Below are 115343 nucleotides of genomic sequence, written 5' to 3' on the forward strand. Positions count from 1 at the left end.
ATGCCGTCGGCGCAGCGCTCGACGTAAGGTATCGCCATGTGTCGCCGACCGGCCTTGCCGTCGATCTGCGGGTCAAACTGGTGCCTTTTCATGACGACGTCGGCGCGCCAGCCGGGTTCGTTGGCATCGCGGAGGACGCCTCGGCGCAGATCAGGGCTGAGACGCTGGCCGCTGAAACCGAACGCCGGAACGCCGTCGACAGCCTGACCGCCGGCCTCGCGCACAACCTGAACAACATCCTGATGGTGATACAGGGCAATGTCGACCAGATCGCCGCCGAGCTTCCCGACGATCATCCGGCCCGGCTCAACGCCGACATGACCCGGCTGGCGAACCAGCGGGCAGCAGCAATTACCCGCCGGTTGATGGTCTATTCCGGGCAGCAAACGTCAGACATACGCTCGGTGCCCGTCGATGCCGCCGTCGCGCGTATCGGCGCAGCACTCGACACGTCCCTGCCGGCCGGCGTGCGGGTGACCGTCGATCCCGGCGCAGGCGCTGCAGCGACGGTCGAGGTCGACGCAACACTGTTCGACGAGACACTGGAGGAGCTGACCGCCAACGCCCGTACTGCCGTCGGCGAACGCGGCACGCTGCAGCTTTCTTCAGCGCGCACCGATGGCCGCGACGGCCCCATGATCGTCATCACGATAGCCGACAACGGCACCGGCATGGACGGGGACACCCGCCGGCGCGCCAAAGAGCCGTTCTTTACCACACGCGCCATCGGCCAGGGCGTCGGCCTCGGCCTCAGTCTGGCCGACGGCTTTGCGCGCTATGCCGGCGGCGAGCTGTCGGTTGACAGCACTCCCGGTACCGGCACGACCGTGACGCTGACCCTGCCGCTGCACGGCAGGGCATAGGGACTTCGGGCCCCTGATCAAACCCCGGCATCGACCCGGCTCTGTCGGGCAAGCCGACCTACATCATCCCGGCCTATCTTTCCATCGCACCTTTGCCTGCCAGAATACGGTCGCGATTTTTGGCGATCCGCGTGCCTATAGCAGGGGTGGCCCCATTTCACGGTTTCGCCGAGATCCAGATCGCAGCATATGCGGCGCAGGTCGGCGAGACCCGTCGCCCATTTCCGTGTCGAGCAATCCGGTGTGGCAAAGCGGTCGCAGCGTCCGCAACCCTTTGAAAAGAAATCCTCGATATCCGTGATCAAGCGTTCACCCTCCCGTCACGGCTCTCCCGGACACTGAACAACCGCCGATCAATGCGCCTCGGCCCAATTGTCGCCGATGCCGGCTTCAACCTCCAGCGGCACCGACAGCGTGGCGGCATTCATCATGATGTCGCGCGCGATCTCGACCGTCCGGTCGCACTGATCGGCGGGCGCCTCCAGCAGCAGTTCGTCATGCACCTGAAGCAGCATTCGCGCATCCAGACCCGCCGCCGCCAGGGCGGCCGGCAGGGGGCCCATGGCCTTCTTGATGATATCGGCCGCGGTGCCCTGGATCGGGGCGTTGATCGCCTGGCGTTCGGCGAAATTCCGCCGTGCCGGATTGGGGTCCTTGATGCCCGGCATATGGCAGCGCCGCCCGAACAACGTCGAGACATAGCCGTGCTCGCGAGCGAATTTCCTGGTTTCGTCCATCCACGCCTTCAACTCGCCGAACCGCTCCAGATAGGTGCGGATGAACTGGTTCGCCTCGCCCTGGGAAATGCCGAGCTGAGCGGCCAGACCGAACCCGGAAATGCCATAGATGATGCCGAAATTGATCGCCTTGGCCTTGCGCCGCGTCTCCGGCGTCATCTGGTCCAGCGGCACGCCGAAGACCTGGCTGGCTGTCATGGCGTGAATGTCGATGCCCTGCCGGAACGCGTCCTTCAGCGCCTGGATGTCGGCGATATCGGCGACCAGACGCAGTTCGATCTGGGAATAGTCGACCGAGATCAGCTTCCAGCCCGGCTCGGTGACAAAGGCTGTGCGGATCTTGCGGCCGGCCTCGGTCCGGATCGGGATGTTCTGCAGATTCGGATCGTTGGACGACAGGCGCCCGGTGTTCGTCGCGGCAAGACTGAACGAGGTATGGACACGGCCGGCCGGCTCGACGATGTCATGCACCAGCGCATCGGTATAGGTCGATTTCAGCTTCGACAACTGTCGCCAATCCAGCAGCCGGGCGGCGATGTCGTGGCCTTGGGCCGCCAGCATTTCCAGCACGTCGGCGCCGGTGGAATACGCACCGGTCTTGCCTTTCTTGCCGCCCTGAATCCCCATCTCGTCAAACAGAACTTCGCCCACCTGTTTCGGGCTGCCGACATTGAATGGATGCCCGGCCAGCCGGTGGATCTCGGTCTCCAGGGTCGCCAGCCTTTCGCCGAAATCCCGCGACATGGTTTCCAGCACAGTGCGGTCGACGCGGATGCCGGTGGACTCCATTTCCCCGACGACCTGGACGAGCGGCCGCTCGATCGTCTCATAGATCGTGGCCATACGCTCACCCACGAGGCGGGATTTGAACAGCTTGTGCAGGCGCAGCGTGATGTCCGCATCCTCGGCCGCGTAATCCAGCGCCTTGTCCAGCGGCACCTTGTCGAACGTGATGGCCGTCTTTCCCTTTCCGCACAGTTCGACATAGCTGATGCAGGTATGGTCGAGCAGCCGTTTGGCCAGCTCGTCCAGGCCATGGCCATAGGTGCCGCCGTCGAGGACATAGGACATCAGCAGCGTGTCGTCGGTCGGGGCAAGGCGGATGCCGTGGCGGCGCAAAATCTGATAATCGTATTTCAGGTTGTGGCCGACCTTCATGACGCTGTCGTCTTCGAACAACGGCTTCAGGGCGCCGATCACCTCGTCCAGCGGCAACTGGCGAATTCGCTCGCCATCGCCCTCGCGATCGCCGAAATCGAGCGTCCCCTCGGTGCCGTCGGTATGGCCGACGGGGATATAACAGGCCCGGCCCGGACGCACCGCCATGGAGATTCCCACCAGATCCGCGCGGGCGGCATTGAGCGAGTTGGTCTCGGTATCGACACCAATGACGCCGGCATACCCCGCTTCGGCGATCCATGCATCGAGCGTTTCTCGGTCCTGCACCAGTGTGTAAACCGCCTCGGACGGCGTGTCGTTCACCGGCTCCTCGACGCGCAGGGCCGGATGGTCTGTCGCAAGCCGCGACTTGGTCCGCGAGACCAGCGACGGGAATTCCATATGGTCCAGGAACGCGATCAGCTTCACGGCGTCCGGCTCCGGCACCTTCATGTCGTCGAGCGTTTCCGGCATTTCCACCGTGTCGTCCAGACGGACCAGTTGGCGCGATATGCGGGCGGACTCGGCATGGTCGATGAGGTTCTGGCGCCGTTTGGGCTGCTTGATGCGCCCGGCATTGTCCAGAAGCGTGTCGAGATCGCCGAATTCGGCGATCAACTGCGCCGCCGTCTTGATGCCGATGCCGGGAACACCGGGAATGTTGTCGACGCTGTCGCCGGCCAGCGCCTGCACGTCGACCACGCATTTCGGCTCGACGCCGAACTTCTCGCGCACCTGTTCGACGTCGATGACGACGTTCTTCATCGGATCCATCATGGTGACGCCGTCGCCGACCAGCTGCATCAGGTCCTTGTCCGACGACACGATGATCACCTTGTCGCCGCGCTCGCGCGCTTGACGGGCGAAGGTGGCGATGATGTCGTCGGCCTCGAAACCGTCACGCTCGATCGATGCCAGACCGAACGCCGCCGTCGCCTCGCGGATCAGGCCGAATTGGGGGCGAAGTTCTTCCGGCGGCTCGTCACGGTTGGCCTTGTAGGCGTCATAGATGTCGTTGCGGAAATTGTGACGACTGGCATCGAAAATGACTCCGATATACTCGGCATCGATATCGGCCAGCAGCTTCATCACCATCGAGCAAAAGCCGTAGACCGCATTGGTCGGCACGCCGTCGGCCTTTCGCACCCGCATCGGGATCGTATGAAACGCCCGGAAGATGTACCCCGACCCGTCGACCAGATAATAGGTTCGCCCGCTTTGCGCCGGCAGGGCGGTTTCCGGGACGGATTGACCGTTGGCAACGGTCGCGGATGTCGTATCGGTCGGCATGATGTCACCGGAATAGCGGGTTGGGCCGGAGGATAGCAGAACATGGCCCAGACCCGCGCCGATGTCGAGACCGGCATCAAGGGGCGGTGGTGAGTAGTGATGGGCCCGGGGTTGCCTTCTATCGCAGGCAGAAATAAATCGATCTCAAGCGAAACGGCTTCTAGTAGAATTTGGCGTGTTTTTCTAAAAAAAGCTGTGGAGTCTGGCCAATTTTCTCTATTATGGAGGGGTGTGGGCGCGGAACGTAGGGGCTGACTTCTTGCCGTATCGGGCTTGGAGGCGGCGAAGGTCACGCCGCTCTCGATCGGGCGTACTTCCCTGGAATGAAGGGCGTTGATTCATGAATTCTTTTATGCCGCAGAGCAGCGATCTGCTTGAGTGTTTCGCGGAATGCCTGAGCGACGGTCTATTCATCATTGGTGTCGATAATCGGCTGACCTATGTCAACGCCGCCTTGTGTGAAATACTCGGCTATGATCAGGCCGAGCTAACCGGAAAGCCCCTCAATCACCTGCTTCCCGATCGGGTGCGCGCTTCTCATGATGAGAAGATCGCTGCGTTTCGGACCGGCGTCGTCGATGTCAAGGCGATGGAAAACTGGCGGTCGATTCGCGCCCTGCACAAGGAAGGCGGCGAAATCCCCGTGGTGATCAGGGTCAAGGCGTATGGCCCGGGCATGAACAACATCATGGGCATTCTGCGCGATATGAGCCAGGCCAGTGCGATGGAGCAGGAACTGGTTGCCTCGAACCAGCACCTGAAAGCCGCGCTGATGGATGCCGAGGAAAGCCGGATTGCCCAGGTTCGATTGATCGAATCGTTCAGCCAGATTTTCCGCACGCCGATTTCGACGGTGATCGGTTTCGCGGACGAGCTCCGGCAATCGGGCAAACTCCATCCCGATCATGCCGACTATGTATCAACGATCCGCGAGAGCGGAGAGGTGCTTCTGGACAAACTCAACCGCATCCTCGAAGCCGCCAGGGTCCACTCCGGCCGGTACGAGCCCCGGATCGAGCGTATCGACGTGACCGAGGCCGTATCGACCGCCATCCGCGACGTCGAGGATGAGTTCGAGAATGCGGAAATTCGGCTGTTGCGTCCGTCGACACCGCTTCCGGCCATCGTCACCGACCGTTCGGCAATCGCCAAGATCGTTCGCAACCTGGCCCGCAACGCCGTTCAGCACAATACGGGTGATCGACCGCCGCAGATTGCGCTCGACATGGCTGACGAGGAGGGGGCGGTCGTCAGGATCAGCATCCGCGATTTCGGCCCGGGCTTGCCCTCCAATGTTCTGAAATACATCCAGGATCGGGATTTGACCCACCTCGCTCTCAAGGGCGAGAACCCGCGGATCGCCCAGGTGCAGCGGCTTGGCGTCGGTCTGATGATGGTTCGGAAACTCTGTGATATTCTGTCCTGCCGGCTCTGTATCGAAAGCACCGCCGACGGTGTCTGTGCTGTGGTCGACGTGCCCGACCTGGAAAAGCAGTTCGACGACCGCCAAGCCGCGCTCAAACAAACCGTCGGCTGAATAGTTGCCCTTGAGGACGCCGGCTCGACATCGGGCACATTCTTTCGATCATGATGATGGCCGAAGCCGGTCTGGACGTTGATTCCGACGTCGACAGGCTTGAAGGCGGGCCGCATCGTCATTCAAGGCCGTGATCGCGAGCGGTATCCGATCCCGTTACGCCGCCCGGTCCAATGCGTCGATTTCGCGCTGGACGGCCGCTGCCGCCCGACGGTTCAGGACCAGGATCGTCGAGAAGACGATGGCGACGAAGCCAATGGCGAGCGCCAGGACCAGCGGGTCGCGACCGGGATCGAGAAAGCCGCCGAACGCCATCAAAGCAAAACCCGGCAGGAACGGGCCGAGATACCAGCGACCGACGGAATTGAGCGCATCGCGCTGACGCGCCAAAGCGCGGCGGTGGAAACTGACCACATCGGCGGCGACGTCGAGTGCCTGTCCGGGGTCGGTGCCGGGCGGTGGCGCCGAAGCGCGGCGATGAAGCTGCCATGCGGCGGCGGCCGCACCGATGACGACCAAAAGCGCGCCGGTACGGATAACAAGATCCGCCATCGGCACCGCCGCACGGCCAAAGACCCCCAGGGCCTCGGCCGCGAAAAACAGCCCGACCAGACCAAAGGCGGCGTATTCGATTGCATTTCGGCGTCGGATCGCGCGCGTGAAGCCGTCGGCCTTGTGCGTCATCGCCGATGGCTCGGCGGGGCTCCGGTCGACCGGCTGGTCGCGCCATGCGGATTTGACCGTCGCCCAGGTTTGATCGACACGTCCAGATTGTTCATTGTCCGTCATCATCGCCTCCGTCATTGGCGGCATCGGCCATGCGGCGGGTCAGGGTTTTGCGGATCCGGTGCAGGCGCGTTGACACCGCACCCGCCGACAAGCCGACGATGTCACCAATCGCCGCCGCGTCCATATCTTCCAGGTACAGCAGCATAATCTGCCGATCCGGCGGTCGCAGGCGGCGGATCAAGCCCAATAGGCGGTCAAGATCGAGGCGTGCGCCGACCCGGCGTTCCGGACCGGGTCGGTCATCGACGGCGTCGAGGTCCAGGGTAGTGGCGACTTTCCGCCCTCGGCTGTGCCGCCGGACATGCGACGCCGCCACGTTGTGGGCGACCCGATAAACCCAGGTCCCAAGGGCGCACCGCCCATCGAATCCGGCAAAACTGCGCCACAAGGCAACATGAATGTCCTGGATCAGGTCGCGACGGCTCTCCGGATCGGCCTCGTATCCGGCGGCAAGCCGCGCGATCGCCGCGCCATGGCCCGCGCTCGCCTCGCGGTAGAGGGTTTCACGCTCCGCCTCCTGATCTCTCCCGTTCTGATGGGCTGGCTCCCGCATCGGATGGGCTCCTCTCACCGTTCGGCGCCCGGCTTTTGGGGCCCCAAACAATTAGTCGGATGCGCGCGAACCGTCTTACAGAAAAATCGTGTCCCGGGACCTGTCCATAGCGTCAACCGCCGAGCAGAAGTTCGGTCAAAATAATGATAATGACAAAGAAGGTGACGACCTTGATGCCCGCGATTATTCGGCTCGACAGACTGGCGGTGCCGTCCGGCCGCGGCTTTGGCGTCAGGTCGATCAGGAAGCGGTTGGTGCGGGCAAAAGCAATTTCCGGATAGGCGTCGGCGGACTGGAACAGGGGAACGTCGCGATACTTGAACAGGCCGATCAGAGCGACGCCGGCCGCAAAGCCGCCAATATGCGCCCACCACGCCACCAGCGCGCCATCATCGTTGGGGAATAGCGCCATCATCACGTCGATGCCGACGCTGAGCCCGACGAATGCACTGGCCGGGACGATCACCGGCAGCCGGAACGCGACCAGGACCAGTATCCGTGCACGCGGATGCAACAGCAGATAGGCCCCCATGACACCGGCGATCGCGCCGCTGGCACCGACCACCGGGACGCTGGGCATGGCCGTCAACCAGGCCTCCGCCAGCCCGCCCGCCATCGCGCAGAGGACGAAGAAGATGGCATAACGCCAATGGCCCATGGCATCCTCGACATTGTTGCCGAAAACCCAAAGCACGACCATGTTCAACGCCAGATGCCAGAAGTCGCTATGCAGGAATGCGTAGGTGACGAGTTGCATCGCCGCCTCGGCCGCCGTGAAATCGGCCATCCACCCGGTGCGGGTCACGGCGCCGGGGAAAAGGGCATAGAACTCTAGCCGCGGGTTGGCGAAAAAGGTGACGACGCAGATCAAGATGACCGCATAGTTCACATAGGCCAGCCTGATATGCTTGACCGGATTGCTGTCGCCGATCGCCAACATGTCGCTTCTGCCGCCCCGAACGCCACACCTGGAAAACCACACCCGAAACCCACATTGGGATCCACTTTCGCGGCAGCCCGACCGGAACTCAATTGAATTCGGCTGTCAGGCCGTAACGAAGCGGAACGGCCGTTCGTTGACCAGCGAGGGTATGCTGCGCCGCGCCGCCGCCACCGCCGACAGGTCCAGATCGACGACACTGAGGCCGGGCGAGGTTTCCATGTCGACCAGAACGCGGCCCCACGGATCGACGACCATGGAATGCCCCCATGTATGGCGGCCGTCGTCATGGGCGCCGCCCTGGGCCGGGGCGACGACGAAGCAGCCGTTCTCGATCGCCCGCGCGCGGAGCAGCGGCTCCCAATGCGCCTCGCCCGTAGGCACCGTAAAGGCCGACGGGATGAACAGGATCGATGCCCCCGCCTTGGCATAGGCGCGATAGAGATGAGGGAAGCGCAGATCATAGCAGATCGACAGGGCGACGGCGCCCCACGGCGTTGCGGCCATCACGGCCTCGTCACCGGCCCTGAATCGATCGGATTCGCGCCGCGGTTTCTCGCCCGGCAGATCGACATCGAACAGGTGGATCTTGTCATAGCGCGCCACGATGGCGCCGGTCGGGTCGATCAGGTGGCCGCGATTGATGAAACGCGGATCGGCGCCCTCCACGACCGGCGTCGAGCCGGTATTGATCCACAAACCATGGCGCGCGGCCAGTGCGCGACACGCCGCAACATAGGGATCGGCCTCCTCGACCGTGACCATCTCGCGGGCCGAGGCGTGATCCTTGTTCACCAGACCACCGACCTCGGGCAACGCCAGCAGCTCTGCCCCCTTGGCGGCCGCTTCCCCGGCCAGTTCCGTCACCGCCGCGACGTTGGGCGCGTGGCTCTTGCCGGAGCACATCTGCGCCATGGCCAGCCGCAGCGTCTGCTGCCGGGTCGGCGCCGCCGGAATTCCCTCGCTCGCCGGATCTGCCCCCGGTTTCGCCCCGGGTCCCACCCCGTGCTCAACCACTGCTCCCCTCCTTCTGTACGGCAAGGCTTCGGAACAGCGCGACATACTCGGCTGCCGAGTGATCCCAACCGACATCAGTGCGCATGCCGTTTTCCTGCATCCGCCGCCACGCCGGGCGGTCACGCCACAGGTCCAGCGTCCGGAACAGCGCAGCGTCCAGGGCGTCCTGCGTGACCGGGGCGAACTGAATGCCGGTCGCCACACCCGCCGCGCGGGCGACCGCGTTGGCATCGATCACGGTATCGGCCAATCCGCCGACGCGGGCGACGACCGGGATCGCCCCATAGCGCAGCGCGCAAAGCTGTGTCAGACCGCAGGGCTCGAACCGGGACGGCACCAGAATGGCATCGCTGCCGGCCTGGATGAGATGGGCCAGCCCCTCGTCATAGGCGAAATGCACAGCCACTCGGCCGGTATGGCTGACGGCGGCATGCGCGAACGCTGCTTCCATGCCGTGGTCGCCGGCCCCGAGAATGACGGCCTGGCCCCCGGCATCCACGAGTCTCGGCAGCGCATCGGTCAGCAGGTCGAGCCCCTTCTGCCATGAGAAGCGGGAAACAACGCCGAACAACGGCATATCCGGATCCGGCTCCAGCCCGAACCGGGCCTGCAGTGCCGCCTTGTTCGCCGCGCGCCGGTCGAGGTTGTCGACGTCATAGGTCGACGCGATGAGTGGGTCCGTCGCCGGGTTCCAGAGGCCGTCATCGATGCCGTTGAGAATTCCCGACACGTCGGCTGTGCGCGACCGCAAAAGACCGCCCAGCCCCATGCCGTCGCCATCGGTCTGAATTTCCATGGCATAAGTCGGCGACACCGTCGTGATCCGGTCGGCGTAATACAAGCCGGCCTTCAGGAAGCTGACATTGCCGTAGAATTCCACACCATCGGTCGCAAACGCCTCGCCCGGCAGGCCGAGGCCGGCGAAACGATCGGGTGGAAAGGTGCCCTGAAACGCCAGATTGTGGATCGTCATCACCGTCTTCGGGCCGCCGCCGGCCAGTGCTATGAAAGCCGGCGCCAAACCTGCCTGCCAGTCATGGGCATGGACGATATCGGGCACAAAATCCGCCAAGAGGCCGCGTCCGATATCGGCCCCGGCAAGCCCCAGTGCCGCGAACCGGCGGTCGTTGTCGTCCCAGTCCTGACGGTTGGAATCCGTATAGGGACCGCCGGGACGCACAAAAAGATGCGGCGCGTCCAGGATGAAAAGGTCGAGACCCGCCACGGTCGCGCTCAGCAGCCGGGCCGGTTCGCCGAACAGGTGGTCGAAGCTGTGGACCGTTTCGGCCGCGTCCAGTTTCGACAACACTGCCGGATAACCCGGCACCAGCGTGCGCGTTTCGACCCCATGGTGCGCGAGGGCGGCCGGCAGCGCACCCGCGACATCGGCCAATCCACCCGTCTTGACCAGCGGGTAGATCTCCGAAACGACGGAAAGAACCTTCAATCGCCTTATCCTGACAGTTTGTCGATCATCGGCTGGGTGATCAGGGTTACCCCGGATTCCGTCCGCCGGAAGCGCCGGGCGTCGTCGTCAGCGTCCTCGCCGACCACCAGCCCCTCCGGGATCGTCACGCCGCGGTCGATCACCACCTTTGACAGCCGGGCTGACCGCCCGACATTGACATAGGGCAGAATGACGGCGTTGTCGATCTCCCCATACGAGTGCACATGCACGCCCGTGAACATGAGCGACCGCCGCAGCCGCGCGCCAGAGACGATGCAGCCACCGGACACCAGCGAATCGAGCGCGGTCCCGCGGCGTCCGTCATCGTCATGGACGAATTTCGCCGGCGGCGTTATTTCCGCATAACTCCAGATCGGCCAGTCCTGATCGTAGAGATCGAGCGACGGCTCAGGCGCCGTCAGATCGATATTCGCCTCCCAATAGGCGTCGACCGTGCCGACATCCCGCCAGTAGGCTTCCCCGCCCGGCGTCGTGCCGACCGCGGAATCCTTGAAATCATGGGCCACCGCCGAACCCTTCCGGACCAGATGCGGAATGATGTCCTTGCCGAAATCGTGGTCGGAGTCCGGATCCGCGGCATCCCGGCGCAACTCGTCCAGCAGAAAGCGCGTCTCGAACACATAGATGCCCATGCTGGCCAGGGCCTTGTCCGGATCGTTCGGCATGGCCGGCGGGTCGGCCGGCTTTTCCAGGAACGACGTGATGCGGCCGGACTCATCCACCGCCATGACGCCGAACGCACTGGCCTGCATCCGGGGCACGGCAAAGCATCCGACCGTGACGTCGGCACCGCTGTCTACGTGCTGACGAAGCATCACCTCGTAGTCCATTTTGTAGATGTGGTCGCCGGCCAGCACAACGATGTATTCCGGCCGGCTGCCTTCGATGATGTCGATGTTCTGGTAGACCGCGTCGGCGGTTCCGACATACCACATGGTCTCCGACACCCGCTGGCTGGCCGGCAGAATATCGAAGGTCTCGTTTCGCTCGGGCCTGAAGAAGTTCCAGCCGTGCTGCAGATGACGGATCAGACTGTGAGCCTTGTACTGCGTGGCGACGCCAATCCGGCGGATGCCGGAATTGACGGCGTTGGACAGGGCAAAGTCGATGATGCGCGATTTGCCGCCGAAATAAACCGCCGGCTTGGCCCGGATATTGGTCAGTTCCTTGAGCCGGCTGCCGCGGCCGCCGGCAAGGATGAACGCCATGGCATGGCGGGAAAGGGGCGCATTGGCTGAGCCGCGGTCGGACATGGGCGCTTCCTCGGTTGCATGTTCCGGCGAACCCGTTGACAGGCCCGCTTCGTCGAGAACGGGGCTGGTTGCCGCCGCTGTTCGGATCGGTCGTCCACTATGCCACAATCCTGCCGCCCGCGCACAGACCGATATACAACCGTTTCCGCCCCGCCGATCATGCAGCCGGTTTCCGTCTGCTGCGATGCGGGGAAGCGATACGGCGCACCAGAAGCTTTTCAGCCTCGACGATCAGGAACAAGGCCGCACCGAATGCCACGACAAGACCCCATTGCCCCGACGTCATCGCGCCGCTCTCGAACAGATAGTTCATGAAGGGGACATAGGTGAAGATCATCTGAAGCAACAGCACCGCTGCGATTCCGGCCAGGCAGAGTTTCGATCCGAACAGCCCTTCCAGCGTCCAGCTCGGCATCAGCATGTGACGGGTATTCAGCAAATAGACGACCTGACCGACAACGAGCGCGTTGACGGCGACCGTCCGCGCGGTATCGAGATCGACGCCCTGCTGATACTGATGGACGAACAGCGAAAACGCCCCTGCCAGCAGAAGGAACGAAACAAAGGCGATCCGCCAGACGAGGAACCGCGAAAGCAGCGGCTCGGCCCGTGGGCGCGGCGGGCGGCGCATGATGTCGGCTTCGGCCGGCTCGAACGCCAGTGTCAGCGCCAGTGTCACGGCCGTGATCATATTGACCCACAGGATCTGAACCGGCGTGATCGGCAGCGTCATGCCGGCCAGAATGGCGGCAAGGACGACCAGCGCCTGACCGAAGCTGGTCGGCAGGATGAACAGGATCGCCTTCTTCAGGTTATCGTAGACAGTGCGGCCTTCCTCGACCGCGCGGGCAATTGAGGCGAAATTGTCGTCGGCCAGCACCATCTCCGCAGCCTCCTTGGCCGCCTCAGTGCCCTTGATTCCCATGGCGACGCCGACATCGGCCCTTTTCAGCGCCGGCGCGTCATTGACGCCGTCGCCGGTCATGGCAACGACATGGCCATGCTTCTGCAGTGCCGTCACCAACTGCAGCTTGTTCTCCGGCGATGTGCGGGCGAACACGCTGACCGCCGCACCCGCCGCCGCCAGATCATCGATATTCATCGCATCGAGATCGCGGCCGGTCAGCGCATTGATGTTTGAACCGGAGGCATCCGGGCCGGACGATTCCGTGCCGCCATCCGGCGGCACAATACCAAAATCCCGCGCGATCGCCGTTGCCGTCGCCGCATGGTCGCCGGTGATCATCTTGACCTCGATGCCTGCCGCCCGGCAGGTCGCGACCGCCTCGATCGCATCCGGCCGGGCCGGATCGATCAGGCCGAGCACGCCGAGAAACGTCAGCCGCGCGCCGGAGGACCCGCTGACGCTGTCGAATGTCAGCGGCTCGCCCTCCTCCATCGGCCGCATGGCCACACCGATCAGTCGCTGGCCGTTCCGGGCCAGATCGTCCATGACCCGGTGCCAGCGGTCGCGATCGATCGGGCCGGCGGATGCGGCGGTTCCCTCAGTATCGCACATTTCCAGAAGCCGTTCCGGCGCGCCTTTGACGAGCAAAACGTGACCGCCGTATGCCGCGGACGCCTCGTCAGGCAAATCGTGGGACGTGGCCATGTATTTGTGGGCGCTGTCGAAGGGAATGCTTTGCAGCGCGGGGCTGCTGGTCCGTTCGGCGTCGGCGTCCATGCCGGCCTTGGCGGCAAAGGCGAGCAAGGCACCGTCGGTCGGATTGCCGCTGAGGGTCCATGCCCCGTCGCGGTGGCGGATCCGGGCTTCGTTGCACAGCGCCGCTACCCGTGCGACCCAGCGCAGGTCGTCGCCTTCTGCAGGGTCGTCGCCGGCACTCTGGCCATCCCCCGGGCCGTCCCCGGATCTGTCGTCAGGGCATACCGCGCCCTTCGGGTCATAGCCGCTTCCCGCCACCGAATAGCGGCCGGCCGTCGTCACGACGCTGCTGACCATCAGTTCGTTGCGCGTCAGAGTCCCGGTCTTATCGGAACAGATGACCGAGACCGCGCCCAGCGTTTCCACCGCCGGAAGGCGCCGGATGATCGCATTGCGCCGCGCCATCCGGGTGACGCCGATGGCCAGCGTGATCGTCATGATCGCCGGCAATCCTTCCGGGATCGCGGCGACGGCGACGCTGACAGCCGCCATGAACATTTCCGTAACGGTATAGTCGCGGAACAGCAGGCCGAAGGCGAGCGTGATTCCGGCCAGCACAACGATGACCAGTGTCAGCCAGCGCCCGAACACGCCCATCTGTTCGAGCAGCGGCGTGGTGATGCCGCGGTCTTCGCCGATCATGCCGCTGATCCGGCCGAGTTCAGTCGCGGCGCCGGTTTCGACGACGACCCCGCTGCCGGTGCCATAGCTGACCAGTGTTCCCGAATACAGCATCGACACGCGCTCGGCGAGCGGCGCGTCTTCGTTTACCGGGTCCGTTGACTTGTCTACTGCCGAACTTTCGCCCGTCAGGGCGGCTTCCTGCACCTGAAGCGACCGGCTTTCGATGACCCGCAGATCCGCCGGGACCCGGTCGCCCGCCTTCAGATAGGCGACATCACCCGGTACCAGCGTTTGTGCAGAGACGGTCCGTCGCTCGCCGCCACGGGTGACTTGCGCCTCCGGCGAGAGCATGTCGCGAATGGCGTCGATCGCCTCCTCGGCCTTGCCCTCCTGAACGAACCCGATCAGGGCATTGATCACGACGACACCCCCGATCACGGCAGCGTCGACCCATTCGCCCAACACACCGGCAACGGCGCCGGCCGCGATCAGGACGTAGATCAGAACATTGTTGAATTGGGCGGCCAGACGCGCCAGCGCCCCGCGCCGGGGTGGCTCCGGCAACGCATTGGGACCGTGGCGGGCAAGCCGCGCCTCCGCCTCTGCTTCCGACAGTCCGGCTTCAGGGGAAACATCCAGTGCCGCGATGACATCATCGCGGCCGCGAGCATGCCATGGAGTACCGGCGCCGCCATCTCTCATCACGCCTCCAGACCGGCGCCGATTTCAGCGGTCGGTCGTCTGGTGGATCTCGATCGGTGCCCCGTCCGCCGGCGGTGTGCCCCGAACGAATTCACGGTCGCAGTACCCACATGTCACGGACCGGCTGGATCCGAAAGTATAATAGACCAACGGATGGCCAAGGGCGCCGCCGCCGCCGTCGCAGCCAACGCTCTCGGTGTCTTCATCGACATAGATAATTTCAGGCGCATCGATCGGCATCGTCACATGTCCCCCAATAGAGTCGGCATCGGCAGTGCCCGTTCCCGATCCCCTTTAAATAGCGTCGATGCCGTCGGCGATTCAAGCACGGTCGTGATTTCCGGCAGGCTGTCCGTGTCCAGCACCGGTAGAAGGCCGGTTGACGGGCAACGTGTGATACCCATTTAATGGTTCCGTCTGCGGACGCGATATTCGATCGGCCGCCGTCAGAGCCGATACCTGCAGGACCCGCACCAGAGGGGCCGATGCCCCGAGTTCAGCCGAGAATTCGGACCCCGAATCCAGTTGATGAGACCGCAAAAATGGCCGTAGCAGAATCCGTCCTATCCAACGCGACCGCGTCGCCCGAAGCCAGAGCGACAGAGGCCGGTGGTCTGCCGGTCAATGCCGTCAGCGTTTCAGGTCTTGAGAAGACCTACCGCGCCAGCGGCAAGTCGCCGGCGAAAGTCGCGCTCAAGGGCATTGATCTCGACATCCCCCGGGGTCAGATTTTCGGGCTGCTGGGGCCGAATGGCGCCGGAAAATCGACCCTGATCAATATTCTGGCCGGTCTGGTCATGAAAACCGCCGGCACGGCGTCGATCTGGGGTTACGATATCGACCGCGATCCCCGGCATTCACGGTCGGCGATTGGCGTCGTGCCTCAGGAACTCAACATCGATCCGTTCTTCACGCCGCGCGAACTGCTCGATCTGCAGGCCGGCCTCTATGGTGTGCCAAAGCGCGAACGGATCACCGACGAACTGCTGGAAGCCGTGGGCCTCGCCGACAAGGCCACCGCCTATGCCCGAACGCTGTCCGGAGGCATGCGGCGGCGGCTGATGGTCGCAAAGGCCATGGTGCATTCGCCGCCGGTGCTGGTGCTGGACGAACCCACGGCCGGCGTCGACATCGAACTGCGTCAGTCGCTCTGGACACACGTCCGTAGCCTCAACAGGACGGGAACGACCGTTCTTTTGACGACGCATTATCTCGAAGAAGCGCAGGAGCTGTGCGACCACATCGCGATCATCAACCATGGCGAGGTCGTCGCCAACGATACGACCGGCAACCTGCTGGCGCGTCTCGACAACAAGACGATCACGATCCATCTGACCGACACGCTGGATGCCGTGCCCGCCGGGCTGGCGGATTTCCAGGCCGAACTGTCGGCGCCCGACCGTCTGGTGATCCGGTATCAGCCCAGCCAAACGCGGCTCGGCGATATCCTCAATGCAATGCATGACAGCGGTGTCCGGGTCACTGATCTGACCACCGAGGAAACCGATCTTGAGGATATCTTTCTTCAGCTGACCCGGCCCGCACCGGCTGCAACGTGACGGGGAAGTGACGGGGACGTAACGGGCATATGTGCGCCGCAATCTGGCCGAGCTTCCGGCGGATCGCCACGCTGATCGTCGTCCTGGCCGCAGGCACCGCCGTGGCGGCCTGCGGTGACAGGCTGCGCATGGGGTTGCCGTCGGGGCCGCCGGCTTTGGTCGACAGCGCCGTCGTGGCGGCCGACGGAACCGATCTGCCGCTGCGCCGATGGTTGCCGGACGACGGCCGGCCACCGCGGGCCCTCATACTGGCGCTTCACGGGTATAATGATCACGCCAATGCTTTCGATTCGGCTGCCTCGTACTGGGCCGACCGTGGAATTGCGACTTTCGCTTATGACCAGCGCGGCTTCGGGCGGCACGACAGCCGGGGCATCTGGTCGAGCGTCGAAGCGCTGAGTTCGGACGCCGCCGCCGCATTGTGGCTCCTGCACGACGCATACCCAAACACTCCGCTGTATCTGCTCGGCCACAGCATGGGCGGTGCCGTTGCCATGACGGTGGCCACAGGGACCGGCTCACCGGGACTGACCGGGCCGCCGCTCGATGGCGTCATCCTCGTAGCGCCGGCGATATGGGCGCGTGAGACCATGCCGGGCTATCAGCGTCTCGCGCTTGAGATTGGCGCCCTCACCGTCCCCGGCCTGCGGGTCAGCCCGGACGGTCTCGGCATCGTGCCGTCGGACAATCTGGAAATGCTGCGGGCGCTGGGCCGGGACCCCCTGGTCCTCAAAAACTCCCGGATCGACGCTCTCGACGGACTGGTGACGTTGATGGACCGCGCCTATCGCTCGGCGCCCGATGTGCCGACCTCGACCCTCATGCTTTATGGCGACCGCGAGGAGGTCGTTCCGCTCGACACCGTCGACCTGATGCTCGCACGCCTCCAGCCGGGGCGATTTACACTCGCTTTTTACGAGAACGGCTATCACATGCTGCTGCGCGACCTGCAGGCCAGGATCGTCTGGGACGATATTCTGGCCTGGATCGTGACGGTCGGCGGCCCGCTGCCGTCCGGCGCCGACCGGCGTGGCGACGAGCGACACAGTGCCCTGTTCGACGGACGATCGGTACAGACGGCTGGGCCAATCGGACGGACGGAAGCGAACGACTGAGCCGAGCGGCATCCCCCACCGCCCATTCCCGAGAACCGGAGACTGGACAGCCGTGGGCGATCTGGGGCAAGACGGATGACGAGGCAGCCATCATGAGCGGCCCAGGACCGAGCGACAACATCCGAGATGGCCGAATGACAGAAGCGCGCCCGACCTTCGAAACCGAAGCCGACCCTGACGAACGGCGTTGGCACCGGCCCTATGTTTTCGGTGCCCACACCATACAGGTTCCGCTGACGGCGACGCTGATCCGGTCGGAAATCCGCGACCAGTCCAGCGTCAAGGGCGGTCAGCGCAAGGGCGTCCTGCGCACCACGCGCAAGCGCCTCGCTGCCCAGCTCAAGCACGGCCAGGATGGGCTTTCGCCGCAAGCCAGAGCCGAGATGGAATGGAACGCCTTCATTCTCCTGATCGATGACGCCATCGCCAACCGGCATGTGGCGATCCGGAATAACCCCGATCTGGTCGAGGAAATCGCCGCCGATCCCCGTCTCGTCCCGCCGGACGAGACCTGATAACAGAACGTCGGATTCGGGATATTTGGGGGTTGGCAGACGGCCGCCGCTTGGAGTAGTGTCCGCTCATCCTGGCGTCGGCGGCACTCCCGTCTCGTTTAAGGACCCGTAGCTCAGCTGGATAGAGCGCTGCCCTCCGAAGGCAGAGGTCACAGGTTCGAATCCTGTCGGGTCCGCCAAGGAATTTCATAAGTTAGCAGTCGCAATGGCCGTGTCGGTGAGTTTGTGTGCACTCACGTTTCACAGGCAGATCCAGCTGATCGTTCTTGGCTACAGGTTTCGCGCCAGGGCGTCGAGTTGATCGATGCAGGTCGACCAGCCGTCGAAGAACCCCATCTCTTCATGCCTGACCCGGTCGGCGCCCTGGCCACCTGATAGGGTGCCGGCGCGAACCAGCGTTTCAAATTGGCGGGATCGGTCCAGGCCTGCCAGAGTTGCGCGGGACTCGCCGTGACATCGCGCTCCAGCAACAGATCCAGTTCAGGATCAAGTTTCATCGTCGACTCCGTTCTCGATCGGTTGAGTGTTAGCCGCGGCCGCTACAAATGCATCCAGCCGGTCCAACCGCCCCTCCCAGGCCCTGCGCTGACCACCCAGCCAGTCTTCGGCCATTTTTGCCGTTTCGGCCTTCAGGCGACAGGTCCGGACGCGGCCTGATTTCGACGTCTCGATCAGGTCGCTACCCTCAAGCACCCGCAAGTGCTTGAGAAAGGTCGGCAACGCCATGTCATGTGGCGCGGCCAGTTCTGTCACGCTTGCCGGCCCCACGCACAAACGCTGCACCACGGCCCGCCTTGTCTCGTCGGAAAGAGAATGAAAAATCGCATTCAGGTTAGCCATTCAGCTAACCAACAACGCCGACGAGATCGCGTCAAGAAACTTAGCCGGGCGGCTATCTTTTTTCCTCCTGTGGGCAGAATGCGCCACATCGGCTATTCGTCAAGCACTGCGCGAACCTTCAATGCGAGATCCTGGCGCCGATAGGGTTTGCCGAGCAGGTGGACACCCCGGTCGAGCCGTCCGTGATGAAAAATCGTGTTCTCGGTATAACCGGACGTGAACAGCACCCTGATCTCCGGAAGCATCACCCTTGCAGCGTCGGCCAGTTCCTTGCCGTTCAAGCCACCGGGCATGATCACGTCGGTAAAAAGCAGATCGAACGGGTCACCCTGTTTCAGCAGGTCCAGGGCCGCGGCACCAGTGCCGGCGCTCGTTACTGCATAACCAAGCCCCTCCAGCTGCGAGACCAGATGCTCGCAGACGAGATTGTCGTCCTCAACGACCAGAATTCGTTCCGTGCCGACTGGTACGGACACGCCGCCTGCATTCGGGACGGCCTCGTCACGGGTGGCGACGGATCGTGGAAAATAAAGCCGAACCGTTGTCCCCTCCCCGAGTTCCGAATAAATCGTGGCGTGGCCGCCCGATTGTTTCGCAAAACCGTAGACGAGGCTGAGCCCCAGACCGCTGCCCTTGCCCACCTCCTTGGTGGTGAAGAACGGCTCGAACGCGCGCGCCACGACCTCCGGCGCCATGCCTTCGCCCGTGTCCGAAACGGCGACCATGACATAGGCCCCCGCCTCGACCTCGTCATGCCGGGCCGAGTAGCGCTCGTCGAAATGGCAGTTGGCGGTTTCGATCGTCAGACGGCCGCCGTCGGGCATGGCGTCGCGGGCATTGATGGCAAGGTTCAATATGGCCACTTCGAGTTGGCCGGGATCAAGTTCAGTCGTCCAGAGGTCGCGGGCGGCGACCAGATCGATGTTGATGTTTTCCCGTAATGTGCGCCGCAGCAGCCCGTCCATACCGGATATCAGCTGATTGAGGTCGGTTTCGGCCGGCTGCAGCGGCTGCCTGCGAGCGAAGGCCAGAAGCCGGTTGGTCAGTTCCGCACCGCGTTCGGCCGCCGAGGCGCTCATATCGGCCATCCGCCTCTCCACGGGCCGATCCGCCAGCATCTCGCTCAGGACCTCGGAATTGCCCAGAATGACGGTCAGGAGGTTGTTGAAATCGTGGGCAACCCCTCCGGTCAGCTGCCCTATGGCATCGAGGCGCTGCGACTGGCGAAGCTGATCTTCGATCTGCTTCTGATGGGTGACGTCGACCATGCTGCCGATCATGCGGATGACCGTCCCCGAACCGTCGCGCACGAACGTACCCCGGTCCTCGATGTGGGCATAGCTGCCGTCCCCACGCCTGAAGCGGTACGCCGCCTGCCACGATGTGGCACCCTCGGCGATCAGCCGTGCCTGGTCGGAAAGGACGCGTTCCCGCTCGTCGGGGTGCAGGTGATCGGACCACGTGGCGCGGCCGGATCTGAAATCCCCCGGATCAAGGCCAAAGCGCTCCCTGATCCCGTCGCTGCACCAGACCGTGCCGGCAATCATGTCATAGTCCCAGACGACGTCACTGGTCGCCTTGACCACGACGCTGAAACGTTCATCCGCCGATCTGAGGGCCGTGATGTCCATCTGCGTCAGCACCAGGCGAGTGTCGGACGCGTTCACATCCGGGATCAGCATCTTGACGTAAAGCCGAAGCCGCTGTCCGTTGAGATCGGTGGTATCGCTTTCGGATTCGAATTCCCGCTTGCCGGCCATGAAGGCAGCCATTGCCTGCGCGAACAGGGCCATCGACGCCGGCTTCTCGATCACATCGGTATGTTGTGACAGCAGTTCCCGCGACGACCGGGCGCCGAACAGCCGAGCGCCGGTTCTGTTGACATTGTGAACACGAACCTCGTGGATCGCCGCAGTGACGAAACCCGGATGCCGGGCGAAATAGTCGGCAAAATCCGTAACGCCGGCTTCGCGCAGCGCCAGCAGCATCGCCTTCACTTCCGCCCAATCCTCTTCCCAGATGAGAACGGGGACGTGATCGTAGATGGATCGGTAATGCGCCTCACTCTTGCGCAGCGCTTCCAGTTCACCGGCCCGTTCGGCCGCCGGCCGGGACGCCAGCGCCAGACCACCGCCGATGCCGGTGGGGCTGCTGTCGTCATCGATCGGGCTGAAGCTGAACGCCTGCCAGCCATTCGCCGCCAGTGCCTCCGGGACCTCCGGCGCACCGACATCCGGCGCCGGCCCGGCAGCCACGAGCCGGTCCAGAAACGGGCCGAGCGTGGGCCAGGCGGCTTCCCAGACCGCGCGCGCCGGCTTCCCCAGAGCGTCCGGGATGGCCTCGACGCCAGACTCGTCGGCTGCGAATATCTCGGCGAAAGCATCGTTATACAGGCAAATCCGGTCGTCACCCCAGAAGATGAACGCCGGTTGCGGAATGTTCAGCACCAGCCTGACCGCGGTCCGCAGCCCCTGCGGCCACGCCGCCGGAACTCCCAGTGATGTCGCCGCCCAATCATACCCTCTGATGCGCGCGCCCATCTCACCGCCGTTCTGAATGAACGAGGGATGCGTGTCGTCATTCGCTTGGTCTCGGGTGACTGCCACTCAATCGTCCCTTCGCGGGCGGGCTGACTCTTCGACAGTAGCTATGCGTCTTCCTCTCCTCACAGGCTCTGCGGCGTCCTCGACGATTCACCGCCGGCGCGAACCCCTCACGGTAATTCGACGCCCCCTGTTCGAAGCGATCCAAGGGCGTCGCAACGACCCGCTGGGAGGATGCCACATCCCGGCGTAGTGCTGCACGCGCTTTCCAGTCTCTCCGCACAATCACCGACCGCTCCGGGGTTGCCGGAGGGGGTCTGCTTCAAGTTTCACAGCCGTGATCGGCTCTCCCAATTCGGCGAAATCGCGACTCATGCTGGAACATCGAACGCCCGCCATTGTTGACGGTACACACCAAAAGGAAGAGAGACATCCATGAAACGTACTTTTACAGCACTTGCGATGATCGGCATTCTTGGTGCCGCATCGGCATTTGCGCAGGATACAGTCGATCGGGAGAACCTCATCCGCACGGGTGACATCACCGGCGGCGCGATTTACACGACCAATCAAGCCTATGATGAAGGATCCTGGGGAACGCCAGGAGAAGACTATCGTTGGGGTTGGTCGGGCTATGACAGCGTCGACTCCAACTGGAACGAGATCGGTGAAATCCGGGACGTGGTTCTCGACACTTCGGGGCAGATGATCGGCATCGTCGCCGAGATCGGCGGCTTTCTGGATCTCGGCGACAAACATGTCTTTCTGCCCGTCGAGGATGTCGATCTCGTCGCCGTCGACGATGCGGAATATGTGTTCATTACGCGACACTCGGAAGAGGAACTCGAGTCGCTTGAGAGCGTCGACGACTCCTGGTGGGAATAGCAGGCGGCGACGGTCTCAATGACAATGGCTACCGGTGGAGGGCTTCTGACCTGCGTCGCAGGCTGCCGCCCCCATCAGCCTTCAACTCGACGGTGCGGCCGCGATAGCGGGCGCCGCACCGTCCCAACCGCCGCCCAGCGCCTTGTAAAGCTGGATCATCGACCGCGACAGAGCCTCTTCCGCTTCGGACAGGCTCTGCCGCGCCGTCGATAATTCACGTTGAGCATCGAGCACTTCAAGAAAACTCGACAGCCCCTGTTCGAACAGATCCGTGGCCGTCGTAACCGCCCGTTGCGAGGATGCCACGTTCCGGCGTAGTGCTGCCCGCCTTTCCAGGGCCTCGTCATAGTCGATCAGGGCGTTCTCGACCTCCTGCATCGCCGTCAGAATCCGGCTGCGATACGAAAGAAGCGCCTGCTCGACGCGTTCCTCGGCGGCGTCGACGGCTGCCTGCCGGCTGCCACTGTCGAAAATCGGGATCGACAGCGCGGCACTGACAGCTGACGTCAGCGTTTCCACGATCGATCCGGTCCCAAGGCCGGCGGCGGAAAGCGTGATCGAGCCGGGGATGGTAAGGCTGGGATAAAGGTCGGCGATCGCCACGTCAGTCTGGGCGACCGCCGCGACCAGATCCTGTTCCGCTGCCCGAAGATCGGGACGCCTGCGAAGCAGATCGGCCGGAATGCCGATATCGGGCCCCGCGTCGGAGACGGGAACCGGTGCCGCATCGATCAGGCGGTTGCGCAGCGCGCCCGGCGGCCGGTCGAGAATGACGGATATCTGGTTGATCAGTCGCTCGATCTGCGCCGTCTGAGCCGGCCGCTGCGACTCCAGTTGGGCGACGGCGGCGTTGGCCCGTTCAGCGTCGACCACGGTGGCAATGCCGGCATCGGCCTGTTCACGGACCAGATCGCGGGTACGGCGCTGCAATCTGAGGGACTGTTCGGTCAGCGCCAGCCGTTCCTGCGTCGCCCGAAGGCGTACATAGGTATCTGCGAGCTCGGCATAGAGCGACACCATGACATCGCGGTATCGCTCCTCTTCCGCCCGAACGCCAGCCTCGGCCGCATCGATCGACCGGCGGGTGCCGCCAAACAGATCGGCCTCCCACACGGCATCGAATCCGGCCTCGAACAGGCCCTGATTGGTGGGCGACCGACCGGAATCGATGGCAACATCCGACGTCGCCCCCGCCGACGTTCCGGCATCGAGCGACGGCCAGAGGCCAGAGCGGCTTTGACGCGCCATGGCCCGTGCCTCGCGCACCCGGCTTTCAGCAATCCGGATATCAGTATTGGCCGCCGCGGACTCCTCGATCAACGCGGTCAGCACCGGGTCGTCGAAGGACTGCCACCACCGCACCATATCCACCGGCGCTTCGGTAGGAATCGCGGCGCGGGCGTCGACATAGGACGCCGGCACCGCTGGCGACGGGGTCGACGTTTCGGCGCCAAATCCCGCACATCCGGCCAGCAGAACCATTGACGCGACGGCGGGCAGCGCCCGGTATCCACGCCGAACCGGCCGGTAGGTCGCTTTATCGGTCATAACCTTGATCCTTATTCGGCCGGGACGACGCCGGGCCGCCCTTCGGTGTGGGTATTTCCCTGATCCGGCTGGTCCGCTGCCGCCTCCTGTTCCTTCAGTCGCTCGGATATCCAGTTCGTCGGCCGCGTATAGCCAGCCATCAGCTTGTAGAGGACAGGGGTCAGGAACAGCGTGAACGCGGTGGCGAACAACATGCCGCCGATGATGACCAGACCGATGGTGCCGCGGCTTTCGGCACCCGCGCCACCGGCTCGCACCAGCGGGATGGCCCCGAACACCTGCGCCAGGGTCGTCATCAGAACCGGCCGCAAACGCAGCACGGCGGCATCGATCGACGCCTCGCGCACCCCCTGGCCGCGATCGCGCAGCTGGTTGGCGAACTCAACCACCAGAATACCGTTCTTCGCCATCAGCCCGATCAGCAGGATGATTCCGACCTGACTGTAGATGTTGAACGAGTACCCGGCGAAGAACAGCGCGATCATGGCGCCGGTCACCGCCAGCGGCGTCGAGATCAGGATGATGGTCGGATGGACGAAGCTCTCGAACTGGGCGGCCAGAACCAGGAATACCAGCAGGAACGCCAGCCCGAAGGTCAGGTAGATCTGCGCCGATCCGTCCATGAACTCCTGCGATTGACCGAGATACGAGGTCCGGACGTCCGATGGCAGTTCCTCGACCGCAATCTGGTCCAGGTAGCTCAGCGCCGATCCCATATCGTAACCCGGCGCAAGCCCCGCCTGCAGAGTGATCGCGGGCAGCCGGTCAACGCGGCCCAGCGACGCTGCGGCGCCGACCTCTTCCATCGTGACCACGGACGACAACGGCACCAGATCGCCGTCGCCGGTGCGAATGAAGAACCCGCCGACATCGTCCAGGCCGGCGCGGAGGCTGCGCGGCGCCTGCATGATGACATCGTATTCCTGGCCACCGTCGATATAGCTGGTGACATCGGTTGCGGCGAGCAGAACCTGCAGCGTCCGCCCGATCTGGTCCACGGAAATGCCCAGCGCCGCCGCCCGGTCGCGGTTGACCGACACCTCGATCTGCTGGCGCGTCCGTTCGAAATCGATGCGCGGATTGACCAGCGCGGGATTTTCGCGCGCCCTTTCCAGCATGGCCTGGGCGTGCACTTCCAGTTCCTCGTAATCAGAGCCGCCCAGGACATACTGCACCGGCTGGTCGAAGCCGCCCTGACCCAGGCCGGGCGGCGCGATCGGGAACGATTGCACCTCGGGGATGGACAGCAGACCCGGCATGAGCCGGCCAATGATCTCCTGCTGGCCGACATCCCGGTCGGCCCAGTCGGCCAGTCCAACGATGGTAAAGCCGATATTGCCGCCAATGCCGACGACCGAGAAGACGCTGTCGGCCAGGCCTTCCTCGACCAGCGGCAGCGCCACCGATTCCACCCGCCGGACGCCCTGGTCGATGAACTCCGGCGTCGCGCCCTCCGGCCCGATGGAGGGAATGATCACGATGCCGCGATCCTCCGTCGGCGAAAGCTCCTGCGGAATTGCCATGAAGAACAGCACGACGATCGCCGCACCGAACAAACTGACGCCGATGACCGATACGGGGCGATCCACCGCCCAGGTCACGGCCGCCCGATAGTACCGCTGCATACCCGGCTCGGCATCCCGGCGGTCACCCTCGGCGTTCTGGTGACGGGCCAGTGCCTTGCGGTTTGGCTTGAGCCACTTGCTCGCCATCATCGGCGCCAGCGTAAGCGCCACGAAGGTCGAAAACACGACCGCCGCCGCCATGACGATACCGAACTCGGCGAACAGTCTGCCGACGCTGCCGTCAAGAAACGAGATCGGTATGAACACCGATATCAGGGTGACGGAGGTCGCCAGCACCGCGAAGCCAACCTCGCGCGTGCCGCGCACCGCCGCGACCAGCGCCGGCTCGCCTTCATCGACGCGGCGCTGGATGTTCTCCAGTACGACGATGGCATCATCGACCACCAGGCCGATCGCCAGCAGCAGTGCCAGCAGCGTCAGGACGTTGATCGAATAGCCCAGCGCCGCCATGGCGATGAACGCCCCGATCAACGAGACCGGGATCGTCACGGCCGGGATCAGCGTGGCCCGGGGCGATCGCAGGAAGGCAAGAATGACAAGAACGACAATGATCAGCGCTTCGATGAAGACCTTGATCACCGCATCGATCGATGACGAAACGAAAATGCTTTCGTCATAGGCCACCTCCAGCGTCACGCCGTCGGGCAGAGTGGGCCCGATCGCCTCGACCTCCGCCCGGACAGCGTCAGCGACCTCGATCGTGTTGGACTGGCTCTGGCGCACGACGCCGATGCCGACGCCGGTACCGCCATTGATGCGCACCTGTGTGCTATCGTCCTCGACGCCCCGCTCGACCCGCGCGACGTCACGGAGCCGCAGCGGTGCCCCCTCGTGTTCGCGCAGGACCAGATCACCGAATTCTTCGGCCGTCGACAGCCGCGTCACGGTTCGCACGGTGAGTGACCGGGCTTCGGTGCGGATCTGGCCCGCAGGCAGTTCGACATTGTTGGCCCTGAGCGCCTGCTCGATATCCTGAACGGTGACACCGGTCGCCGCCATCGAGACCGGGTCGAGCCAGATACGCATGGCATAGCGCCGCTCGCCGCCGACCATGACGTCGGCGACGCCGTTGATCGTCGAAAGCCGGTCCACCACGAAACGGTCGGCATAGTCCGACAGGAAATCGGCCTCGTAGCGCTGCGAGGTCAGCGAAATCCAGATCATCGGCTGACTGTCCGACGACGACTTCGTGACCTGCGGCGAGTTGGCGTCTGAGGGCAACTGGGACTGGACACGCGAAACCGCGTCGCGAATATCCGATGCGGCGGAATCGAGGTCGCGATCGATGCCGAATTCCAGCGAAATCTGGCTGTTGCCGTCGCGCGACGTGGATTCCATCGAGGCAATCCCCTCGACGGTCGCAAGCGAACGTTCGAGCGGTTCGGTAACCTCGTTGGACACCACTTCCGGTGCGGCACCGGGATAGGCCGTGGAGACGGAAATGACCGGCGGGTCAATGTCCGGATACTCGCGAATCGGCAGTGAGGACGAGGCAAACAGGCCAAGGACGACAATCACCGCGCTCATGACGATCGCCAGGACCGGGCGTTTTACACTGATATCGGAGAGTACCATTACCGGGCCTCCGACACTTGCGGACCCGCTGGTCCGCCGCCGGCGCCATCATCTTCGGAGTCGGCGTCGATGAGCATGACTTGCCCACCATCGCGGGCCCGCGTCTGACCGGCAACGATGATGCTGGCGTCGGCGGCGACATCGCCCCTGACAGCGACCCAGCCGTCGGCGCGCTGGATGATATCGACCGCGATCTGATGGGCGACGTTCTCACCATCGACGCTGAAGACGAAGGCGTCCCCACCCTGAACGACCAGCCCATCCTCGGGCACCGCGATATGGGTTTCCGGCGTCAGCGCCAGATCGATGGTCAGGAACATGCCGGGCCGCAGGAGGTTTTCCGGATTCTCCAGAGTCGCCTCGACCGTCAGGGTGCGCGTCTGCTCGTCGACGCGGCCGCCGAGCGCGGAAACCGTGCCCTCGAAGGTGGTTTCGGCATATGCGGAAGATCGGGCGGTCAGTTCCGTTCCCTCTGAAAGGCCACCAATGAACCGCTCGGGGACGCTGAACGTGACCTTGGTCCGCGTCCGGTCATCGAGCGTGGTCAAAAGGGTGTCCGGCCCGACCATGGCGCCGCTACTCGGGCCGATCAATCCGACCGTGCCATCGAACGGCGCCGTAATGCGGGTGTTCCTCAAGGCGAATTCAGCCGATGCGACCTGTGCTTCCGCCACCGCCAGTTCGGCCGCGTATTGCTCGATCTGAGCCTGCGGGACCGAACCCGACGCCGCGCGATTTCGCTCGTACCGGCCACGTGCATCGTCGGCACGGGCGCGGGCTTCGGCAAGGCGGGCTTCCTGCTCTGTGCTTTCCACTTCGAACAGAACATCACCGGCGCTGACGGTGTCCCCCGCCTCGACATTCACCGTCACGAGTTCACCGGCTACGCGCGGCAGGATGGTCACGGAGTCGATGGCCCGCGCCGTGCCGACCGACCGGACCCGCTCGACGAAACGCCGCTCGTCCGCGCCGGAGACCAAAACCGGCGTCGGCGGCATGCCACCGCCAGCGCCCATTCCGCCGCCACCCGGACCACCACCGCCGCCCTGTCCGCCGGCAACCAGCATTCCCGCCGGCGAAGGCGGAAGGAAAGCCGAAACGAGCCAGCCCCCGAACGCCCCGGCGACAAGTATCACGACGACAATCATGAGACGCGCAATTGATTTCATTGATATTTTCCTTGATCGATCGGGACGCGCGGCAAAATCAGGTCGCCGGCGGCGCCATCGGGTCGGCAGAGTCAATTCCAGGTGCGGCTTCCTTGATGAACCGCCGCAGAAGGTCACGAAGCCGTCTGCGCATTTTCGCTCCGTCGAGTGGTTCGTCATGCCCGAACCAGGGCCAGATCCGCTGGCCCCGCGTCCCGGTCGCTGCCAGTTCCAGAACCGCCAGCACTGCAAGGGATTCACTGACCGGGTCCATGGGTTCGGATGAATATGTCCGTAATAATTCGCGGATCAAGCCAAAGACCGGTTCCAGCCACTGGCGGATGATGTCGTCGATAAGGTCGGTCGGCGCGGCCATTTCCCAATTGCCGATCTGGACCATCGAGACGCGGCTGCGGTCGGTCGTATGAGGCGCGGTAAGGCTTTCGACCACGTGATCCAGGGCCGCGTCCGGCGTCGGATAATCGCTGATCCGGGCACCGGCCTTTGGCCAGGTCGCGGCAACCTCTTGCGAGACCGCGATCGCAACCGCGCGGTACAGGTCTGCCTTGCCGCCGAAATGATAGCTGACCGCCGCGCCATTGGCTTCGGCGACGCGGCAGATATCCCGCACGGATGCGCCATGATAGCCCCGATCGGCGAACAGATCCCGTGCGGCGTCCATCAATCTTCGGCGCGTGCCGTCGGTTTCCTTCGTATCGTTGGGCACGCTGTTTACGCTCCGTGGCACTGTTCGGATTGCTCTGGGTCAGGGAAGTTGATCGCACTGCAACATAATGTCAATCACTTGTTTCAAACATTTGTTTGAATTTTGACGGCCCCGCCGGAAGCAGACCTTCACGGCAAAGCTGTGATATGTTGACCTTGCAACGCGGGAACAACAGAGAGAAACAAGATGACGGAAACGGCACACCCGTCCGGAGATGGCGCAGGCAGCGACGTGCCTTACCAACGCACACCACAGGAGTCGGTTCGGGGCGGGCCCCAGGGAAGCCAGCAGGCTGAAAGCACACTATGGAAGGGGCATCCTGCGCTGCGGTCGACATTCTATCACTGGATCCTCGCCATCGCCGTGACCTACGGCATCCATCTGGCCTTTCCCTATATCCAGGCTGGTCTGGCGGGCGCGGGAAACGGCCTGCTGACAGAGGATCAAATGGCATCCGTCCTTTACTGGAGCCACCTGCTCTATGCGCTGCCCGCGCTCTATGTCGGGATCAAGACCCTTGCCCGCTTTCTGGTGTCCTACGAACTGACGACCCAGCGGATCATTATCCGCACAGGCCTTCTCGTGCGTCGACGCAATGAAGTCGCCTTGCATCGGATTCGGGATTATCAGGTCGAGAAACCGATCTACTGGGGCATTCTGGGCATCGGATACGCCCTGATTATCAGCCGTGACGAGGCGATCCCCAACCTCAGGATGGGACCGATCCCCCACACGAGCGCGGTTCTCGACCAGATCCGTGAGGCTGCCTTCGCCTATCAACGCGAAATGGGCTACAGGGAATTCGAAAGCTGGTAGTGCGACGGAACCGGCCGTTCCTGATCCGGCACCATGTCTAAAGCCGTGCCGCAAAACGAAGGCGAACCTCCCATTCCGGGGCCGCGTCGATCCTGTGGCCGGCATGCTCCCGGTAGAGGGCGCTGAGCCCGATCGAAGCGCCGGGTGCCAGCGGCGCGCTATAGGACGCTCCCCATCGCGCCTCCCAGCCTGTCGGCCGGGCGTCGAAGAATGCGACCCGATCTTCGATGCCACCCTGTGTCGCTGATGCATGGTCATTCCTGACTCGCGTCACCAGCCGCCCCGGCGCGGACACAGCCCTCAGGGGGGCTTCGAACGACAGGGAGAGCCGGTCGCGCGGTGCCAGCAGGCCGTTGACGGCGGCCTCTGTCGCCACCGACGCGGTTCTTACCGGTCCCAGATCGAGGACCAGCGACGGCCCCGACAGTGATGTCAATGTCGTCCCCGCCGATGCGCCGAAGCTGAAATCGAGGAGCCCGTCAAAATATGTCCGATAGCCAGTGGCGGAAACATAGCCCGTCAGACTGCGGCCCGTCCGTCCCATGGCGCCGGTCATGCGCGTGCCGAGCATCGCACCGTCCTCGGCAATCAGACCACCGCGCACCACATCGGCACCGTCGCCGCGCAGATCGGTAACGCGAAAGGCCAGCCCGTCGGTCCGGCGCCGCGAGTATTCGCCCCGGCCCGTATAGACCCAGCCTTCGATCGACCGGCCATTGGCGAAGCTGAGGCCCATTCCAATCCCCGACGCGCCCTCAACCATCGCGGCAAACGGATCGTCCGCCGATGGGGCGCCCAGAACCGGGTCAGGCAGTGGTGAGTCGAATATGTGGAAGCGTCCGGGGTCATCGGAATGAAGAAAGCCGCCCGTTCCCAACGCCGTCAGTCGGAAACCGTCCCCGAACTCACCTCCACCGTTCGCTCCGGCGGCAGAAGCGGGCGCCCCGCGCTGCGCGTCGAATGTCGCCATCACACCCTCACGCCCTGCCGCGTCCATGAGGCCGCGCAGGCGAAGATTTCCCCGACTTCCGGATACGGCGACGACAGCTCGCGCCTCTCGCCGCCAACCGGCCCGCGTTTCGTGACGGTCCATCAGCGTGGCAATCGACACAGGCGCGCCCTCTGCGACCAGGGACCGGAGATCGAGCTCATAGATCGCACCGTATCTGTCGATGACGACGGTTCGAAACGGCGCAAGGCCGGCATGAAACCCGTCGCCGAAGCTCGGCCCCGGGATGATGCGTGTCCCGGCCAGCGGCGCCGATGCCGGCGTCGATTTCGACGGCGACGAAGGTGTTGGAAGCGCAGGACCCGTGGGTGACTGGGCGGTCGGGGACTCCTGCGGGCCGGGGGATTCCGGCGGCTCGGGAACCGGCACGACCAGCGGCGCCGCAGGAACCAGTGCGGCAGCGATGTCCAGCAGGCCGTTGCCGTGATGCTGCGGGTCGAAGCCGTCGAATTCCGCGTCGGCGGTATCCAATATCTTTCGGGCCGCGGCCTCCGGCGGCAGACCCAGTTCTTCTTCCAGAAGCGCCAGCGCCGCAACGACCCGTGCTGCGGCGATCAATCCCCCACCCCAGCTTTCGTACCGGGAATCGCCGATTTGGGTTCCCATTGGCCAGCCCCGGGGCACAGCACCGGAAACCGGCGATCCCGGTGCTGCCAGACACCACGCCGCCGCTGCGCCGCAAGGTGCTGTCACGAGCGCACCGTCACCATCGACACCGACTGCCGTGATCCAGGAACGACCCAGTTCGGGCAGCAGAGCCGGCATGCCGGCGATCAGATCAATTTCGTCCCATTCCGGCTGGTTCAGCGCCGGCTGGACCACCACCGCGCTGCCTTGAGTCGCACGGATCGCGCTCAACCACACCCGCCAGTCATGCGCGGTCGACCCTGTGGCAGCGGCCAGCCGTCCCGGCAAAATGTCCTCGGCGCGGACTCCGCCACGGGCTCCATTGCCGCGCTCAACCTCCGGCAGGTCGCCGAGACCCATTTCCAGGCCACGGGTCATGAAGACGATTCCGGCATGGTCATAGACGGCGTCAGCAAGAGCCAGCGCCGTCTCGGCCGGATACCCGTCGGGCGTCAGACTTGTTCGATAGATCCCGAGATCGGCTCCTGAGGCCGGCCCCTGAGGGGCGGCCGCTGCCGTTGCCGATCCGGCGGCGACGGTCAGCGCGTGGGTCGCAGGCCGCTCGACAAAGGGATGAATCACCGCTCCGGGGAGACGAAGATCACGGTAGACCCGCCCGGCCAGGGACGGATGCCCGGCATCCACCCCCGGCCCGACCACGGCAATTCGAACATCGTCGGCGCGCTGGCCACGATCCAGGTCCAATCCGGCGCGCTGCCATTCGTCCCGCCAGGCGTTGTCGATTGAAGCCGACGGACTTCCCATCAACGAAAAAAAGACAAGGCAGAACACGATGGAACGACCGGAATCGGTTAGGCAAATACCGTGCAATCTGCGCAATGCGTTTGCCGAAGAAGAACATAACCTATTGTTCGTTCTGCTCATGACCGGGCCAGCTGGATTTTCCGTTCACCAGCCCAGGGCATGCATCTTTGCGTTGAATTTAGCAACCTGAACGAAACAAAAACCCGGACAGCTACACCAATAGGTGCGCCCGAAGCGGTAACATTGCTGGAACGATCGGCGCACAGACGCTAGGGTGCGCAAATGCCTGACGACTTGAACGCAGAACAAACCCCACCGAAGTCCCGCGCGGCGCAGCGCTGCGATACCGGGAACCGGGATGCCATGAGCCCGGACGAAAGCCGAATCGCCGCCGCCCTGGACGGAGCCGGCGACGCAATTGCCATAACCGACCCAGATTTTCGGCTCGTCTACTGCAACGCCGCTTTCCGCTGCCTTTTCAGGCGCCTCCGACCCGACTGGGATCTGAAAAGCAGCGAGCTGCAAACCGGCGCGGACATCGCCGCCATGCTCGGTTCGGACCCGCCACGCCAAGGCCCCGGCGGAGCGGATCGCTGGACCCATGACGCCGTCATTCCCGCCGCTGCCGGCACTGTCCGTCACATCCATGCGCGTATCAGCACGATACCCGAGGACGGCAATGCTCAGCCCGGCCTGCTCCTGATCGTCTCCGACGTCACACCGCAACGGCGGGCCGAGGCATTGCTACAGCGGCGGCTGACGGCCATGGAAACCGCCAGCGACGGCATCATGATCACGAACCGGGCCGGCACGGTTACTTATGCCAATCCGGCCCAATGCAGGATGCTCGGACTCGAGCGCGGCACGATCGAGAACCGGCGGTGGGACGTCTGCCTCAGACCCGCAGAAACCTCGGCTTCAATTCACGCGATCCTGGCGGCCACGAGTGCCGGCGAGGTCTGGCGCGGCGAAATCCCTGCCGTACGTCCCTCAGGCGGACCGCTGGTGGCCGAAACGACGCTGACAGGGCTTGCGGATGGCGGGCATGTCTGGATCCAGCGTGACACGACCGAACGGCACCTCGAATACCGCGAACGCGCCCGCATCCAGCGCCAGTCGCAACAGGCGCGCAAGCTCCAGGCGATCGGTCGCCTGGCGGGCGGAATCGCCCATGATTTCAATAATCTCCTCGCGTCGATCATGGGATATGCGGGTTTTCTGAAGGACGATCTGCAGCCGGCCAGTCAACAGCACGGCTATGTCCGGCAGATCGTCGCCGCCGGAGAACGGGGCCGCGATCTGGTCGACCGGTTGTTGTCCGTCAGCACTCGGCGCAGCGGAGAGCGCCGACCCGTCGACCTGGGCCATGCCGTTCACGAAGCGTTGTCGCTGAGCGGATCGTCGATGTCCGATCGTATCGTCTTGCGCGGACCGATACACCGGAAGCCGGTTTTCATCGACGGAAACGAGACCGAACTGATTCAGGCCGTAATGAATTTGTGCCTGAACGCACGCGACGCCCTTTCAGCCGACGGCGGTCGCGTCGCCGTCAGTCTGGGCGAACGCGACACGGCCGTTCGGCCCAGGCAGCCGGAAATCGACGACGGTCGGCCGCGCGGTAAAGGGCACTGCATCGGATTTGGCGAGCCGGTGGCCGCCAACCGCTATGCCGTCGTCACCGTCGCCGATACCGGCACCGGCATCGCCCCTGAAAATCTGGAAGAGATCGCAGAACCTTTCTACACGACCAAACCGGCCGGCGAAGGCACGGGCCTGGGACTGGCAACGGTGAACGGAATCGTCGCCGCCCACGGGGGCACCGTAACGATCAGGAGCACACTGGGACGGGGAACCGCCGTCGAACTCGTCTTTCCGGCGATCGATTTACCGGGCACGGATTACGAGGCGCGTTCGGGACCGGCCGGCCAGCACGAGGCGGAATTGGGCGCGCCGCAGCCTGCAACGCCGCCCACGCGCGATCTGTCGACCGGCTCGGGCACGATTCTCGTGATCGATGACGACGGCGCCATCGCCGATCTGCTTGCTGATCTGCTTGATCGGCTGGGCGTGGACGCCATCGGCTGCAACGATCCGACCACGGCAATCGATACCATCCGTGAGGCGCCGAATGCCTGGCGCGCGATCGTCGTGGACATGATCATGCCCCGCATGACGGGACTGGAGCTCATCGCCGACCTGCGGCAACACGGTATCGACGTGCCCGCCGTCCTGATCTCCGGTCAACCGCCGGAGGTCGACCGCGATACCCTCGCTGCGCTGAACATCACCGCATTTGCTCAAAAGCCCATACGAACACCTGATCTTCGGCGACTGTTCGGCGGCCGCGATCCGGCCTGACGCCGCAACTTTCACTATCGGGGCGGTCAGGTCACGATGCTGGCAGCAGACCATCCATCAGTGCCGGCCGCTGCGGGCCCGCGAAGCCCATGGCATCCCGGATGATGCGGCGCTTGAGCGGCAGACTGGCATTGATGGCCCCCAGAACGGCGTTGCGGGCAAAACGGACCCCCGGGCGTCGCGTCAGGAACACGCGCAGAAATGTGTCAGTATAAGCGATCGTCTGCAGCGTGTCGAAGCGCCGCCAGCGTTCGTACTGCCTGAGTACGGACAGGCTGCCGATGCCGGCGCCCCCGCGTCCCGTTCCCTCGCGCCTGGCCCCCGCGACAACTTCCGCCAGCGCGGCGGCATCCCGCATGCTCAGATTAAGGCCTTGTGCCGCGATCGGGTGGACGGCATGCGCCGCCTCGCCGGCCAGTGCGATGCCGGGAACGACGTAGCGTTCGGCATGAAGGCCGGAAATCGAATAGGAAAAGCGCTGGCCGTAATGCTCGACGCGCCCCAATCGTCCCGCTGTGCGCCACGCAATCTCGGCGTCGAACCGGTCGTCGGGCAGCGCCAGAAACGCCGGTGCGTCGGCGCGGCGCTCGCACCAGACGATGGCCGAGCGATGACGACCGTCGGCCTCGTCGGTCATCGGCACGATCGCGAACGGACCACCATCCAGCAGATGCTCCACGGCGATGCCCCGATGGGATTTTTCGTGGTGTATGTTGAAAACCAGGGCCGTCTGATCGTAATCCCAGCGCCGCGCGCGGATGCCGGCCGCCTTGCGGACAATCGACCCCCGTCCATCCGCGCCGACCAGAAGGGCGGCCCGGACCGTTCTGCCATCGTCCAGCGAGATGGTGACGCCGCCGTCATCATTCGCGCCGCCAACGTCGATCGCCGTGACCGAGCATGGCGAAAGGTCGAGTGCCCCCGGCAAGGACCGGAACCGCTGGATGAGCGCCCGGCGGATATAGCCATTTTCGACATTGAAACCATAGGGATGATCCCCGATCGCCTCCTGTCCGACCAGGAGATGGATGGGCGAAAAGCGATCGACGACATCGGTGGCCACGATCGGCTGAGCATCGGCGGCCATGCCCTCCCAGGCACCGATCCCCTTCAGGACATTGGCAGATCCATATGTCAGCGCCGTCGTGCGGCCGTCGAAACCGGCTTCCGTCCGCTTCTCGGCGCTTTCGCGGTCGAGCAGGGCGACGCTGACGCCAATCGCTGCAAGCGCCGTCGCCGCCGCCAACCCTGCCGGCCCGCCACCGACGACCGCAACGTCGACCTCGATCCTGTTGCCCCCGCTCTCGGTTGCCCAACGGTGCGCGGTCGAGCCGGTATTTCTGTTCATTTCCCACTGTCCCCATGGTTCAGGCCCGCAAGGGGCACCCGAATTGCCCCAGGCAAGATGGCCCGGCGGACGGCGTCTGTCCAGCAAGGGCGGCGCTCTGCCACGCCTGATCGCTATCACATGCCTAATTTCCAGGCACTGCCCGTTTAATAGGCAGACCGAAGCGGAGGCGATGCGGACAGCTGCGCGCCGCATTTGGACAGTTTGCCGGTTAAGACGCCGATTTTCCTGCCATCCCCGAATTCGGCACACCTTTTGAATTAGCCCTGCCTCGTGTCGCTGTGAACGCAGCGTTGGAAGGTGGGGCCGGGCGCTCCCGATTGAACCTGTTGCCGATCGAACTTTGTAACGGTCCACCAATGAAGGAACCGAACCGATGAAACTCGTGGTCGCCATCATCAAGCCATTCAAGCTCGACGAGGTGCGGGAAGCGCTCACGTCGCTGGGTATCCAGGGCCTCACGGTCAGCGAGGTAAAAGGCTTCGGCCGACAAAAGGGGCAGACGGAGATCTACCGCGGCGCCGAATACTCGGTGAGCTTTCTGCCCAAAGTCAAAATCGAGGTCGTGGTGTCCGACGACCTGACAGACCGGGTCGTCGAGGCGGTGCAGAAGTCGGCCAATACCGGCCGGATCGGCGATGGAAAGATCTTCGTCATGGAAATCACGCATGCGGTGCGGATACGCACCGGAGAGACCAACGCGGAGGCATTGTAATTCAAATGACAATAAGCCTTAAAAAACTTCTCGTGCTCGGGGGCATGGCCGGGCTGGCCGGCGTAACCATGGCCGTGCCCGCGCTGGCCCAGGAAGCCGAGGAAGCGGCCGAAACCGCTGTCACGCTCGGCGTCAATCCGGAAACCGCGTTTGTCTTCAACACATTCGCTTTTCTCGTTTCCGGCTTCCTCGTCATGTTCATGGCCGCGGGCTTCTCGATGCTCGAAAGCGGCCTGGTCCGGTCCAAGAATACGGCCGCCATCTGCCTCAAGAACATTACGCTCTATTCCATCGCCGGCATCATGTACTACCTGATCGGCTACGATCTGATGTACACCGACGTCAGCGGCTATATTGGCAGCCTGTCGCTGCTGTATAATACGTCAGCCGACGAACTGGCCCTGCTGGGCGGCGATGAAGCAGCGCTGGCCGCCGTTGTCGACAACGGCTATTCGGTCATGTCCGACTGGTTCTTCCAGATGGTGTTCGTCGCCACGGCGGCATCCATCGTCTCGGGAACCGTGGCAGAGCGCATCAAGTTCTGGCCGTTCATGATATTCGTCATCATCCTGACCGGCATTCTCTACCCCATCCAGGGCTCCTGGACATGGGGCGGCGGCTGGCTGACGGAAATGGGCTTCAGCGACTATGCCGGCTCCACGATCGTCCACTCGGTCGGTGGTTGGGCAGCGCTGGTCGGTGCCATCATTCTCGGCCCGCGCAGGGGCAAGTACAATGCCGACGGGTCGATCAACCCGATGCCCGGCGCCAATCTGCCGTTGGCCACGCTCGGCACCTTCATTCTGTGGCTCGGCTGGTTCGGCTTCAACGGCGGTTCCGTGTTGGCTCTCGGCAGCGCCGCGGCCGCGGCCGAGATGGCCATCGTCTACGTCAACACCAACCTGGCGGCCGCGGCCGGCGTGACCGCCGCCGTGATCCTCTGCCAGATCATGTTCGGCAAGGTGGATCTGTCGATGGGGCTGAACGGTGCGATCGCCGGTCTGGTCAGCATCACCGCCGGACCCGATCTGACCAACCATTTCCTCGCACTGGTCATCGGGGCCGTGGGTGGCGCCATCGTCGTCTTCGTCGTCCCGCTGCTCGACAAGCTGCACATCGACGATGTCGTGGGCGCGATTTCCGTTCACCTTGTCGCCGGCGTCTGGGGAACCCTTGCCGTCGGAATCTTCGGTGGCGGCAACATCGTGGTCCAGTTCGTCGGCATCATCGCGATCGGAGGCTTCATGATCGTGACCAGCGCCATCATCTGGTACATCCTGAAGCTGACCATGGGCCTGCGGGTCTCCGAAGAAGACGAGGAATCCGGGCTCGACCGTGCGGAACTGGGCATGGAAGCCTATCCGGAATTCGGCTACGGCTCCGCCCGCAGCTGATATCCGACGCTGCCGGCGCGGCTTGGGCCATGCCGGCGGACAAGACAGGAAAGGGGCCGGTGGCAATCGCCACCGGCCCTTTCTTGTCATGGGTCTGCCTGATACCACCCGGCCCGGCCTCAGCGGTTCATGCGGTTGTCCACGAGGTCGTCGACAACGCCCGGATCGGCCAGCGTTGTCGTGTCGCCGAGTTGCTCGTGCTCATTGGCGGCGATCTTGCGCAGGATCCGCCGCATGATCTTGCCTGACCGCGTCTTGGGCAGGCCCGGCGCCCATTGGATCAGATCCGGCGTGGCGATCGGACCGATATGCGCGCGCACATGCTTGACCAGTTCCGCCCGCAGCTCTTCACTCGGCGTTTCGCCCACGTTCAGCGTGACATAGGCATATATCCCCTGCCCCTTCAGGTCGTGGGGATAGCCGACCACCGCAGCTTCGGCGACCTTGGCATGGGCGACCAGCGCACTCTCGATTTCGGCCGTGCCCATGCGATGGCCGGAAACATTCAGCACGTCATCGACACGGCCCGTGATCCAGTAATAGCCATCAGCATCGCGCTTGGCACCGTCGCCCGAGAAATATTTTCCCTTGAAGGCGGCGAAATAGGTCTGAATGAACCGGTCGTGGTCGCCATAGACGGTCCGCATCTGACCCGGCCAGCTATCGGCGATGCAAAGATTGCCTTCCGTCGCGCCTGACAATTCGTTGCCGTCGTTGTCGACCAGAACAGGCTGCACCCCGAAGAACGGACGCGTTGCCGAACCGGGCTTCAGCGGCGTTGCGCCGGGCAGCGGGGCAATCAGGATTCCGCCGGTCTCGGTCTGCCACCAGGTGTCGACCACCGGGCAGCGTTCGTCGCCGACGACGCGGTAATACCAGAGCCAGGCTTCCGGATTGATGGGTTCGCCGACACTGCCGAGAATGCGCAGCGAGCCGCGATCGGTCTTCTTGACCGGGCCCTCGCCCTCGCGCATCAGCGCGCGGATTCCGGTCGGTGCCGTGTAGTAGATATTCACCTGGTGCTTGTCGATGATCTGCCAGTGGCGGGACGCATCGGGGTATGTCGGGACGCCTTCGAACATCAGCGTTATCGCGCCGTTCGCCAGCGGACCGTACAGAATATAGCTGTGTCCCGTCACCCAGCCGACATCGGCGGTACACCAGTATACGTCGCCGTCATGGTAGTCGAACACGTACTGGTGCGTCATCGAGGCATACACGAGGTAGCCGCCAGTCGTGTGCAGGACGCCTTTCGGCTTGCCGGTCGATCCGGAGGTATAAAGGATGAACAGCGGATCCTCGGCGTTCATCGCCTCGACCGGGCACTCTGCCGATACCTTGGCCGCTTCCTCGTGGAACCAGATATCCCGGCCTTCGGTCCAGGCGATATCGGCACCGGTACGCCGCACGACGACGACCGTGTGCACGCCCGACTGTCCTTCGAGCGCGGCATCGGTGTTCTTCTTCAGTCCGACCCGGCGCCCACCGCGCAGTCCTTCATCGGCCGTGATGACGATCTTGCTGTCGCAATCGACCACCCGGTCACGCAGACTGTCCGGGGAGAATCCGCCAAACACCACGGAATGCACAGCGCCGATACGGGCGCAGGCGAGCATCGCATAGGCCGCTTCCGGGATCATCGGCATGTAGATGGTGACACGATCCCCTTTGCTGACACCGCGCGCCTTCAGAATATTGGCCATCCGGCACACATATTCGTGCAGTTCGCGATACGTGATGTGCCGGCTTTCCGAAGGGTCGTCGCCTTCCCAGATAATCGCCGTCTGATCTCCGCGCGTATCGAGGTGGCGATCGATACAATTTGCGCTGGCATTCAATTGGCCGTCTTCGAACCACCGGATATCGACGTTCCCTTCGAAGGTGGTGTTCTTCACCTTCGTGTAAGGCTTGATCCAGTCGAGCCGCTGTCCATGCTCGGCCCAGAACTGTTCAGGGTCGGCCAACGACCGGTCGTACAGGCGATGATAGTTTTCCTCGTCGATCCACGCGGTGTCGGCAATGGATCGTTTTACAGGAATTGTCGTATCGGTCATCTTCGGGCGTCTCCTGGCATCTTGATCGTTGATCCTGTCGGGACCGTTCATCGCACCGTTTCGGACCGGCATCCGACCACCGGTCGTACGGATTTCGTGGCCGCATTATCCACAGCGGGGTCGCGCCGCACAACCGGCGCCATCGGCGGCGATCGGAACAGATCGGTTTTCGTCCCGGCGTTTACTCGTCATTAACCGGAATTCGCGACCATTGATCCTGTCTTTCCTGCGCCCAACCGTCGTCAGCAACCAAGCCGAGCCGCCACTCATGGAACCCGAAAGTTTTACGCCGCAGCCGACCCCGGCCCAAAGCGCCAACGAACATGTCGATCAAGAATGCGGGGAAGTGCAAGACGGAGAACAGTCTGAGCGGGACGGGCACCGCGCCACCCTCGACGCGCTGCTCGGTCTGCTGCACGACAGCGGCGACCCGGCCGCCATCCGGCTTTGCGACGATCTGGGAATTGCCGTCGATGACACCCGTTGCGGCATGGCGACCCGCGCCGAAACAGCCCGCGCGGCCCGCAATCTTGCCGCTGCGGTTCGATAGCCGCAAATCGAAAGACGTCTTCGCGCTCAGGCGGTAGTACCGCCAAGTTCGCAGACCAGCGCCCAATGCTCGTCGGATACCGGCATCACGGATAGCCGCGACTGGCGGACCAGCGGCATCTCCTTCAATTCCGGATGCTCTTTGATGGCCGCCAGCGTTACCGGCGTCTTCAACGGGCGGACGGCCTTGAAATCGACCATGCCGAAGCGGCCGGACGAGTCGCTGGGATCGGGATAGTATTCCTTCACGACCTCGACGATGCCGACGATCTCCTTTCCCTTCTGGGAATGGTAGAAGAACGCCTGATCGCCAATGCGCATGGCTTTCAGATTGTTCGACGCCTGATAATTGCGCACACCGTCCCAATGTTCCGACTCCACAGACATCTGGTCGTCCCACGACCATGTGGCCGGCTCGGATTTGACAAGCCAATATGCCATCGCGGCATTTCCCCCGTTCAGGCAGGTGGTTGTTACTTCGGGAATACCTTGCGCCAGGGCGTGATCGTGACGCTCTCGAACAAACCGGCCCTGGCATACGGGTCGTCGGCGCAAAAGGCATCGACCGCCGCCCGATCCGGAAACGTCATCACGAGCACCGAACCTGTCATCGCCTCACCGCTGTCGTCGAGCGTTGGCCCGGCGGCCACGACCTGATCGGCATGACGTTCCAGGTGGGCGAGATGAGCCTGGCGGTTGTCGCGGCGTATTTCCGCGGATCCGGGCTTGTCGGTGCATTGAATGACGAAATGCATGATTGGAAGTCCTTGGTTCGTTGTCGCGACTCGGCGGCGGCCAGAGCCTACCCCGAATTCTCCAAAGCGTCACGTGGGCGCATTACAGAAGAGTGGCTCCGGATGGTCAGGCCTTGACCCCCGCCCCGGCGACTGGCGTGGCATCCGGGTCGAGCGGCCACCTGGGCCGTGCGCGGGCATCCAGCCCGTCGACCAGCCCCAGGCGCAGCCGCTCGACGCCGGCCCAGGCGATCATCGCCCCGTTGTCCGTACACAGAGCAAGCGGCGGCGCAACGAACGGAAGCCCATCCGTCTCGGCCAGCGCCGCGAGCCGGGTGCGGATGGTCCGGTTCGCGGCAACACCCCCGGCGACAACGAGTGCGGTCAGTCCCAAGCCCTTTTCCTGCTGGGCAAGGTACTTCCGGGCGATCGCCAGGGCGTTGCCCGTCCGGTCGGCCAGGGCATCAGCCGCCGCCGCCTGAAACGATGCGGCCAGATCAGCGACGACGCTGTAGGTCAGCGGGCCCGGCGGTTGCCGGTCGACGATCTGGCGCACGGCCGTTTTCAGCCCGGAGAACGAGAATTCGCACCCGGCGCGCCCGATCAGCGGCCGGGGCAGGTCGTAGCTCTCGGGATCGCCGTCGGCAGCGGCGCGCTCCAGGGCCGGGCCGCCGGGATAGCCGAGGCCCAGGCATTTCGCGACCTTGTCGAAGGCCTCGCCGACGGCATCGTCCATGGTCGTCCCCAGACGCCGATACCGGCCAACGCCCTCGACGATGAGCAACTGGCAATGACCCCCGGAAACCAGCAGCAACAGATAGGGAAAGGCGACATCGTCCGTCAGGCGCGGCGTCAGCGCGTGCCCTTCCAGGTGATTGATCGCCAGAAACGGCTTGCCGGCGGCGAAGGCCATGGCCTTGGCGGCGGTTGTCCCGACCATGACGCCGCCGATAAGACCGGGTCCGGCTGTCGCGGCAACGCCGTCGATATCCGCCAGGTTTAGTCCCGCTTCGGCCAGCGCCTTGCGCACGATCGGCGTCAGGTGCTTCAGATGCGCGCGTGCGGCAACTTCAGGCACCACGCCGCCATAAGGACGGTGGTCCTCCAACTGGGTCAGGACGATATTGGACAGGATACGCCGATCGGCATCGACCACTGCCGCCGCCGTTTCATCGCAGGAGGTCTCGATTCCGAGCACATACATGATGCTGGCGTTCCGTGTTGACAGCGTGCCGGTCTGATGGTGGGCCGGTCGGAAGGATGGCCGGGCGCCGCTCCCCTGTTGACCCGGGGCGACGGGGCTTCTAAACCCGACGGCATGACCAACGTTATATCGCCGAGCCCAGCCGCCCGGTCAATGCCGACGAAACTGCGCATCGGAACGCGCGGCAGTCCGCTCGCCCTCGCCCAGGCGCACGAAGTACGCGACAGACTTGCCGCTGCACACCCCGATCTGGCGCCGGGTCCGGATGGCGCGCAGCCAATCGAGATCGTCGTCATCAAGACCACCGGTGACCGGATTCTGGACCGTCCATTGGCGGAAATCGGCGGCAAGGGCCTGTTCACGAAGGAACTGGATCAGGCGCTCGACGAGGGCGACATCGATCTCTGTGTCCATTCGATGAAGGATGTCCCGACACTACTGCCGGATAACATGGTTCTCGCTGCCCTGCTGCCGCGCGAAGACCCGCGCGACGTGTGGTTCGCGCGCGGCGGCGAAACCCTCTCCAGCCTGCCCGCCGGTTCGATGGTCGGAACGGCCTCTCTTCGCAGGCAGGCTCAGGTTCTGGCGCTGCGGCCGGATCTGCGCGTCAGCGTCCTGCGCGGCAATGTCGCGACCCGGCTCGCGAAGCTTGAGCGCGGCGAGGTCGACGCCACCATGCTGGCGCTGGCCGGACTGAATCGCCTCGGCCACGCCGTCGGTGACGGCAGCATCGTCGTGGAGCCGTCGGAAATCATGCCGGCCGTCGCGCAGGGCGCGATCGGGCTGCAGATCCGGCGATCCGACGAGGCGACGGCGCTGCGTGTCGCCGCCCTCCACTGCCCTGGCACCGGCGCTCGCGTCGCCATGGAGCGGGGATTTCTGGCGGCGCTGGACGGTTCCTGTCGAACGCCGATTGCCGGCCTTGCCATGATCGAGGACGGCCGACTGGCATTCGCCGGTCTGGTCGCCGCCCCCGATGGCAGCCGGATCGAACGAATCGAGGGGACCAGCGATCCGGACAATGCCGCCGAAACCGGGCATGACCTTGGCATGGCGTTGCGTTCCCGGCTGCCTGCGGGAATGCTGGCCCACGCCACCGGGGCCTAGCCCCGTGGAAGCGAACGGCGATGTCGACCAGCCGGGCGCCGAAAGCCGATGGATCGTCACGCGTCCCCTGCCCGACGCTGAGGAACTGGCCGACCGCCTTGAAGAGATCGGGGTTCGCCCCCTGATTTCTCCCGCACTTGCCATCGTGCCACTGACGCCGCCGGCGGTCACCGAACGGATCGACGGGGTGATCTTCACCAGCCGCAATGGCGTTCGGTTCGGGGCGCAGCTGGCACCCGACCGCAGCCTCCGCGTTTTCGCTGTGGGCGAAGCAACGGCCGAGGAAGCGCGCCGGGCCGGTTTCACGAACGTACTCGCGGCCGATGGCGATGTGCAGTCAGTCGCGGCACTTATTGCCGATACGCTGGCCCCGTCAGGCAGAACCGACCCCCTGCGACTGCTCCATCCTGCCGGAGCACACCGGGCCGGAGACCTGGACCGCATGCTGTCGGCGTCCGGCATCCGTGTGGACAGTGTTTCCGCATACACCGCCGAGCCCGCCACCGGGCTTTCGGAAGAAGCGTACGGATCGCTCGTCGATGGAACCGTTGCAGGGGTTCTGCTGTTCTCACCACGTACGGCGGCCCTTATCGCACATCTTGTCACGGCATCCGGGATGGACGATCGGTTGCGGGGCGTGTACGCTGTTTGTTTGAGTGGTAACGTTGCGGATCAGATCCGGCACCTTCCCTGGCGAAACGTCGTCGTTGCACGAGCACGCTCGACCGAGGCTGTCCTGGACGCCGTATCTCATCTGCCATCGAAGCCCCCAGCACGCCAACGGGGATGAGAGCCGACGCCCATGCAGTCGACCGACGGTGACAAGAGAGACGATCAGAATCCCGACGCGACGCGGGACGGATCACCATCCGATGACGGCCGCGCCAGTGCGCCGTCGTCGACTGATCGCACGCGGGAAGGCGGCGACGCCCATCCGGCTTCCGAAAGCGCGGCGGAACGCGTGATCGCGGCGTTTGGCGGCATCCGTCCCATGGCGGCGAAGATCGGCGTACCGGCAACGACAGTACAGGGTTGGAAAAAGCGTGGCGTCATTCCCGAAGCCCGGCGCGACGAACTGGTCAAGGCCGCCGCCGACAACGGCATCACGCTGGATGACACGGCCCTTGGCGAGGCGCTGATTGCGGAACGGACCGAAGAGCCCGCCGACTCCGGCAAGCCGGACGAAACCGGCAGGACAGCCGGTTCCTCAGCGGCCGCCTCCGGCCGGGAAAGAGTGACGGGTGAGAATTTGGCGAGCGAGAGATTGACAGGCGACAAAACGAACCAGCCGACCGGGCAAAAGCCGGGTCGCCGTACAGACACAGCTGGCGGCAATTCGCCCTGGCCAGGTTCAGGGCCAGGTTCGGGGCCGAGTTCGGGGGCCAGCCCCGCTCCGACAGCGGCGTCGGAGGGATCTTCCGACCGGAAGACCGGTGCGGCGGAACGGCCGGACAGCAAAGCGACAGCGAGCGGTCCCGGAAGCAGCACGTCCGGCGGTTCATCCGGACAGCCTCCGCGTCCCGCGGCCGATAGCGGCCCTCGACCGGCGCCGCCGCGCGACACCGCCGTGCTCATGGTCGCCGTGGTCGCCCTGGTGATCGCCGTGATTGCCGTCGCGGGCCTGGTCACATACCCGGCATGGGCGCCGCGCTATCTCGATACGCCCGATCCCGCGCTTCTGGCCGAGAGGCTTGACACGCTCGAATCCGGGGTCGACGCCGCCATGGAAGAACCGCGGGCAGCCGTCGAGAATTTCGAAACCCGCATCTCGGCCGTGGAATCCGACATGACGGAGGCCCTGGAGCGGGTCGACGCCTTTACCGGCGTCGAGATCGACGGACGGCCGCTGGCCGATATCCTGGACGATTTCGACAGCCGGGCCACGACGCTGGCAGACGAGGTCCAGCAATTGGACGACCGGCTGGCGGCGCGCCTGCCGGCGCTGGAAGAACGGATTGAAGCCGTCGAGGGCCAGGGCAGCGCCATTGAGTCCCTTGAAGGACGGATCTCCGGTCTCGAATCCGAGCGTGCGGCTCTCGGTGATGTTCGTCAGGCCATCGACACACTGGAACGCCGGATCAACGATGTCGACGACACGATGGGGGACGTCACCGGCAGGCTCGATAGCGTCGCCGGTATCGCCGAGCAGGCCGCCGCGACCGACGCCACCACCATGGCCCTGGTTCTGGCGGTCGGACAGTTGCGCGATTCCCTGTTCGTCGGCGCGCCGTTCGAGCAGTCGCTGGAAACCGTGCGGGAAGTCGCGGCCGGTGATGGTGAGATCGAGTCGGCAGCCGAAACGCTGACGCCCTATGCGTCATCCGGCGCACCGACCCTGTCGGAACTGCAGACGCAATTCCCGGCGATGGCCGACGCCGTACGCGAAGCGGCGCGAACACCGGAATCGGGCAGTTGGACCGACGAGGCGCTATCGCGGGTCCAGGGGCTGGTGTCGGTTCGACCCGTTGCCGGAGAGGTCGAGGGCGATACACCGGATGCGATCCTGGCAAGGGCGGAAGCCCGCGTCATGAGCGACAATCTGCGCGGTGCACTCGATGCGCTCGACGCCCTGGACGGGCAGGCAGCCGAGGCGGCGGCGGACTGGATATCCCTGGCACGCGATAGAATAGCGGTCGAAGATGCCCTGGCGACACTGAACAATACCGCCGTTCGCCGGCTTATGGCGACCCGCGACGGAGGCTGAGCGCTGTCATGACACGGGCACTCTATTACATCATCAAGGTCGCGGTCCTTGTCGCCATCGCCATATGGCTCGCGGAACGCCCGGGCGATCTGGAGATCGAATGGCAGGGCTATGTCGTCGAGACCACCCTCGGCGTAGCGCTGTTGGCACTGTTCGTGCTGATCATCCTTTGTGTGGTGCTGTATCGTCTTTGGCGGGGCCTGATCGGTTTGCCGCGCCTGTTCGGCGACTGGCGTCATGGCAGCCGGCGCGAACGCGGCTACAAGGCCCTGACGCAAGGGCTGGTCGCGGTCGCCGCCGGCGACCCCGATACCGCCCAGAAGATGGCGCGCAAGGCCGACAACCTGCTCCAGGCACCGCCACTGACGCGGCTGTTGTCCGCCCAGGCGGCGCAGCTTCGCGGCGACCAGGACGCGGCGCAGCGCTATTTCGAGGAAATGCTTCAGAGCCCGGAGACCGAGTTTCTGGGCTTGCGCGGCCTGCTGAACCAGACTCTCGGTTCATCCGACACGACCGCGGCGCTGCAATATGCGCAGCGCGCGCGGGAAATCAGCCCACAGACGCGATGGGTGATCGAAGGGTGCTTCGAGCTTGAGGTCCGGCACCGGAAATGGGACGATGCCCTGCGCACGGTCTCCGCGGGCGCGAAGGGTGGTGTCTTTTCCGAGGAAACCGCCCGTCGTCACAAAGCCGCGATCATGGTCGAGCAAAGCCGCGAGGCCGAGACCGCAGGCGACACGTCGGGCGCAAAGCGGCTGGCGCAGAAAGCCGTCGGGCTGGTTCCCGACTTTGTCCCCGCCATTCTGCGCGACGCCAAACTGCTGATCACGGCAAACCAGCACAAAAAGGCACGCAAGCTGATCGAACGGCATTGGGCGGGTACGCCGCACCCTGACCTGTTCGCCGTCTATCTCGACGCCCTGCCGGCTGGAACCGACGCGCTGGCTCGCGTACGCGCCGTTGAGACACTCGTTGCCGCGGCGCCGAGCGAACCTGAAAGCCTGCTGGTGCTGGCCGAGAGCGAGCTGGAAGCCAGACTGTGGGGTCAGGCCCGGTCAAATCTGCTGAAGGTCGAGACCCTGCGCCCGACACCGCGGGTCTACCGCCGGCTTGCCGAACTGGAGCGGGCGGAAAGCAACGATGTCGAAGCCGCGCAGGAATGGCTGGCAAAGGTCGAGGAGTCGCCCCCCGACCCGACCTGGGTCTGCGACGCCTGCGGAACCGTAACGCCAACCTGGACGGCCGTGTGCAACAGTTGCGGCACCTTCAACGACCTGACGTGGCGGTCTCCCATCCGGGTCATGCGCCTGACGGCCCGCGCGCCCGACGAAGCAGACGACGACACGGCCGAGACCCTGGACCTTACGCCGGGCGCCGTTACGACAGGCAACCGGGCGGCGCCGGCAGGCGTCTGACGGCGCCACCGGGCGGATGCCTCTGCTTCGCTCGGACGACAATAGCCCAAATCAGGCCATGAGAGTATTGATCGCCCGAATAAGGGGTGGTATAGACCGCTCCGGTTCGCTGATGTAGCTCAGTTGGTAGAGCAACGCATTCGTAATGCGTGGGTCGGGGGTTCGAGTCCCTCCATCAGCACCATTCCCCAATTTGTCCGACCCCAAGACATGGGTAACGTCGAGCGCTGGTAGCCAGTGCCCGTTGGGATGGGGTTCTGACGTCTTGTGTCTCAAAGCTGAGAACCAGGGAATAGGGCCGGATTGGTCACCCCGGTAATGTCCGTGCGCCCGGCCAGGCCCGCCCCGCCAAGCTTGCCATGACATGCATGCCTCGATCCGTGACGCCCGGGAGGCGCAGGCCCGACGCAAGCGCAGGCGCGGCTCTCACGATCGTGAGGAATATGGGCGCCCAGCTTGTCCAGCCCCTCCTCGTTTGGGCTCGACTCCGCCGCCCGTCGGCGCAAATACCTCACCGCCACAGAACGTCAGGCGTTCCTGCACGCCGCGAAAGATGCCGCTTTCGAAGCGCTCTCCTTCTGTCACATGCTTATCGCCGGTCGAATCGCTCTCAACGACGGGCTGATCGTTTTCGATAATCTGAAGAAGCGCCGTTCCAACGTCCTTCGGGCTGTGCCGGCGCCGGGGCCACCCCTGGGAGTCTCGATCCGGTGCTTTCCTGCCGCTATAGCTCACTCCTTATGCGTCAGCCGCATCAGTACATCTATAAGCTTCAGCAATTGGGAGAAAATCGTGACCGAAAAAAAACATCGCAAACGCGGGCGCATCCCTGGACCGGACTTCGGGCGAACAACTGAGTTGAGCTTTACCCACCTGCAAGATTTCGCCGCCGTTGCCACCAACAAGAGTTTTTCCAGGGCTGCCACGGCACTCGGCAGCAACCAATCCAGCGTTTCGCGGTCGATTATGCATCTTGAAGAAACGATTGGTGTTCGGCTGTTCGATCGGATTGGACGGACGGTGACGCTTACGGCAAACGGGGATCGACTTCTCAAGCTTGCGCGCGACGTGATAGCGGCACAGTACGCCTTGGCACAAGGCGCGCAGGAGCTGTCGTCGGGCCGAAAAGGCGTGATACGGATCGGAGCCACTATCCAAACCATCCAAAGCCGATTGTCGCCCCTGGTCAGTTCATTCCGGGCGCGATTTCCGGATGTAGATGTATTTTTTGTCGAAGACACGACCGAGGTACTTGTTCGAAAGCTGGAAGACGGCGATCTCGATTTGGCGATCGGTTGGGCACCCGCAGACAGCCCAATAAAGGGGCTTCGCTTATTCACTCTGTGGGCCCAGGCCGTGATCCCCAAATCCCATCCGCTATCCGATCGTCAAAGCATCGATGTCGACTCCCTCGCTGGCGAGCGGCTCTTGATCATGCGGCGCGGATACATGACCCGTGAAATGTTTGAAGGCATATGTCAGCTACGCGGTATTCGCACCATCCCCATCCTGGAGAGCCATAATCCCCATGCGCTGGTGGCGATGAGCAATGACGGGCACGGTATCGCCATTGTGCCTTCAACCGTCGGCGCTATGCCTCCCGACGTCCGCGTTGCCGAATTGACCGAGGGGGGGCGACGTCTGGCCCACGATATGATGATCCTGTGGGATAGTCGGCGTCATCAGTCCGACTTGTGCCATGCCTTCGTTGAGCATGCCATGGCAGCGCCAGACCGGCTCGATTTTGTCTAATCTATGCTTATTATGCATCCGAGAAAAGCTATTGACACATTGATTGACGGAGCTATAGCCTAAGTGAATAGCGATCATTGCTGCGGTCAAATCCCAGCGTAAATAAGAATCGCCCAGCTTGTTCTATGCAAAATATTTTGCATGGCGAGAGGCTTTGTCTGATTGATATCAGGATACCGAATTGGGAGACAGTTCAATGAAATTTACCGTGGTTACACATAGAGTATTTATGGCGACCGCTTTTGTCGCGCTCGCGGGTGCTGCGCATGCACAGCCGAACCAGCTGACGATCGTCAGTGGATCCCCGGGTGGATCCTGGTATCCAATCGCAGCCGGCATGTCCGCCATATTTGGTCGAGAGGGCATTCGGTCCAACGCCGAGACGGGAGCCGGGGTCACCAATATGATCCAGGTTTCGATGGGCCAAGCCGAGCTTGGCGTTACAACGTCGACAATTCCACCGATGGCGGAAGCTGGAGAGGCGCCATTTGAGCAGACGCTGGACAACAATCGGGCCTTGGCCACGTTGTTTCCCAATGCGATGCACATTGCCGTAACAGATGATAGTGGCATCGCCACGTTGGATGATCTTGTCGGCATGCGGATCAATACGACAGCCGTCGGAAATTCTACTCAGCAGGCATTTGTTGATGTTTTGACGGCCGCGGGGATAGAGGAATCCGAGGTAGAAACCAGCCGTGGCAGTCAGAACTTCGCAGCCGATGCAGTGAAGGATGGAAGCCTTGATGGCTTGGTACTGCTCTCAGCGTATCCCAACGGCACTTATACCGAGTTGTTCTCCTCGGTCGATATGAATTTGCTGAGCCTGGACGAAGAAATATTGGCAGCTCTGGGCGAGGCCAACCCTGGTTACAGCCCGTCCACGATCCCGGCCGGCACCTATCCAGGTCAAGACGACGATGTCGCAACCGCGCGCTCGGACCTGATCCTGTTCGCCAACCAGGATATGTCCGACGAAGACGCTCACTGGATCGTGTCAACGCTGTTGAATCATATGGACGAACTTCAAGGGATCCATGCGATCATGTCGGATTTGACTCCGGATACCATGGCCAATGTCCAGGGCATGCCGCTCCACCCGGGAGCTCTTGAGGCCTACAGCGCCGCTGGCATCGCGATCCCGGACGCTGATTGACGGCTCCATTGGTTGCCGGTGCGGCGGCCGATTGCATCGCCGCACCGGCGATTGATTTCCACCGGGTTGTCCCAGCATGAGAATTGAACATGACCGTTGGAATTTCATATTTCGTAACGGCGTTGTGTCTGGCCATGTCGAGCTATCATATCGTCGTGGCCTATGTCGGGACCCCGATTGCCGAAATTCACTACCCGCTCCATTTATTATTCGTTCTTCTGATCGTATTTTGGACATCGAACATCCCTGAAAGTTTTGGCAAGAAACTTTTGTTTTTGTCTTGGAATGTAATTCTTTCAATAACTGTTATTTCTTCTTGTCTATACCTTTCACTGAACTCTAATTATATACAGCAGCGCATTATGTTTATTAGCGCCTTAACATCAACAGAAATCATACTTTCTATTGGTCTTATCATCGCTGTGTTCGAAGCGGCGCGTCGAACTGTGGGTATGGTACTTTCTATCGTCGTGGGTGCATTCCTGCTCTATGCCGTATTCGGTTTCTATTTGCCGTATCCGTTCTGGCACAGAGGTTATGGATTTCAATATATTTTGGAAACTACGTATCTGACCCAGGACGGGCTCTGGGGTGCGCCCATTGCGGTAACCGCCAACTATGTATTTCTGTTCATCCTGTTCGGTAGTTTTCTGGTTGCCTTTGGTGCGGTTGGCTTCTTCAAACTTATCGCTACCCGTCTGACCGCCGGCATGACCGGTGGCGCTGCCAAATCCTCCGTTTGCTCAAGCGCACTGATGGGCACCCTGACTGGAAGCTCAGCGGCAAATGTCGTCGTGACTGGCTCGTTCACCATTCCTACAATGAAAGCGGCCGGCTATAGGCCGCATTTCGCCGGGGCGGTTGAAGCGGTCTCTTCTTCAGGCGGGCAGTTCATGCCACCAATCATGGGGTCGGCCGCCTTCATTATGATGGAATTCATCGGCGTTCCATATGCGACCATTATGGGAGCCGCGATAATTCCGGCAATTTTATATTTTGCTGCTGTATTTTGCATGGTCGATCTGGAGGCAAGGCGGCTCGGGCTACACCATGATGGGAGCAATGAAGATGGTCCCATATTCAAACTTCTTGCTTCGTATACATATCTGGTCTTGCCGATATTCGTCCTGATCTGGCTATTGGTCGAGGGTGCGACACCAACGCGGTCGGCGTTCTGGGCAATAGTGGCTGTGATTTTTGCTTATGCAGCCTTCGTCCGCCCCGCACCGAAAACCTTTGTGGAAGCTTGCTTCCAGGCGATGACCCAGGCACCGAAACTCGTCGGCCCTGTTGTGGTGGCCTGCGCCTGTGGCGGCATTATCATCGGCCTGATCACGATGACCGGTCTTGGTTTGCGCATGAGTTCGATTGTTTTGACACTTGCTCAGGACAGCCTGCTCTTGCTGCTTGGACTCACGATGATTGCCGGTGTAGTCCTGGGTATGGGAATGCCGACATCAGGCGCCTATATCATTCTTGCCGTGCTCCTGGCACCGGGAATGATCGAGTTCGGCGTTACGCCCCTCGCAGCACACATGTTTATCATGTACTGTGCTGGCGTTTCGGCTATTACGCCCCCGGTTGCCTTGGCATCGTTCGCTGCAGCCGGTCTTGCTGGCGCCAATCCGTGGAAAACCAGCATAACGGCTTTTCGGCTTGGGCTGGCGAGTTTCATTATTCCCTACATGTTCGTCTACGGCCCGCCGCTACTGGGCTATGGCAGTATCCTTGAAATCGGCTGGTCGAGCCTGACCGCGCTCGTCGGCATCGGTTCGCTGTCGATAGCCCTGATCGGATGGCTGTTTCACCCACTTTCCGCGATCAACCGCCTCCTATTCTTTGCGGGCTCACTTTGCCTGATTCAGCCCGGATTGGCCATTGATGCTGCGGGGCTCGCGATCATTCTTTGCGCCTATTTGCTGAGCCGGACCGCAATCGGATCAGTATCGAAAGCTCAAAACCCCGAAGTAAAAATCAAATGAGGAATCGATGTCTAAAAACCAAACGTCGACAGAGCGACGGTTTCAGCCAATCGACTGGCGAAGCGAACTGTCCGATCGCGCTGCAAAATTGAACGATGAGGCCGTAATCTGCGACTTATGTTTACCGTGGACTGCGGAAAATCTTCATGCGCGCAGCGGTGTTCTGGAAGGATATGCGGCAGCCGGGGGGACATACACGTCGCTATCATGCGGCTTCGGCAACATGGCCGGTTTCGAAGGAACAATGCGACACGTTGCGCAGGAACGACAGCGCATACGAAATAACCCGGAAGCCATCGTTCAGGTGGGGAGTGTCGCAGAGATCAGGGCCGCGAAGCGCGATGGTCGCCTGGCGGCGTCCTTCAACCTCCAGGGTGCAGATCCGCTCGGAGGCGAAATTTCCATGGTCGATGTTTACTATCGGCTGGGTGTGCGCCAGATGCTGTTTTGCTATAACCAACGCAACATGGCGGGCGATGGGTGCCATGAGCGAACCGATAGCGGACTGAGCCGCTTTGGTGTCGAACTGGTGCGCGAAATGAATCGGGTCGGTATGCTTATCGACTGCACCCATACCGGCTATCGCACCACCATGGAAATCATGGACTTGTCGGAATATCCGGTAATCTTCAGCCACTCAAACCCGAGGGCGTTGTTTGATCACGGGCGCAATATTACAGACGAGCAGATCAAGCGGTCCGCTGAGACAGGTGGCCTTGTCGGCGTAAATGGCTTTGGCGCTTTCCTGAGCGCCGACGGTCAGGATGCATCCCCGGCAAAGGTAGCGCGTAATATTGATCACATAGTTCAACTCGTTGGTTCCCAGCACGCCGCACTTGGTTTCGATGCTGTATATACGCCCGAAATAACTTATGGTCGCATGATGACAATGGTGACCAGTTATCCCGACTATCCGCAACCGCCCTGGGATTTTTTATTGCCGCATAGGGTCCCTGAACTAACACAGGAATTCGTGGATCTCGGCTATTCAGACGAAGCGATTCTGGGCATACTTGGCGAGAATTTTCTTCGCGTTGCTGATGCTGTTTGGAAATAAAAATCCAAGACTTACTATGATGGAGAAGAAGATGTCACGTCCATTCAAAGTGTGTGCCGTTCAGACTGGCGCCGTAGGTCCGAATGATTTACCCGACATGGTCCAAAGAACCTGCGCTGAAATCTCTCGGGCCGGATCGGAAGGGTGTGACATCATTTCTTTTCCGGAATTATATTTGTCACCATTTTTCGCAAATCGCCTGGATGAAAGTGCCAGGAAATACTTCATTTCGATTTCTGGCCCGGAGATGGAGAAAATCAGGGATGCCGTTGCAAAGGCAAAAATCAATGCCGTCGTCCCTTTTGCGGAATATAGCGGGGTCGGGTATCATAACAGCGCGGCGGTTTTCGACAGATCCGGGTCCTTGGTCCAGATCTATCGCAAGACCCATATCCCGGCATATTTTCCAACTGACCGACCTGGCGGAACTGGAAGTTATGAGAAATTATATTTTCAACCCGGCGACCAGCTGAAAACCGTAATGCTGGATGGCGTTTCCGTGGGCGTACTGATCTGCTATGATCGCTTGTTTCCGGAAGCGAGCCGCAGTCTGGCGCTGGAGGGGGCCGAGGTTATTATTATACCGATCAGCTACTCCAACTACAGCGACGCCGACCATCGCAGCGGCATATGGGATGTGCCAATCCGGAGCCGAGCCTATGAAAACGGCGTATTCGTGGTTGCCTGCAACCGAGTTGGCGTTGAGGGTGTCCGGCAGCATATCGGCCGAAGCCTGATTGTCGATCCCAAAGGCGCCATTCTATTGGAAGGAGATGGTGCCAATGAAGATCGTCTTTCCGTTACACTGGACATCGATTCCACTCGGGATGCCCGAATCAACTTTCCGTGGTGGCGTGATCGTCGGCCGGATCTTTACAGGACAAGCAGTAGCGAGAAATTCGGGCGATCCTGGCGTCACGACGCACCTGACAGTTCATTGACCTGACAGGAACGGTCGAGGCAAGACATGACCCCTGGAAGCCGAATAGGACGTAGAACTCACACAACAAATTGAACAAGACCAGATGCGTCCGTTCAGCGGGAGAAGTCGTGCGGATTATTGCAGGTCAATCGGCGCAGAAACAGCGGTGATGGCATTTCCCCGATACCGGTTTCCATCACCCAAAGCGCCTGGATTTCATAGGCTTCGCGTTCAGCCTCAAGTGTGCACCGGAATTCGGCCGCCGACTCCCACTGCAGATGATGCACAAGTTCATGCACCAGTGTGAAGTTGCAACCTACCGATTCAAAGTCTTCCGCCAGCAGAATGATCGGAGGCGTGTATAGCGCGTTGATGCAATCCTGCTGTTGGTACCCCTCGGGCAATTGCGAGTATACGATATAGTTGATCGTGGTTCTCGGCACCTTCACAAAGGCGGGCATGGTGTCCATTCGGTCGTAGGGCGAATTTTCGAAAATCCACTCGACGATGCGGTCAACCTCAGCCAGAAATTCAGGCGGGGGAATGGGATCGAACCCCGCCTCGTTCGACGGTACGTTCAGCGCGGCAGTTGGCGCGGCGTTGGACGAAGACTGGCCACGAGCCGGCCCGCCGTCCAGGAACACGACAAGAAGACACGCCGCCAGGACGAAGCCGGCAATTCGACACACGGCACTTCTCCTTCTCGGATCCATGGCACGGATACATCACCTGAACTTGACGACTCAGGTATGGGCCTTACCCTCAGGCCGCGTCAACCGCGACGAGAGTCGCATTTTCGTGGCGGATGACGATATCGCCAACCTCGCGCGCTCGATTCAGCCATGGATTCACCGAGCGAGCTGGAACACAACCCTTCCTTCTGCGTTGTGCAGGCATGGCTCTTGCAACTGCCCCGTCATGTTTGATGACGAAGGCTGTTGCCGAAGCCAGCACTGTCTTCGTTTTTGGAAGGGGGATCATCCGTGAGACATCGTCAACACTTCCGCGGCGTCTGCGCGCGCCGTACTCTGCCATTCGTTTGCACCCTGGCATTCGTCACTGCGACCCAAGCGGCTGCCGAAGATGCCGGGCCAGGCAATGCGGGGCCGGGCGCCAGGAATTTTCCCGGCGAAAAGAGCATTGGCATCTTTATCGGCAACGAGTTGACTGCCGACGGTTCCACGATCCTGGCCGGGTTCGGTCACGAGCCGTCCAGCCACTGGATCGAGATCGTCCCGCGTCAGGAGCATCCGGAGGGGTCGACCACGCGCGTCGGCGTCACCGAGGACGCCTGGATACCTGGCGAATTGACCGACATTCCCCAGGCCGCGACGACCTATAAGTACATCACGTCGAATTATTCCGAATATGCCGGCTTCCCGCCGCCGCTGACCAATGGCGGTCTCAACGAACACGGCGTCGCCGCGCGGGATATCTGGTCGCCGTCGCGTGCAGAACTGGTCGAGATGTCGGAAGAAGCCGCCGAAACCCAGCCGCAAACCGGGCCGAATTACAGCGATCTCGCCCGCGCAGCCATGGAAAGGGCGACAACGGCCCGCGAAGCGGTCGAGATCATAGGCGATCTGATCGACGAGCACGGTTTTTCAACCTATGGTGGTAATTCCCACCTGTTCGCCGACGAAAATGAAGGCTGGGTCTTCATCAACTATGCCGGCGGCGAGGGCCTGTGGGCGGCCGAGCGGATCGGCCCCGACGAAGTCCGGGTATCCTATCCGGGCTACATCCACGAGTTCCCCGCCGACTTTGAAGGCTCCGACGATTATATGGCCTCGGACAATCTGGTCGAATTCGCGCGTGAGCAAGGCTGGTGGGACGGCGGGGAAACGCTGAACCTGCAGGACGTCCTTGGCCAGCCCTTCCCGGCCGACGATCCCAGCGCCACCGTTCCCGCCTTCTATTCCGCAGCGCGCAATCCGCCCGAACGGGAACGGGAACTGGAGGACATGGCACCGATCCGGCTGGAAGACATGCTGGCTTATGTCCGCGACCCTCGCTGGGCGGATGATCGTGCCGGCTATGGTCAGGTGGCCCATATCAGGCCGGACGTTCACCCGGAACTGCAGACGCTGTGGGTCGCGGTGACCGGCGCGATCACGACGCCCTTCGTACCGATCCCGATCGGGACTGAATCCGTCCCGCCGGAATTCACGCAGCACCGCTACATGACGAAGGATGCGGACTCGCACTTCCTCGATGCGGATTATGCACCGGTGGAAGCCACGCGCTATGCCACCCGGACTTTCAAGCGGCTGCTCTATCACACCTGCGAGCGTCCCGAGCAGTTCCTGCACCCGGTGACCGGCGAGATCGAACTTTTCGAGCAGGATCTGCTCGACGAGCGCGAAGGGTTCGAGCGTCGCGCCCTAGAGAGTTTCGACGCCGGCGACAACGGCGAGGCCCGCGACCTCATTACCCGCAACGTGGAACGGCGGCTTTTGCAGGCGCTCGACCTGGGTGAGGATCTTGTCTCGGTCGTGGAGCGGCGCACCCGCCAGGAACACGGCATCCGCATGCCCGAGGGTGAAGACGCCGAGGGCGAGACCACGCCGGCGACCAGCCAGCACATGGCGCGTCCCAGCCTGGCCGGCAGGATCCATTGCTATGACGAGGCCCTGGACGAATACCCGCGCGAACATGGGCAGTATCGGGACTCGGCCGACCTGCTTCGGTAGCGCATGCGCGCCTGGGCGTAGCCGTCCACTGTGTCATGGCGGCGTGGTCCCGCGATAGTGGCGTGACTGACGCCCGGACCACGCCGCCATTATTCCGGCCGATCAACGATAGTAGTTCCTCGGCACATCGGTTGTCGTCAAGACATCGTTGCCGCGTCGGATGACGACATCATGGGCATTGGCGTCGTCGGCGATGCGAACAGAGAATTGCGCCCACCAGAACGGTTCGTCGACATTGAGCCCGGCTTCGGCGAGCCGGTCTCTCGCGGCCTGATTCTCCACCAGCGGCGGCTCGGGCCGGAAGTGCGAGACGGCGATCACTGTTCCGGCGGAATCGCGCAACTCGGCTGTATAATCGCCGCTGTCATCCGGGTTCTCGTCGGTGGCGTCGTGGTCAAGCCAATGGGTGCTTTCGATCACGGCGCCGGATCCGTCCGGATGAAGGGCGCCGCTGATCATCAGGCTGGACGTCTCCGCCGGGCCGGATTCTGCATAGGCAGTGCTGAACAAGGAAGGCCAGGCCGGCGGTGCGCGGTCGATGCCGCCGGATTCAATGACCGTCCCAGTGCCCGCAAAAGCATTCAGCAAATGGTCATAGTGATCATCGAGTATAAAGACCCGATCCAACGGCCTGATTGCCGGAAACATGACGGGAAACAGCTGACCGTGTTCCTGATTGCCGTCCGTGGAAGACTTGTTCCAGCCTTCAAGGCCGTCCCGTCTGATGCGGAATCCTTCGATTCCATCAAATTCGCCCATCTCGTCGCGCGGCGTGATTTCGCTCATATGACCCGGATAATGATGGAGTCCATAGACATGGGTCAATTCATGAACGAGGCCATGAGCCAGCGCCTCGCGCTCGATTGCCACCGCCGGTGACATGTTGGCGTCGAGCGGCATCCGCACGACCCTGCGGTCGAATCCGCTATCGGCGTCCTCTGGGCGAACCTGAACACCGCTGACGGCCAGTCCGTGATCCAGGAAGTTCAAGGGGTGAAAGGCCACCAGAACGTCGTTGGGTCCGATCTGGCCGGCAAAATGCCGACCGAGCCGCAGCAGCATGCGGCGAACGATGGCGTCCGGACCGATCGACCATTCGCTGTCCTCGATGTCGGAGAACGCCTGTTGAATCGCATCCGTGACGCCCTCGGCATCGTCCAGCAGGGTCGATACCGTGTCGCCCGGTGTGTAAGGGCCGAGCGGACTGGCCGCCGTGCCGAGAACGGGAAAGACCTGGGTCGTGAAATCGCTCGCGTCGTTCAGGATCCCGTTCAGACGGCCGAGATCCGTCATGTCGAGACTGTCGCTCCACGTTCCGACTTTCAATGTTACCCAGTGCAGCGTCAGCGGATCCTGCGGCGTTCCTTGCCACATCGGTGCTTCGCGGTTGAAGTCCCAGCTAAGGTCGGGCCGGGGCGCCGGATAGACGTCATGGGGCGTCAGCTCCATCGCCAGATCGACGGCGCCGTCGCCGCCCGGTTGCCAGCCATAGTAGTTCAGCGTCGTCCGCGCCATGCGCCGATGCTGCTCGGTGGCGACCTCGTCCGGGTGCCGGACGCGAAGAACCGTATCGTCCTGGATGTCGTGCCATTCGCCGAATTGATCCTGCACCCGGCGATGAGCCGGCATCAGATCGACCTCGGCGGGAAAGGCGTCAACCTGCCATCCCGGTTCGATGTGTTCGTGCAAAGTCCAATTGACCGACATCCGGGTCATTGTTCGCTTTCCGGGCACGAGCGGCGCGTTCCGGGTGGTCTGATAGACGTCGAGGCTGAACCGGTCGTTTTCATCGGCCTGAGTGCCCAGATCCACGACCGTGAAGAAATCCCACCAATGATCGGCTTCGAGAACGGCGCCGTCCACACCTTCGACCCCGTCAGCGCCGCCTTCGATCGTCGCCCGGTAACGAACCCCCGGATCAAGTTGTTCGTCCGGCCGAAAAGTGAATGTCGTCCCGCCGCCGGTGACGGTGCCGGCGATAGATATGCGCTGGCCGCCGGGCGCACGGGTTTCCAGCGTGAATGCGTCGGACATGGTTTCGGCGACGACCGGTTCGCTGAATTCAACCGTGATCGGCGGCGTGTCGAAATCCACGTTTTCCCGTTCCATGGACGGTTGCGTTTCAACGACGGTCAATGGATCGTCCCGCAACGGCGGATCGACGGCGGGCGTCAGTTCGACGTGGTAGAAAAAATCGACGTCCTGGGCCGGGGCACTGTCCCGGACCAGGCCGACCATCCGTTCCGTAGATGTCATGATCAGGTTGATATCGGTAATCGCGCCCGGAAGGCCGGAAGCCCGGCCGATCAGCCTTGGCAGGTCCCTGGGCGCGCAGCCCGACTGCGCTTCGATGCCGGACAGTGTGAAGGGCGGGTCGATGCGCACACCGTCATCGGTTTCAACGGATTTGAGCCGGGGCAGGGGATCGTCGGATTCGGCGAATTCGAACGCCACCGTCATGCTGGCGGGTCCCGGAATCGGACGCCAACCAGGCGGCTCCGGCGACGGCTCTGCTCCGGCGGCAGGCCGACCGCTCAGCCCCGACGAGCCCGATCGGCTCATGATGAAACCGCCATCCTCGCGTGGTTCCGGTTCGGCGACGATGGGGCGTGGGCCGATCAGGGCATATCCGTTCAGGTAGCGGACATACCATGCCCCATGATCGATCGAGACGATCCCGTCGAGCAGTGCGTCGAGAGCTTCGGGGTCGTCTGGCATGCCGCAAAGCCGCGTCTCCTGCGCACTCGCCGGGGTTCCGGCGACAGTAATCGCCGCAAATGCCGCCGACACTGCGACCGTGCCCGCATAGACACCAATTCGTGCCGCGATCATAGTGTGGCCACCGATGCCTGTTGCCGGGTCCGCCTCATGACATTTGCCTCCTCTCTTAGCGTCACTTCTGCTTGCACTCATGATTCTACAGGCCCAGTTCGATTGCCGCAATGCTCGGGAGAAGCACCCGATTACAGAATGCCCGCGACCGGGCCCGAGGCGCCCGCAATATAGACCGGGCAATCCGATTCACGAGCCCGAAGCCTCCGCAGGGAATCATGGCGCAAGCTGCTGGGTGGACGCGGGGCACTGCCTTGCATCTGAACGCTGACATTCGCCACGATCTCAGCCGCCCCGCCTGAATCCATGCCAGTATCTGTACATACAAGGCTATGGAGACCGACACGCTTCAAAGCTTGTTTCCACATTGATTCTGAATAATAATAAAATGAAACGGATGAGTGGTGAGGGCCTCCGGGCATCGACTTTCGCGATTCGGACTCCGCAACATTGAGGTCTTCGTGGCTCACAAGGAACTCGTCGCCGGTCTTGAAGCCATCTTGACGACCGCCGACCGCGTCGGTTTCGACGACCCAACGATACCGGCCTTCGCGCCGCACACCGTCAAAGCGGCGCCGCAATTCGCATCGGACGCTCCGCTCCATAACACGTCGATCCGATCCGCGATCTTGCCGATCGCCGGGGCCTACCGGTCCGGTCGATCCGCGCCGGGCACCGTTGTCCACACCGCGCTTTCGGCAGCCGAGGGGTCGGATAACGCGTTTTTGCGGCTGACCCCGGCGGAAGCCCGGACGGCGGCGGCGGCGTCCGACGCCCGGTTTTCAGACAACGCGCCAGTCGGATTGCTCGACGGTATCCCGATTGCGGTAAAGGACGTCATCGACATCGCCGGCCATCCCACAACCGGGGGCAGCGCCCTTTTCAAGGATCGCGTGGCAGCGACGGACGGCGAATGCGTGGCGCGATTGAAGCAGGCCGGCGCCGCGATCATCGGCAAGACGGTCCTGCATGAATGGGCCTATGGCGTTACTTCGGACAATCCCGCTCATGGCCGCGTTGGCAACCCCCGCGCCCGGGGACGAATTCCCGGCGGCTCCAGCGGCGGGTCAGCAGCAGCCGTGGCGGCCGGAATTGTGCCGGCGGCGCTCGGATCAGATACCGGCGGATCGGTCAGGATTCCCGCATGCTGTTGCGGAATCGTCGGATTCAAACCGAGCTACGATCTGATCTCCCGGCAGGGCGGTGTTCCGCAGGCCTGGAGCCTCGATCACATCGGACCGCTAACAGAGACGGTTGCCGATGCCTGGCTGATGACGGCGGCGGCCTCCGGATCTCAGGCCCTCATGGACCGATTCACAGACTCCTTTGCATCCGGCCCGACGGGCGCTCTGAACGGGATGGCACTCGGCATCCCGTCCAATTGGGAACGGGGCGTATCCGACGAGGTGGCCGAGGCTGTGGGAACGGCCATAGGCATACTCACCGACGCCGGCGCCCGCATCAGCACCTTCGACTACCCGGATACCGACGTCGCCCGCGCCGCCTGGCTCATGATCATAATTTCGGAATCGGCCGCTTATCATCGCGAGCACATGAAAAAGCATCCCGAGGCCATTTCCGACGATGTGCGGGTATTTCTGCAGGCAGGAGGAGAAGCACGCGCCGTCGACTATCTCCGCGCTCAGCAATTCCGCCGGGCCTGGTGCCGCGAAGTCGCCGACGCGATGGGTGGCTTCGACGCCGTTATCTCGCCCACGTTGCCTGATGTTCCGCCTGAAATCGGGCAGGAAATTCTTACCCTTCGTTCAGGGCCGACGCCCGTGCGGGATGCGATGGTCACCTTTCAGTGGCCGGCAAACCTGCTGGGGGCGCCATCACTGTCGCTTCCGCTGGGCACTCGCCACGCGCTCCCGACCGGACTGATGGTGACGGGCCGGTATGGATGCGACGGCGACCTGCTGCATCTCGCGGCACGGATCGAAAACTGCCTCACGCTTGCGGATGGTACGAATGACGGTTTCTGAAAGTCCCGCCGGAGATGCTGACGATGCACTGCTGGAGACGAGAGGGCTTACGAAGTCGTTCGGCGGCGTGACGGCCGTCGCCGACGTGGATCTGATGGTTCGGCGCGGGCAGCTCAACGCTGTCGTCGGGCCCAACGGCGCCGGAAAGACAACGCTTTTCCATCTCCTTACCGGAACCATGCCGGCCACAGCCGGACATGTGATCTTCGAGGGTGAAGACATCACACGCACGGGCCTGAGTGCCCGTGTCAAACTCGGGATCGCGCGTTCCTACCAGAAGACGAACATTTTCCCGCGGCTTTCAGTCCGACAGAACATCCTGGCGGCCGCCTATCGAGCCAAGGGCGTGGGTTGGACGTCGATGTTCGGACGGCGAAAGGAAGTCGAGGCGGCCGAAGCTCTGGCGGATCGGATACTCGGTGAGCTTGATCTGGCCGATCAGGCGCACAAGGAAGCGCAGACCCTTCCCTATGGGGCGCAACGCCTGATCGATATCGGCATCGCGCTCGCGTGCGAGCCAAGCCTGCTGCTGCTGGACGAACCGACGAGTGGCCTGTCGTCAGGCGAATTACAGAAGACGATCGCCTTCATCAGTGACCTGAAATCCCGCTACTCCATTCTCCTGATCGAACACAATATGGACCTCGTTCTGGAATTCGCCGACGGCATTACCGTGCTCAACTTCGGCCATGTGATCGCAAGGGGAAATGCCGCTGAAATTTCGGCGGATGAGGGAGTTCAGGAAGCGTATTTCGGACGAAGTGTCAGCCCTGAAGGTGTCGCATGACCGGCCTTACCCTGTCCGGCGTCCATGCCTATTACGGCAAGAGCCACATCCTTCACGGCATCGACCTTACGCTGGATCCGGGCGAGGTCGTGGCCCTGCTCGGGCGCAACGGCGCCGGCAAGACGACCACTATTCGAACCATCGCCGGATTGCTGCCCACCGCCGAAGGGCAGATTACCTTCGATGGCCGCGTTATTACGAATCTGCGGGCGGATACGATCGCGCGATCGGGCCTGATAACCGTGCCCGAAACGCGGGATATCTTCGCGACCCTGACTGTTCGCGACAACCTGATGCTGGCGGCCCGCAGGACCAGCGCGGGTGCCGGCGCCATGGAACGCGTCCTGGATACATTTCCGATCATCAGGCCACTGCTGAAACGGCTCGGCGGTCATCTCAGCGGTGGCGAACAGCAGATGGTGGCGATCGCCCGGGCCCTCCTGGCCGAACCCAAGGTCGTCATGCTCGACGAACCATCTCAGGGTCTGGCGCCGGTCATGGTCGATCTGGTTACCGATGTACTCACGACGCTGAAAAAGGAGAATATGTCGATGCTGCTCGTCGAGCAGAAGCTCGATGTGGCGATGGCGCTATGTGATCGCATCTACGTGCTCGATACCGGCCGCATCGCACACACCTGCTCGCGCAGCGAACTGGCCGATGCCCCGCAACTGGCGCAGCGGCATCTTGGCATTGGGTAAGATCAATCATGGAATTACCAGAGAGACACCGGATCGCCGCAGCCATGGTCGTGCTGAATGACGGCGGCGGGTCGGATGGGTTGGAGGCATGCCCCGAAAGTGCCTGCTCACGCGTTATCGGCGGCACCGCACCGTATTGCCGTCGGATGGCCGAATAATTCAAGGAGGCTCAAATGACAGCCAGAAATGGCGTTTCAGGACGTTGCGTTTCCAGACGGGGCGTAATGAAAGGGATGGGCGCCGCAGGCCTGGCGGCAGGCGCCCTCGGCACCTTCAGTCCGTCACGGCTTCTTGCCGGCGAAGGGCCGGTTACGATCCTTGGAATCATTCCGCAGACCGGTCCCTATGCGGCCGACGGGGAACAGATCATGCGCGGCCAGCAGATGGCGGTCGAGTCATTCGGCGGCGAAATCCTGGGCCGGCCCATCAATTACATCATCCGGGACACCGGCAACGATTCCGGCATCGCCACCCGCCGGGTTGCGGAGGCGATCGAGAGCGAGAATGTCGTCGGCATTGTCGGCCCCTGGGCGGACGACGTCGCCCAGGCAGTGGCCGACGTGGCCCGGCGCGAAAAAGTCATTCACTACTGGAGCGGCGGGCCGGTGGAATGCCATCGCTACTGGTTCCAGTGGGCGCCGCCTTACTATACCGGCGTCAAGGGTTCCATGGACTACGCCATGCAGAAGAACCCCGACGGCAAACGCTGGTACATGCTCACCTCCGACTACGCTTTCGGCTGGACGATGGAGGAACTCGAAAAGAGGATCGGGGCCGACCACGATATCGAATGGGTCGGCGAATCCCGTCACGTGCTGGGCGAGCGTGAATTCTCCCGGTACATGGGTGAAATCATGGCCGCCAGTCCCGACGTTCTCGTGCTCAACAACTTCGGCCTCGATACCGCCCAGGCGATCCGCGAGGCCGTATCCTTCGGTCTTGGCCAATCCACCCAGATCCTGGTGCCCTGGGGCAGCGGAATCGAAGATTATCTGCGCCAGGACCCGTCGATCACCGAGGGCATCATCATCGGCAGCGCCTTCTATTTCACGGCGGAACCGGCGCGCGAGTTCTCCGATGCGTTCATCGATCTGCACGGTGCACCTCCGGGATATCCGGCAGGCAGTGGTTTTGCCGCCCTGGAAATCCTCCTGAAGGGTATCGAGCGCGCCGGCAGTTCCGATCCGGCCGAGGTCGTGCAGGCCCTGGAAGGCTGGGAATTCGACAGTGTCGTCGGGCCGACCCGCATCGATGCCGACACTCACCAGACCATTCGGCCCTTCTTCGTTACCGAGGGGAAAGCACCGGGCGACATGGAAGACGAGTTCGACGTGGCACGGGTCGTGAGTACGTCGAGCGAAATGCCGCCCGCCGAAGAACTGGGATGCGAGGATATCGGCGAACTCTGATCGCCTGAGCACGGTTGCGGCGGCGCCGACGATGGCGCCGTCGCAACCCGGTTGGCGCTGGATTTCCCCGGATAACTCTTCAGGAAGCGGTCAGCGATGGAATTGTACCTGATCAAGTCTCTCAACGGATTGACCACCGGCGCCCTCTACGCCATGACCGCATTCGGACTGACTTTCATCCTGGGAATGCTGAACATTCCCAATTTTGCCCATGGTGCGCTTTTTGCCCTCGGGGCCTATTTCGGCTTCACGGTGCTGGGTGTGACGGGGTCGTTCTGGCTGGCACTCATCCTGGCGCCGCTGCTTATGGGGCTGGTTGGCGCCGCCCTTGAGCGGGGCCTCGCCCAACGTCTCTACGGCGACAATCCGGAAAACGAAACATACGTCCTGCTGGCTCTGTTCGCCATTGCCGTCATCATGCAGGAAGTCATCATCCTGATATGGGGCGCCTCCGGTCAAAGCGCCCTTCCCCCGCCGAGCCTCCTGGGCGCCGTTGATCTCGGGCCGATCTTTTTTCCGAAGTACAGGCTTTTCATCCTTGGCGTTGCGATCGTGGTGATCGCCTCGTGCTGGCTTCTGATCGAGCGCACCTATTACGGCGCCCTGATCAAAGCGGCGATCGACAAGCGCGAAATGGTCATGCTGCTCGGCTACGATATCCGCATTCTCTTCGCCGTCAGCTTTGCCATCGGTACGATGCTCGCCGCCCTGGCGGGGGTCCTCAGCCTTCCGATCCGGGGCGTCCACCCCTTTATCGGCATGGACATTCTGGCCCTTTCCTTTGTCATCGTGGTCGTCGGCGGGCTCGGCAACCTCTATGGCGCCATTTTCGCCGGCATCCTGATCGGCCTGGTCCAGGAATTCGCGACCCTCATCCATCCACTGGCGCCCTGGATAAGCATCTATGGCGTGATGATGCTTGTGCTCCTGATCCGGCCGACCGGCCTTTTCGGGACCCGTTGAATGTCTGAGGAAAAGGTGCAGCCGATGGGCGACGGTACGCAGGAAGAATCAGGGCGGGACGGTTCACGCCTCTACGTGGTGCTGGGCACGCTGGCCGTGCTCGCCGGCGTGGTCCTGCTTCCGCAGATCATTTCGATGTCTCTGGCCATCGACATCGTCATCCTTGCCATTGCCGCGACGGCCTTCAACCTGATGCTGGGTTACACCGGCCTTTTATCATTCGGCCAATCGGCCTTCTTTGCCATCGGGGGGTTCGCGGCGGGCAACGTACTGCTGCACCTCGGCGCCTCCGCCGTGCCGGCGATCCTGACCGGCGCACTTGGCGGCGCCATCGGATCGGCGCTGGTCGGGCTGCTGACCCTGCGGCTGCGGAACGTCTATTTCATCCTCATGACCCTGGCCTTCGCGCAGCTCGTCTACTTCGTCTCGCTGTCATGGCGTGAAGTTACGGGCGGATCGTCGGGCCTGCGCGGATTCAACCGCCCGGACCTCGATCTCGGCGTGATGACGATCCCGCTGGACAGCACGATCGCCGTCTACGTCCTTGTCGTCGTCATATTCCTTTTGTGTCTGGGAATCTTCTATCGCCTGGTGACCTCACCTGTCGGCCTTGTCCTGCGCGGCATCCGGGACAATCAGGAGCGTGTGGAGGCTATCGGCTATTCCGTGGGCCACTACAAGCTGCTGTGTTTTTCCGTGGCGGGCGCCATGACCGGCGTTGCCGGCGCGCTCTACGCCATTCAGTGGCAGATCGTGCCCATTAGTATTGCGAGCATGAACCAGTCCGCTGCCATCGTATTCATGTCGATCCTCGGCGGCGTGGGCCATCCGCTCGGTCCCGTGCTGGGGGCAGTCATCTATACCTGGCTGGCCGACGTCATCTCGATCTACTGGGCCCGCTGGCCGATTCTGTTCGGCCTGTTCATCATCGTCATCGTCCTCTTCCTGCGTGGGGGGATGACCGAAGGCATAAGACGGCTTTTTTCACTGGTCCGGGGACGTTAACCATCCACCACAAGATGGGATCCAACACTAGAACAGCCCGACGACAAGGCCGGCAGCGCCGGCGATGATCGCGAGCCCGAAGATCGCGATCAGGCCGTCGGCCGTGACGATCGCCAGGGCAAACAGCGAAACGGCTGCACCCAGAATCGTCGACGACATCGGCACCAGTTCCAGAAACGGCATCGCCAGCCCGCATAACATGCAGATCGACTGCGGCACCCAGGACAACGGCGGCCGGACCAGCCACGACAAGCGTTGACGCGTCAGACGGTCGACGAAACCCGCCGGCCTGTCGAGCACCGAAAGCGCCTTGTCGAGGCGCTCCCGGGCGACGCGACGCTGCATGATCCAGCCCGGCAGCCACACATGGTCGCGGCCGAACACCATCTGCACCGCGATCAGGGCAATGCTCAGCCCGATGATGGACGACAGGCCCGGAATCGCACTCAGCGGCGTCACCACGACCAGCGCCGGCACCAACAGCAGCGGCCCGAACGACCGCCGCCCCAACGCCTCGACCACATCGCGCACGCTGGGTTCTCCATCGCCGCCGGCCCGCCGGACACGGTCGAGAATTTCACCGAGCGTGTGCTGGGCAAGCGGCTTGCCGACCACCGGGAGCCGTTGGGCCTGGTTTCCCGAGGCGTTCATTGCCGGTTACCGATCCCCGGCCGCCAGAAGTCGCCCACCTTCCGAAACTCCGTCATCCTCGTCGTTCTCCGTATCACTCGGAATCCAGCAACCTGTCGAGAGCGAATGCGTCGCGGAACAGGTCTGGATCTTCAATGCTGACCGTCTGTCCGCTGATGGTCACCCCGTATTGCTTGAGGGTTCCGAAGGCACGGGACAGGTTCTCCGGCGTCATCCCCAGCCGCCCCGCAAGGGTGCGTTTATCGTACGGAAGCTGGAACCGCTTCTTTACCCCTTCGGTTTCCGACAACAGCAATAGATAGGACCCCGTTCGCTGAACGGAAGTCCGCAGCTTGAGATTCTTGACCTGCCGAACCATGACGCGGAACTGACGGGCAAGGGCCAGCATCATCGCGACGGCGAGATCGTTGTCTTCATGGATGATCTGGCGCAGGACGTCCGACGGCACCATCAGGATGCGCGACCGCGCCAGAACGCGTGCACCCATCAGATAGGGCATGCCCGTGACCGCGGCAGCGAGAATGAAGGTATCGACCGGCTCGACGACTTCCATGGTCGAGGTGCGATTGTCGTCGCCGGTATGAGCGAACAGCGCGACCGATCCTTCGATGAGCACATGCAGGAAATCGGGATTGTCACCCTGACCAAACAGAACCGTGTGCCGGGGAAAGGTCTGAAGAAATCCGGCATCGGTCAGACGCTTCAGCCGGTCCGGTCCGACATTCTCGAACATGGACAGCGCCACGATTGCTTCGAATTCGTGATCCGCTATCGGCATTTCTCACCCCCCCTCGGTCATGGCTGCGAGTCGGTACCATATCGAGTTATCAGTCTGCCACACCGACATCAATTGATAATTATCAATTCAACACATGACTGAAGTCATTTTCAAGAACTAACAGAATCAAAGTGAAGTTGATCTGGCGGTCTCTTGATACCTCTTTTGATCTGGATCAATTCCCACTCCGGATACTCCTGTGATCGTCTCTCGGCATGTCGGTCGCGGCTATTGATTTCACCGTGATCGATCCATGGCAGCGCCGCCGAATAGCGGTGTCTGGCGCCAGATTTGAGACCGGGACAGGAGTCGGTGGCGATGAATACCCTGGAGGGTGTGACTCCAACACAGCAGCAGAAGACCCTGACCCTCAGCACCGTCGGGTTCACGATCTGCTTTGCGGTCTGGACCATATTTTCGATCATCGGCATTCAGATCCAACAGGAACTGGGGCTGAACGAGACGCAGTTCGCGCTGCTGGTCAGCCTTCCCATTCTGACCGGCTCCCTGAGCCGGCTGGGCCTGGGCATGCTGGCGGACCGTTTCGGCGGCCGGCCGGTCATGACGCTGGTCATGCTGGCCGCCGCGCTGGCCACCGGGCTGCTGACGGTGGCCGGCAGCTACGGCGCCTATCTGGCCGCCGCCCTTGGGGTCGGCCTGGCCGGCGGGGCATTTTCGGTCGGCGTGGCCTATCTGTCACGCTGGTACCCGAGAGATCGCCAGGGCACCGCGCTCGGCATCTTCGGTCTGGGCAATGTCGGCGCTGCCGTCACCAAGTTCATCGCTCCCTTCGTCATGGTCGCCTGGGGCTGGACCGCCGTTGCCCAGATCTGGGCCGTGGTTCTGGCTGCCATGGCGGTGACGTTCTGGCTGACCGCCGATGACGACCCGGTCATCAGGCACCGCCGGGCGACGGGCGAGAAACCGCCCTCGGCCGGGATGCAGCTCAGCCCACTCGTGAAGCTGCAGGTCTGGAGGTTCGCGATCTATTACTTCTTCGTATTCGGCGCTTTCGTTGCCCTGGCGCTGTGGCTGCCGCGCTATTACGTCGAGGTCTACGGCCTCGATATCCGGCTCGCCGGAACCCTGGCGGCGACGTTCTCGCTCGCCGCGTCCGTCTTCCGCGCCTATGGCGGCTATCTGTCGGACAAGTACGGTGCGCGCCGGATCATGTACTGGACCTTCGGCGTCGCCCTGGTCTGCACGTTCCTGCTGTCCTATCCACCAACGGACTATGCCGTTCACGGCGTCGACGGCCCGATCGAGTTCAGCCTGGCCATGGGGTTGGTGCCGTTCACCGTCATTCTGTTCGCGCTGGGCTTTGCCATGTCGCTGGGCAAGGCGGCCGTCTTCAAGCACATCCCCGTCTACTACCCGGACAATGTCGGTTCGGTCGGCGGCATTGTCGGCCTGGTCGGCGGCCTCGGCGGCTTCGTCCTGCCCATGGTGTTCGGCGTGGTCAACGACATCACCGGCATCTGGACCAGCAGTTTCATGATCCTGTTTCTGCTCGCCGGCACCGCTCTTACCTGGATGCATCTGGCGATCCTGCGCATGGAAAGGGCCTCGGCGCCGCAACTGGCCGGGCTGCCTCAACTGCCCGAGTTCCAGGGCATGCGCGAGGACCGGCGCGCCGGCACCGTCGGCCCCGGCCCCGGAACCAAATCGACCGCCGACCACCATTCCGACCACGATACCGGCACGCGCCCGGCCACAGGAGCCACGACATGACCGCCACCCAATCCCTGTCGGCCGACGGACGCGTGATCCGGCACTGGGCCCCGGAAGACGACTCATTCTGGGAGCGCGAGGGACGCCGGGTCGCCCGGCGCAATCTGTGGATATCCATCCCTGCCCTGTTCCTGGCCTTTGCCGTCTGGATGATCTGGAGCGTGGTGGCAGCATTCATGCCGGCCGCCGGTTTCGATTTCACCACCGGCCAGCTCTTCTGGCTGGCGGCGTTGCCGGGCCTGTCGGGCGCCACCTTTCGGGTCTTCTATTCCTTCATGGTGCCGATCTTCGGTGGCCGCAAATGGACGACGATATCGACCGCGTCACTGCTGATACCGGCGCTGGGGATCGGGTTCGCGCTGCAGAACCCCGATACGCCCTACTGGATTTTCCTGATCCTGTCGCTGGCGTGCGGGTTCGGCGGCGGCAACTTTGCCTCGTCCATGGCCAATATCAGCTTTTTCTTTCCCAAGCGGGAAAAGGGCAACGCGCTGGCCCTGAACGCCGGTCTTGGCAATCTGGGCGTCAGCGGTCTGCAATTCGCCGCACCCCTGGTCATCACGGCCGCGGTATTCGGCGCGATCGGTGGCCCGCCGGCGGTAGATAGCGGCGATTCAACGATCTGGTTGCAGAACGCGGCCTTTATCTGGGTGCCGTTCATCGTGCTGTCGTCGATTGCCGCCTGGTTCGGCATGAACGATCTGGCCAGCGCCAAAGCCTCGTTCGCCGATCAGGCCGCCATTTTCCGCCGCAAGCACAACTGGGTTATGTGCTGGCTCTATGTCGGCACCTTCGGCTCGTTCATCGGCTATTCCGCTGCGCTGCCGCTGCTCGCCCGCACCCAGTTTCCCGACGTGGAATCGCTGCAGATCGCCTTTATCGGCCCCCTGCTCGGCGCCCTGACGCGCGCCGGCAGCGGCTGGATCGCCGACCGGTTCGGCGGCGGCCGGGTGACCCTGTGGGTATTCGTCGGCATGGCGCTGGGCGTCGTCGGCGTCATCTTCTTCGTCAATGCCGGCATGTTCTGGGGCTTCTTCCTGACCTTCCTGGTGCTGTTCTCGCTGACGGGCGTCGGCAACGCGTCCACCTTCCAGATGATCCCGGTCATCTTCCTGACCGAGCGGACGCGGGCGATGGCCGGCACCGCCACCGACGCCGACGAAATTCGCCGCACCGCCGATCGAGAGTCCGCGGCGACAATCGGTTTCACCTCGGCCATCGCCGCCTATGGCGCCTTCTTCATTCCGCAGGGCTTCGGCACATCACTGGCGCTGACCGGATCACCCGAAGCCGCGCTGATCGCCTTTCTGGCCTTCTATGCGACCTGCATCGCCGTGACCTGGTGGTTCTACACACGCAAAAACGCGGAGATCCCATGCTGAGCCGTCATCCGCGACCGCTGCCGGCATTCCGGCCCCCATTCTGGCCCCCATTCAGACCGACTCAGGAGATCCTTCTATGAGCCATATCCTCGACCGTCTGACCTTTCTGACCCGGAAGGACGAACCATTCTCCGACGGCCATGGCATCACGACCACCGAAGGCCGGGGTTGGGAAGACAGCTATCGCAAACGCTGGCAGCACGACAAGGTCGTGCGCTCGACCCATGGCGTGAACTGCACGGGGTCGTGCTCGTGGAAGATCTATGTCAAGGGCGGCATCGTCACCTGGGAAACCCAGCAGACCGACTATCCCCGCACGCGCCCCGACCTGCCCAACCACGAACCGCGCGGCTGCGCCCGGGGCGCCAGCTATTCCTGGTATCTTTATTCCGGCTCGCGGGTGAAATATCCACTGATCCGGTCGCGGCTGCTGCGCCACTGGCGCGCGGCGCGGGCCACGAACACGCCGGTCTCCGCCTGGGCGTCGATCGTGGAGGACCCGGCCAAGCGGCAGGATTATATCAAGATGCGTGGTCATGGCGGTCTCGTCCGCGCGTCCTGGGACGAGGTCAACGAGATCATCGCCTCGGCCAACGCCTATACGGCGAAAAAGCACGGGCCGGACCGGATCTTCGGCTTCTCGCCGATCCCGGCGATGTCGATGATTTCCTATGCCGCGGGCGCGCGCTACCTGTCGCTGATCGGCGGCGTGTGCGGGTCGTTCTACGACTGGTATTGCGACCTGCCACCGGCCAGCCCGCAAACCTGGGGCGAGCAGACCGACGTTCCGGAATCCGCCGACTGGTACAATGCCGGTTTCCTGATGCTATGGGGCTCGAACGTGCCGCAGACGCGCACGCCCGACGCCCATTTCTATACCGAGGTCCGGTACAAGGGCACCAAATCGGTCGTCGTGTCGCCGGATTATTCCGAAGCGTCGAAATTCGCCGATCTTTGGCTGAACCCCAAACAGGGCACGGATGCTGCGCTGGCGTTGGCGATGGGCCATGTCGTGCTCAAGGAGTATCACGTCGAACGGCAGGCAAAGTATTTCGATGACTACGCCCGCCAGTACACCGATATGCCGATGCTGGTGAAGCTGACCAAACGCGACGGCCGGTATATCGCCGAAGGGCTGCTGCGCGCCGGCGAGTTCGCCGACGGCCTGGGCGAGACGAACAACCCCGACTGGAAAACCGTCGGCATCGACGAGGTCAGCGGGTCCCTGGTCGCGCCGCACGGCTCGATCGGCTATCGCTGGGGAGAAAAGGGCAAATGGAATCTCGAAGAGAAGGATTCCGGCGGCCGGGACATCCGGCTGGCGCTGTCGCTGGCCGACGCCCATGACGAGATGGCGACCGTCGGCTTCCCCTATTTCGGCGGCCGCGCGACCGAGAATTTCACCGCTACCGACCACGGCGAGATCCTCGACCGCAACGTCCCTGTCCGCCGGGTGACGCTGAAGGACGGCGAGACGCTGGTCGCCACGGTCTTCGACCTGCATTGCGCAAACTACGGCATTGACCGCGGTTTCGGCGGTGCGAATGTCGCGGCCTCCTTCGACGAGGACGTGCCGTTCACGCCGGCATGGGCAGAGAAGATCACCGGCCTGTCGCGCGACAAGATCATCCATGTGGCGCGCGAATTCGCAACCAATGCTGAAAAGACCAATGGACGGTCGATGGTCATCCTCGGCGCAGGGCTGAACCACTGGTACCACATGGATATGAGCTACCGGGGGATCATCAATCTCCTGGTCATGTGCGGCTGTATCGGCCAATCGGGCGGCGGCTGGTCGCATTATGTCGGTCAGGAAAAGCTGCGCCCGCAACTGGGCTGGCTGCCGCTGGCCTTCGGGCTCGACTGGTCGCGGCCGCCGCGCCAGATGAACTCGACCAGTTTCTGGTATGCCCATACCGACCAGTGGCGGTACGAGAAACTCGACGTCGACGAGATCCTGTCGCCGACCGCGCCGGAAGGCGACTGGTCGGGTTCGCTGATCGACTACAATATCCGCGCCGAGCGAATGGGATGGCTGCCATCGGCTCCGCAACTGAAACAGAATCCGCTGACCGTCGCCGCCATGGCGGCCGAAGCGGGACTGGATCCGAAAGACTACGTCGCGCAGGCGCTGAAAAGCGGTGATCTGGAAATGTCGTGCCAGGATCCGGACGATCCGGCCAACTGGCCGCGCAATCTGTTCGTCTGGCGCTCGAACCTGCTGGGATCGTCCGGCAAGGGGCACGAATACTTTCTGAAGCATCTTCTGGGCACGACCCACGGCGTGCTGGGCAAGGATCTGGGTGTCGAGGGCCAGGCCAAATCGGACGAGGCCAAGTGGCACGAGCATGCGCCGGAAGGAAAGCTCGACCTGCTGGTGACGCTGGACTTCCGGATGTCCACCACCTGCGTGTTGTCGGACATCGTGCTGCCGGTGGCCACCTGGTACGAGAAGAACGACCTGAACACGTCGGACATGCACCCGTTCATCCATCCGCTGACGGCGGCGACCGATCCGGTCTGGGAATGCAAGAGCGACTGGGACATCTATCGCAATCTGGCGCAGAAGTTCTCGGAAGTCGCGCCAGAAGTGCTGGGCGTCGAGAAGGATGTCGTTCTCACGCCGATCCTGCACGACACACCGGGGGAGATCGCCCAGCCCTATGACGTGCGCGACTGGAAACGCGGCGAGGTCGACCCGATCCCGGGCCGGACGATGCCGCAGGTCACCGTCGTCGAGCGCGATTACGCCAACATCTACAAGAAGTTCACCGCCGTCGGGCCGCTGCTCGACACCCTCGGCAATGGCGGCAAGGGCATCACCTGGAAAACCGAAGCCGAAGTCGGCGATCTGGGCGATCTGAATGGCCGGGTGACGGAGGAAGGCGTCACCAAAGGCCGACCGCGCATCGTCACCGACATCGACGCGACCGAGGTCGTCCTGATGCTGGCGCCGGAGACCAACGGCCATGTCGCGGTCAAGGCATGGCAGGCGCTGACCGACATCACCGGGCGCGAACACACCCATCTTGCGCGCTCGAAGCAGGACGAGAAGATCCGTTTTCGCGATATCACGGCACAGCCGCGCAAGATCATCTCGTCGCCGACCTGGTCGGGGCTGGAATCCGAAGAGGTCTGCTATAACGCCGGCTACACCAATGTCCACGAGTTGATCCCGTGGCGCACCCTGACAGGCCGTCAGCAGCTGTATCAGGATCACCGCTGGATGCTGGCATTCGGGGAAGCCATGTGCACCTGGAAGCCGCCGATCGACCTGAAAACGGTCGAGCGCATTCGCGGCACGGTGCCCAACGGCAACGGCGAAGTCGTGCTGAATTTCATCACGCCGCACCAGAAATGGGGCATCCACTCCACCTATTCCGACAATCTGCTGATGCTGACCCTGAACCGCGGCGGGCCGGTGATCTGGATTTCGGAAACCGACGCCAAATCGGCCGGCATCGTCGATAACGACTGGGTCGAAGTCTACAACACCAACGGCGCCCTGACCGCCCGCGCGGTGGTCTCGCAGCGCGTCAATCCGGGCATGGTCATGATGTACCACGCCCAGGAAAAGATCGTGAATACGCCCGGTTCCGAGATCACCGGACAGCGCGGCGGCATTCACAACTCTGTCACCCGGACCACGCTCAAGCCCACGCACATGATCGGCGGCTACGCCCAGCAATCCTACGGCTTCAACTATTACGGCACCGTCGGATCGAACCGGGACGAGTTCGTCATCGTGCGCAAGATGGACAAGATCGACTGGCTCGAAGGCCCCTACGAAGACAGCAAGAAGGATGCGGCGGAATGAAAATCCGTGCTCAAGTCGCCATGGTACTGAACCTGGACAAATGCATCGGGTGTCATACCTGCTCCGTCACCTGCAAGAACGTCTGGACCAGCCGCGAAGGCATGGAATACGCGTGGTTCAACAACGTCGAGACCAAGCCCGGCATCGGCTACCCCAAGGAATGGGAAAACCAGAAGAAATGGAACGGCGGCTGGGTCCGGACGTCCGGAGGCAAGATCCATCCCAAACAGGGATCGAAATGGCGGATATTGGCCAAGATCTTCGCCAACCCCGACCTGCCGGAAATCGACGACTATTACGAGCCGTTCACCTTCGATTACGAACACCTGCAATCGTCCAAGGAGACGCAGGCATTCCCGACCGCCCGGCCGCGATCGCTGATCACCGGCGAGCGGATGGAAAAGATCGAATGGGGGCCGAACTGGGAGGAGATCCTGGGCGGTGAATTCGCCAAACGCTCGAAGGACGTGAATTTCGAAGGCGTTCAGAAGGAGATCTACGGCGAATTCGAAAACACCTTCATGATGTATCTGCCGCGCCTGTGCGAGCATTGCCTCAATCCGAGCTGCGTCGCCTCGTGCCCGTCGGGCGCCATCTACAAGCGCGAGGAAGACGGCATCGTCCTGATCGATCAGGAGAAATGCCGCGGTTGGCGCATGTGCGTGTCGGGCTGTCCCTACAAGAAGATCTATTACAACTGGGCGTCGGGCAAATCCGAGAAATGCATCTTCTGTTATCCGCGCATCGAGGCCGGCCAGCCGACGGTGTGCTCGGAGACCTGCGTCGGACGGATCCGCTATCTGGGCGTCATCCTCTATGACGCCGACGGCATCGAGCACGCCGCATCCGCCGCCAACGAACAGGACCTGTATGAAGAGCAGCTGAAGCTGTTCAAGGATCCGAACGACCCGGCCGTGATCGAGCAGGCCCGCCACGACGGCGTACCCGAAGCGTGGCTGGAAGCGGCCAAACGGTCGCCGATCTGGAAGATGGCCATGGACTGGAAGGTGGCCTTCCCGCTGCATCCGGAATACCGGACGCTGCCGATGGTCTGGTACGTCCCGCCGCTGTCGCCGATCCAGTCGGCGGCCGAAGCCGGCAAGATGGGCACCGACGGCGGCATGCCCGATGTCCGCTCGTTACGCATTCCGTTGAAGTACCTCGCCAATTTGCTGACCGCGGGCAAGGAAGAGCCGATCGCCCTGTGCCTGGAACGGATGCTGGCCATGCGGGGATACATGCGGGCCAAAACCGTGGACGGTGTCATCGACGAAAGCATCGCCGAACGGGTCGGCCTGAAGGCGCAGGACATCGAGGACATGTACCAGTTGATGGCGATCGCCAACTACGAAGACCGGTTCGTCATTCCAACCACGCACCGCGAAGTCGACAGCGATGCCTATGACATGCGCGGCAGTTGCGGCTTCTCGTTCGGTAACAACTGCTCCAGCGGGGCCAGCGACGCGACCATGTTCTTCGGCGGTCCCAAGCGCAAGCGTGCCACATCGCCGATGGAGGTGTCGTGATGATCAGGACATTCAAGGCCCTGTCCGCCCTGCTGAGCTATCCCTCGACCGAATTGCAGCAGGCGATCCCGGATATCCGCGCCGTTCTGCAGCAGGAGGGACTGGCCGACGCGGCCGACCGGGCGGCGCTGGAGCCGCTGTTGTCGGACATCGAGAGCAGCGACATCTACGAGCTGCAGGAACGCTATACGTTCCTTTTCGACCGGACCCGGTCATTGTCGCTGCACCTGTTCGAGCATGTGCATGGCGAAAGCCGGGACCGGGGCCAGGCCATGGTCGATCTGGGCCAGCATTACGAGGAACACGGTTTCGTCCCGGCCACCAACGAGCTGCCGGACTATCTGCCGATGTTCCTGGAATTTCTGGCTGTGGTCCCGATCGACAGGGCGCGGGTGCTGCTGGCCGATCCGCTGGAGATACTGGCCGCGCTGGATGACCGGCTGGCCAAGCGCGAAACGCCGTACCGGGCGATCTTCCGGACTCTGCTGACCATCGCCCGGCGCCCAGCCAACGAGGAAGTGCTCGACGCGTTACGGGCCGAAAACGATACGGCGGCCGACGATCTCGACGCGATCGATCGCGAATGGGAAGAGGCGGCCGTGACCTTTGGTCCCGACTCCATGCCAGGCTCAACAGAAGGCGGATGCGGCGCATCGCGGCTTCAGACCCGGCTGCGGGCGGATATGCGCGATCCGCGTTTGGCCCCGCCCCCCACCCGCGCACGTTGACGGCACGCACCGCCGATGCCGATTCCCCGTCCGTCACCAAACGGGCGGGGTCTATCAGGAGACAAAGCCATGTCCGGCTATTTCAATACCTTCTTCTTCGGGATCTTTCCCTATATCGCGCTGGCCGTATTCGTCGTCGGGTCGATCATCCGGTTCGACCGCGAACCCTATTCCTGGCGCGCGCAATCCAGCCAGTTCCTGCGCCGCAAGCAACTGATCTGGGGGTCGGTTCTCTTCCATGCCGGCATCCTGTTCCTGTTCTTCGGGCATTTCATCGGCCTTCTGACGCCGCATTTCTTCTACAGCTATGTCATCACGGCCGAGAACAAAGCGATGCTTGCGATCGTCGCCGGTGGAACGGCCGGCGTTGCCTGCTTCATCGGCCTTACGATGTTGCTGCACCGGCGTCTGTTCGACAGCCGCATCCGCAAGACCAGCACCGTGATGGATATCGCTATACTGATCATTCTATGGTTGCAGCTGTCGCTGGGTCTCATTTCGGTCCCTTATTCGCTGAGCCATGACGACAAGTCAGAGGTCATGCTGCGCGCATCGGAATGGGCGCAGCGGACGCTGACCTTTCGCATCGACGGCACGGCCGACCTGATCCAGGGACTGGAATGGCCCTATCAGGTTCATATCATCCTGGGGCTGTTCATCTTTCTGTTGTTCCCGTTCAGCCGTCTGGTCCATATCTGGAGTGCACCGATCTGGTATCTGGGGCGGCGCGGCTATCAGGTCGTCCGGACCGCCAATCCCGACCATTCCGGCGGTCAGGCGCAACGCCCCTCGCCGGGTTCGCGTCCTGCCGAGACGTCCCGCCCCACGCAACCAGCGGAGTGACAGATGCAACTGTTCGATGCCAACGATCTGGCCGCGGCGGCACTGCCGCCGGCGCCAACGGTGCGGGTGAACGGCGTGGAGATCGAGAAAACCGCGATCACGCGCGAGATCCAGCACCACCCGGCGCCATCCGCCAGCGACGCCATGCAGGCGGCGACCCATGCGCTGGTGGTCCGCGAATTGCTGCTGCAGCAGGCCGACCGTCTGGAAATCAGCGCCGACCCGCAGACAGACGACGACGGACGCCGCGAGACCGATGACGATTCGCGCATCCGGCAATTGCTGGACCGGGAGGTGACGGTACCCGCGCCGACCGAAGCCGAATGCCGGCGCTACTACGACGTCAACCGAAGCCGGTTCTCAAGCCCCGACATCTACGAGCCGGCGCATATCCTGTTTCCGGCCCGCGTCTCGGACGGACAAGCCTATCAAGCCGCCATCGCCGCCGCGGCCGCGGCAATCGAGGAACTGACGGCACAGCCCGAGCGTTTCGAAACCATGGCCCGCGACCTGTCCGCCTGCCCCTCGGCGTCCTCGGGCGGCAATCTCGGCCAGATCACCCAGGGTCAGACGACACCGGAATTCGAGGAAGCGGTCATGGCGATGACACCCGGCACGATCGCGAAGGAGCCCGTGATGTCGAAATACGGCGTCCATGTCATACGGCTCGACCGGCGCATCGACGGCCAGCAACTTCCCTTCGATCTGGTAAAGGACGAAATCGCCGACTATCTGGCCGACCGCGTGTTCCAGCGCGCTGTCCACCAATACATCTCGATCCTGGCGGGTCAGGCCGCAATCGAAGGTGTCGACCTGGAGGCGGCGACCAGCCCGTTGGTCCAATGACCATGGCGCAGGACGCGTCGATGCCGATGCTGGGCGACCTGATCGAGATGGCCGAGACGGGGCCTGCCCTGGCCGCGGCGCTTGCCGCCGCCGGACAAGCGCCCCTGATCGACCGCATCAACGTGGCGGCCGAGCGGCTGGGGCTGGCACCGGAGGACTTCGCCCGCCTCGCCATCCGGCGATTCAGCGAGCGGGCAGACGACGAGCAATGGGTCCGGGTCATGGGGGTCGCCGGACGCGACAACCGGCCCGGCGCCGCCCTGATTGCGGCAATTCTGCACACGGCAGTCAACGATGCCGAAGCATTGTCCTCGTGATGCCCGCTTCTCGTAACAGGGCCGCTCGCAACCCGGGCGCCCGTGATGCTAATATCGGCCAACGCGGCCGGCCGCCGCTCCGGACGAAAGGAGCCAGATCATGGTGATATGCCCGCCGGCGATCGATCCGGCCGACGAGATGTCGGGCCCGCGCGCTGTCCCACAGGATGATTGCACTGGTGCAAGCGGCCCGCAAAACCGGCTGATGCCGTTCGACGACGCTTTGGCGACCGGTCTGGGTCTGGCGGCACGACCGGTTCCGATGGAGACGGTCGCGCTGTCCGATGCGGTCGGACGCGTCCTGGCCGGGCGCGCCTGCGCCGGGTCACCGATGCCGGCTTTCGATCACGCCGCGATGGATGGCTATGCCGTGCGTTATTCCGATCTGGCCGGACCCGGCCCCTGGACGCTGGAGCTGAACGGACGGGCGGCGGCCGGGGACGCGCCGTTGCCGGCGGACGCGGTCGCGACCGGTGCGGCCGTGCGCATCCTGACAGGCGCGCCAATACCCGCTGGCCTCGACACCGTCATCATGCAGGAGCACGCCGCGCGAAGCGGCAACCGGGTCACGATTGCTGATCGGCCCCGCCAGGGCGCCAATATCCGCCTGACGGGCGAGGACGCCGCCATCGGCGCCACGGTCGTCGCCGAAGGCACGCTGCTGGGCGTGCGGGAGATCGCCGCTCTGGCCTCGATCGGCGAGGCAGCGGTCGATGTGCGGCGCAAACTGCGCATCGCCTGGTTTTCCAGCGGCAGCGAATTGCGCGAGCCCGGCGAGCCGCTGGCCCCGGGTCAGATCCACGATGCCAACCGCTATACCCTGCTCGCCGCGCTGGACCAGCCGTGGATCGACCGCCTCGACCTGGGCACGGTGCCCGACACACCCCGGGCGCTGACCGATGCGCTGATCGATGCCAGCCACCGCGCCGATATGGTCGTTTCCACGGGCGGCGTTTCGGTCGGCGACGAAGATCATATGCCAAGCGTGTTCCGTGAGGCCGGCGGCGACATCCGGGCCATGCGGATCGCCATGAAGCCGGGCAAGCCGCTGGCGATCGGACGCATGAACGACGCCGTCTATCTGGGCCTGCCCGGCAACCCGGTGGCCGCATTCGTCGGGTGGCTGACCATCGGCGCGCCCATGGCCCGGCTGATGGCGGGCTTCGCCGATGTCCGCCCGCCCCGCCATTTCGCCCGACTGGCCGCCGCCTCCTCGCGCCGGCCGGGGCGCCGGGAATTTCGCCCGGCCCGGATCACCGGCCGCGACGACAACGGCGTGCCACGGATCGAACTGCTGGGCAGCAGCTTTTCCGCCCGGATCGGGTTGCTGTGCGCCGCCGATGGGCTGGCCGTTCTGCCCGCAGACGCCGAAACGCTGGATGCCGACACCGTGGTCGAATTCATCTGGCTCTGACGCATCGGCTTGGCCGACCTCAGGCGGGCCGCTCGATCCTGGAAGCGACCGGATAGCTGTTCAAGGTCTCTTCGAGCATGCCGATGAATTCGACCGAACCGCGCGACCGGGACCGGCCGGCCGCGGAAAGCACGCCGAAGGTAAAGGGCACTTCCGGCTCGAACGGGCGGATCTCGACGTCCCGGTTCTCGCAGTAAAGCGCGGTGAACGGATCGAACACGGCAACACCCAGCCCCAGTTCGACCAGCCGGCAGGCCACGATCGAAAGCGGCGTCTCGATCTGAATGGCGATGTCGATGCCGGCGGATTGAATGATGGTTTCCAGGTGCTGACGCAGACTGGACGCGGTCAACGATATCAGCTTTTCGTCGGCGAGATCCCGGGCACGAATGCACTGTTTGGCGGTCAGCGGGTGTCCCCTGGACAATGCGCAGACGGCGGCGGCCGTTACGGACATTTCCACCCGGACACCGCGCACGTCGAAGGGCGGCGCGGCCAGCCCCAGCTCGCAATGCTGCGAAATGATCCATTCCACGACCTGTTGTGAACTTCGCGCATGCAGAGCCAGCCGCGCTTGTGGATGCTGGCCCTGGAAACTGGCGATCGTCTGCGGGACCAGATCAAGACACAGGCCGGGCATCGCTGCGATGGTCAATCGTGCCTCGCGGAAATTGCTGAGATCGCGGGCGAATTCGAAAAGCCGCTCCAGGCTCTTGTAGGACCGCTCCACCTCTTCGAACATCTGGATCGCTTCCGGCGTCGGCGACACCCGGCCGTGGCGGCGTTCGAACAGCGGAAATGGCAGCGATGCTTCGAGATCGCTGATCAGCCGGCTGACGGACGGCTGGGATATCCGGAGGTATTCCGCCGCTTCGGTCATCGTTCGCGCCGCCATCACCGCCCGAAACGCCTCGATCTGCCGGTGTCTCATGTTTCGCCTCTTTCATTATAATATTTCTGAATATTAAGCCGAACAATCTCGATTGGACACTATGAAGTCGATTCGATTGTATGTGGCCATGAAAAAATGCGTCCGGATTGCGGACCCGGTGAGGGCAATTGAGGCACAGGGAAGGCCAATGAGTATCAGCACAACAGCCGATGCCGTTATCGTGGGCGGCGGGCTCGTCGGTGTGGCCATAGCCTATGGCCTCGTCCAGCGCGGGCTCGATGTCGTCATTCTAGACGAAGGCGATGTCGCCTTCCGGGCATCTCGCGGCAATTTCGGCCTGGTCTGGGTTCAGAGCAAGGGCGTCGGCATGCCGGCCTATGCGCAATGGACCCGCCGCTCGTCGGATCTGTGGCCGGAATTCGCCGAGACGGTCCGTGAGGACACCGGCATCGACCTGCAGTTCAGCCGCAACGGCGGCTATCAGTTCTGCCTTTCGGAAAAGGAATTCCAGGACCGCGTGCGCATGATGGATACGCTGGTCGAGGCCTCCGGCGGAACCTTTACTTATGAAATGATGCGGCGCGGCGAACTGGCCGACCGGTTACCCGAGCTTGGCCCCGATGTCGTCGGTGCCTCGTTCTCGCCCCATGACGGTCATGTGAACTCGCTGCGGCTGTTCCGCGCCATGCATGTCGGGTTTCAGAAACACGGCGGCACCTACACCCCGAACAGCCGGGTCACCGACATCACCCGCGACGGCGACGGATTTCGCATCGCCACCGAAAAGGGCGACATTTACCGCTCGGCCCGCGTCGTACTGGCAGCGGGCAATGCCACGCGCGAATTGGCGCCCATGGTCGGGTTGGAAGCGCCGGTATCGCCCCAGAAGGGCCAGATCCTGGTGACGGCAAAGACCTCGCCGTTTCTCGACTGCCCCACTGCCCAGCTTCGCCAGACGGGCGAGGGCAGCGTACTGATCGGCGATTCCAAGGAGGAATCGGGCTTCGAGGACATGACCTCGCCGGAGACCATCAAGATGCTGGCCGACCGCGCCGTGGCGACCTTTCCGGCACTGCAAAAGGTGCGGGTTGTGCGGTCCTGGGCGGCTTTGCGGGTCATGACGCCCGATGGCTTTCCGGTATACGGCCAATCCGAAACCCATCCGGGCGCCTTTGTCGCCTGCCTGCACAGTGGCGTGACGCTGGCGGCCGCCCATGTCGGGCCGATGGCCGACGCGATCGCCGGTGGCGGCCTTCCGCCGTCGTTCGAATCCTTCAGCGCGGACCGATTCAATGTTTAAGCGGCACTACTCCGATCCGGACGTTCCAACGGTCACGATCCGCTTCGAAGGCGAGGCGATCGAAGCGCGCGCGACCGACACCGTCGCGGCGGCCTTGCTGATTGCCGGCGTGACCGCGACCCGCACGACGCCGGTCACCGGTCAGCCGCGCGCACCCTATTGCATGATGGGGGTGTGCTTCGACTGCCTGATGGTCATCGACGGCGAGGGCGATCGCCAGGCCTGCCTGGTGCCGGTCGCCGAGGGCATGACTGTTTCCCGCCAGAACCGCACGATCGAGGTGGTCCGATGACCGACAGCTATGATCTCGTCGTGATCGGCGCCGGTCCGGCCGGTCTGTCCGCGGCGACCGAAGGTGCCGCCCGCGGCCTTTCCGTTCTGCTGCTTGACGAGCAGCCGGGTCCTGGCGGCCAGATCTATCGCGCGTCCGAAACCAGTCCACTGGCCGGGCGCGGCGTACTCGGACCGGAGTATGAGCGGGGCCGGGACCTGGCCGCGGCTTTTCGCGCCAGCGCCGCCGAATACAGCCCCCGCTCGACGGTGACCGACATCACCCGCGACGGATGGGTCGGGATCGATTGTGACGGCGCGATCCGCTATGTGCACGGCCGCCGGATTCTGATCGCGACCGGCGCCATGGAACGCCCGTTCCCCATTCGGGGCTGGACCCTGCCCGGCGTGATGACGGCCGGCGCCGCGCAGACGCTTTTGAAATCCGCCGGCGCCGTGCCGGGATCGCGCACCGTCATGGCGGGCAGCGGGCCGCTATTGTATCTGCTGGCCTGGCAGATCCTGCAGACCGGCCAGCCGTTGCACGCCATTCTGGATACCGCCGCCCCGTCGAAGACATCGCTGGCGGTTCTCTCCAAACTCCCCGGCGCGATGCGCAAGCCGTCCTATCTGGTCAAGGGGCTGCGCCTGCTGGCCGCGATCAAGCGGTCCGGCGTGCGCCATGTGCAGGGTGTGACAGGCCTGTCGGCCGAGGGCGACGGCGCCCTGAACGGTGTCACATTCGAACGCGGCGGCAAAAGCGAACGGCTCGACGCCGACCTTTTGCTGCTGCATCAGGGGGTGGTTCCGAACATTCAGTTGACCCAGGCATTGCGCTGCGATCACCGCTGGGACGACGGCCAGTTGTGCTGGCGTCCGGTGACGGATGACTGGGGCGTGACCTCTGTCGCCAACATCGCCGTTGCCGGCGACGGCGGCGGCATCGGCGGCGCTGTTGCGGCTGAATATGCCGGGCGCGTTGCGGCAATCGGCGCGGCCATCGATGCCGGCCGGGTGGACTCAGACGCCGGCGCGCAGGCAGCCCAACCCCTTCGCGCCGCTTTGGCCCGCGATCTTGCCGCGCGGCCATTGCTCGACGCGCTTTATCGTCCGGCCGACGGCTTCCGCGTTCCCGAAGACGATGCCGTCGTTGCCTGCCGGTGCGAGGAAGTAACCATCGGAGAAATCCGCAAAGCGGCCAGGATGGGGGCAACCGGCCCGAACCAGCTCAAGGCGTTTCTTCGCGCGGGCATGGGCGCTTGCCAGGGCCGTCTCTGCGGCTTGACCGTTTCGGAAACCATCGCCCGCGAACGCGGCCAGTCGCCAGCCGAAACCGGCTACTACCGTATCAGACCCCCCTTCAAACCCGTCACGCTGGGGGCTCTGGCGTCGATGAGCCTTCCGCGCACAACCGGTTATGAAAATCCGGAAGAACCGGCGAACCCGGAAAAATCGGCAGAAACGCCATCCCCAACCGAATTCCGAACAGGGACATGAAAAGGAAAACATGATGAACAAGATGATTTTGAAAGCCTCCGTCGCCGCCGCGATCCTGGCTGTCTCGGGCGGAGCCGCCCAGGCGGAATGGCCGGAAGAAGCCGTGCGCCTCGTCATTTCATTCTCGCCCGGCGGCGGAATGGACCAGAGCGTGCTGCCCTTGAAGCCGCTGCTCGAAGAAGACCTCGGCCAGACATTCCTGTACGATTACCGGCCCGGCGCCAGCGGCCGGATCGGGTTCGAATATGTCTATATGAATGGCGAAGACGGCTACACGGTCAGCGCCCTCAGCGAACCGCATTTCACCAACACCACGATCTTCGACGAACCGCGCTACACCATTGAAGATCTGGTGCCGGTGGGACTTTTCATGCGCGACGTGCCGGTCTGGTTCGTGCGCAATGACTCGCCCTATCAGGACATGAACGATCTGATCGAGGCCGCGCGTGAGATGCCGGGCGAAATTACGGTCGCAACCGGCAGCTTCACCGGCGAACAGTACCTGACGGTCGCCATTCTGGAAGAACAGGCCGATGTTCAGTTCCGGGCCGTCAATGTTCAGGGCGGCGCGCCGGTGATGAGTAACGTCCTGGGCGGACACATGGATGTCGGTGTTTCCCGTCCGGCCTCCATCGCCGGGATCGCGGATGAGGTCCGTGCGCTCGGTGTCGTCTCACCGGAACGCAACAACATCTTCCCCGACGCGCCGACCTTCGACGAACAACTGCCGGAAGAATACGATATTCCGCATTTCAGCTCGTCGCGCGGTTTCGCCGTCCATCGGCAGTTCGCGGAAGAGAACCCGGAAGGTTTCGCACGTCTGGAACAGGCGCTGCATGATGCCGTGCATTCCGACGCCTATGGCGAGGCGCTCGATCGCATGGGCCTCGATCTCGAATGGGTGCCGTCCGAGGCGGCCCAGGAAGAGATTCTCGCGACTGCCCGCATGATGGAACAGTATCGCGAACTGGTCGTGGCAGCGCAGGACCGCTGATCGGATTAGCGGGCGGGGTGCCGGCACAGCCAACCGCAGCGCACCGCCGTCCCCCCGCCCGCGATCGTTCCCCCGCCGAAAGGTCTGACCATGGCTTTCCTTCGAGAAGCACTGATGCCGCTCGTGGTGCTTGCGTTCATCGTGGCCTATGTGAGCCTGACGCAGAACAAGCCGGCCGAGAGCACGATTTTCCCCTACACGATCATGATTTTCATTGGCGCGCTTGCCATTGGCATACTTGCGTCATCATGGAAACTGAAAGATTTCTATCGTGTCGCCAATGAAGAGAAGTCTCGGGCACCGCTCGTATTCGCCCTGTCTTTGCTCTTCATTGTCGGTTTCGTCTATCTCGGCTTCTCCATCGCGGCGCTGGCCTTTCTCGTCGTCTCACTGATCGCCCTGGGCACCAGACCCATTCCATCGATCATTATCTCCGTCATCCTGACCGGCGGGATCTATCTCCTGTTCGCGATCGGGCTCGGCGTCAGCTTGTAGTCCCGGGAAAGGCTTTACGAATGCTGGAAATAATCGGCGATCTCAGTTTCACGACCTTTCTCGTGACCCTTGCCGGCATTGTGGTCGGCATGTTCTTCGGTGCATTGCCGGGGTTCGGCGGCAGCGCCTCGATGGCCATCGTGCTGCCGATCGCCATCGCCATGTCACCGCTGAATGCCATGGTCTTCCTCATCGGGATTTATGCCGGTGGTCATTATGGCGGCGGAATACCCTCTGTCCTTATCGGCGTGCCCGGCGATGCCGGTGCGGCGGCGACGGTCTTCGACGGCTTCCAGATGACGCGCAACGGCCGCGCCTCGGAGGCGCTGGCGATGCTGGCAATGGGCTCGGCGCTGGCAGGTATTTTCAGTGTCATCGCCTTTCTGATCTTCGCACCCATGCTGGCCCGGGCGGCATTGAGCTTCGGACCGCCGGAACTGTTCATGCTGGTCATCTTCGGCCTGTCGATCCTCGGCTCGATCGATCCGTCGAAAATGCTGAAGACACTGTTTGCAGGTTCGCTGGGCCTCGCCCTGGCGACGGTCGGCGTCGATCCCTACTGGGCCGAGCCGCGCATGGTATTCAACATTCCGCAGCTTTACGACGGCCTGCCGTTCATCCCCGCGCTGCTGGGTTTGTTCTGCATCGCCCAGATGCTTGTCCTGATCGACGAGCGCCATCTGGTCCATACCAATCGCGACGTCGCCAGCCCCTCGTTCGGCAAGACGCTGAAAGGCATGGTCGAGGTCTTCCGCTATTGGAAGGCACTACTGATCGGGGCACTGTCGGGGACGTTCATCGGCGCGCTGCCGGGCGCCGGCGCAACGATCGCGGCCTTCGTCGCCTATAACCTGACCAAGAATGTCTCCAAGACACCCGAGACATTCGGCAAGGGCAACCCCGAGGGACTGGTTGCGCCGGAATCCGCCAACAACGCCATTGTCGGCGGTTCGCTGATCCCGACCTTTGCCCTGGGCATCCCGGGCTCCGGCGCGGCGGCCGTGCTGATGGGCGTCATGATGTATATGGGCCTGCGACCCGGCCCGCGTCTCTTCGTCGAGCAATTCCCGCTGATCCAGACGCTTGTCGTCTACTTGCTGCTCGGCTGCGTGCTGATGATCGTCATCGGCGCGGTTGCGGCCGGCACATTCTACAAGCTGACACGCATACCGCTGCGCATCCTGGTACCCTGCGTCATCGTCGCGGCATCTGTCGGCGCCTATGCCTATCGCGGCGAAATCTTCGACCTGGGTGTCATGATGGGCTTCGGTCTGCTCGGCTATCTCCTGCAAAAGCGCCAGTATCCGCTGAGCGCGGTCGTGCTCGGCCTCGTGCTGGGGCCGATGGCCGAACAGTATTTCGTCCAGAGCCTCGCGATGACCTCCTGGGATTTCACCGTATTCTTCACGCGGCCGATCACCATGGGTCTCTGGGTGCTGATCATCGGGTCGATCGTTTCGTCGATCGTCCTGTACCGCAAGACGAAGAAATCGGATGCCGCTATCAAGGCGGCTTCCACTGCTGAACAAGGCAGTTGAGGCATAAGGAGAACGACAGGTGGCGATGGCTTCTTCCCATCGGGCGCGGATCATCGGCACGCGGCACATGGTTGCCGCGGGCCACTATCTTGCCGCCCAATCTGCCCTCCAGATTCTGGAGGCCGGCGGCAACGCGGTGGATGCGGCCGTCTCCGGCGGCATCGCGCTCGGCATCCTGCAGAGCGAGTATGTCGGCTTCGGCGGCGTTGCGCCGATGATGATCCATATGGCCGACCGTAACGAGACCGTGACGATCAGCGGACTCGGCCACTGGCCCCGGGCCGCCAGTCTCGACGTCTTCACGAACGAGTATGGCGGCGTCATGCCCAAGGGATTGCTGCGCACGGTCGTGCCGGCTGCCCCCGACGCCTGGATCACGGCACTGGAACGATACGGCACGATGTCGTATGGCGATGTCGCGGCGGCGGCTCTGCGTTATGCCGCCGAGGGCTTCGCTGCACCGTCTCTGATGTGTGCGATCATCGACAAGGCGCAGGCGGATTACCGGCTCTGGGATGCCAATGCAGCGATCTATCTGCCCGGCGGCAAGCCGCCCGCTCCCGGGGATCTGTTCGTACAGAGCGATCTGGCCGGCGTCATCGCCCATATGATCGATGAAGAAAAAGCCGCTGCCGGTCGTGGCCGGGCCGCCGGCCTGAGCGCCGCGCGCAATGCCTTTTACCGCGGCGACATCGCCCGCACGATGGTCGACTATCACATTGCCAATGATGGCTGGCTGCGCAGCGAGGACCTCGCCGGCTTCAGTGTCGATGTCGAGAAAGCCCGCGTCCTCGAAGTCGGTGGGACGGAGCTCTGCTATTGCGGTGCCTGGTGCCAGGGACCGCTGCTTGCCGAAACGCTGGCGATGCTCGACGGCGTCGATCTGACGACACTGGGCGGTCACAACGCACCCGGCTACATCCACTATCTGACCGAAGTGCTGAAACTCGGCTATGCCGATCGGCATCATTATTTCGGCGATCCCAAATTCGTTGATGTGCCGCTGGATACGCTGACCAGCGCCGACTACGCCCGCTCCCGCCGTGGGGCGATCGATCCGGCCCGCGCCTTCGACGGCATGCCGCCCCCCGGCCGGATACCGGGCTTCCAACCGGCTTCTGTCCAAAAGGGCGGCGAGGACGATTTCGCGGGGCAACTGGATACGTCCTATATCGCCGTCGTCGACCGGCACGGCAACGCCGTCTCGGCCACGCCGAGCGACGGCTCGGCCGCTGCGCCCGTCATTCCCGGGCTGGGCTTCGTGCCGTCGTCGCGGGGGTCGCAATCCTGGACCGATCCGAAGCTTCCCTCGGTCATGGGGCCGGGCCGACGACCGCGGCTGACGCCCAGCCCGGCGATCATCCGCAGGCAGGGCGAATGGATCATGCCGATCGGCTCGCCGGGCAACGACGTTCAGCCCCAGGCGATGCTGCAGGTTTTCCTGAACATGACGCTGTGGGGCATGACGCCCCAGACGGCCATCGACCAGCCGCGCTTCGCCACATTCAGCTATCCGCGCTCGTCCAGCCCGCATTCGTATGACCCGGGCATGATGAACCTGGAGGCCGATATCGGCGACGAGACGGCCGACGCCCTACGCGGGCTCGGCCACGACGTCAGGATCTGGCCGGAATGGGAGTATCAGGCCGGCGGCGTCTGTACCGTTCGTGCCGACATGCAAACGGGCATGATGGAAGGCGGCAGCGACCCGAGGCGTCCGACCGGCGTCGCCACGATCTGACGCCCTCGGCCCTTTTCACCAAACTCACGACACCCTGAAACTCGAAACCGATTGGAAAACGACCCATGACCAAGAGAATTGAAAAGACGAAGATCATGCACCGCGTCGTCGAACATGGCGGCGTGCTGTATTTCGGCGGCCTGGTGGCCGACGACATGACACTGGGCATGGGCGACCAGACCCGCCAGATCTGTGCGAAGCTGGACAAGCTTCTGGCGGCTGCCGGCTCGGACAAGACCAAACTGCTGACAGCCCAGATCTATGTCACCGACATGGGCGGCAAGAACGACATGAACACCGCCTGGCTGGAATGGCTGGACGATGCCCATCTGCCGTCGCGCGCCACCATCGGCGTTGCCAGCCTCGGCAGCCCGGAAACGCTGATCGAAGTCGTCGTCACGGCCTCGACCTGATCGGGCGGGGCCATCATGTCCGGTTCGGATAACACCGCCGCCGATACCGTCACCGTCATCGGTGCCGGGGTGGTCGGCCTCGCCTGCGCGGTCTGCCTGCAGCGCCAGGGATACCGCGTCAGCCTGATCGACCGCGACGAGCCGGCCTCCGGCGCGTCGGCGGGGAATGCCGGATCGATCAGTACCGGATCGGTCGTTCCCGTGGCGCTGCCGGGGATGGCGCATCAGATACCGTCCTGGTTGTTCGACCGGGACGGTCCTCTTTCGGTCCGCTGGTCATATCTTCCCCGCGCCGCACCGTGGCTGCTGCGATGGCTGCGGTCAGCGCGGGAAGAACCGGTTCGCCGGGCGGCCGTGGCGCTGGCCACACTCACCCTGTCATCGGTCGACAACTGGTCCGACATCCTCGATCCCGAGGATCGCGCCCGGTTCCTGCGCCGGCAAGGCCAGCTACTCGTCTCGCGTTCCGCCGACCCCTCACCGGGCGACCTGTTCGCGCAACGGCTGAGGGAAGAAAACGGCGTCGATCTGGCTGTCCTCGGCGCCGACGAGATCAGGCAGATGGAGCCCGAACTGGCGTCCGACTTCAAGCGCGGCCTTTACGTTGCCGACAGCGGCCACAGCACTGACCCGCAACGGATGGCGCTTCGGCTCTACGCCTATTTTCTGGCGGCTGGCGGCACATTCATGAACGCCGATGTCGTCGCCCTGGAGAGTGCCAAGGACGGCACGGTGGTATCGGCCGTAACGTCTGGAGGCCGCCTGGCCACCGACCGCATCGTGGTTGCTGCGGGGGCTTACAGCAACAGGCTGGCATCGACCATCGGCGACGCCATTCCCCTGGAAACCGAGCGCGGCTATCACTGCATGCTGCCCGATCCGGGCATCGATGTGCGGCGGCCGGTCTCGGATATGGATCGAAAGTTCTTCGCCACCGGTATGGAGGACGGTGTTCGCATCGCCGGGACCGTCGAGATCGCCGGGGTGGATGCCGCGCCCAACCACGACCGCGCACGGTTGCTGATGCGTCAGGGACGCGAGATGTTTCCCAGGCTGTCAACCGACCAGCACCGGTACTGGATGGGACGCCGCCCGTCGATTCCCGACAGCATGCCGGTCATCGGGCCCTCACCCTCGCGCCCCAATGTCTGGTACGCGTTCGGTCACGGCCATATCGGCCTGACGACGGCGCCAATCACCGGGCGCATAATCGCCGCACTGATCGCCGGCGCGGCGCCGCCCGTCGACCCGAGCCCCTTCAGCGTCGACCGGTTTCGATCACGGACCGTCAATCGGCCGTAATGCACCGCCCGATCGAGCCGTCATCGCAGACGGTCCCATCGACCCAGATCGCGCCACTGAGATCGGTGCCCGTCCACTCGACCTGTGAGATGTTGGCATCGGTCAGATTGGCGCCCGTCAAATTGGCGTGGCGCAGGCCGGCCTCGACCATATTCGCGTTGGACAAATTGGCACCGGCGAGGCTCGCCCGGGACAACAGCGCATCGCGCAAGTCGGCTCCGGACAGGTCGGCGCCGGCGAGATTGGCCCGGTAAAGGTCCGCACCGGAAAGATTGGCACCGGACAGATCGGCCCCGGCGAAGTCGACTTCCGACATCCGCTGCCCTGACAGGTCGGCTCCCGCCAGGTCCTCACCGGCACAGTTCGGCTGGAATGCGGCAGGGTCGCACGCATCCGAGGCGTGGGCAGCAATTCCGACGGAAAAAGCCTTGCCCCCGCCAGTGAAATCGCTACCGAAACCGGCAAGAACGACGACCGCTGAACCAACGGTTAGAAGCGTGCGGGAGACGGCTCTGCCGCATGCTGACGAGACCCAATGTGGAATCAATACCAGGTTACCTTTCGGTCGTTCGATGCCGCCGCGCCGTTGGATGACCGGTCGGCGCCGCTGAATTCGGCCGGATCATAGGCCATTCTTCAATCCCGTTTCGATCTTCCGGCCTGAACTCGTCGAAAATAAGTCATGAGTTTGGCCCACCCATTTTCCTCTACCGTACTCACACAACGAGATCGATAACAGAAATGGTAATTTCCACACCCTGATCGTCCCGGGGATTGCCCCGGAGACAGTCCCAGGGAGTAGCACTGTCGGTATCAAGGTGGTATCAGACTGATAGAAAATAGACGTTGGATGCATTTTTGGAGCCCCGAATGCGACTGGCCATGCATACCGATTTTTCGCTTCGGGTCCTGATCTATCTCGCGCTGACGCAGGACCGACGGGCGACGATCGACGAAATCGCCGATGCTTACGACATCTCTCGCAATCACCTGATGAAAGTGGTTCACAACCTGGCCAAGGCGGGACGGATCGAGACGACGCGCGGCCGATCCGGCGGGATGAAGCTCGCGACAGCGCCCGAGGCGATCAATATCGGCCAGGTCGTCCGAAATGCTGAGGGCGACACCACCCTGGTGGAATGCTTCGGTCCCGGCAACACCTGCTGCATCGCCCCGGTCTGTACTTTGCGCATGGCCCTGTCCGAGGCACAGGAAGCGTTTTTCACCGTGCTCGACCAGTACACGCTTGCCGATCTGGCGCGGCCGTCGCGTTCGCTCGCCCGGCTGCTCGCCATCCCGACGGTTTAGACGCAACTTGCTCATTGCGCTATCGCGCATCGGCTGTCATCATAAAGATGTATTTATTTTACATCTTATGGCGGGACGGACAAGATCCCATCATGCCGTACGAGATTAGCGACGGGTATCGAAATGGCCACGACCACAACCGCCGAAGCGCGGCGCACCTATGCGGGACCGGCACTGTTCGGCTTCGGATTTCGCCCCTTCTTCCTGCTGGCCGCTATCTGGGCGGTCGTTTCGATGATCCTCTGGATCGGCATGCTTTCGGGTCATCTGGCACCGCCGAGCCACCTGTCGATGATCGATTGGCACGTCCATTCGTTGCTGTTCGGCTTCGTTCCATCGGTCATCGCCGGATTTCTCATGACGGCGATCCCCAACTGGACCGGCCGGATGCCGGTCTATGGCTGGCCGCTGGCGCTATTGGCGGGCCTTTGGCTGGCCGGCCGCGCGGCGTTACTGGTTTCGGCGGCGATCGGACCCGTTCCGGCCATCGTCATCGACCTTTCCTTCCTGGCCGCTCTGGCCGCCGTCGCCGGGCGCGAGATCGCCGCCGGGCGCAACTGGCGCAATCTCAAGGTGCTGGTCCCGGTTCTGGTATTGCTGATCGCCAACGGCATCTTCCACGTCGAGGCCCTGGGGGGCGCGGCCGCGAGTGGATTGGGAATGCGCCTGGGGCTGTCGGCGGCACTCTTTCTGATCATGCTCGTCGGCGGCCGCATCATTCCAAGTTTCACGCGCAACTGGCTCGCCCAGCACAATCCCGGGCGCCTGCCGGTCCCGTTCGGGCGGTTTGATGCCGCTGCGCTGGCGACCGCGCTTGTCGCGCTGAGCCTGTGGGTCGCCGTCCCCGCATCCCTGGTAACGGCGCTCGCCTGCGCCGCCGCCGGCATTCTGCACACATACCGACTGGTTCGCTGGGCCGGCCACAGGACCGCGCGGGAGCCGCTGCTGCTCGTCCTGCACATTGCCTATGCCTTCGTACCGGCGGGATTCCTGCTGACGGGGCTGGCCGGTCTCGCCCCCGCGTCGATCGGTGCCAGTACAGCGTTGCACGCCTGGACGGCCGGAGCGGTCGGCCTGATGACACTTTCGGTCATGATCCGCGCGACGCGGGGCCATAGCGGACGGGCCCTTACCGCCCCGCCCGGCACGGTACTGATCCTGGGCGCTGTTCTGGGCGGCGCCCTGTTGCGGATCGCCGCGCCCTATCTGCCGGTCGACTACCAGACGGCGATCGCCGTCAGCGGAACCATCTGGGTGGCAGGCTTCGGCGGATTCGTTCTTGTCTATTGGACCGCGTTGTGTCGGCGCCCATTGCCGACACAGTAGCGGGGCGCCAATATACCATGGCAGTCGCGCTCGACAACCCCATATGGTTGTCGAGATATCGCCTGCACCCGTACCTGCCGGATGAGCGCCATGACCTCGACCACGAACCGCTCCGGACCCGCCACCGACCGTCGCTGGGGCGCCGGAGCCGACGCTGCCGCCGCCGTTCTTGCGCCGCTCGTTCTTGCCGGTCTTGGCGCGGTTTCCGGAATCGTTGGCAACGAAGGTTCCATGGCCTGGTATCAGTCGTTGAACCAACCGTGGTTCACGCCACCGGGCGCAGCCTTTGGAATCGCCTGGACGATCCTCTATATTCTAATGGGAATAGCGTTCTGGCGCGTCATCCGCCTGGCGCCCGGCGCCGAGCGGGATGGACCGCGCCGCCGGGCGATCGGGCTCTTCCTCGTCCAGCTTGCTCTGAACCTGGTCTGGAATCCGGCCTTTTTCCTGCTGCAGAGCCCGCTGGTCGGTGTCATCCTGATCGTGCCGCTATTGGTCCTGATCGCGCTGACCGTTCACGCATTCCGGCGTGTCGACCGTCTGGCTGCCGCCCTGCTGCTCCCCTACCTCGCGTGGGTCACTTTTGCAACAGTGCTCTCAGTATCGATTCTCGTCATGAACTGACGACACTCGGCGCAGCATCGGCGTTGCGTCAGCCACGCCAGACCCGGAACAATAGGCTGCGCAGCCTGTTTCACGACAGCGACCGCAGTTGCACCGGAAGGAGGCGCGGAATGCGCGATCCCCATCCTGAATTTGCCCGCGCGAGTCAGCATCCGCCAGTGAAACGGGTGCAGGCATGACGAATCCTGACATCATCGAACAGCGGGCCACTCAGGCGGGCCGGGGGCGGGAAGCAAAGAGGCCCGGGGAAATACCCTGGGCGGGGTGGAAAGACATCGTGCGGCGCGTCATCAAAGAGATGATCGAAGATCGGATCATGCTCGTCGCTGCAGGCATCACTTTCTTTCTGGTTCTGGCGCTGTTTCCGGCGCTGGCCGCCATCGTCTCACTCTACGGGCTATTCGCGGACCCTGCGGGTGTGACCGCCAGTCTCAGCTACGTCGAAGGAGTCCTGCCGGAACCCGGGATCGAACTGATCCGGAGCCAATTGACCGATCTGGCATCGCAAAACCGCCAGGCCGTGGGCCTGGGCTTTCTTGCCTCCTTCGCGATCGCCTTCTGGAGCGCGAACAACGGGGTCAAGGCGCTGTTCGAGGGCATGAATGTCGCCTACAACGAAAAGGAAAAGCGCGGCTTTCTAAAGCTGACGGCCCTTTCCTTCGTCTTCACGATCGGGGCCATGCTTCTGTTCATCCTGCTCTTCGCGATCGTGGGCGTCATCCCGGCCGTGCTGGGCTTTGTTGATCTCGGTGCCGTGACGGACATTCTCGTGCGCGTCGGCCGCTGGGCGCTGATGGTTCTGTTGGTGATCGTCGCTATCGGCCTGCTCTACAAATTCGGCCCCAGCCGGGCAAAGCCGCAGGTGCGGTGGATCAGTACGGGCGGAATTCTCGCCAGTATCGTGTGGATCGTGGTTTCGATCGGTTTTTCGTTCTACCTGCAGAATTTCGCAAACTACAACGCCACATATGGTTCGCTGGGTGCGGCGATCGGCTTCATGGTCTGGATCTGGATCTCGGTGCTGATCGTGCTCGTCGGCGCGGAACTCAATGGCGAGATGGAAATGCAGACGGCCGAAGATACGACGACCGGCGCGCCGGAGCCGATCGGCAGACGCGGCGCCGTCGTCTCGGATTCACTCGGCGCCGCCTCTGGCGAGGAAAGCGACGGCGGAACCAGGCCCCGGTCCTGATCGTTGAATGATCACGTTTGATTGGCCTCGGCGGATTCCAGTTCTTCGATCACATCGTCAACCACAAGATACTGCGCCCCCATCAGACCCGGATTGGACCATGGATCATGCGAACGGGCAGATACTCCAGGCGCTGCAAGGCGGTCTTCAATCCGACGTCACGCCGGCGATGATGGTCCATATGATCGTGCTTCCGTCGATCGCGAAAGGCGGCGGGAGTCTCCGATTACGAACTCGACCCGCCCGTCGACCGACACACACCATCGTCCAAAACGCCAATTCAAGACAGCATGCGCATCGGGAACGGGGACGTTGCGTGGCGCTCTCGGCAAACTTCCTTCAAGACCGTGCTGAACCTTCGCGCCAGAAGACTTTTCGGTTGCAGTGCAGGAAAAGCCACTCGCGCAATTAATGGAATCGGCGGCGAGAACGGGCGAACGACGACATCCGGCACTGATTTGCCGAAGAGCGGAAAGGGATCGATCAATCCGATCCCGACACCGGCGGATACCAGGGCCAACGCCGTAGCGGTCTGGTTCACGAACAGCATGCCGTCGGCCACGACACGATGCTGCCGGAATGTTTCCTTGATCATCCACCCGATGGACGTGTCGTAATTGAAAGTGACGACCGTTTCATCGGCCAGGTCAGCGGGTGTTACGACCTCCTTTTCCGCCAGCTTGCTCTCTCGTCCGACCAGGCAAACAACTTCCGAACTGCAAACTTCTTCGCTGTCGACCTTGGCGCCGTCGGCAAGGGTGTGGAAAAATGCCAGATCCACGTCCCCTTGGCGCACCAGTTCGACCAACTGCCGGGATGGAAGGGCACTGATCTCGACCTGAACCTTGGGGTGATCACGACGAAACACGGCAGTGACGTCGGCAACGATGGATGTCGCCAGCGTTGACAGGGTTGCAATCTGCAGACGCCCAGCGCGAAGATCGCGCAATTCGCTAACGAAATGGTCCAACCCCTCGAACCTGCCAAAAATCTCCTGCGCCCTGATCTCCAGAGCTTCGGCCTCGGCACTGGGGTAAAGTCGGCCATTGGCGTGCCGGAACAGCGGCAAGCCCGTCTCAATCGCCAGATACCGCAGCGCCTTGCTGACAGCTGGCTGCGAAATGTGGAGAACGCGGGCAGCCCCTGTGACCGAACCTGTACGCATCACGGCGTGGAATATCTGAAGCTGCCGGAAATTCACCCGTGCGTGCTCCGGCTTTCATGGGCGGACAGCCCGCCGCATCACCTCAAGTCGAAATGTTAATCGACCCATGCAGTTTCAATCAAGCGGATTGGCACCGAGGCCAGACCCGTTCCAGAGCCGCATCCCCCCCCCCACCTCACCCATTCCCATTGCCGAAAATCGGGCCCATTGCCGAAAATCGGGCTGCGGGCCGGCGCCGGCCCATCGAACCGGGGCGCGGCCTATGCCGGCGTTACCGGCGCGTCAGTGTCCAACCCATAGAATGCTGCGGCCGATTCACTGACCTTGCCGTTTTCGATATCGGCGATCACCAGCCTGCGATCGCGCTCGCGCGGATCGCCGTACCCCCCGCCGCCGGCAGTCTCTACAACCAGGCGGTCTCCTGAATTCACGCGCGTTACGGTCTTGGATTCGATGACTTCGATGCTGCCATCGCTGCGGTAAAGCGTCGAGCGCGACATCGCCCCCGCCTGACCCGACCCGGCGCCGGCCGCTCCTGTGTAGTGGCGCTCCCCCCTATGGGTGAAAGCGACGTTGTCCGCCAGAAACCGATACTCGCGAATGACGCCCAACCCGCCGCGCCCTTTGCCGGGACCGCCGGAATCGGGGCGGAGCTCGAACCGCTCGACCCGGATCGGTGCCTCCAGCGCCATCGCCTCGACGGGCATGTTCATGCTGTTCGTGCCATCGGTCTGGATGCAGTCCACACCGTCGCTCTTCAGGCTGCCGCCGGAACCGCCAGCCACCAGTTCGCTGACGATGAAGGGCGTGCCGTCCTGTCTTACACCGCCGTAAGCCATCATTAATGACAGACCGGCCGAAGATGCCGGCGCGATATCGGGAATGGTGTCGGCAAGCGCGGCGATGAATGCGCCGCACAGACGTTTGATCGTCGGAGTGCGTGCGTTGACGGCGGCAGGCTGTCTGGGGTTGACGATGCTTCCCTCGGGCAAATGCAGCGAGACGGGAACGAAGCAGCCGCCATTGGTTGGAATATGCGCGCCTGTCAGGGCACGCGTGACATAGTACGCCGCCGCTCGGGCGCCGGAAGGAACGCAGTTTATCGGGCCCCGGACCTGATCGTTGGTACCGGTCAAATCGAAATGAATGCGACCGTCGCCGATGGTGACGGCCACCTCGACCCTGACACGCTTGTCGAGGTCGACTCCATCGTTGTCGAGCCAGTCAACATATCTGAAAGTCCCTTCGGGAAGCCGCCGCAAGGCCTCGACCGTCATCTTTTCGGAACGATCCAGCAATTCGGAGAACATCTGCTCCAGCGCCGGGGCGGTATAGCGGTCGATCAATTCCCCGAGCCGACGGGCGCCGACGGTACAGGCCGCCAACTGGGCATGGAGGTCGCCCATGAACACGTCCGACATACGGATATTGAGACGCAGGATCTTCTCCAGCGTCTCGTTGACCTGGCCGCGATCGATGTACTTGACCGGCGGGAGCCGTAGCCCCTCCTGATAGATTTCCGTCGCATTGGTGGGAATCGAGCCCGGCGACATGCCCCCCATATCCTGATGGTGCACGGTCGTGACACTGAACGCGACCACCCGCCCGGCGGCGAAGACCGGCAGGAACAAGGTAATGTCAGGCAGATGGGTTCCGCCGCAATAAGGGTCGTTCAGAAGATACACGTCCCCTTCGGCCATGGTGCTCGTCGGATAGACCTCGATCACGGCGCCGAGCGCCGGAATCATCGTCGCCAGGTGGATCGGAATCGCCGAGGCCTGAGCCAGCGTGGCACCGTCGGCCGTGAACAGTGCCGCGGAACAATCCATCCCTTCCTTCACGATCGGAGAGAACGAACTGCGCAACAATGTCAGTTGCATCTCGTTGGCGATGCCGTCGAGCTTGTTCCGCACGACTTCAAGGGTGATCGGGTCGAGACCGTTTTCGATTTCCATTACGCTTTTCCCTCGTTTGGCATCGCCGTAAGGACCAGAATGCTCCCTTCCCCGACCTTTCCGCGCCAGCCGGGTTCGACCAGCGTGGTCGTGTCGTTCTGTTCGATAATGGCCGGACCGTCGAACTCGTCTCCGACATTGAGCCGGTCGCGATCGTAGACGTCAGCCTGCACACGACCCTGAGCAACGATGATCTCCCGGCGCCCTTTATGGGCGTTGCCGTCGGCCCGCTTGAGCGTTCCGGGCTCGGCGATGCGCGTATCCGCCCGATGAACGGTGCGCAAATTGACGATTTTGGCGGGAGAGCGGGTGTGGTGGCCATATTGACGTTCGTGGAGGGCGCAGAAATCTTCGAAAAGACGATCGAGTGGCGCGTCGGCATCGAGTTGGAGCGGAACCTCCATGTAGTGCGCCTGGCCGACATAGCAGACATCGGCATAGTAGCTCTTGGCGACCCTATCGATGGGAGCCTGCTCCTGGGCCATCAGCTCGGCGCATTCGGCGTCGATCCGCTCCAGCGCGGCATGGACCGGGTCCATGGTAAGGTCGGCCAACGCATTGGGGAACGCCGCCGACACCTCATGCTCGGTGATCGCCGAAAGGAGCCCGCTTGCCGACAGGACACCGGGATTGCGCGGAACCACAACGGCGCCAATGCCCAGTTCTCCCGCCAGGGCCGTGGCATGCAGCGGGCCCGCCCCGCCCAGGGCAACGAGTGCGAACTGGCGGGGATCGATGCCGCGGCTGATCGATACCAGGCGGATGCCCTCGGCCATCTGGGCATTCACGACGCGGTGGATGCCGAGGGCCGCGTGTTCCGGCGACATACCCAAGGGCTCGGCCACGGCGGTCCTGATGACCGCCCGCGCTCTGTCCTGATCCAGCTTGAGGCTGCCGCCGGCGAAGTACCCCGGATCGATATACCCAAGCGCGACGGAAGCGTCGGTGACCGTCGCCCACTCGCCGCCCCGGCCATAACACGCCGGGCCCGGATCGGCGCCGGCGGATTTCGGACCGACACGCAGCCCGCCGGCCTCATCGATCCAGGCGATGCTGCCGCCGCCGGCCCCGATGGCATTGACGTCCACCATCGGCACGCGGATCGCGTATGTGTCGAGATTGCCTTCAGGCCGGACCAGGGGCTGGCCGTCGAAGATCAAGGCAATATCGGAACTCGTACCGCCGATGTCGACGGTGATCAGATCCTTCAGTCCCGCCTCGGCACCGGCCGCGCATGCACCGATGACACCGGCGGCGGGTCCGGACAGGAACAGCCGCACCGGGCGTCGACGCGCGATGACCGACGAACAGACGCCGCCACGCGATTGCATGATCTGAAGCGGCGCGGGTGCGCCCGCGCTCTTCAGGTCATCCTCCATCCCGGCGAGATATCTGTCGAGCCGCGGCTTGATATAGGCGTCGAAGGCCGTCACGCAGGTGCGTTCGTATTCGCGAAACGCCGGGTCGACGTCCGACGACAACGATATCATGATTTCCGGATGGCGCTGCGCGATGAAGGCGGCCGCCTGGCGTTCATGCACCGGGTTGGCGAACGAGAAGAGAAAGCAGATCGCAATCGCGTCGACGTCCTGCGCAACCAGATGCGCGACCGCCGCCGCCAGCGACGCCTCGTCCAGTGGCTTCTCGACCTCTCCCGTTGGGCCGATGGATTCCAGGACGCCGCGGCGCCGCGCGCCGGGAACCAGGAAACCCGGCGTTTCCGGACGCAGGATAAGATCATAGATCTGGGTGCGGTTCTGGCGACCGATCTCCAGGACGTCCTTGAACCCTTCGGTCGTCAGAAGGCCGATACGTGCTCCCTTGCGCTCCAGAACGGCATTGGTCGCAACAGTGGTACCGTGAACGAAACGAACAATCTGCGGGGCGTCGATTCCCCAATCGTCAAGCACCTGGTCAAGGATTCGGCGAACGGCCGCGCCCGGATCCTCCGGTGTCGACGGCACCTTCGTCAGGTGCACCGCCCCGTCGCTGCCATATGCAACGACATCGGTGAATGTGCCGCCTGTGTCTATACCGATAGAGTAAGTTGGAGACGTCATCGGTTGCCTTCCATCATGCTTGCAGTCGCCGGCCAGAGGGCGACAACCGCATCGACGGCGACGGCTGTGCTTTCACCGACGATGACGGGATTGAGGTCAATGCTTTCTATGCGGTCACGGCCTGCAACGGCCAACTGCGACAGGGCCGTGATCGCGTGGCGAAGCGCCGTTCGATCGAGGACTTTCCCGGTGCGGTAACCCGACAGGATGCCCTTCGGGTCAACGGCGTCGATCATTTCATCCGCTCTCTCCGGGTCGATGGGGGCCAGTTCGATATGGGGAGGCCGCATGGCTTCGGCGTATAGCCCGCCGAAGCCGAGGATGACGGCCGGGCCGAGTCCGTGATCGTTCTTGACGCCGAGCAGCAGTTCGACCCCCTTTGCCATGCGCTGGACACCGAACCCGGCAAGCCCGGTGACGCCAGCCGCCATATCGCGTCCGGCCGCCTCGACGGCTTCGGCGTCGCCTAGGCCGACGCGAACCATTCCGGCTTCGGATTTGTGCGCGACGCCGGCGGCGACACCCTTGAGCACGACAGGGTAGCCCAGGACCCCGGCTTGCGCCGCCGCGGTGGCGGGATCGGAGGCAAACAGTTCTTCCGCCAGGGGAATATCGAATTCGCGCAGCAGTGACTTGGCGGTGGCATCATCGAGCAGGCCGCCCTCGTCGGGCAGAGGCACGGCCAGCGGCATTGGCTGAGGGGTTCGAGGCAATGGGCGGCGCATCAGATCGGCATGATGATAAAGACCGGCAAGGGCCGAAGTCGCGGCCGTGAGGGTATCGAAAACGATGACGCCGTCGCTGCGCAGCGACCGGATAACCGACTCCGTCGCTTTGCCGCCTTGCCAGCAGACAAGGTGCGGTTTCTCGTTGTAGGCCGAAACGTCGCGTTGAAGCTTGTGGCCCTCTGCCTGGTACATATACATGGTTTCGGCATACAACGTCGCACCCACGTTCGGATCATCCTGAAATGCAAGCAGCGATGCCCGTGAATGGGGCGCATTGTTCCCTGGCGGTCCACTGGCGGAATCATGTGGATTGCCCACGCGGGGAACCGGCGTTTCCGCCAGTATCCTGTCGACGGTCGCCGGTTCCGGATCGGCGATGGGGACACCGGCCCGGCTCAGCGCATCGGCTACGATGGTGCAATAGCCGCCGGATTGGGAAACGGCGGCCACTCCCCGGTCGGGCGTCACTCTGTGATCCGCGAGCACCCGGGCCGTCATCAAGAGGTCATCGACGTCATGGACCCGAACGATGCCGTGACGCCGGAAAGCCGCATTCTCAAGCGCCAGATCTCCGGCGATCGCGCCGCTATGGGTCAATGCCGACAGGGCCCCGCGCTCCGACGAACCGCCCTTCAACAGAAGAAACGGCTTGTCGCGTTCGCGGGCACGGTCGGCCAGCCGAAACAGTCGTTGCGGATCGACAAGCTTTTCCGCATAGGCTGCAATGCAGTCGGTCTCCGGGTCATCCAAAAGGTACTCGACATAGTCCGCGAGGTTCAGGTCCCATTCGGCGCCACTGGAAACCAGGGTGGAGAAACCGCCCCCGAACTGGTGGCTGCGGTCGAGCGCGGAGGAGAGTACGCCGCCGCTCTGACTGACGAGACCGATGTTTCCTTTGGGCGCCGGTCCGGCCAGGACGCCGCTGCTCATGGTCATCGACAGGTTGTTGCCGGGACGAATGACGCCGACGCACACGGGACCGACGATCCGCGGCCCCCCGTCCGCGAGAAGCCCGCGCAAACGTCGCTCGTCAGCTTGGCGATCCGCACTATCGGGCGCGATCAGGTCGCCGAGCGCTATGGCGTAATCGACGCCCTTGTCGGCGCATTGGCGCATCAATTCCGGGATTCGCGCCGGTCCGACAAGAATGACGACGACGTCGACCGGTCCGGGAACACTGGAAAGATCCGAATGGCATGGCAGCCCGAAAATCGTGTCATATTTGGGATTAACCGGCCAGATATGACCGGCGAATCCAGAATCGATCGCGTATTTCAGAACACGTCCGTTGTACTTTTCCGTATCGGGTGTTGCGCCAACGAACGCCACGCCACGCGGTTCGAATAACGTCTTCACGAGTCACCTTTCTTTTTTACAGTGACCCCATTTTTTCCGCTCATCGCGTCATCCATTTGCGTGAGCGGTGCAACAGGGGCTCCGCGGCACCGGTCTTGTGACGAGCAGGCGGGGCATGGTGTGGTGTGCCCCGCCGACCGCGAGACAGAACTCGCCTTCAATCGACCCCAAGCAGCCGAGCCGCGTTTTCATACATCCATTTGCGCTGAACGGCTTCTTTTAGCGGCAAGGCCTTCAATTCGGCCACCGCCCGTTCGATCGGTTGCATAGGAAACGATGTTCCGAACACCATTTGATCTTGAAGTATTGAATTTCCGTATTGAAGAAGCGCTTCATACCCCGAATTTTGGACAGCCAAATATTTGGGCCGAACGGCGGAAATGCCGATAAAGACGTTTCTGTGACGCCATGCGACGGCGACCAGTTCGTGGCACCACGGCCAACCCGGGGGCGAAGCGATAACTTTTAGCTCAGGAAAGGTGACCATCACCTCATCAAGAAACATCGGCCGCCCGTGCTCCATCAAACAATCAGTCGAGAAATTGGTCCCGACATGAATATTAACGGGCACACCCAACTCGACACATTTTGCGTAAAGTGGAAATATTTTTTTATCATTGGCAGGAAGTCGGTGCTCGAAACATTGCAGATTAAGCCCCTGTAGGCCAAGCTCTTTTACTGCATACTCCAGCTCGCGGACAGCTGCAGAACCCTTATGCGGGTCAACGCCGGCGTAGCCGATGAACCTCGCTCCCTGGTTTCTGCAGAATTCCGAAATATCTTCGTTAGACGCTTTTATACCGAACGTTGTTTCTACGTCTTTTGCCTTTACCACTACGTAGTCGGCATCAAGTTTGTCATAAATGTCCAGGTACTCTTGCAGGGCGTCCGTTTCTACCTGGTTTTTTACTGCCTGTTCGCTCTGCTCATACACCCGGCGGTAGTTCGCCAAATGAGAAGCGTTCGGATCGAACGCAGGAATAGGCGGTCGACTGTTGAAATCGATAAGGGCCATTTCAGCATTTCCATTTTAACAACAAAAAGCATCTCGTCGGGAAACCGTCATCTCTCCGGTTCACCCATCGCGGTCCGGATCATGGTTCCGCTGAAGGACGCGAGCTTCGCCAGGATCAGGACGACCCCTAGCGATACCAATATCGTCGTCACCACCGATATTGCCGAGCCTCGCAACAGCAGCTCAGGAGCGTAGACGAAGGCAAAAGGCAGGAGAAAAGCCGGGAACCCTATCCGGAATGCTTCGAATCCCGTTCGCCATGGATCGGCTTGGGCGATCGACGCCGCGGCATAAGCAGCCAGAGCAATCGGTGGCGTAATATTGGAAAGCATTCCGAAATAGAGGACGAAGAAGTGCGCGGAAATCAGGTCGGCGCCCAGATTCACCAGCGCCGGCACGCACAATACAGCGACAATGACATAAACCGATGTCGTCGTCATGCCCATGCCCATGACCAGCGCCGCCAGCATCGTGAATACAAGGCCGAGGAACAGGCTTTCGCCGGCCACGAGTGTTATGAACGACGTCAGTTTGACGCCGAGGCCTGTCAATGTGATCGTCCCCATGATGAAACCGGCCGCCGCACAGGCCATAACCGTGGGCACCGCTATGCGCACCGACAGCTCAAGAGCTGCAAGAAAATCGCGCACGTTCATTCGCGTATCGGGCCGCAGCATCACCAGGACGAACAGCGCAAGCGTGGCGTAGCTTGCCGCATAGGCAGGCGTATATCCCTGGCTCAGATACCAGATCAGAACGACGATCGGCAGCAGCAGATGGCCGCGCCTCAGCAGGACCTCGCTCACGATCGGCAGGGATTCCGCCGGGTGGCCGACGAGCCCCATGCGCTTGGCTTCAAAATGAACAATAAGAGTACAGCAAATATAGTAAAGAATCGCCGGCCAGATTGCGTAAAGAATTATCTGCGAGTAGTCAGTACGGGTGTATTCGGCCATGATGAAGGCCGCAGCCCCCATGATCGGCGGCATGAAGGCGCCGCCCGTCGAGGCCACTGCTTCGACGGCCGCGGCGAATGTCGGGCGGTACCCGACCTTCTTCATCAACGGAATTGTGATTGCACCCGTCGAAACCACGTTGGCAACTGGCGCACCGGACAAGGATCCCATGAAGCAGGACGACCATACCGCCGCTTTCGCCGGCCCGCCTGAATACCGGCCTGCGAGGCCGAATGCGAGATCGGTGAAGAAGTTTCCAGCACCCGATCGCAAAAGAAAGGCGGCAAAAATCAGGAAAAGCATCACATAGGTCGCCGTCACCGCGATCGGCAGGCCATAAACCCCGGCGCTTTCGACGAACAATACGCCTGTTACCCTGTGATGCGAGAAACCACGGTGCTCGAACAGGCCAGGGAAGTAGTTTCCATAATATGCGTAGAAGATGAAGAGCAGAGTGAGAATCGTCAGAGTCCAACCAAGCGTTCGGCGGACACCCTCAAGCACAAGAAAGGCCAGTATGGGAAAAATGATCTGGTCTGTGGCGTTGGGCCAACCGACACGCGCGGTTATGTCGGGGAACTGCCTGTAGATAACGATCGACATCACGACGGCCGTTGCAAGGCAACCGGCGTCATAAGCGCCCGCCAGTCGCCGTTGCCACGGCGAGGCGGGCGGCGTTTTGCAGCACGGGACCAGCAGATAGGCCAGAACGAGCATCGCGCTTAGATGCGTGCTGCGGAAGAGGAGAGCTTCCGGCGTGCCGAAAAATCCCGCGTTGAGGTGGTAAAGGGCCAGACCGACACCGATGGCTGCCACGGCCGAGGCCCGCCACCACGCAAGCCCCCGCACCTGGCCTTCGATGAGATCGTCGATCCCGACGCGGCTTTGATCTGCTATCGGCTTTAACAGGCCGAACAGAAATCGATTGTTCAGCACGCAGACCCCTCCCCTGCAGGCTCGAAGCTATGCCGGAATTGCAGCCGACCGGTACGCTGACGAAGAGGAGTCAGTTCGGCAGTTCAAGACCTATTTCTTCGTAGTATCGTCTTGCACCAGGGTGTATTTCACCGTCGGCAAGACCGGTCAGTGCCGTTTCGGTCGCCACGAAGTCGAGTGTCGGGGCGGCCTGCATCAATGACTCGCGATTTTCCAGTGTCGTCCTGACAAATTCATAGACAACGTCCGGGTCATAATCCTTGTGGGCGATCGCGATGGTCACGTCGCCGATCGTGGCGATATCTTCGTCGGGATTGATGTCATACGTTCCCGCCGGAATTTGAGCCAGAAACAGGCCGGGAATGTTTTCGAGAATCGGCTCGGCGATTTCTTCCGGCACGGGCAATAGCCGAAGCGGGCGGCTGTTGTGCGTGTTGATCCACAAGGCCGTAGGATATCCCTGGAATGCGGCAATGAAATCGGTCTGCCTATCGGCCATACCGCGTTGCATGTCGTCGTACCCGACATGCTCGACCTTGCCGCCGTTGGCGATGATATCGTCATAACTGATGTCGTATTGGGCAAGAATTTCCATCGTCATGGTATTGGTGGCCCAGCTCTGGAGTCCGGGCATGATGGCCTTGTCAGCCAGGTCGGCATAGGACTCGATGTCGGATTCCGCGGCAACGCCGCCGTGGTAAACGACCTGCGCCAACGCCATCACGAAACGGCTGTCGGGCCATTCGCGCTCGAAGGGGTGACTGCCCTGCAAGGCTCCGTGCCAGGACGAGGCATACGTCATGGCCATGTCGGTGTCCTGGCCGAAACTGGCGGCACGGGCGTTTTCCAGCGCGCCTCCAGGGGCAACAGTAACACTGAGGTCGGAATTGGCTTGCTGCATTGCGTTCGTGATGGCCACGCCCGCCGGATACCAGGAACCGGTGGGGCTGCCGGACTGAATCGTCAGATTCTGTGCATGAGCATGGGCAGCGAAGCCAACGCAGGTCAAAGCCGTGGTTACGGCGGCCAGGCGGCGGAAATCGAGGAAATTGCGCATGATTTCGTCTCCAGAATGAAGCCTGAATTCTTTTGATTTGTTATGGGCTATAGTGATTTGTAATTCGTCGGTATGTCCAATACCGTTTTTTCCGCCACGACATAACCTGAGGTTATGCGCCGCATGCGGACCGGCTGGTCGACATCCGTCCCGAAGCTTCGGGACGAGGTCCCGACAACATTGAACCGCTCCAGTGGTTTCTCGGAGCACATCGACGGAAGAAATTTTCCGGGATCAGCGAAGGGTTTTGGAAATAGCCGCAGCGATCTCCATGACCACGGGCGCCAGAACTTTCGTCGCATCCGCGATCTTCCAGCGCAGAAGTGAAACGGCGATGTTTACCGACCCCACCACATCGCCGTCCCTGTCGATCACGGCCGATGCAATCGAGACTTCGCCGGTGAAGGCTTCCTGCTCCGCCAGCGCATAGCCTCGGTCGTGGGCCGCGATCAGCTTGGCAACGAGCTCATCGATATCCGTGACTGTATATGGCGTGCGCGCTTCCAGCGGCGCGGAACCAAGGATAGACATCGCCCGATCGCGCGGCATCCGGGACAGCATGGCCTGTCCCGGCGCCGTGCAGAACACCGGAAGACGTGATCCGATCGCAATATCCGAAGTGATGATGTTACGGCTTGGGAAACGGGCGACATAAATGATGTCCGTTCCGTCCATTTCCGTCAGATTGACGGTCTCATCCGTCAACTTGTTGGCTTCCAGCAGGTACGGAAACGCCTTTTCCGCCAACCCTCCACTGCGCAAATACCCACCGGCGAAACTAAGTATTTTGGGCGCCAACAGGTATCGGCGCGTTGTCTCGTCCTTCTTGATGTATCCGAGAGCTGACAGCGTATAGATTATCCTCTGAGCGCCGCTTCTACCGATACCAGACTGCCTGGAAATTTCCGTCAAGCTCATCGGGGACCGGTGCTCTCCCAATACCTCCAATATTTTCAGGCCTTTGGCGAGACCGCCAACGAAAAGCCTCTCATCTATATTTTCGCCGGATTTCGCCAGCGATTCCGGCGGCTCTTTCGGGTTGTCAGCGGCCATCGTTTCCCCGCGCCCTTGGTGTTCATACAACCGTCGCAAAATGTTTGACACACCCCGCGAACCGTGTAGCCTATATACAATAAAAGGTATCGCATACCAATAACTCTTCGGCAGATGAAGGATTTGGGGGGCTTTTCGTATTGAGTGTCACCGCTAAAGACATCATGACAGCCCTTATGCTGATGGCCTTCGCCGGCTTTGGCTGGCAGCAGACTCAGGGCCTGTCAGCAGAGGCCGCTATGTTCCCGCGTCTGGCGCTGGGGACACTGGCGGCACTGAGCGGCGCATATTTGCTTCGGACGCTTGCATATGCAGGCATCGGAATCGGAGCTCGAAGAAAAGAAATCAGGGAAGAGGGTGCGTTCTTCACAAACCCCTACCGGTTTTTCGTTTGCTTAGGGTTGATATTAGCATACATCGCAATCTTCCCGACTATTGGCTATTTTATTTCTACATTTATATTTATTCCTCTATTTGTGCTTGGCATTGGGGCCGGACGTCCGGTTGTGGCGATAATTTCTTCCTTGGGATTTGTAATTTTTACCTACTTCGTGTTCGTGGTTCTGCTGAACCGGCACTTGCCCAACGACTTTATCATTGATTTTTTATTTTAGGCGCGGATCATGATCGAGATTTTCATCCACGCCTTTCTATCACTCCTGACGCTGGAAATTTTTGCGGCGATGATCGTCGGCACGCTCGCCGGCGTTGTTGTCGGCGCCATGCCGGGACTGACCACGACAGTCGGACTCGCGGTACTCATTCCGTTTACATTCGGCATCAGCCCACCGGTGGCGCTCGGCCTCATGGCGGGGATCTACAACGGTTCCACCTATGGCGGCGCCATTCCGGCGATACTGCTCAACATTCCGGGAACGCCAGCGGCCGTGGCGACGACCTTCGATGGTTTCCCGATGTCGCAATCCGGCAAATCGGCGGATGCACTGAAGATCGCCTGCTATTCATCAGCACTGGGCGCAATGCTGTCGGCCGTGGCTTTGATGGTGCTGGCGCCACCTTTGTCGCTTCTGACACTGGCATTCGGTCCGGCCGAATACTTCTGGGTCGCGGTCCTCGGCCTCGTCACGATTTCGGTTCTTCTGGGTGCCGACCCCTTGAAAGGCCTGATCTCCGCTGCGTTGGGTCTTTTCATCGCCTCGGTCGGTATGGATCAGATGACCGGGCGCATGCGCTTCACCTTTGGCCGCCTGGAACTGGTCGACGGCATAAACATCGTCGTGGTGCTGGTGGGGCTGTTTGCCCTGCCACGGGTTTTCCGGATGGCGGAGGACGCCATCAATGTCGGTATCACCAAGGACGTGCTCAAGCTGAAAGGTTCCGGGTCCGCCCTTGGCGGACTGGGTTATCTGATCCCGACCTGGCTCAAGTCCGGCGTTATCGGCATCATTATCGGGATTCTGCCGGGGGCCGGCGGCAATATCGCCGCGTTTCTCGCTTATAACGAAGCCAAACGGGTCGGCAAGGACGACGCCATCGAATTTGGCAAGGGCAATCCCAAAGGCGTCGCCGCGGCCGAAGCCGGCAACAGTTCGGACAACGGCGCATCGCTGATCCCGACCCTTACGCTGGGTGTCCCGGGTAATTCCATTGCCGCGCTGATCATGGGGGGACTGCTCGTCCACGGGCTTCAGCCCGGGCCGTCACTTTTCCGCGATAACCCGGACATCGTGTACGGATTCATGATCCAGATGCTGCTGACATCGATGCTGCTTTTCGTCGTCGGCGGCATGGTGGCAACAAGGATATTTGCCCAGGCGCTTCGAATTCCACAGACGATCCTCGCACCGATGATCGTCGGACTGATGGTTCTCGGCGTCTACACGGTCAACAATGCGACTTTCGATCTCTATCTGATGCTCGGATTTGGCTTGCTCGGCTACTTCATGAACAAGAGAGGCTTTCCTCTGGCTCCGCTTGTCCTTGGCGTAATCCTGGGAGGCCTTGCCGAGCAGAGCCTGAAGACAGCCCTTCGGATTTCCCGCGGTGATTGGAGCATTCTCGTCTCCAATTCGATCTCGCAAATCATCATAGCGATCATTCTCCTTGCGCTGCTTACCCCCGTCTGGCGTTGGGCGCGTGCGAAGTTCGCAGACCGCAGCGCGCGTGAGGCCCGTTACTCCCCCTAGAGTTTTGCAGAATCCGATCAATAGCCAGTACCAATTCCGTCAAATCAATGTCCACTTAACAGGGAGCACTAAAATGAAAATATCGAAACCATACCTCCTGGCCGGGGCCGCCGTCCTCAGCCTCGGGATCATGAGCGCGGGCAATGCCCAGGCAGAATATCCGGATCGCACGATCTCCCTTATGGTCGGCTTCTCCGCCGGTGGCCCGGTTGATATCACGGCCCGCCAGGTCCAGCCTTTTCTGGAAAAGCATCTTGGCGGCGCGAACATCGCCGTCATCAACCGGCCCGGCGCATCGAGTGCCCTGATGCAGCAGGAAGTCGCAAATTCTGACCCCGATGGCTACACTCTCGCCCTGGCCTCGATGCCGGGCATGGTTGCGGCCCTTTTCGGCGGCGATGCGGAATATTCGATCGACGACTTCGACTATCTCGGCACTTTCACCTCCGAGCCGCACAGCCTGATCGTCGGCACGGACACGCCCTACGAGGACCTTGACGACCTCGTGGAGCAAGTTCGCCAGGAGCCGCAATCCGTCACCATGGGCGGTGCAGGCCTGGGCTCGGCGGCACATCTGGCTCTTCTCGTCTTCGAACGTGAAGCTGGCGTCCGATTCAACTTCATTCCCGGCCCCGGCGCGGCGGAGATGCGCAACCAGATCATGGGCGGCCATATCGACGGCGGCCTGACCGCTGTTGGCGGCGGCGCCCAAATGCATGAAGAAGGCCAGGGTCGGGTCCTGGGCGTCATGGGCGCCGAGCGGTTCGAACTCGCGCCTGATCTGCCGACCTTTGTCGAGCAGGGATACGATGTCGAATGGGGCGCCGTGCGCGGCCTTGCGGCACCGGCCGGCCTGCCGGACGATGTCCGTGAAAAGCTCATCACCGCAATCGAAGCCACCCTGGCCGATCCGGAATTCATTGAACTGACGCAGCGCGACCGGCAGATGATCTACTATCTGGATGCCGAGGAATTCGCACAACTGGCACGGACCCAGTACGACAATCTGCAGGGAATCTGGGACGAGGAACCCTGGATCGAACAGTAATACCTGGCATAATTAACGCAGTTGAGCGGCCGCGCATTTGTTGATGCGCGTGCCGCTCTTGAATGGGATTTTCCGGTATGGCAACCATGAGCGCGGCTTTGAACTGTCGCCCGAGTATTTCCGGACATCGCTACATGGTCGCGGCGGGGCATCATCTCGCCAGCATGGCCGGGTCGGAAGTGCTTCGCGCGGGCGGCAATGCGATCGACGCCGGCGTTGCCGCCGGAATCGCACTGGGCGTTCTGGAGAGCGAATTCGTCAGCGTCGCGGGCGTGGCGCCGATCATCCTGTACTCTGCCGAAAAAGACGAAATGGTCACCATCAGCGGTCTCGGTGGCTGGCCCAGCGCCGCGCGGCGTGAGCAGCTGGCCATCGAATGGGGCGGACTTATTCCAGCCGGCGTCCAGCGCACCGTGGTACCGGCGGCACCGGATGCCTGGATCACGGCACTGGAAAAATACGGCACCATGGGATTTGCGGATACCGCGGCCTACGCGATCGAGTTCGCTGCCCGGGGTTTCCCGATGTACCCGATGATGGCCGACCGCATCGAAAAGTATCGTGACTCCTATTCCCGATTCCCCACAAACAGGGAAATCTATCTGCCCAATGGCCGGGTACCGGCGATCGGCGACCAGTTCGTTCAGTCGGATCTCGCGTCCAGCCTTCAGTTTCTGGCCGATGAAGACCGGGCCGCAGCGGCAAAGGGCGGGCGACTGGCCGGACTTCAGGCAGCGCGGGATGCCTTTTATCGCGGCGACATCGCGAAGAAGATCATCGCTTTCCACCAGTCCGAAGGCGGCCTGCTGTCCGCAGACGATCTGGCGAATTTCTCTGTTGAGATCGAGAAATCCACTCAAATCCGGTTCAGTGATTGGGAAGTCCATGGTTGCGGCCCGTGGTGCCAGGGTCCGATGCTGCTTCAGGCTCTCAAGATAATCGAGGGTTTCGATATCAAGAGCATGGGCCACAACTCGCCGGAATACCTGCATGTCATCGTCGAGGCGTTGAAGCTTGCCGCGGGCGACCGGGAACGCTATCTGGGCGACCCGAAATTCGTCGACGTTCCGATGGCGAAGCTGCTTTCCGACGACTATCTGACAGCACGCAGAAAAATGATCGACCCTGAGCGCGCCTTCCCGGACATGCCGCCGGGCGGGCTGGACGGTCAGGGCGAAAGCCTGGTCGCCGGGGACTTCAACACCGGTTCATCGATGGACACGAGCTACGTTTGCGTCGTCGACAAGGCCGGCAACGTGTTTTCCGCGACGCCCAGCGATGCCTCCTATAACGCGCCGGTCGTTCCGGGCCTCGGCTTCATCGTCTCATCCCGTGGCCAGCAGTCGTGGCTCGAGGCGGATCATCCATCCTCTCTGGAACCCGGCAAGCGTCCGCGTCTCACGCCGAATCCGGCAATCGCGGTCCACGGGAACAGGATGGTGCCGTTCGGTTCGCCCGGCGGCGACGTGCAGACTCAGGCGATGCTTCAGGCTTTTCTGAATTTCGCCGTCTTCGGCAACGATCTGCAGACGTCGGTTGAATTGCCGCGTGTCGCTTCGTATTCCTTCCCGTCGTCATTCACGCCGCATAAATCCGAACCGGGCGTATTGCGGATCGAAAGCCGCATTGCGCAAGACGTCTGCGACCGGCTTTCGGATCTGGGACACAAGGTTGAACGCTGGCCGGACTATACCTGGCTGGCAGGCAGCGTTTCCATGATCGACGGCAACCGGGACAGCGGTCGGATCGATGGCGCATCCGACCCACGCCGCGTGGGCTATGCCATCGGCTGGTAATCACCCCATCATATATACCAGGTCTTCCAATGTCAGGATTTTCGTCAGCGCCGGAGGCCTCGCCTTTGCGTCAGATCGTCATCATAGGCGCCGGAGCCGTCGGCGCCGCCACGGCCCTGAACTTGAGGCGCAAGGGGTTCGAGACGACGATCGTCGACTCTCAGCCCCCCGGTCATGGCTGCTCATTCGGCAATGCGGGCGCCATCTCGCCCGGATCCGTCGCGCCGATCGCGCTGCCGGGAATGTTCCAGCAGGTTCCGAAATGGCTGATCGATCCGCTCGGTCCCTTGTTCGTGCGCTGGCGCTATCTGCCTCAAGCGGCGCCATGGCTGATGCGGTGGGTGGCCGCGAGCCGGATGGCGGCCGTCGATCGAGCATCCGACGGTTTGAGGCCGCTCGTCGGCACAGCCTTCAACGAGTATGAAATGCTTCTGGGCGCATCGGCGTTCCAGACATTGTTCCGCCGTCAGGGGCAGCTTTATGTGTGGGAATCCGACACCCCCTCGAAGTCGGAAACCGTCGGTCACCAACTCAGGGCACGGCATGGAATCGAATGCCATTGGCTGAGGCCCGAAGAAATCCGTCAGTACGAGCCGGGTCTCGCGCCCATATTCGCGCGTGGGCTGTTTCTGCCGAACAACGGCCATACGATTCAACCGCTGTCGCTCGTCGAAACCATGATCGAGCAATATCTGGCCGAGGGAGGCAAGGTAGAGCGAGGGCACGTTGCCGACATCCGGCCACACGACTACGGCACGGTCACGGTCCACCTGGACGACGGCCGGAGCATCGATGCCGCCCGCGCGGTTCTGGCGGCGGGCGCATGGTCGGCGCGGATCGCCAAACGGCTCGGCGTTCGTATTCCGCTGGAAACCGAGCGCGGATATCACGTCATGCTGCCCCATGACGCCGCACTTGTCCGTCGTCCGATCATGAATGCGGATCGGGGCTTCATCGTCAGCCCCATGAGCGACGGCATGCGGGTTGCGGGCACGGTGGAGATCGCGGGCGTCGACGCGCCGCCCGACTATAGACGCGCTCAATCCCTGCTTCACCACGCAAGGGCCATGTTCCCCGACCTGCGCGGCGACGAGTCCAGCGTGTGGATGGGACGCCGCCCATCGCTGCCGGACAGCATCCCCGTCATCGGCCCGTGCCCCACCGCCCCCTCGGTCGTCTTCGCATTCGGCCATGGGCATCTGGGCATTACCGGCGCGGCGATGACGGGCCGGTTGGTCTCGGAAATCATCAACAACGAACCCACCGCCATCGACATCGCCCCTTACCGGCCGGAGCGGTTTACCGGCGGATAGGGACGCACACTTGCCGGCGGTTCAGTAGCCCCGCGTCCGGTCGATCTGCTTCAGGAGTTTTTCGCCGGCGGCGAACCGCCTGACATTCTCCAGAAATACCGGCACTGCGTCCTCCGGAATGATCGGGCCGGACATATGCGGCGTAATGATCAGGTTCTCCAGGTCCCAGAGTTCACTGTCCGGGGACAGTGGCTCCTGCTCGAAGACATCGAGCACGGCGCCGTTTATAACACCGGTTCGCAACGCATGAGCCAGCGCCACCTCGTCGACACTGGTGCCGCGCCCGATATTGATGAAGCAGGCGGTGCGCTTCATCGTGGCGAAGGTATCGGCATTGAACAGATGACGGGTTTGCGGTGTCGCCGGCAGCACGGACACAAGAAAGTCCGTGACGCTCAGAAAATCGTCGAACTCCTCATCCCCGCAATAGACATGGTCGACGAAGGGCACGTCGCGAAGGGTCGATCGGCGCCATCCGACGACCCGCATCCCGTTTTCGGTCATCCGGCGGGCGACAAGACTGCCGATATCGCCAAGTCCTGCCACGCCAACGACTTTATCGGTGGTGAGATCGGTTCGAACCGGCTTCCAGGCGCGGCGCTGCTGGTTGCGCATGCACAGATGCAGGCGCTGACTCAAGGCAAATACCGCCGCAACGACGTATTCGACCATTCTGGGCGCGAGGGCGGCGCCCTCGTTTCGTGTAAGCACGATGTCGGTGGGCAGGTCGCCGCGAAAGGCCACATCGTCGACGCCGGCGCCAAGCTTGTGGATCCATCGCAGCGATCGTGCCTTTTGGAAGATGCTGTCAGGGAATTTCCAGCCGACCAGGATCTCGGCCTGCCCGGCAAAGGGCTCAGCTTCTTCGGCGGAGGATGCCGCATTGATCGTGGCGGCGGGCAAGGCCTCGGCGCAAAGCTGTCGATAACGGCGCGCCTCCTGGCCACCCGGTGTGAAAATCAGGATATTCATCAGGTCACGTTCCGTTGGTGACGCGGCTTCGAGTGACCGCTTCCTCGGTGGGGTGGGGGGGATGGCCATCGCTCGTCGTTGCACGGATGTGGTCGACGAGACGCCGTCCCTCGCCGAGGCTGTGCTCTCGCATCAGGGCCTCGGCGGCGTCTTCGTCACCGGCACAAATGGCATCGACGATGG

General features: G+C 62.7%; 93 protein-coding genes and 2 tRNA genes (1 of these 95 running past the window's edge). 57 read left to right on the forward strand and 38 right to left on the reverse strand.

Annotated elements, in window-relative coordinates:
* Window positions 1-863, forward strand: an 863-nt coding sequence (locus ABZ728_RS19965) for an ATP-binding protein (protein WP_366658104.1), incomplete at its 5' end; no start/stop codon positions are given.
* Window positions 864-1216: 353 nt separating this feature from the next.
* On the opposite strand, the gene polA is transcribed toward ABZ728_RS19965, so the two are convergent.
* Window positions 1217-4048: a DNA polymerase I gene (polA, locus tag ABZ728_RS19970; protein WP_366658105.1), complete on the reverse strand. Its 2832-nt coding sequence runs from the start codon at window positions 4046-4048 to the stop codon at window positions 1217-1219.
* A 352-nt stretch (window positions 4049-4400) separates the two neighbouring features.
* On the opposite strand from polA, the gene ABZ728_RS19975 reads away from it, so the two are divergent.
* Complete coding sequence (locus tag ABZ728_RS19975; RefSeq protein WP_366658107.1) at window positions 4401-5585, forward strand: PAS domain-containing sensor histidine kinase; 1185 nt, start codon at window positions 4401-4403, stop codon at window positions 5583-5585.
* A 156-nt stretch (window positions 5586-5741) separates the two neighbouring features.
* Here ABZ728_RS19975 and ABZ728_RS19980 read toward each other — a convergent pair whose 3' ends face one another.
* The 8 genes from ABZ728_RS19980 to ABZ728_RS20015 all read right to left on the reverse strand — a co-directional run bounded on the left by ABZ728_RS19980 (window position 5742) and on the right by ABZ728_RS20015 (window position 14834).
* Window positions 5742-6374, reverse strand: a complete 633-nt coding sequence (locus tag ABZ728_RS19980) for a hypothetical protein (protein WP_366658108.1) — start codon at window positions 6372-6374, stop codon at window positions 5742-5744.
* Window positions 6361-6927: a sigma-70 family RNA polymerase sigma factor gene (locus tag ABZ728_RS19985; protein WP_366658109.1), complete on the reverse strand. Its 567-nt coding sequence runs from the start codon at window positions 6925-6927 to the stop codon at window positions 6361-6363. Before ABZ728_RS19985 ends, ABZ728_RS19980 begins: the two co-directional genes overlap by 14 nt.
* A gap of 112 nt (window positions 6928-7039) precedes the next feature.
* On the reverse strand, window positions 7040-7867 hold the full coding sequence (locus tag ABZ728_RS19990; protein WP_366658110.1) for a rhomboid family intramembrane serine protease: 828 nt from the start codon (window positions 7865-7867) through the stop codon (window positions 7040-7042).
* 105 nt (window positions 7868-7972) lie between these two features.
* Window positions 7973-8884, reverse strand: coding sequence for a carbon-nitrogen hydrolase family protein (locus ABZ728_RS19995; protein ID WP_366658111.1), 912 nt, complete (start codon window positions 8882-8884; stop codon window positions 7973-7975).
* Window positions 8877-10331, reverse strand: a complete 1455-nt coding sequence (gene glgA / locus ABZ728_RS20000) for a glycogen synthase GlgA (protein WP_366658112.1) — start codon at window positions 10329-10331, stop codon at window positions 8877-8879. Before glgA ends, ABZ728_RS19995 begins: the two co-directional genes overlap by 8 nt.
* Window positions 10332-10336: 5 nt before the next feature.
* On the reverse strand, window positions 10337-11605 hold the full coding sequence (gene glgC / locus ABZ728_RS20005) for a glucose-1-phosphate adenylyltransferase (protein ID WP_366658114.1): 1269 nt from the start codon (window positions 11603-11605) through the stop codon (window positions 10337-10339).
* A gap of 157 nt (window positions 11606-11762) precedes the next feature.
* Window positions 11763-14594, reverse strand: coding sequence for a cation-transporting P-type ATPase (locus tag ABZ728_RS20010; protein WP_366658115.1), 2832 nt, complete (start codon window positions 14592-14594; stop codon window positions 11763-11765).
* A gap of 24 nt (window positions 14595-14618) precedes the next feature.
* Window positions 14619-14834 carry a zinc-finger domain-containing protein gene (locus tag ABZ728_RS20015; RefSeq protein WP_366658116.1) on the reverse strand — a complete coding sequence of 72 codons (216 nt, stop codon included), beginning with the start codon at window positions 14832-14834 and terminating at the stop codon, window positions 14619-14621.
* 302 nt (window positions 14835-15136) lie between these two features.
* Between ABZ728_RS20015 and ABZ728_RS20020 the strand changes: the two genes are divergently transcribed.
* The 4 genes from ABZ728_RS20020 to ABZ728_RS20035 all read left to right on the forward strand — a co-directional run bounded on the left by ABZ728_RS20020 (window position 15137) and on the right by ABZ728_RS20035 (window position 17962).
* On the forward strand, window positions 15137-16153 hold the full coding sequence (locus tag ABZ728_RS20020; protein WP_366658117.1) for an ABC transporter ATP-binding protein: 1017 nt from the start codon (window positions 15137-15139) through the stop codon (window positions 16151-16153).
* A gap of 29 nt (window positions 16154-16182) precedes the next feature.
* Complete coding sequence (locus ABZ728_RS20025; protein ID WP_366658118.1) at window positions 16183-17268, forward strand: alpha/beta fold hydrolase; 1086 nt, start codon at window positions 16183-16185, stop codon at window positions 17266-17268.
* A gap of 134 nt (window positions 17269-17402) precedes the next feature.
* Window positions 17403-17783 (forward strand): hypothetical protein, encoded by a 381-nt coding sequence (locus tag ABZ728_RS20030; RefSeq protein ID WP_366658120.1) that lies wholly within the window; start codon window positions 17403-17405, stop codon window positions 17781-17783.
* Between the two features lie 102 nt (window positions 17784-17885).
* A tRNA-Arg gene (locus tag ABZ728_RS20035) sits at window positions 17886-17962 on the forward strand.
* Window positions 17963-18016: 54 nt separating this feature from the next.
* Here ABZ728_RS20035 and ABZ728_RS20040 read toward each other — a convergent pair.
* From ABZ728_RS20040 to ABZ728_RS20050, 3 genes are all read right to left on the reverse strand, one after another.
* A complete protein-coding gene (locus ABZ728_RS20040) occupies window positions 18017-18280 on the reverse strand; it encodes an SRPBCC domain-containing protein (protein WP_366658122.1) in 264 nt (87 codons plus the stop codon).
* Complete coding sequence (locus ABZ728_RS20045; protein ID WP_366658124.1) at window positions 18270-18623, reverse strand: metalloregulator ArsR/SmtB family transcription factor; 354 nt, start codon at window positions 18621-18623, stop codon at window positions 18270-18272. Before ABZ728_RS20045 ends, ABZ728_RS20040 begins: the two co-directional genes overlap by 11 nt.
* Before the next feature lie 92 nt (window positions 18624-18715).
* Window positions 18716-21229 (reverse strand): PAS domain-containing protein, encoded by a 2514-nt coding sequence (locus ABZ728_RS20050; RefSeq protein WP_366658125.1) that lies wholly within the window; start codon window positions 21227-21229, stop codon window positions 18716-18718.
* 372 nt (window positions 21230-21601) lie between these two features.
* On the opposite strand from ABZ728_RS20050, the gene ABZ728_RS20055 reads away from it, so the two are divergent.
* Window positions 21602-22051 carry a PRC-barrel domain-containing protein gene (locus ABZ728_RS20055; RefSeq protein WP_366658126.1) on the forward strand — a complete coding sequence of 150 codons (450 nt, stop codon included), beginning with the start codon at window positions 21602-21604 and terminating at the stop codon, window positions 22049-22051.
* A gap of 81 nt (window positions 22052-22132) precedes the next feature.
* Here the strand turns inward: ABZ728_RS20055 and ABZ728_RS20060 are convergent, their stop codons facing one another.
* The 4 genes from ABZ728_RS20060 to ABZ728_RS20075 are packed head-to-tail and all read right to left on the reverse strand — an operon-like array spanning window position 22133 to window position 28635.
* Complete coding sequence (locus ABZ728_RS20060) at window positions 22133-23599, reverse strand: efflux transporter outer membrane subunit (protein ID WP_366658127.1); 1467 nt, start codon at window positions 23597-23599, stop codon at window positions 22133-22135.
* A gap of 11 nt (window positions 23600-23610) precedes the next feature.
* The gene (locus tag ABZ728_RS20065; RefSeq protein ID WP_366658128.1) at window positions 23611-26760 is read right to left on the reverse strand and encodes an efflux RND transporter permease subunit; all 3150 of its coding nucleotides are present in this window, start codon (window positions 26758-26760) and stop codon (window positions 23611-23613) included.
* Window positions 26760-27929: an efflux RND transporter periplasmic adaptor subunit gene (locus tag ABZ728_RS20070; RefSeq protein ID WP_366658129.1), complete on the reverse strand. Its 1170-nt coding sequence runs from the start codon at window positions 27927-27929 to the stop codon at window positions 26760-26762. Before ABZ728_RS20070 ends, ABZ728_RS20065 begins: the two co-directional genes overlap by 1 nt.
* Window positions 27930-27966: 37 nt before the next feature.
* Window positions 27967-28635, reverse strand: coding sequence for a TetR/AcrR family transcriptional regulator (locus tag ABZ728_RS20075; RefSeq protein ID WP_366658131.1), 669 nt, complete (start codon window positions 28633-28635; stop codon window positions 27967-27969).
* 186 nt (window positions 28636-28821) lie between these two features.
* Here ABZ728_RS20075 and ABZ728_RS20080 point away from each other — a divergent pair, with 186 nt between their 5' ends.
* Window positions 28822-29451 carry a PH domain-containing protein gene (locus ABZ728_RS20080; RefSeq protein ID WP_366658132.1) on the forward strand — a complete coding sequence of 210 codons (630 nt, stop codon included), beginning with the start codon at window positions 28822-28824 and terminating at the stop codon, window positions 29449-29451.
* Between the two features lie 37 nt (window positions 29452-29488).
* Here the strand turns inward: ABZ728_RS20080 and ABZ728_RS20085 are convergent, their stop codons facing one another.
* On the reverse strand, window positions 29489-31792 hold the full coding sequence (locus ABZ728_RS20085; RefSeq protein WP_366658134.1) for a S8 family serine peptidase: 2304 nt from the start codon (window positions 31790-31792) through the stop codon (window positions 29489-29491).
* A 423-nt stretch (window positions 31793-32215) separates the two neighbouring features.
* Here ABZ728_RS20085 and ABZ728_RS20090 point away from each other — a divergent pair, with 423 nt between their 5' ends.
* On the forward strand, window positions 32216-34210 hold the full coding sequence (locus tag ABZ728_RS20090; RefSeq protein ID WP_366658135.1) for an ATP-binding protein: 1995 nt from the start codon (window positions 32216-32218) through the stop codon (window positions 34208-34210).
* Window positions 34211-34241: 31 nt separating this feature from the next.
* Here ABZ728_RS20090 and ABZ728_RS20095 read toward each other — a convergent pair whose 3' ends face one another.
* A complete protein-coding gene (locus tag ABZ728_RS20095) occupies window positions 34242-35558 on the reverse strand; it encodes an FAD-dependent monooxygenase (RefSeq protein ID WP_366658137.1) in 1317 nt (438 codons plus the stop codon).
* Window positions 35559-35934: 376 nt separating this feature from the next.
* On the opposite strand from ABZ728_RS20095, the gene ABZ728_RS20100 reads away from it, so the two are divergent.
* Complete coding sequence (locus ABZ728_RS20100; protein WP_366658138.1) at window positions 35935-36273, forward strand: P-II family nitrogen regulator; 339 nt, start codon at window positions 35935-35937, stop codon at window positions 36271-36273.
* A gap of 5 nt (window positions 36274-36278) precedes the next feature.
* Window positions 36279-37667, forward strand: a complete 1389-nt coding sequence (gene amt / locus ABZ728_RS20105; protein WP_366658139.1) for an ammonium transporter — start codon at window positions 36279-36281, stop codon at window positions 37665-37667.
* A 119-nt stretch (window positions 37668-37786) separates the two neighbouring features.
* Here amt and acs read toward each other — a convergent pair whose 3' ends face one another.
* Window positions 37787-39721, reverse strand: a complete 1935-nt coding sequence (gene acs / locus ABZ728_RS20110; RefSeq protein ID WP_366658141.1) for an acetate--CoA ligase — start codon at window positions 39719-39721, stop codon at window positions 37787-37789.
* Window positions 39722-39932: 211 nt separating this feature from the next.
* On the opposite strand from acs, the gene ABZ728_RS20115 reads away from it, so the two are divergent.
* Window positions 39933-40271 (forward strand): hypothetical protein, encoded by a 339-nt coding sequence (locus ABZ728_RS20115; protein ID WP_366658142.1) that lies wholly within the window; start codon window positions 39933-39935, stop codon window positions 40269-40271.
* Between the two features lie 26 nt (window positions 40272-40297).
* On the opposite strand, the gene ABZ728_RS20120 is transcribed toward ABZ728_RS20115, so the two are convergent.
* The 3 genes from ABZ728_RS20120 to tsaD form a co-directional block, all read right to left on the reverse strand.
* Complete coding sequence (locus ABZ728_RS20120; protein WP_366658143.1) at window positions 40298-40711, reverse strand: EVE domain-containing protein; 414 nt, start codon at window positions 40709-40711, stop codon at window positions 40298-40300.
* A gap of 32 nt (window positions 40712-40743) precedes the next feature.
* A complete protein-coding gene (locus ABZ728_RS20125; protein WP_366658144.1) occupies window positions 40744-41025 on the reverse strand; it encodes a YciI family protein in 282 nt (93 codons plus the stop codon).
* A 106-nt stretch (window positions 41026-41131) separates the two neighbouring features.
* Window positions 41132-42208 carry a tRNA (adenosine(37)-N6)-threonylcarbamoyltransferase complex transferase subunit TsaD gene (tsaD, locus tag ABZ728_RS20130; RefSeq protein ID WP_366658145.1) on the reverse strand — a complete coding sequence of 359 codons (1077 nt, stop codon included), beginning with the start codon at window positions 42206-42208 and terminating at the stop codon, window positions 41132-41134.
* Window positions 42209-42361: 153 nt separating this feature from the next.
* Between tsaD and hemC the strand changes: the two genes are divergently transcribed.
* The 10 genes from hemC (at window position 42362) to ABZ728_RS20180 (ending at window position 54327) form a co-directional block, all read left to right on the forward strand.
* Window positions 42362-43315 carry a hydroxymethylbilane synthase gene (hemC, locus tag ABZ728_RS20135; protein ID WP_366658146.1) on the forward strand — a complete coding sequence of 318 codons (954 nt, stop codon included), beginning with the start codon at window positions 42362-42364 and terminating at the stop codon, window positions 43313-43315.
* Window positions 43316-43319: 4 nt separating this feature from the next.
* Window positions 43320-44105 (forward strand): uroporphyrinogen-III synthase, encoded by a 786-nt coding sequence (locus tag ABZ728_RS20140; protein ID WP_366658147.1) that lies wholly within the window; start codon window positions 43320-43322, stop codon window positions 44103-44105.
* A 12-nt stretch (window positions 44106-44117) separates the two neighbouring features.
* Window positions 44118-46019, forward strand: a complete 1902-nt coding sequence (locus tag ABZ728_RS20145; protein WP_366658148.1) for a mitofilin family membrane protein — start codon at window positions 44118-44120, stop codon at window positions 46017-46019.
* Window positions 46020-46027: 8 nt separating this feature from the next.
* Window positions 46028-47434: a heme biosynthesis HemY N-terminal domain-containing protein gene (locus ABZ728_RS20150; protein WP_366658149.1), complete on the forward strand. Its 1407-nt coding sequence runs from the start codon at window positions 46028-46030 to the stop codon at window positions 47432-47434.
* Between the two features lie 108 nt (window positions 47435-47542).
* Window positions 47543-47618: transfer RNA gene (locus ABZ728_RS20155), tRNA-Thr, on the forward strand.
* A 272-nt stretch (window positions 47619-47890) separates the two neighbouring features.
* Window positions 47891-49186 carry a LysR family transcriptional regulator gene (locus tag ABZ728_RS20160; protein WP_366658150.1) on the forward strand — a complete coding sequence of 432 codons (1296 nt, stop codon included), beginning with the start codon at window positions 47891-47893 and terminating at the stop codon, window positions 49184-49186.
* Window positions 49187-49382: 196 nt separating this feature from the next.
* Window positions 49383-50342 carry a TAXI family TRAP transporter solute-binding subunit gene (locus ABZ728_RS20165; RefSeq protein WP_366658151.1) on the forward strand — a complete coding sequence of 320 codons (960 nt, stop codon included), beginning with the start codon at window positions 49383-49385 and terminating at the stop codon, window positions 50340-50342.
* Window positions 50343-50431: 89 nt separating this feature from the next.
* A complete protein-coding gene (locus ABZ728_RS20170) occupies window positions 50432-52324 on the forward strand; it encodes a TRAP transporter fused permease subunit (protein ID WP_366658152.1) in 1893 nt (630 codons plus the stop codon).
* Between the two features lie 7 nt (window positions 52325-52331).
* Window positions 52332-53381: a membrane dipeptidase gene (locus tag ABZ728_RS20175; protein ID WP_366658153.1), complete on the forward strand. Its 1050-nt coding sequence runs from the start codon at window positions 52332-52334 to the stop codon at window positions 53379-53381.
* Window positions 53382-53397: 16 nt separating this feature from the next.
* Entirely contained in the window at window positions 53398-54327 is a 930-nt protein-coding gene (locus ABZ728_RS20180; RefSeq protein WP_366658154.1) for a carbon-nitrogen hydrolase family protein, read from the forward strand.
* An 89-nt stretch (window positions 54328-54416) separates the two neighbouring features.
* Here the strand turns inward: ABZ728_RS20180 and ABZ728_RS20185 are convergent, their stop codons facing one another.
* On the reverse strand, window positions 54417-54992 hold the full coding sequence (locus ABZ728_RS20185) for a hypothetical protein (protein WP_366658155.1): 576 nt from the start codon (window positions 54990-54992) through the stop codon (window positions 54417-54419).
* A 294-nt stretch (window positions 54993-55286) separates the two neighbouring features.
* Between ABZ728_RS20185 and ABZ728_RS20190 the strand changes: the two genes are divergently transcribed.
* Entirely contained in the window at window positions 55287-56996 is a 1710-nt protein-coding gene (locus ABZ728_RS20190) for a C69 family dipeptidase (RefSeq protein ID WP_366658156.1), read from the forward strand.
* Window positions 56997-57098: 102 nt separating this feature from the next.
* Here the strand turns inward: ABZ728_RS20190 and ABZ728_RS20195 are convergent, their stop codons facing one another.
* Window positions 57099-59828: an Ig-like domain-containing protein gene (locus ABZ728_RS20195; RefSeq protein WP_366658157.1), complete on the reverse strand. Its 2730-nt coding sequence runs from the start codon at window positions 59826-59828 to the stop codon at window positions 57099-57101.
* A 461-nt stretch (window positions 59829-60289) separates the two neighbouring features.
* Here ABZ728_RS20195 and ABZ728_RS20200 point away from each other — a divergent pair, with 461 nt between their 5' ends.
* The 6 genes from ABZ728_RS20200 to ABZ728_RS20225 all read left to right on the forward strand — a co-directional run bounded on the left by ABZ728_RS20200 (window position 60290) and on the right by ABZ728_RS20225 (window position 66678).
* On the forward strand, window positions 60290-61813 hold the full coding sequence (locus ABZ728_RS20200) for an amidase (protein ID WP_366658158.1): 1524 nt from the start codon (window positions 60290-60292) through the stop codon (window positions 61811-61813).
* On the forward strand, window positions 61800-62600 hold the full coding sequence (locus ABZ728_RS20205; protein ID WP_366658159.1) for an ABC transporter ATP-binding protein: 801 nt from the start codon (window positions 61800-61802) through the stop codon (window positions 62598-62600). Before ABZ728_RS20200 ends, ABZ728_RS20205 begins: the two co-directional genes overlap by 14 nt.
* Complete coding sequence (locus ABZ728_RS20210) at window positions 62597-63301, forward strand: ABC transporter ATP-binding protein (protein WP_366658160.1); 705 nt, start codon at window positions 62597-62599, stop codon at window positions 63299-63301. Before ABZ728_RS20205 ends, ABZ728_RS20210 begins: the two co-directional genes overlap by 4 nt.
* Window positions 63302-63474: 173 nt before the next feature.
* Window positions 63475-64710: an ABC transporter substrate-binding protein gene (locus ABZ728_RS20215; protein ID WP_366658161.1), complete on the forward strand. Its 1236-nt coding sequence runs from the start codon at window positions 63475-63477 to the stop codon at window positions 64708-64710.
* Between the two features lie 96 nt (window positions 64711-64806).
* On the forward strand, window positions 64807-65673 hold the full coding sequence (locus ABZ728_RS20220) for a branched-chain amino acid ABC transporter permease (protein WP_366658162.1): 867 nt from the start codon (window positions 64807-64809) through the stop codon (window positions 65671-65673).
* The gene (locus tag ABZ728_RS20225) at window positions 65674-66678 is read left to right on the forward strand and encodes a branched-chain amino acid ABC transporter permease (RefSeq protein WP_366658163.1); all 1005 of its coding nucleotides are present in this window, start codon (window positions 65674-65676) and stop codon (window positions 66676-66678) included.
* Between the two features lie 27 nt (window positions 66679-66705).
* Here the strand turns inward: ABZ728_RS20225 and ABZ728_RS20230 are convergent, their stop codons facing one another.
* Window positions 66706-67329 carry an exopolysaccharide biosynthesis protein gene (locus ABZ728_RS20230; RefSeq protein WP_366658164.1) on the reverse strand — a complete coding sequence of 208 codons (624 nt, stop codon included), beginning with the start codon at window positions 67327-67329 and terminating at the stop codon, window positions 66706-66708.
* A gap of 73 nt (window positions 67330-67402) precedes the next feature.
* A complete protein-coding gene (locus ABZ728_RS20235) occupies window positions 67403-68107 on the reverse strand; it encodes a cyclic nucleotide-binding domain-containing protein (protein ID WP_366658165.1) in 705 nt (234 codons plus the stop codon).
* Between the two features lie 318 nt (window positions 68108-68425).
* Here ABZ728_RS20235 and ABZ728_RS20240 point away from each other — a divergent pair, with 318 nt between their 5' ends.
* The 9 genes from ABZ728_RS20240 (at window position 68426) to glp (ending at window position 80711) form a co-directional block, all read left to right on the forward strand.
* Window positions 68426-69838, forward strand: coding sequence for a nitrate/nitrite transporter (locus tag ABZ728_RS20240; RefSeq protein ID WP_366658234.1), 1413 nt, complete (start codon window positions 68426-68428; stop codon window positions 69836-69838).
* Window positions 69835-71220 carry a NarK family nitrate/nitrite MFS transporter gene (locus tag ABZ728_RS20245; RefSeq protein ID WP_366658166.1) on the forward strand — a complete coding sequence of 462 codons (1386 nt, stop codon included), beginning with the start codon at window positions 69835-69837 and terminating at the stop codon, window positions 71218-71220. The genes ABZ728_RS20240 and ABZ728_RS20245 overlap by 4 nt, the downstream gene beginning before the upstream one ends.
* A 76-nt stretch (window positions 71221-71296) precedes the next feature.
* Entirely contained in the window at window positions 71297-75037 is a 3741-nt protein-coding gene (locus ABZ728_RS20250; RefSeq protein ID WP_366658167.1) for a nitrate reductase subunit alpha, read from the forward strand.
* Window positions 75034-76563 (forward strand): nitrate reductase subunit beta, encoded by a 1530-nt coding sequence (gene narH, locus ABZ728_RS20255; protein WP_366658169.1) that lies wholly within the window; start codon window positions 75034-75036, stop codon window positions 76561-76563. The genes ABZ728_RS20250 and narH overlap by 4 nt, the downstream gene beginning before the upstream one ends.
* Entirely contained in the window at window positions 76563-77291 is a 729-nt protein-coding gene (gene narJ, locus ABZ728_RS20260; protein ID WP_366658170.1) for a nitrate reductase molybdenum cofactor assembly chaperone, read from the forward strand. Before narH ends, narJ begins: the two co-directional genes overlap by 1 nt.
* Before the next feature lie 69 nt (window positions 77292-77360).
* Window positions 77361-78134, forward strand: a complete 774-nt coding sequence (narI, locus tag ABZ728_RS20265; protein ID WP_366658172.1) for a respiratory nitrate reductase subunit gamma — start codon at window positions 77361-77363, stop codon at window positions 78132-78134.
* Between the two features lie 3 nt (window positions 78135-78137).
* Window positions 78138-78980, forward strand: coding sequence for a peptidylprolyl isomerase (locus tag ABZ728_RS20270; protein WP_366658173.1), 843 nt, complete (start codon window positions 78138-78140; stop codon window positions 78978-78980).
* Window positions 78977-79297, forward strand: a complete 321-nt coding sequence (locus tag ABZ728_RS20275) for a hypothetical protein (RefSeq protein ID WP_366658174.1) — start codon at window positions 78977-78979, stop codon at window positions 79295-79297. Before ABZ728_RS20270 ends, ABZ728_RS20275 begins: the two co-directional genes overlap by 4 nt.
* Before the next feature lie 100 nt (window positions 79298-79397).
* Entirely contained in the window at window positions 79398-80711 is a 1314-nt protein-coding gene (gene glp / locus ABZ728_RS20280; RefSeq protein ID WP_366658175.1) for a gephyrin-like molybdotransferase Glp, read from the forward strand.
* A 19-nt stretch (window positions 80712-80730) separates the two neighbouring features.
* Here glp and ABZ728_RS20285 read toward each other — a convergent pair whose 3' ends face one another.
* Entirely contained in the window at window positions 80731-81642 is a 912-nt protein-coding gene (locus ABZ728_RS20285) for a LysR substrate-binding domain-containing protein (protein ID WP_366658176.1), read from the reverse strand.
* A gap of 148 nt (window positions 81643-81790) precedes the next feature.
* Here ABZ728_RS20285 and ABZ728_RS20290 point away from each other — a divergent pair, with 148 nt between their 5' ends.
* The 9 genes from ABZ728_RS20290 (at window position 81791) to ABZ728_RS20330 (ending at window position 91153) form a co-directional block, all read left to right on the forward strand.
* Window positions 81791-82903, forward strand: a complete 1113-nt coding sequence (locus tag ABZ728_RS20290; RefSeq protein WP_366658178.1) for an FAD-dependent oxidoreductase — start codon at window positions 81791-81793, stop codon at window positions 82901-82903.
* Window positions 82896-83195 carry a (2Fe-2S)-binding protein gene (locus ABZ728_RS20295; protein WP_366658179.1) on the forward strand — a complete coding sequence of 100 codons (300 nt, stop codon included), beginning with the start codon at window positions 82896-82898 and terminating at the stop codon, window positions 83193-83195. Before ABZ728_RS20290 ends, ABZ728_RS20295 begins: the two co-directional genes overlap by 8 nt.
* On the forward strand, window positions 83192-84670 hold the full coding sequence (locus tag ABZ728_RS20300; RefSeq protein WP_366658181.1) for an NAD(P)/FAD-dependent oxidoreductase: 1479 nt from the start codon (window positions 83192-83194) through the stop codon (window positions 84668-84670). Before ABZ728_RS20295 ends, ABZ728_RS20300 begins: the two co-directional genes overlap by 4 nt.
* A 13-nt stretch (window positions 84671-84683) precedes the next feature.
* Window positions 84684-85664 (forward strand): tripartite tricarboxylate transporter substrate binding protein, encoded by a 981-nt coding sequence (locus ABZ728_RS20305; RefSeq protein WP_366658182.1) that lies wholly within the window; start codon window positions 84684-84686, stop codon window positions 85662-85664.
* A 90-nt stretch (window positions 85665-85754) separates the two neighbouring features.
* Window positions 85755-86159 (forward strand): tripartite tricarboxylate transporter TctB family protein, encoded by a 405-nt coding sequence (locus ABZ728_RS20310; protein ID WP_366658183.1) that lies wholly within the window; start codon window positions 85755-85757, stop codon window positions 86157-86159.
* Window positions 86160-86179: 20 nt separating this feature from the next.
* Window positions 86180-87697: a tripartite tricarboxylate transporter permease gene (locus tag ABZ728_RS20315; RefSeq protein WP_366658185.1), complete on the forward strand. Its 1518-nt coding sequence runs from the start codon at window positions 86180-86182 to the stop codon at window positions 87695-87697.
* Window positions 87698-87722: 25 nt separating this feature from the next.
* Window positions 87723-89438, forward strand: coding sequence for a gamma-glutamyltransferase (locus ABZ728_RS20320; protein WP_366658236.1), 1716 nt, complete (start codon window positions 87723-87725; stop codon window positions 89436-89438).
* Window positions 89439-89503: 65 nt separating this feature from the next.
* Window positions 89504-89851: a RidA family protein gene (locus tag ABZ728_RS20325; RefSeq protein WP_366658187.1), complete on the forward strand. Its 348-nt coding sequence runs from the start codon at window positions 89504-89506 to the stop codon at window positions 89849-89851.
* Window positions 89852-89866: 15 nt separating this feature from the next.
* A complete protein-coding gene (locus ABZ728_RS20330) occupies window positions 89867-91153 on the forward strand; it encodes an FAD-dependent oxidoreductase (protein WP_366658189.1) in 1287 nt (428 codons plus the stop codon).
* Here the strand turns inward: ABZ728_RS20330 and ABZ728_RS20335 are convergent.
* Window positions 91140-91700, reverse strand: a complete 561-nt coding sequence (locus ABZ728_RS20335; protein WP_366658190.1) for a pentapeptide repeat-containing protein — start codon at window positions 91698-91700, stop codon at window positions 91140-91142. The genes ABZ728_RS20330 and ABZ728_RS20335 overlap by 14 nt on opposite strands.
* A gap of 323 nt (window positions 91701-92023) precedes the next feature.
* Here ABZ728_RS20335 and ABZ728_RS20340 point away from each other — a divergent pair, with 323 nt between their 5' ends.
* From ABZ728_RS20340 to ABZ728_RS20360, 5 genes are all read left to right on the forward strand, one after another.
* Entirely contained in the window at window positions 92024-92461 is a 438-nt protein-coding gene (locus ABZ728_RS20340; protein ID WP_366658191.1) for an Rrf2 family transcriptional regulator, read from the forward strand.
* Between the two features lie 123 nt (window positions 92462-92584).
* Window positions 92585-93787: an NnrS family protein gene (locus tag ABZ728_RS20345; RefSeq protein ID WP_366658192.1), complete on the forward strand. Its 1203-nt coding sequence runs from the start codon at window positions 92585-92587 to the stop codon at window positions 93785-93787.
* 90 nt (window positions 93788-93877) lie between these two features.
* The gene (locus ABZ728_RS20350; protein WP_366658193.1) at window positions 93878-94411 is read left to right on the forward strand and encodes a TspO/MBR family protein; all 534 of its coding nucleotides are present in this window, start codon (window positions 93878-93880) and stop codon (window positions 94409-94411) included.
* Between the two features lie 175 nt (window positions 94412-94586).
* Window positions 94587-95603 (forward strand): YihY/virulence factor BrkB family protein, encoded by a 1017-nt coding sequence (locus ABZ728_RS20355; protein WP_366658194.1) that lies wholly within the window; start codon window positions 94587-94589, stop codon window positions 95601-95603.
* Window positions 95604-95620: 17 nt separating this feature from the next.
* On the forward strand, window positions 95621-95776 hold the full coding sequence (locus ABZ728_RS20360; RefSeq protein WP_366658195.1) for a hypothetical protein: 156 nt from the start codon (window positions 95621-95623) through the stop codon (window positions 95774-95776).
* A 107-nt stretch (window positions 95777-95883) separates the two neighbouring features.
* Here ABZ728_RS20360 and ABZ728_RS20365 read toward each other — a convergent pair whose 3' ends face one another.
* From ABZ728_RS20365 to ABZ728_RS20400, 8 genes are all read right to left on the reverse strand, one after another.
* Window positions 95884-96804 carry a LysR substrate-binding domain-containing protein gene (locus ABZ728_RS20365; protein ID WP_366658196.1) on the reverse strand — a complete coding sequence of 307 codons (921 nt, stop codon included), beginning with the start codon at window positions 96802-96804 and terminating at the stop codon, window positions 95884-95886.
* A 224-nt stretch (window positions 96805-97028) separates the two neighbouring features.
* The gene (locus ABZ728_RS20370; protein ID WP_366658197.1) at window positions 97029-98723 is read right to left on the reverse strand and encodes a hydantoinase B/oxoprolinase family protein; all 1695 of its coding nucleotides are present in this window, start codon (window positions 98721-98723) and stop codon (window positions 97029-97031) included.
* Entirely contained in the window at window positions 98723-100783 is a 2061-nt protein-coding gene (locus tag ABZ728_RS20375) for a hydantoinase/oxoprolinase family protein (protein WP_366658199.1), read from the reverse strand. Before ABZ728_RS20375 ends, ABZ728_RS20370 begins: the two co-directional genes overlap by 1 nt.
* Complete coding sequence (locus ABZ728_RS20380) at window positions 100780-102867, reverse strand: acetate--CoA ligase family protein (RefSeq protein WP_366658200.1); 2088 nt, start codon at window positions 102865-102867, stop codon at window positions 100780-100782. Before ABZ728_RS20380 ends, ABZ728_RS20375 begins: the two co-directional genes overlap by 4 nt.
* 157 nt (window positions 102868-103024) lie before the next feature.
* A complete protein-coding gene (locus tag ABZ728_RS20385) occupies window positions 103025-103882 on the reverse strand; it encodes an amidohydrolase family protein (RefSeq protein WP_366658201.1) in 858 nt (285 codons plus the stop codon).
* A gap of 47 nt (window positions 103883-103929) precedes the next feature.
* The gene (locus ABZ728_RS20390) at window positions 103930-105774 is read right to left on the reverse strand and encodes a TRAP transporter permease (protein ID WP_366658202.1); all 1845 of its coding nucleotides are present in this window, start codon (window positions 105772-105774) and stop codon (window positions 103930-103932) included.
* A 70-nt stretch (window positions 105775-105844) separates the two neighbouring features.
* Window positions 105845-106831, reverse strand: a complete 987-nt coding sequence (locus ABZ728_RS20395) for a TAXI family TRAP transporter solute-binding subunit (RefSeq protein WP_366658203.1) — start codon at window positions 106829-106831, stop codon at window positions 105845-105847.
* 234 nt (window positions 106832-107065) lie between these two features.
* Window positions 107066-107884 (reverse strand): IclR family transcriptional regulator C-terminal domain-containing protein, encoded by an 819-nt coding sequence (locus ABZ728_RS20400; protein WP_366658204.1) that lies wholly within the window; start codon window positions 107882-107884, stop codon window positions 107066-107068.
* Window positions 107885-108024: 140 nt separating this feature from the next.
* On the opposite strand from ABZ728_RS20400, the gene ABZ728_RS20405 reads away from it, so the two are divergent.
* The 5 genes from ABZ728_RS20405 (at window position 108025) to ABZ728_RS20425 (ending at window position 114188) form a co-directional block, all read left to right on the forward strand.
* Window positions 108025-108498, forward strand: a complete 474-nt coding sequence (locus ABZ728_RS20405; protein WP_366658205.1) for a tripartite tricarboxylate transporter TctB family protein — start codon at window positions 108025-108027, stop codon at window positions 108496-108498.
* Between the two features lie 9 nt (window positions 108499-108507).
* On the forward strand, window positions 108508-110031 hold the full coding sequence (locus ABZ728_RS20410; protein WP_366658207.1) for a tripartite tricarboxylate transporter permease: 1524 nt from the start codon (window positions 108508-108510) through the stop codon (window positions 110029-110031).
* A gap of 73 nt (window positions 110032-110104) precedes the next feature.
* Window positions 110105-111079 carry a tripartite tricarboxylate transporter substrate binding protein gene (locus ABZ728_RS20415; protein WP_366658208.1) on the forward strand — a complete coding sequence of 325 codons (975 nt, stop codon included), beginning with the start codon at window positions 110105-110107 and terminating at the stop codon, window positions 111077-111079.
* 77 nt (window positions 111080-111156) lie between these two features.
* The gene (locus ABZ728_RS20420; protein WP_366658209.1) at window positions 111157-112875 is read left to right on the forward strand and encodes a gamma-glutamyltransferase family protein; all 1719 of its coding nucleotides are present in this window, start codon (window positions 111157-111159) and stop codon (window positions 112873-112875) included.
* Window positions 112876-112904: 29 nt separating this feature from the next.
* A complete protein-coding gene (locus ABZ728_RS20425) occupies window positions 112905-114188 on the forward strand; it encodes an FAD-dependent oxidoreductase (protein ID WP_366658210.1) in 1284 nt (427 codons plus the stop codon).
* A 21-nt stretch (window positions 114189-114209) separates the two neighbouring features.
* On the opposite strand, the gene ABZ728_RS20430 is transcribed toward ABZ728_RS20425, so the two are convergent.
* Window positions 114210-115160 (reverse strand): D-2-hydroxyacid dehydrogenase, encoded by a 951-nt coding sequence (locus ABZ728_RS20430; protein WP_366658212.1) that lies wholly within the window; start codon window positions 115158-115160, stop codon window positions 114210-114212.
* Between the two features lie 4 nt (window positions 115161-115164).
* A protein-coding gene (locus ABZ728_RS20435; protein WP_366658213.1) for a GntR family transcriptional regulator crosses the window boundary here: on the reverse strand, window positions 115165-115343 show its 3' portion. It continues 562 nt past the right edge of the window; the window shows 179 of its 741 coding nt (coding positions 563-741); its start codon lies beyond the right edge, outside the window; its stop codon occupies window positions 115165-115167.

It is taken from the genome of Fodinicurvata sp. EGI_FJ10296 (assembly GCF_040712075.1).
Classification (GTDB): domain Bacteria; phylum Pseudomonadota; class Alphaproteobacteria; order DSM-16000; family Inquilinaceae; genus JBFCVL01.

Coding starts and splice junctions, on each gene's coding strand:
- polA (WP_366658105.1), bottom strand. CDS start 4,048: ATGCCGACCGATACGACATCCGCGACCGTTGCCAACGGTCAATCCGTC.
- ABZ728_RS19975 (WP_366658107.1), top strand. CDS start 4,401: ATGCCGCAGAGCAGCGATCTGCTTGAGTGTTTCGCGGAATGCCTGAGC.
- ABZ728_RS19980 (WP_366658108.1), bottom strand. CDS start 6,374: ATGACGGACAATGAACAATCTGGACGTGTCGATCAAACCTGGGCGACG.
- ABZ728_RS19985 (WP_366658109.1), bottom strand. CDS start 6,927: ATGCGGGAGCCAGCCCATCAGAACGGGAGAGATCAGGAGGCGGAGCGT.
- ABZ728_RS19990 (WP_366658110.1), bottom strand. CDS start 7,867: ATGTTGGCGATCGGCGACAGCAATCCGGTCAAGCATATCAGGCTGGCC.
- glgC (WP_366658114.1), bottom strand. CDS start 11,605: ATGTCCGACCGCGGCTCAGCCAATGCGCCCCTTTCCCGCCATGCCATG.
- ABZ728_RS20010 (WP_366658115.1), bottom strand. CDS start 14,594: ATGAGAGATGGCGGCGCCGGTACTCCATGGCATGCTCGCGGCCGCGAT.
- ABZ728_RS20015 (WP_366658116.1), bottom strand. CDS start 14,834: ATGCCGATCGATGCGCCTGAAATTATCTATGTCGATGAAGACACCGAG.
- ABZ728_RS20020 (WP_366658117.1), top strand. CDS start 15,137: ATGGCCGTAGCAGAATCCGTCCTATCCAACGCGACCGCGTCGCCCGAA.
- ABZ728_RS20025 (WP_366658118.1), top strand. CDS start 16,183: ATGTGCGCCGCAATCTGGCCGAGCTTCCGGCGGATCGCCACGCTGATC.
- ABZ728_RS20030 (WP_366658120.1), top strand. CDS start 17,403: ATGACAGAAGCGCGCCCGACCTTCGAAACCGAAGCCGACCCTGACGAA.
- ABZ728_RS20040 (WP_366658122.1), bottom strand. CDS start 18,280: ATGAAACTTGATCCTGAACTGGATCTGTTGCTGGAGCGCGATGTCACG.
- ABZ728_RS20045 (WP_366658124.1), bottom strand. CDS start 18,623: ATGGCTAACCTGAATGCGATTTTTCATTCTCTTTCCGACGAGACAAGG.
- ABZ728_RS20055 (WP_366658126.1), top strand. CDS start 21,602: ATGAAACGTACTTTTACAGCACTTGCGATGATCGGCATTCTTGGTGCC.
- ABZ728_RS20060 (WP_366658127.1), bottom strand. CDS start 23,599: ATGACCGATAAAGCGACCTACCGGCCGGTTCGGCGTGGATACCGGGCG.
- ABZ728_RS20065 (WP_366658128.1), bottom strand. CDS start 26,760: ATGGTACTCTCCGATATCAGTGTAAAACGCCCGGTCCTGGCGATCGTC.
- ABZ728_RS20070 (WP_366658129.1), bottom strand. CDS start 27,929: ATGAAATCAATTGCGCGTCTCATGATTGTCGTCGTGATACTTGTCGCC.
- ABZ728_RS20080 (WP_366658132.1), top strand. CDS start 28,822: ATGACGGAAACGGCACACCCGTCCGGAGATGGCGCAGGCAGCGACGTG.
- ABZ728_RS20090 (WP_366658135.1), top strand. CDS start 32,216: ATGAGCCCGGACGAAAGCCGAATCGCCGCCGCCCTGGACGGAGCCGGC.
- ABZ728_RS20095 (WP_366658137.1), bottom strand. CDS start 35,558: ATGAACAGAAATACCGGCTCGACCGCGCACCGTTGGGCAACCGAGAGC.
- ABZ728_RS20100 (WP_366658138.1), top strand. CDS start 35,935: ATGAAACTCGTGGTCGCCATCATCAAGCCATTCAAGCTCGACGAGGTG.
- amt (WP_366658139.1), top strand. CDS start 36,279: ATGACAATAAGCCTTAAAAAACTTCTCGTGCTCGGGGGCATGGCCGGG.
- acs (WP_366658141.1), bottom strand. CDS start 39,721: ATGACCGATACGACAATTCCTGTAAAACGATCCATTGCCGACACCGCG.
- ABZ728_RS20120 (WP_366658143.1), bottom strand. CDS start 40,711: ATGGCATATTGGCTTGTCAAATCCGAGCCGGCCACATGGTCGTGGGAC.
- ABZ728_RS20125 (WP_366658144.1), bottom strand. CDS start 41,025: ATGCATTTCGTCATTCAATGCACCGACAAGCCCGGATCCGCGGAAATA.
- tsaD (WP_366658145.1), bottom strand. CDS start 42,208: ATGTATGTGCTCGGAATCGAGACCTCCTGCGATGAAACGGCGGCGGCA.
- hemC (WP_366658146.1), top strand. CDS start 42,362: ATGCCGACGAAACTGCGCATCGGAACGCGCGGCAGTCCGCTCGCCCTC.
- ABZ728_RS20145 (WP_366658148.1), top strand. CDS start 44,118: ATGCAGTCGACCGACGGTGACAAGAGAGACGATCAGAATCCCGACGCG.
- ABZ728_RS20150 (WP_366658149.1), top strand. CDS start 46,028: ATGACACGGGCACTCTATTACATCATCAAGGTCGCGGTCCTTGTCGCC.
- ABZ728_RS20165 (WP_366658151.1), top strand. CDS start 49,383: ATGAAATTTACCGTGGTTACACATAGAGTATTTATGGCGACCGCTTTT.
- ABZ728_RS20170 (WP_366658152.1), top strand. CDS start 50,432: ATGACCGTTGGAATTTCATATTTCGTAACGGCGTTGTGTCTGGCCATG.
- ABZ728_RS20175 (WP_366658153.1), top strand. CDS start 52,332: ATGTCTAAAAACCAAACGTCGACAGAGCGACGGTTTCAGCCAATCGAC.
- ABZ728_RS20180 (WP_366658154.1), top strand. CDS start 53,398: ATGATGGAGAAGAAGATGTCACGTCCATTCAAAGTGTGTGCCGTTCAG.
- ABZ728_RS20195 (WP_366658157.1), bottom strand. CDS start 59,828: ATGATCGCGGCACGAATTGGTGTCTATGCGGGCACGGTCGCAGTGTCG.
- ABZ728_RS20205 (WP_366658159.1), top strand. CDS start 61,800: ATGACGGTTTCTGAAAGTCCCGCCGGAGATGCTGACGATGCACTGCTG.
- ABZ728_RS20210 (WP_366658160.1), top strand. CDS start 62,597: ATGACCGGCCTTACCCTGTCCGGCGTCCATGCCTATTACGGCAAGAGC.
- ABZ728_RS20215 (WP_366658161.1), top strand. CDS start 63,475: ATGACAGCCAGAAATGGCGTTTCAGGACGTTGCGTTTCCAGACGGGGC.
- ABZ728_RS20220 (WP_366658162.1), top strand. CDS start 64,807: ATGGAATTGTACCTGATCAAGTCTCTCAACGGATTGACCACCGGCGCC.
- ABZ728_RS20225 (WP_366658163.1), top strand. CDS start 65,674: ATGTCTGAGGAAAAGGTGCAGCCGATGGGCGACGGTACGCAGGAAGAA.
- ABZ728_RS20230 (WP_366658164.1), bottom strand. CDS start 67,329: ATGAACGCCTCGGGAAACCAGGCCCAACGGCTCCCGGTGGTCGGCAAG.
- ABZ728_RS20235 (WP_366658165.1), bottom strand. CDS start 68,107: ATGCCGATAGCGGATCACGAATTCGAAGCAATCGTGGCGCTGTCCATG.
- ABZ728_RS20240 (WP_366658234.1), top strand. CDS start 68,426: ATGAATACCCTGGAGGGTGTGACTCCAACACAGCAGCAGAAGACCCTG.
- ABZ728_RS20245 (WP_366658166.1), top strand. CDS start 69,835: ATGACCGCCACCCAATCCCTGTCGGCCGACGGACGCGTGATCCGGCAC.
- ABZ728_RS20250 (WP_366658167.1), top strand. CDS start 71,297: ATGAGCCATATCCTCGACCGTCTGACCTTTCTGACCCGGAAGGACGAA.
- narH (WP_366658169.1), top strand. CDS start 75,034: ATGAAAATCCGTGCTCAAGTCGCCATGGTACTGAACCTGGACAAATGC.
- narJ (WP_366658170.1), top strand. CDS start 76,563: ATGATCAGGACATTCAAGGCCCTGTCCGCCCTGCTGAGCTATCCCTCG.
- narI (WP_366658172.1), top strand. CDS start 77,361: ATGTCCGGCTATTTCAATACCTTCTTCTTCGGGATCTTTCCCTATATC.
- ABZ728_RS20270 (WP_366658173.1), top strand. CDS start 78,138: ATGCAACTGTTCGATGCCAACGATCTGGCCGCGGCGGCACTGCCGCCG.
- ABZ728_RS20275 (WP_366658174.1), top strand. CDS start 78,977: ATGACCATGGCGCAGGACGCGTCGATGCCGATGCTGGGCGACCTGATC.
- glp (WP_366658175.1), top strand. CDS start 79,398: ATGGTGATATGCCCGCCGGCGATCGATCCGGCCGACGAGATGTCGGGC.
- ABZ728_RS20285 (WP_366658176.1), bottom strand. CDS start 81,642: ATGAGACACCGGCAGATCGAGGCGTTTCGGGCGGTGATGGCGGCGCGA.
- ABZ728_RS20290 (WP_366658178.1), top strand. CDS start 81,791: ATGAGTATCAGCACAACAGCCGATGCCGTTATCGTGGGCGGCGGGCTC.
- ABZ728_RS20295 (WP_366658179.1), top strand. CDS start 82,896: ATGTTTAAGCGGCACTACTCCGATCCGGACGTTCCAACGGTCACGATC.
- ABZ728_RS20300 (WP_366658181.1), top strand. CDS start 83,192: ATGACCGACAGCTATGATCTCGTCGTGATCGGCGCCGGTCCGGCCGGT.
- ABZ728_RS20305 (WP_366658182.1), top strand. CDS start 84,684: ATGAACAAGATGATTTTGAAAGCCTCCGTCGCCGCCGCGATCCTGGCT.
- ABZ728_RS20310 (WP_366658183.1), top strand. CDS start 85,755: ATGGCTTTCCTTCGAGAAGCACTGATGCCGCTCGTGGTGCTTGCGTTC.
- ABZ728_RS20315 (WP_366658185.1), top strand. CDS start 86,180: ATGCTGGAAATAATCGGCGATCTCAGTTTCACGACCTTTCTCGTGACC.
- ABZ728_RS20320 (WP_366658236.1), top strand. CDS start 87,723: ATGGCTTCTTCCCATCGGGCGCGGATCATCGGCACGCGGCACATGGTT.
- ABZ728_RS20325 (WP_366658187.1), top strand. CDS start 89,504: ATGACCAAGAGAATTGAAAAGACGAAGATCATGCACCGCGTCGTCGAA.
- ABZ728_RS20330 (WP_366658189.1), top strand. CDS start 89,867: ATGTCCGGTTCGGATAACACCGCCGCCGATACCGTCACCGTCATCGGT.
- ABZ728_RS20340 (WP_366658191.1), top strand. CDS start 92,024: ATGCGACTGGCCATGCATACCGATTTTTCGCTTCGGGTCCTGATCTAT.
- ABZ728_RS20345 (WP_366658192.1), top strand. CDS start 92,585: ATGGCCACGACCACAACCGCCGAAGCGCGGCGCACCTATGCGGGACCG.
- ABZ728_RS20350 (WP_366658193.1), top strand. CDS start 93,878: ATGACCTCGACCACGAACCGCTCCGGACCCGCCACCGACCGTCGCTGG.
- ABZ728_RS20355 (WP_366658194.1), top strand. CDS start 94,587: ATGACGAATCCTGACATCATCGAACAGCGGGCCACTCAGGCGGGCCGG.
- ABZ728_RS20370 (WP_366658197.1), bottom strand. CDS start 98,723: ATGGAAATCGAAAACGGTCTCGACCCGATCACCCTTGAAGTCGTGCGG.
- ABZ728_RS20375 (WP_366658199.1), bottom strand. CDS start 100,783: ATGACGTCTCCAACTTACTCTATCGGTATAGACACAGGCGGCACATTC.
- ABZ728_RS20385 (WP_366658201.1), bottom strand. CDS start 103,882: ATGGCCCTTATCGATTTCAACAGTCGACCGCCTATTCCTGCGTTCGAT.
- ABZ728_RS20395 (WP_366658203.1), bottom strand. CDS start 106,831: ATGCGCAATTTCCTCGATTTCCGCCGCCTGGCCGCCGTAACCACGGCT.
- ABZ728_RS20400 (WP_366658204.1), bottom strand. CDS start 107,884: ATGGCCGCTGACAACCCGAAAGAGCCGCCGGAATCGCTGGCGAAATCC.
- ABZ728_RS20410 (WP_366658207.1), top strand. CDS start 108,508: ATGATCGAGATTTTCATCCACGCCTTTCTATCACTCCTGACGCTGGAA.
- ABZ728_RS20415 (WP_366658208.1), top strand. CDS start 110,105: ATGAAAATATCGAAACCATACCTCCTGGCCGGGGCCGCCGTCCTCAGC.
- ABZ728_RS20420 (WP_366658209.1), top strand. CDS start 111,157: ATGGCAACCATGAGCGCGGCTTTGAACTGTCGCCCGAGTATTTCCGGA.
- ABZ728_RS20425 (WP_366658210.1), top strand. CDS start 112,905: ATGTCAGGATTTTCGTCAGCGCCGGAGGCCTCGCCTTTGCGTCAGATC.
- ABZ728_RS20430 (WP_366658212.1), bottom strand. CDS start 115,160: ATGAATATCCTGATTTTCACACCGGGTGGCCAGGAGGCGCGCCGTTAT.